Below are 113,793 nucleotides of genomic sequence, written 5' to 3'. Positions count from 1 at the left end.
GACTCTTGGAGCGGGATCGTCGGGCGCAGGGACTCTTGGAACGGGTACGTCCGGGATGGGTGCTCTTGGGGCGGCGCCGTCGCCGCTCGGGTCGGCCGGCCCGCCGGTTCCCGGGGCGCCGCCGTCCGGTTCGGGCGCTGCCGCTGCTCCGGCCGCCTCGACGGGTGTGTCCGGCCAGCACGGCCTGCCCGGTGCCGGGCCGCCCACCACGCCTGCGCCCAGCCAATCGGCCGGGCAGCCCGGCTCGGCCCCGTCCGGCGGCCACGCGCTGCCGCCCGGGAGCGGCGCCCATGCGAGCCCGCCCGGTCAGAGCCTCAACCCGGCGAGCGGCTCCTCGCCGGGGCTCGGCCAAGCGGTTCCGCCCGCGCTGCCGTCATACTCCAGCTACCAGCAGGATCCCGCGCAGTTCTCGCCGACGTACCAGCCGCTGGGGCCCTACACGGGCCCGCAGGCGGCGCCGGTGCCCGCGACGCCCGCGACGGGGACGACCACGCTGGCAGACGCGGTCCAGTCCGCCCACCGTGAGGGCCACGACTTCGGCGAGTCGGTCGCCCGCGACGCTCCGGCCCTGTGGCTGGAGGCGGTGCTGGCCCGCAAGCCGCGCATGCCGTCCGACCTGGAAGCACGGCTGCTGCAGGGCTCCTCGCTGCCGATCGACTTCCTGCTGCACGACGAGGTCCGCCACGCCCTGCGCCGAGGCTTCTGGGACGCATTGGAACGCGCCCGCCGATAGGGCTTCGGCTCTCCGCTTGAGCCGGCTTCTTGCACGAAACCCGCCGCTCGCGCCTCCCGCCGGCTCTAGGTGATCGCGTCGAATGCCGCGCGCAGGTGAGAAACCCGGTCGGTGAGGGCCGACAGCGCGGCCGACAGTCCGGGGTCGGGGGACTTCAGCGACAGCTCCCGTACCTTGGCCAGTTCGTCCTCGGCCGTGCTGAGCCGCCGCGACAGTTCGGGCAGCACGCCAGCCCTGTCGGCAGTGCCGCCCGGCAGTTCGGCCGCGACCCGCTCGCGTAGCAGCGACGCCTGCTCGGCCAGGCGCTTGTTCGCCATGTACAACTCCGCGAACACCGACACCTTGGCCCGCAGCACCCACGGATCGAACGGCTTGGTCAGATAGTCCACCGCGCCCGCCGCATAACCCCGGAAGGCGTAGTCGGGCGCGCTGTCCACCACCGTCAGGAAGATGATCGGGATGTTGCGGGTACGCTCGCGCCGTTTGATGTGCGCCGCCGTCTCGAACCCGTCCATCCCCGGCATCCGCACGTCCAGCAGGATCAGCGCGAACTCGGTGTTGAGCAGCGCCTTCAGTGCCTCCTCACCCGACCTGGCGCGCACCGGCACCAGATCGAGCGAGCTCAGGATGGCCTCAAGGGCGATCAGGTTCTCCTCGCGGTCGTCGACCAGGAGGATCTTCGCACGGTCCGCCATCGATCACGTTCCTTCAGCAGGGTCGGTCGCGTCCACCCGCCCACGGCTGAGCCAACCGCGCAGTCGTTCGAGCAACCGGTCCACGTCGACCGGCTTGGGCACGTAGTCGGACGCGCCCGAGGCGATGCTCTTCTCACGATCTCCTCGCATGACCTTAGCGGTCAACGCGATGATCGGCAGATCGGCGAACTGGGGCATCCGGCGGACGGCCGACGTCGTGGCCCAGCCGTCCATCTCCGGCATCATGATGTCCATCAGGACCAGGCCGACGTCCTCGTTGCGTTCGAGTTGCTCGATGCCCTCGCGCCCGTTCTCCGCGTAGACGATGGAGGCGCCGTGGCGCTCCAGCACGCTGGTGAGCGCGAAGACGTTGCGGATGTCGTCGTCCACGATGAGGATCTTGGCCCCGGCGAGCGGGTCGTCGCCCTGCCAGGTGACGGTCTCGGCGGGCTCGACCAGCTCGGGCAGCGGCAGGTCCATCGGCAGCGGCGGCTCGGGAACCGCCGGCTCCTCCGCCGGGGTGACGACCACCTGCCTGCGCGCGGCCGTGGCCTCGCCCGACAGCGGGCCGGTGTACGTCGTCGGCAGGAAGAGCGTGAACGTGCTGCCCTTGCCGACCTCGCTGTCCACGTGGATCTCGCCGCCCAGCAGCATCGCGATCGAGCGGCAGATGTTGAGCCCGAGGCCGGTGCCGCCGTACTTGCGGCTGGTCGTGCCGTCGGCCTGGCGGAACGCCTCGAAGATGATCTCCCGCTTGTCAGGGGCGATGCCGATGCCGGTGTCGATGATCTCGAAGGCGAGCAGATCGTCGGCCTGGCGCAGCACGTCGTCGTCCACGTCGGCGCCCGCGGGCGCCCGCAGCACCCGCATCTTCACCTCGCCCTTGTGCGTGAACTTGACCGCGTTGGCCAGCAGGTTGCGCAGCACCTGCTGCAGGCGCTGTTCGTCGGTGCGCAGCTCCAGCGGGGTGCCCTCGTCGACCTCGACGGAGAAGGCCAGCTTCTTGTCCTTGGCCAGCGGGGCGAAGGCCGAGCTGACGTACTCGACCAGCTTGCTCATCGGCAGCGGGCCGGGGTGCACGTCCATGCGGCCCGCCTCGACCTTCGACAGGTCGAGCATGTCGTTGATGAGCTGCAGCAGCGACGAGCCCGCGCCGTGGATGGTCCGCGCGAACTCGACCTGCTGCGAGGTCAGGTTGCCCTCGGCGTTCTCGGTGAGCAGCTTGGCCAGCACGAGCAGGCTGTTGAGCGGGGTGCGCAGCTCGTGGGACATGTTGGCGAGGAACTCGGACTTGTACCGGCTGGAGACCGCGAGCTGTTCGGCCCGCTCCTCCAGGGTGCGGCGGGCCTGCTCGATCTGGAAGTTCTGGATCTCGATCGCGCGGTTCTGCTTGGCCAGCAGCCCCGCCTTGTCCTCAAGCTCGGAGTTGGACCTGCGCAGCTCCTCCTGCTGCCGCTGGAGCTCGTCGGAGCGCTCCTGCAGCTCTCGGGTGAGACGCTGCGACTCGGTCAGCAGGTCCTCGGTGCGGGAGTTGGCGATGATGGTGTTCATCGTGACGCCGATGGTCTCGACGAGCTGCGTCAGGAAGTCGAGGTGCACCTCGCCGAACGGGGTGAACGAGGCGAGTTCGAGCACGCCGAGCACCCGGCTCTCGAACAGGATCGGCAGCACCACGATCTGCGCCGGGGTCGACTTGCTGAGGCCGCTGTCGATGGTGATGAAGCCGGCGGGGACGCTGTCGAGGATGATGGTCTTGCCCTCGGCCGCCGCCTGGCCGACGATGCCCTCGCCGATCGCGAACTTCTGCCGTGGGCCCCGGTCGGGGCGCACGCCGTACCCGCCGATGAGGATGAACCCGTGGGCGCCCTCGGGGTCGCGGCCGTAGAAGGCGCCGTGGCGTGCCGACACGAGCGGCGTCAGCTCGCTCATGATCAGCTTGGCGACCTCCAGGACGTCGCGGTGGCCCTGCATGAGCCGCGAGATGCGGGCCAGGTTGGACTTCAGCCAGTCCTGCTCCTGGTTGGCCTGCGTGGTCTCGCGCAGGTTGGCCACCATGTAGTTGACGTTGTCCTTGAGCTCGGCCAGCTCGCCCTGCGCCTCGACCGCGATCGAGCGGGTCAGGTCGCCCTGGGCGACGGCGCCCGTCACGGTGGCGATGGCGCGCACCTGGGTGGTCAGGTTGCCGGCGAGTTCGTTGACGGACTCGGTGAGCCGCTTCCAGGTGCCCTCGACGCCCTCGACGCGGGCCTGGCCGCCCAGCCTGCCCTCGGAGCCCACCTCTCGGGCCACGCGGGTGACCTCGGAGGCGAAGCTGGACAACTGGTCGACCATGCGGTTGATGGTGGTCTTCAGCGCCAGGATCTCGCCCTGGGCGTCCACGTCGATCTTGCGGGTCAGGTCGCCGTTGGCGACCGCCGTCGTGACCTCGGCGATGTTACGGACCTGTGAGGTCAGGTTGTTGGCCATGAAGTTGACGTTGTCGGTGAGGTCCTTCCAGACCCCGGACACGCCCTGCACCCGCGCCTGCCCGCCCAGCTGGCCCTGCGTGCCGACCTCGCGGGCGACGCGGGTGACCTCGTCGGCGAAGGAGGAGAGCTGGTCGACCATCGTGTTCAGGGTGTCCTTCAGCTGAAGGATCTCGCCCTGCGCGTCGACGGTGATCTTCTTGGACAGGTTGCCCTGCGCCACGGCCGACGACACGGCCGCGATCTGGCGTACCTGTGAGGTGAGGTTGTTGGCCATGAAGTTGACGTTGTCGGTCAGGTCCTTCCAGACCCCGGACACCCCGCGCACCTGGGCCTGCCCGCCGAGCTGGCCTTCGGTGCCCACCTCTCGGGCCACGCGGGTGACCTCGGAGGCGAAGCTGGACAGCTGGTCGACCATGGTGTTCATCGTCGACTTCAGTTCGAGGATCTCGCCCTGGGCGTCCACGTCGATCTTGCGGGTCAGGTCGCCGTTGGCCACCGCCGTCGTGACCTGGGCGATGTTGCGCACCTGGTAGGTGAGGTTGTTGGCCATCGAGTTGACGTTGTCGGTGAGGTCCTTCCAGACCCCGGACACACCCTTGACCTCGGCCCGGCCGCCCAGCTTGCCCTCGGTGCCGACCTCGCGGGCCACGCGGGTGACCTCGTCGGCGAAGGAGGAGAGCTGGTCGACCATCGTGTTGAGCGTCTCCTTCAGCTGAAGGATCTCGCCCTGCGCGTCGACGGTGATCTTCTTCGACAGGTTGCCCTGCGCCACCGCCGTCGCCACGGTGGCGATGCTGCGTACCTGTGAGGTGAGGTTGTTGGCCATGAAGTTGACGTTGTCGGTCAGGTCCTTCCAGACCCCGGACACCCCGGTCACCTGGGCCTGCCCGCCGAGCTGGCCCTCGGTGCCGACCTCGCGGGCCACGCGGGTGACCTCCTCGGCGAACCCCGACAGCTGGTCGACCATCGTGTTGACGGTGTTCTTCAGCTCGAACATCTCACCCACGGCGTCCACCGTGACCTTGCGCGACAGGTCGCCCTTGGCCACCGCCGTCGTCACCACCGCGATGTCGCGCACCTGCGCGGCCACCCGCGACGACATCGTGTTGACCGCCTCGGTCAGGTCGCGCCAGCTCCCCGACATGCCGCGTACGTTGGCGCTGCCGCCCAGCCGCCCCTCGGTGCCCGCCTCGCGGGCCACCCTGGTCACCTCGGAGTTGAACAGGGCGAGCTGGTCGACCATGCCGTTGATCGCCTTGCCGAGCCGCCGCACCTCGCCGCGCGCCGACCGGTCGAGGTCGATGCGCCGCGACAGGTCGCCCTTGGCCACGGCGTCGATGACGTCCGCCGCGCCGCTTACCGGGCTCACCAGCGCGTCGATCAGCTGGTTGACCGACTCGACGCTCTCCGCCCAGGCCCCGACACCCGGCCCCGGGGTCAGCCGTTCGCCGAAGCGGCCCTCCTTGACCACTTCCTTGCGAACCCGGACCAGCTCGTTCGCCAGATGCTCGCGGCGGTCGGCCACGTCGTTGAGCAGCAGCCGCACCTCGCTCATGATGCCGGGAGGCGCATGGGGGACGCGCCGCCGGAAGTCGCCGTCCCGCCAGGCGAACAGAGTCTCCAGGATCGGCACCAGATCCGACTCGGTGTAGGTCCTCTCTTCAGGGGTGGGGACGGTCTTGGCCGTGGTCATGGGGCCTCCTTCACTCGCGAGGTGGCAGCGCGAGTGATGTAAGTCTGTCACGATGAGTAGCTCGTAGTCCTGTCCTTGGATTTACCCCAAGTCGCCGTCAATTGTGGTAGGCACGGTGGGATGACTGCCTCACCCCACGCCCTTCTCGCGGCGACCTTCGCACCAGGCGAGACGGCTGTACCCGCGACCCGGCGTTTCACCCGTGAGGTGATGACCGCCTGGGCGGTCGCCGGTGCCGTTCTCACCGTTGCCGAACAGGTGGCCGGAGAGCTGGCGGGGCAGGTGGTGGATGAGCCGTTCGAGGTCATCTGGAAACATTTCGGCGACGGGGTGCAGGTCGAGCTGCGGCAGCGTACGGCGCCGCACGGCGACCCGAAGGCTCCTTCGATCGAGGTGGAGGAGTGGGGCATCACCTTCGCCGGCGACTCCCGTGTCCACTGGGCAAGACTCACGCTACCGGGTTCGGCCGACCGGACCACCCCCGAGTGGGCGGAGGAGAGCGCGCACGGCCCCCACTGGCTGGGCTTCCTCGCCGACGCCAGTGACCTGCTCGCGGGCACCCTCGACCCCGACATGGTTCCCGCGATCATCGCCCAGATCGTGGTGCCCCGGCTGTCCGGCTGGTGCGCGGTCTACACCGCGGGCACGCTGGCCGGCCCGATGCGCCTGGCCTACCTGTGGCACGCCGACGAGGCCCGCATCGACGGCCTGCGCGAGCAGCTCGGCCAGGTCAGCGTCGCCGACACCCAGGTGACCACCACGGTTCAGCTCGCCGACTGGCAGGTGCTGGCCGTGCCGCTGACGGCACGCGGGCGCGGGCTCGGCATGATGTGCCTCGGGCGTACCGACCGTTTCCCCGACGACGTCGTGCGCTTCGCCGCCGACATCGCGCGCCGGGCCGCGCTCGCCATGGACAACGCCCGCCTGTACGCCGAGCAGGCCGCCGCCAACCGCGCCCTCCAGCGCAGTCTGCTGCCGCCCAACGAGCCGGAGGTGCCCGGCCTCGACTACGGCGTCGTCTACGAGCCCGCGGGCGAGGTCAACGAGGTCGGCGGCGACTTCTACGACCTGTTCGCCGCCGAGGACTCCTGGCGCTTCGCCATCGGCGACGTCTGCGGCACCGGCCCGGAGGCCGCCGCCGTCACCGGCCTGGCCCGCCACACGCTGCGGCTGCTGGCCCGCGAGGGGTACGGCGTGGCCGCCGTCCTCGGCCGCCTCAACCAGGCCATCCTGGAGGAGGGCGAGCGGGCCAGGTTCCTGACGCTGATCCACGGCGACATCACGCCGGTGGAGACCGGCCTGGAGGTACGCCTGGTGTCGGCCGGGCATCCCGAGGCGCTGCGGCTGAAGCCGAACGGCGTGGTCGAGACGGTCACCACGCCGCAGTCGCTGCTCGGCGTCTTCCCCGAGGTGGTGTTCGAGGCCGACACCCTGCACCTCGACCACGGCGACGTGCTGCTGGCCGTCACCGACGGCGTCACCGAGCGGCGCAACGGCGGGCGGCTGCTCGACGACGAGGGCGGGCTGGCCAGAATGCTGGCCGAGTGCGTGGGCCTGTCGGCCCGCGCGGTGGCCGAGCGCATCAGGCGCGGCGCCGAGGACTTCGCGCCGGAGCCGAGCGCGGACGACCTGGCGATCCTGGTCCTCCGCGCCCGCTGACCCGCCGCAGGCCGCCCCTGCACCCCGCAACCCGCCCGCGTACGGCAGGGCGCGGCATGGTCAGGGGCTCTTCGCCGTGTGCTTTCTCGCGAACTCCAGTTGCAGGGTCATCTGGGCGATGCGTTCGGCGACGACCATGGAGCCGCGCACCGCGTCGTAGGTGTACAGCTCGTGCTCGCGGCCGTGCTCGGCGAGTCTGGCCACGTACTTCTCGATCTGGCGCAGTGGGCAGCGGGTGTCGTTCTCCCCGGCGAGGATCAGCACCGGGGCGTCGACCCGGTCCACGTAGGTGATCGGCGAACTGGCCGTGTAGCGATCGGGCTGCTCCTCGGGCGAGCCGCCGAACAGGGCCCGCTGGTAGGCGCGCAGGCTCTCGGCCTCGTCCTCGTAGCAGGTGCGGTGGCAGGCGATCGGGACCGCCGCGATGCCCGCCGCCCAGTACCCGGGCTGCAGGCCGAGGGCCAGCAGCGCGAGGAAGCCGCCCCACGAACTGCCCGCGACGATCATGCGGTAGGGGTCGGCGATGCCGCGCGCCACCACCCAGTCGCGTACGGCGGCGACGTCGGCCAGCTCGATGTGCCCCACGTCGGCGTGGAGCGCGTCGCGCCAGGCCGAGCCGTACCCGGTGGAGCCCCGGTAGTTGACCCGCACCACGGCGAACCCGGAGTCCACCCACGCGGCCACCTCGGGGGAGAAGGCGTCGTGGTCCTGCGCGGTGGGCCCGCCGTGCAGCAGGAAGACGGTGGGGAACGGCGCGGCGCCGTTCTCCGGCCGGGAGACCAGGGCGTGGATGCGGCCGCCCGGCCCGGTCACGTCCAGGTCCTCGACGGGGACGCTGGGCGGCGCGATGGGCCCGGCCGAGTTCATCACGACCTGGCCGTTGCTCGACCGCACGACCGGCGGCCGGGACGAACTCGACCACGTGTACTCGACGTTCCCGCCGGGGCGCGGCGTGGCCTCCTCGATGACGCCGTGCGGGGTGTCGATGAGGGTGAGGCCGCCGCCGCCGAGGTCGTAGCGGTGGAGGTAGCTGCGGGCCCGGTCCTGGCGGTGGATGAGCAGGGCGCGGCCGTCGGCGTACCACTCGGCGGACAGTTCGCCGGGGTCCTTCAGCCAGAGTTCGCGCTGCTCGCCGGAGACGGGGTCCCAGAGCAGCGGTTCGTGGCGCCTGCGGCGTTCGTGCAGGGCTAGCAGTCGCCGCTCGCCCATGACGGGGGCGAACTTCACGCCGATCACGCCCTTGTCGGGGCCGTCGTGGAGTTCGCCGACGACCGAGCCGTCGGGACGGATGACCCGCAGGGCGGGGCGGCGGAAGTCGCCGTACTCGCCGTGGTTGACGGCGATCAGCGAGCCGTCCATGGACAGGTCGGTGACCCAGGCGGCCTCGGTGTGCTCGTAGATCACGCGGGCCTGGTCGCCGGGCCTGACGAGGTGGATGCGGAAGGAGCCCTCTGCGGCCAGGCTGATCACGGCGGTGCCGTTGGCCGACAGGTGGATGCCGCCGGGCTGGCCGACCGGGATGCCGGGGTCGACGGGGACGTCGTCGCCGCCGCCGAACGGCTGGCGCATCCATCCGCCGAGTTCGTCCGCGTCGGTGTCGGCGAACCAGTAGATCCACTGGCCGGTGGGGTCGATGGCGGCGTGGGCGGTGCCCTTGGGCTGCTCGGTGACCTGGCGGGTGGAGCCCTTCGTACGATCCCAGGCGTAGACCTCCCAGGTGCCGGTGGCGTTGCACCGGTAGATGGAGCGGTTCGGTGCCAGGCGTGCCCAGGTGGGCAACGTCATGCGCGGCGCCCGGAACCTGGCCTGCCAGCGTTCCTCCGCCTTCATGCGGCGCGTCCCCTCCCTCTGGAACCGCGCCTCAGCTCTCGGCTTCCCCGGCGCGGGTTGGCGTCCAGTATCGCGCCTGTGTCACAGAAATACTCGTGGAATGTCGGGGAATTTCAGACTAAATGCCCCATCAGTAACACGAGCCGCATATGACCGTCAAGGAACAACCCTTGCTCGCGATGCCGTCTGGAAGATAGACAGCTGAAAGCTCGCAGTGGTTGTCACTTTCTTCGTCGTTTCCTGCTCGAAGACTCGAGAAATTCGAGCATTCAGTGTCGCTTCCGGCATATGCCATGCGCTGGGTCCCATTCGCACGACCTCGGTCACCCCGTCGGCGTCCAACTCCATCGTGAACTCCACCGCGCGCCGTTCCACCAGGGAGAATTCTCGGAGACTGCGCGCGACCCGCTGCTCCTTGTCCTGATCGACGGACAGCAGCCCGAGCCCCTCGACCAGGGGCCGCAGGTGACCGGGCCCCGGCGTGACCACCACCAGCCGCCCGCCCGTACGGAGGATCCGCGCGAACTCCGGCCCGTTGCGCGGCGCGAACACGTCGAGCACCACGTCGGCCACCCCGTCCGCGATGGGCAGCGGCCGCCAGACGTCCGCCACGACCGCGCCCGCCCTCGGATGGGCCCGCGCCGCCCGCCTGATCGCGAACTTGGAGATGTCGAAGGCCAGTCCGACCGCCTCCGGGCCGAGCGCCCGCGCCAGGTAGTAGCCGGTGCCCGCCCCGGCCTCCACGACCACCCGCGCCCCGGCGGATTCCCTGGCCAGTTCGGCGGCCAGCGGCTCGTAGTGCCCGGCGCCGAGGAAGCGCTCGCGCGCCGCGACCATCTCGGCGGTGTCGGCGGTGCCCGGCGTCCCCGAGCCGACCAGGAGGCTCGCGTAGCCCTGCCGGGCGAGGTCGAAGGCGTGCCCCCTCCCGCACCGCAGCGCCCCGGGTACGGTCTCCAGCCCCTGTCCGCAGATCGGGCAGACGAGCAGGTGGACGACATCACTCAGCATCCACCCATTCTCGCCGAGGCTCAGGTCGTGGCCGCCTGGCGGAGGAAGGCGGTGTTGGAGGGCGTCCGCTTGAGCTTGTCGATGAGCAGTTCGGTGCCCTGGTGGCGCTCCATCGTCCCGAGCATGCGGCGCAGCCGCCACACGACCTGCCGTTCGCCGTCGCGCAGCAGCGTCTCCTCACGCCGCGTCCCGGAGGCGTCGAGGTCGACGGCGGGGAACAGCCGCCGCTCGGCCAGGTCCCTGGCCAGGTGGATCTCCATGTTGCCGGTGCCCTTGAACTCCTCGTACAGGCTGTCGTCGAGCCGGGAACCGGTGCCGACCAGCGCCGTCGCGAGGATGGTCAGCGAGCCGCCGCCGAGCACGTTGCGGGCGGCGCCGAAGAAGCGCTTGGGCGGGTAGAGCGCCGAGGCGGCCAGCCCGCCGGTGAGCACCCGGCCGTTGCCGGGCGCCTGGTTGTTGTAGGCGCGGCCGAGCCGGGTGAGCGAGTCGAGCAGCAGGACCACGTCGCGACCCTGCTCGACCAGGCGCTTGGCGCGCTCGATCGCGAGTTCGGCGACGGCGGTGTGCTCGTGGTCCGGGTGGTCGAAGGTGGAGGAGTGGATCTCGCCCGCGATGTTCGCCCGCATCTCCGTCACCTCTTCCGGGCGCTCGCCGACCAGCAGCACCATGAGGTGGACCTCGGGGTGGTTGGCGGTGACGGCCGCCGCGAGCGCTTGCAGGACCATGGTCTTGCCCGCCTTCGGCGGCGCCACGATCAGGCCGCGCTGGCCCTTGCCGACGGGGGCGAACAGGTCGATGACCCGGGTGGTGAGCGAGGCCGTCTCGATGGCCAGCCGCTCAGTGGGGTGCTCGGGCGTGAGGTCGGCGAAATGCGGACGCTCACGCCAGGAGGCGGAGCCGTTGACCGATTCGACCGAGGCGATCCGGCCGCCTTCCACGGTGGCGACGACGTGGTCGCCGGGTCGTAGTCCGAGTTGCCGGACCCGGTCGCCGGAAATGCGGATTCCGGAGACTTGGCCGGTCTTTCCCCGCAAATCCAGCAGTCCGGAAACCTGCTGTGCAGGAGCGCCGGAACGGGGGTGAGGAATGGTTTGGGTAGACACGATGACCCTCCTTGAGGGCATACCGAACAAGGTCGGCTAATGTGGTGAATGCAGCCGGGCCCTCAACACGGGCGGGCTACGGGGGGGAAGATCGGCGGAGCTTTGACGCTCGACGCCGTTCGCAACGTATCACACGTTCCGGTATGGGCAACGCCTAGCCCATCGGGGCTATTCCCGGGGGGTTCTCCGGCATTCGGTCTCACCGGGCGCCGTCGGCAACGTATGAACGTGTCCACGACGTTCAAGGGGGACCGATATGAAGAGCATCCAGTGTCCGAGGTGTGAGACCGAGCTCGACGAGGGCCCGATCATGTACCGCTGCTCGCAGTGCCGCCGCGCCGTCTACGCGGCCGACCTGGAGAACGAGTACGTGTCGGGGCCGGTCGTAGCGGCCTAGGCTGGGCGGGTGCCTCACACCCCGACCATCGTGGCAGGCGTCGAGATCACACCGCTTTGTGACGCGGTGGGCCCCATGGGCCCCTCGATCGGCCTGCCCTTCCTCGACACGTTCATCGGCGCCCGCGCCGACGAGGGCGAGTGGATTCTCCACTTCCACTGCTTCCTCCTGCGCGACACCGACGGGCATGTGACGCTCGTCGACACCGGCGTGGGCCCGATCGGCTCGCCGGCGTCCAGTTGGGCGCCGGTTCCCGGCCGCCTGCTCGACGAACTGGCGGCGGCGGGGGCTACGCCGTCCGAGATCGACACCGTCGTCATCACCCACCTGCACAGCGACCACTACGGCGGCACCGCCGTCGCGGGTCGCCCGGTGTTCCCCAACGCCAGGCACGTGATCCAGCAGGCCGAGCTCGACGTGGCCGCGCCTCTGGTCAGGCAGGCCGTGCTCGATCCGATCGCCGCCCTGCTCGACCCGGTCGAGGGCACCGCGAAGATCTCCGCAGGGGTCAGCGTCCACCACACGCCGGGCCACACCCCCGGCCACCAGATCGTCGAGTCCGAGGGTTTCACCATGCTCGGCGACATCCTCCACCATCCGGTGCAGCTCGCCGACCCGGCGATCAGGTACGTCTACGACGACGACCCGGACCAGGCCGCCGCCACCCGCGTGGCCGCCGTGGCCCGCCTGCGCGCGGAGGGCCGCCTGCTCGCCACCGCCCACTTCCCCGACCCGCTGATCAGGCTCTGACGGTTCAGCCCACCGGTGCGGGTTGCTCCCCGAGCAGGCGTTCGGGGAGCGCCACGAGCGCCGTCAGCCCCCCGTACGGCGACAGCCCCAGCCTGACCCGGATCCCGTGCCTGGCGGCCAGCCGCGCCACCACGAACAACCCCAGCCGGTCGCTCTTGGCCAGGTCGAACTCCGGCGTGTCCTGCAGCCGCGCGTTCAGCTCGTCCACCTCGGTACGCGACAGGCCGAGCCCCCGGTCCTCGATCTCGATGCTGAGGCCGTGCGGCGTCAGCGTGGTCCGCACGTCCACCCGGGTCTGCGGCGGTGAGAACAGGGTGGCGTTCTCGACCAGCTCCGCCACCAGGTGCACGACGTCGGTGACGGCCGCGCCCACGAGCGTCACGGCGGGCGGCTGGAAGATCTCGACGCGCGGGTACTCCTCGACCTCGGCGACGGCGGCCCGTACGACGTCGAGGATCGGCACCGGGTTGCGCCAGCCCCGGCCGGGCGCCTGGTCCGACAGGATGATCAGGCTCTCGGCGTGCCTGCGCATGCGGGTGGTCAGGTGGTCGAGCTTGAACAGGTCCTCAAGTTCCTCGGGGTTCTCCGACTTGCGCTCCATGCCGTCGAGCTGGAGCAGTTGCCGGTGCAGCAGCGACTGGTTGCGGCGGGCGAGGTTGACGAAGACCTGGCTGACGCCGTGGCGCAGCCGGGCCTGGTCGACGGCGGCCTGCACGGCGGTCGTCTGCACCGAGTTGAACGCCTGCACGATGTCGCGCACCTCGGCCGTCTCCGCGTTCACGACCAGCGGCTCGACCTGTACGGTCTCCGGCGGGTGCGCGGTGGTGCGCAGCCGCTCGACCAGGCCGGCCAGCCGTACGTCGGCGAGTTCGGCGGCGGCGGCGCGCAGCGAGGCCAGCTCGCGCACCAGCCTCCTGCGGAAGCGCAGGGAAAGGCCGATGGAGGCGAGAACGGCCACCAGCCCGACGCCGCCCGCGATGCCGATCTTGGTGAGGACGGCGTCGGCGGCGGGATCGACCCGGGACACGAAGCCCGTGACGGCCTGCCGCTGGCTGCGCTCGACCGCGTCCCACAGCGCGGAGCCGTCGTTCTTCCAGGTCGCGGCGGCGGCGGGCAGGCCGTTGGCGCTGGCCTGGCCGCGCATGAGCTCCTCCAGTTCGAGGAACTCGCGGTAGACGGGGGCGCGGACCAGGTCGTGGTAGGAGGAGCCGAGCACGGGGTCGAGTTCGGCCAGGGCCTGGGTGAACAGCAGTCGCCGGGTGGCGACCATGCCGACGAACGCCTCGCGCTCCTGCCTGCCGACCCGGCCCGCGTCGAGCGCCACGACGATCATGGCGCGCTGCCGTGAGATGACCTCCTTGGCCTCGCCGAGGGTGTTGACGGCGTCGGCCTGGGCGTACAGCGACATGTCCGGCACGAGGATCATGGCGTCGTGCATGCGGAAGACGTTGTCCAGGATGCGGCTGTATCCGGCGATCACGTCGAGCGGCCGCCCGTTGGGGCCGGTCACGGACTTGCGGATGTCGGGGAGCTGTTCGAGGCTCGTGTACAGCGCCCGGAGCTGTGCCTCCATCTCGGGGGAGAGGTCCTCTTGCTCGGCCGCGAGCCTGCGGAAGCGCTGCAGCGCCTGGTCGGTGAGCCCGCGCTGCTTGGCCGTCTGCCCGCTCAGCCGGTCGCCGGTCAGGTAGCGGACGGCCAGCAGCCGCTCGTTCTGCATCTGCACCACGACCTCTTCCGACGGCGTGGCGAGATTGCGGACCAGGCTGTTGGTCTCCAGCAGCCGCAGCCCGTCCCCGCCGGTCAGGCCGGCGGCGAACGCCCAGAGCCCGACCAGTGACATCAGCGGCACGAACAGCAGGACGAGGAGCTTGAGCGCAATGGGGCGGCCACGCTTCGGGGGCATGCGACCTCCGGGTGCACGATACGAGCGCTCGCACCATACACCCGGAATGCTGGTTTATGCCCGACTATCCTCGGGTGCCCGGCTCGCGTCGGCGGGCGCCGGATCGGCCGTCTCCGCAGGCGTTCCGGCCACCGGCGTGTCCTTGTGCTCCAGCCGCCGCTTCTCGTCCCTCAGCCGTGCCGCCTCGGCCCGGCTCTCGCGCGCCTGCCGCCGGTGCCGCGCCGACCGCCGCGACCCGGCCCCCATCAGCAGCAGCCCGAGCACGAGTACGGCGCAGGCCGCCGCACCGGCGGCGAACATCTCCAGGTGGCCCACCGAGAAAGCGGTGCCGAAGAGGAGGAACGTGCCGTCCGGCTCCATGACGGCCATCGCCACGGCCGAGCCGGCGAGCAGTATCAGAATCAGTCCGAGCACGGTCATCGTGCATCACCTCGGCCCCCGCACCTGCCCGCGACACGGCGGAACATGCCCCGCCGCCGCGCCGAACCGGCATCATGGGAGGTCATGAGGCCGGAACCAGGACAGGTGCTGCACTTCTCCGAAGACCCGACGATCACCCGGTTCGTCCCGCACGTCGCGCCGACGTCGGTGCGCGCCGAGCCGTACGTCTGGGCGGTCGGCACCGACCGCTGCCCCGACCACTGGTTCCCCCGCGAGTGCCCGCGCGCGCTGGCGTGGCGCGGTCCCACGACGACGGACGCCGACGCCGCCCGCATCATCGGCTCCGGTTGCGGCGAGCGGGTGCACGCCGTCGAGTACGGCTGGCTCCAGGCCATGCGGGACGTGCGGCTGTACGCCTACCGGCTGCCCGCCGAGCACTTCGCGCCCGTCGGCGAGCCGCCGCACGCCGTCGTGGCGAGGGTGCCCGTCGAACCGCTCGGCCCGCCGGAACCGGTGGACGACCTGTTCGAGCTGCACGAGGCGGCCGGGATCCAGTTGCGGGTGCTCGACCGGCTGTGGCCGTTCTGGAACGAGGTGACCGCCAGTTCGCTGGAGTTCAGCGGGATACGGCTGCGGAACGCGCGTCGATGAGCTCCCGCATGCGCGCCACCGGCATCGAACCGGGCCGCCGCCGCTCCCGGGCGGCCAGGGCCGCCTCGCGCTGCAGCACCTCGTTGACCGGGGCGGGCAGGCCGAGTTCGCGGGCCAGCAGCACGATCTCGCCGTTGAGGTAGTCGGCCTCGATGGTGCCCGCGCCCTTGGCCAGGCTCTGCCAGGAGGAGCCGCCGCCGCGCGCGGCGCCGTCCACGGGCACGATGTCCACCAGGTGGCCGCGCAGTTCCCGCTCCTCCTCCGGTGTCGAGTGGGCCAGACCGGCCGCCGCCAGCACCCCGGTGGCCTCGGCCCGCGCCAGGGCGGCGAGGTCGCCGAACCCGGGCTCGCACAGCGCCTCGGCTGCGTTGCCGAGGTTGCTGAGCAGCTTGCCGTACTTCCAGCGCATGACGTCGGGGGTGGCGCGGGCGACGAACCCGCTCGCGGCCAGGTCTCGGGTCACCTGGTCGGCCAGTTCGTCCACAGCCTGTGGATAACGTCCGACGTGGAGCATGCCGGGGTGCGGGTGGCCGTAGGAGACCACCACGCCGGGCTCCAGGTGCAGGGCGGGCAGCCAGACGCACATGCCGTACACCCGCTCGAAACGCCGCAGGACCATCCGCTCGTTGGCCACGCCGTTCTGGGCGCAGACGACCGGCAGCTCGCGCGGCCACGGGTCGAGGGCGGCGAGCGTGTCCTGCGACTTGGTCGCGACGATCAGCACGTCGCCGTCGCGGGCCGGCACCGGGCCGTCGGCCACCGGCAGGTCGAGCGTCTCGGCCCCGCCGGGTGCGAGCAGGCGCAGCCCGCGTGCGCGCAGGGCGGCGTGGTGGGCGCCCTTCGCGACCAGGAGGACGTCGTGGCCGCCCTTCGCGAGAAAGGCGCCGATCGTCCCGCCGACCGCCCCCGCTCCGATCACGACATAGCGCATGATCCGACATTAGCGCCGCGCGAACCGACCCACCGCGAGGGGGGTCGAGGTCCGCGTGCGCGCCCGGTGGGGTCGTCTGTGGACAACTCCTGCCTGCGGGAACCTTCGGTGACGGGGGCGGGGGCGACGGCCGGGAGTGGCGTCACTGACGCGCCAGGGCCGCCCTGATCCGGTCCACGTCCCCGCGCTCGGCGGGCGGCAGCGGGGCGCCCGTCGACTCGCGCAGCGCCTCGGCCTCCGCCAGCAGCTCCCGGGCCCGCTCCGCCTCGCCGCCCAGCGCCAGCGCGCCCGCCATACCCTCCAGGGCGAGCGCGACCGCGCGCGGGTCGCCGGTCCTGCGGGCCGTCGCCATCCCCTCCTCGTGCAGCGCGAGCGCGCCCTCGGCGTCCCCCCGCAACTCGGCGACGAATCCGAGCTCGGCCAGGATCAGCGCGATCGCCGGGTCGGAGTCGAGCGCCCGGTCCCACGCCAGCCACGTGCGCAGCAGCTCCTCGGCCTCCTCCAGCCGCCCCTGCCGCCGCGCCCCCAGGGCGAGGCCCAGCGCCGCGAACTCCTCGCCCACCGTGTACCCGTGCTCGGCGGCCAGCGCCATCGCCCGCCGGTGCAGGTCGTCGGCCTGCTCCTGCTGCCCGGTGAGCTGGGCGATCCGGCCGAGCAGCGACAGCCGGTCGGCGACCTCCGTCCACAGCTCCAGCTCCTCGGCCATCCGCAGGCTCTCGCGGTGGATCCTGGCCGCCCGCTCGTAGTCGCCGTCGATCTCGGCGTGCTGCCCGAGCGGGAAGCTCACCTGCACCTGCCCCCACCGGTCGCCCAGCTCGGCGAAGGCCGAACGGCTCTGCTCCGCGTACGTCCTGGCCGCATCCAGGTCCCCCCGCACCTGCGCCTGCCTGGCGCGCACACTGCGGACGAAGGCGATGCCCCACGGCTCGCCCGCCCGCCGGAAGGCGGTCAGCGCCCGCTCGGCCACTTCCTCGCCGGCAGCCGGATCGCCGATGCCGACCATGGCGAACGCCAGGAACGCCGTGGCGCGCGCGAGCTCCATGTCGTCGCCCGGCCCGTCCTCCGGCGGCGGGCAGCCGTGCGCCTCGCCGGTGCGCAGCATGAAGGCGTCCAGCCAGGTCTGCGTGGTCGCCGACGTACCGCCGCGCTCGACCGCCGACGCCAGCCACCTGCGACCCTCGCCGAGCCGCCCGCGCAGCACCCAGTACCAGGCCAGCGCGTTGGCCAGCCGCTCGTCCCCGCCGTCGAGCGCGGCGCGGAAGTTGGCGCTCTCGGCGTCCAGGAGCACCGTCCACTGCCGCTGCTCGGGGCCGAGGAGCTGCGGCGCCGCCCGCTCGGCGAGCGCCAGATAGTAGGCACGGTGGCGGTCGCGGATCTCCTCGCGTTCGCCCGCCTCCTCCAGCCGCTCCTGGCAGTAGGCGGCCACCGACTCCAGCAGCCGGTAGCGCGGGCCCTCGCCGACCACGACGAGGGAGCGGTCCACCAGCCGGGCCAGCAGCCCGAGCACGTCGTCGCCGCCGCACACGGCCTCGGCGGCGGCCAGCGTGCACCCGTCGGCGTGTACGGCCAGCCGCCGCAGCACCGTCTGCTCCTCGGGGCCGAGCAGCTCCCAGCTCCAGTCGATCATCGCCCGGAGGGTGCGCTGCCTGGCCGGGGCGTCGCTGCGCCCGGAACCCAGCACCCGGAAGCGATCGTCGAGCCGCGCCGCCAGCTCGCGCACGCCCAGCGCCCGCACCCGGGTGGCGGCCAGCTCCAGCGCCAGCGGCAGCCCGTCCAGCCGTGCGCAGATCGCGCTCACCGCCTCCGGGTCCAGCGCCACCCCCGGAGCGGAGGCGGCGGCCCGCGCGGTGAACAGCCGCACGGCGTCCGCCGACGGCAGCGGCGGCACGTTCCACAGCTGCTCCCCGCCGATCCCCAGCGGTTCCTGGCTGGTGGCGAGCACGCGCAGGCCGGGGGCGGCCCGCAGCAGGTGGGCGGTCAGGCGGCCGACGGCGCCCGCCACCTGCTCGCAGTTGTCGAGTACGAGCAGCACCCGCTGGCCGCGCAGCGCGTCGCTCAGATGGTCGGCCAGCGCGGAGCCCTCGTCGCGGACGTCCAGCGCCGCCGCGACGACCTCCGCCACCGACTCGGCGGGCGTGCTCGCCAGCTCGACCAGCCAGACCCCGTCCGGGTAGGAGTCGGCCAGGCGGCGCGCGGTCTCCAGCGCCAGACTGGTCTTGCCGACCCCGCCCGGCCCGGTCAGCGTCACCAGCCGGGCGGCGTCGAGCAGCCCGGCGACCTCGGAGACCGCCGCGTCCCTGCCGATCAGGTCGGTGAGCGCGGCCGGCAGGTTGGTCCTGCGGGTCTGCCTGCGCGGTGCGGCCAGTGACGGGTCCTGCCGCAGGATGGCCTGGTGCAGCGCGGCCAGCTCGGGGCCGGGCTCCAGGCCGAGTTCGTCGTCCAGGTGCTCGCGCAGCAGCCGGTAGCCGTCGAGTGCCTCGCCCTGCCGTCCGGCCCGGTAGAGGGCCTTGAGCTGGGCGGCGCGCAGCCGCTCGCGCAGCGGGTGCCTGGCCACCAGGTCGCCGAGCTCGTCGGCCAGCATCGCGTGCTCGCCGATCTCCAGCCTGGCCTCGGCCTGCTCCTCCAGCGCCGTCAGCCGCAGCTCCTCCAGCCGGGCGATCTCGGCTCGCGCGAACTCGTCGTCGGCGAACTCGATCAGCGCCGGGCCCCGCCACAGGGCGAGCGCGTCGGCCAGCAGATCGACTCTGGCCCGTCCGGTGCTCGCCCCGGCCCGCGTCAGCAGCTCCTGGAAGCGTACGGCGTCCACCTCGGACGGCGGCACCTGGAGCAGGTAGCCGGGCGGCCGGGCCACGACCGCGTCCTTGCCGAGCACCCGGCGCAACTGGGAGACCCGCGTCTGCAGCGCCCCTGCCGGGTTGGCGGGCAGCGACCCGAGCCAGAGCGCGTCGATGAGCCGGTCGGCGGGCACCACCCGGCCCGGCTCGATGAGCAGCCCGGCCAGCAGAGCCCGCACCTTCACCTCGGGGACCCTGACCTGCCGGCCGTCCGGCCCCCACACGGCCAGTGGACCGAGCACCCCGAATCGCATGAGGCACACCGTAGCCGAGCTGGAGAAAACCTGAAGCGCCTGCCTGCACAGTGCCGCACATGAAGCGACTGGTGATCCTCACGGGTTCCGACCACGGGGTGGCCTGCCAGATCGCCGACCGGGCGAGCACGCACGCGGACCTTGAGGTCGATGTCCTCGACCTCACCGCCGCGTGCCTGCCCGACCTGGTGAGCGACGTGGTTCCCGCGCCGCCCGCCGTACGGGACCTGGAGCCGTGGTTGGAGGCGGCGGACGGGTTCCTGGTGGTGGCGTGCCCGCCGCACCTGCTGAGCCTGGCCATGGCCTGGTCCCCGGCGGCGTGGCAGGGCAAGCAGGTCAGCTTTCTCACCGATCCGAACATGCTCGATCACGTACTTAAGGATTTTCGATGAACGTCACCAAAGCGGGCACACGCGAGTGGCTCGGCCTCGGCGTACTGATGCTGCCGACGGCGCTGTTGTTCCTGGCGATGACCGTGCTGTTCCTCGCCACCCCGCAGATCGGCGCCGACCTGAACCCGAGCGGCGCCCAACTGTTGTGGATCAACGACATCTACGGGTTCATGATGGCGGGCCTGCTCGTCGCCATGGGAACGATCGGCGACCGGATAGGACGGCGCAAGGTGATGCTGTTCGGCGCCGCCGTGTTCGCCGTGTCGTCGCTGGCGGCGGGCCTGGCGCCGAACGCCGACCTGCTGATCGCCGCCCGTGCGGTCATGGGCGTCGGCGCCGCCGCCATCATGCCCGCCACGCTCTCCCTGATCATCAACATGTTCCGCGACGACAGGCAGCGGGGCAGCGCGATCGGCATGTGGGCGGGCTCGGTGTCCCTCGGCGTCGCCCTCGGGCCGCTCGTCGGCGGACTGCTGCTGGAGGCGTTCTGGTGGGGCGCCGCCCTGCTGATCGGCATCCCGGTCATGCTCATCGTGCTCGTCGCCGCCCCGCTGCTGATCCCCGAGTACAAGGCACCCGAAGCGGGCAGGCTCGACATTCTGAGCGTGCCGCTGTCGATGGCGGCACTGCTGCCGATCGTGTACGGCGTGAAGGAGGTGGCCAAGTCCGGGCTGGACGTCGTCTCCGTCGGCGCCGTCGTCGTCGGCCTGGTCTTCGGCGTGGTCTTCGTCCGCAGGCAGCTCGCCCTCGACAACCCGCTGCTCGACGTGCGGCTGTTCGCCAACCGCGTCTTCAGCGGCGGCCTGGCCGTCTTCATGCTGAGCGCCGTCGCCCTCGGCGGTGTCTACCTGCTGTTCACCCAGTACCTCCAGGTCGTCGCCGAGCTGTCGCCGCTCCAGGCGGGCCTGTTCATCCTGCCCGCGGCCCTCGCGCTGGTGCTGGTCTCGACGATCTCGCCGATGATCGTCCGCAGGGTCCGCCCCGCGTACGTCATCGCGGGCGGCACCCTGCTGTCGGTCGCCGGATACCTGGTGCTGACCCAGGTCGACAGCGTCGCCGGGCTGCCGATGCTGCTCACCGGCTTCTACCTGCTCTACCCGGGCATCGCCCCGGCGATGGCGCTCACGACCAACCTGGTGGTCGGCTCGGCGCCGCCCGAGAAGGCCGGTGCCGCCTCCGCCGTCAACACCACCGCCTCCGACCTCGGCACCTCGCTCGGCGTCGCGGTGCTCGGCAGCGTCGGCGCGGCCGTCTACAGCGCGGTCATGCCGCAGGGCGCTCCCGACACGGTGCCGGGCGCCGTCGCACGGGCGGCCACCCTTCCGGCGGGTGAGGGGGAGGCGCTGGTCGCAGCCGCCCGCGCCGCCTTCACCGACGGGCTGAACGTCGTCGGCTGGATCTCCGCCGCGTTCGCCCTCGGGGTGGTGATCGTGTCCGTGACGCTGCTGCGCCGCGTACCCGCCACCAAGGCGGCCACCGCGCCGGAGGAGGCGAAGGAGCCGGTGGCGGCGTGACCCCGGGCCCGGGTGTGGGTACGGCTCGGCACGCCGGGCCGTACCCGCTGTTCCACCGGTCAGAGAGCCGCGCCTCCGCGCCCGCCGCCGGTCAGAGGACGGCGTCGAGACCGGCCCCTGCACCCGCCCGCCGGTCAGAGGACGGCGTCGAGCAGGAGGGTGCCCGCTCCCAGCAGGGCGGCCTCCTTGCCGGAGCGGGCGGGGGCGATCTCCAGATCGCGAGTCGCGAGCGGCAGGCACCGCTCGTAGACCGACGCCCGGATGGCCGCGATCAGCGGCTCGGCGGCCGAGAGACTGCCCCCGACGGCGATCACGTCGGGGTTGAAGAAGTTCACGAGCACGGTGAGGACCTCGCCGATCAGCCGTCCCGCCGTGCGCACCTGGCTCGTCGCCTCGGGTACGGCGTCGCCCACCAGGCGGGCGATGTCCCCGGTCCGCTCGACGGAGACGCCCGCCTCCGCCAGTGCCGCGATGAGCGCGGCCCCGGAGGCGTAGGCCTCCAGGCAGTCGGAGTGGCCGCAGGCACAGACCTTCGAGAAGTCGGTGCGGACCCTCACATGACTGATGTCGCCCGCCGCGCCCCTGCCCCGGTGCAACCGCCCGTTGACGATGACGCCGCAGCCGATGCCGGTGCCGGTCTTCAGCACCATGAGGTTGTCGCAGCCGGGCCACGACCTGGCCTCGCCGATCGCCATCAGGTTGGCGTCGTTCTCCACGAGGATCGGCAGGTCGTAGCGGGCGCCGAGGTACTCGGCGACGGGGAAGTTGTTCCAGCCGGGCATCCTGGACGGGCCGACCACGCGGCGGGTGGCCGGGTCCACCGGCCCGGGGATGCCGGTGCCGACGCCGCGCAGCGGCACTCCCGGCGGGGCGTGGGTGTCCAGCAGGTCGTCGAAGGCGTCGGCCAGCCAGTCGAGGACCGTTTCCGGCCCGGCTGTTATGTCGGCCGCGCGCTCCTGCACGGTCAGCGGATGGCCGCTCAGGTCGAGCAGGCCGAGCCGTACATGGTGGACGCCGAGGTCGGCGACGGCCAGCACGCCCGCGTTGGGCGCCAGCCGGAGCCTGCGGGGGCGGCGACCCCCGCGTGAGACCCCCGACCCGGTCTCGACGAGCAGTCCGGCTTCGAGGAGCTCCTCCACGCGCAGGGACACGCTGGAGGCCGCCAGCCCCGACAGGCGCGCGAGTTCCGCACGTGACTCGGCCTGGCCGCCGGCGACGAGCCGCAGCAAATCGCCTTGCGCGCCCGTCACGGGCAACCGCTCTTTGCCAGACATGAGCAGATGGATATCACGCTTTGCCTTTGTACGACAACGTGTTGACTTCCGATGAAATCATCCATTACGTTCCGCTTTAACTTCGATATCGAAGGAAGTTCTGATGATTCGGGCAAGAGGGCTGAACAAGTGGTTCGGCGAACACCACGTGCTGCGTGACGTCGACCTCGACGTGGCACGCGGCGAGGTCGTGGTCGTCGTCGGCCCCTCGGGGTCGGGCAAGTCCACGCTGTGCCGGTGCCTCAACCGGCTGGAGACCGTCCAGCAGGGCGAGATCACCATCGACGGCGTCCCCGCGCCCCTGGAAGGCAAGGAGCTGGCCAGGCTGCGGGCCGACGTCGGCATGGTCTTCCAGTCGTTCAACCTCTTCCAGCACAAGAGCGTGCTGGAGAACGTCACGCTGGCACCGATCAAGGTGCGCGGCCTCGGCCGTGCCGAAGCCGAACAGAACGCCCGCGACCTGCTCGCCCGCGTCGGCATCGCCGAACAGGCGGACAAGATGCCCGCCCAGTTGTCCGGCGGCCAGCAGCAGCGGGCGGCCATCGCCCGCGCGCTGGCCATGCGGCCCAAGGTGATGCTCTTCGACGAGCCCACCTCCGCGCTCGACCCCGAGATGGTCGGCGAGGTCCTCGACGTCATGACCGGCCTCGCCGCCGACGGCATGACCATGGTCGTCGTCACCCACGAGATGGGGTTCGCGCGCAAGGCCGCCGACCGCGTGGTGTTCATGGCCGGTGGCCGGCTCGTCGAGCAGGCCCCGCCCGCCGAGTTCTTCGACTCGCCGAAAACTGACCGGGCCAGGGACTTCCTGGCCAAGGTACTCACTCACTGAAAGACACGAAGGATGGTGTCCATGAGGAAGATGGCCGCTGTCGTCGCCCTCTCGCTGCTCGGCCTCGCCGCCTGCGCGGGCAACGAGTCCAGCCCCGCCGTACCCGGTGCGGCGAAGCCCGCAGGCGACGACCTCCTGAGCAAGGCGCCCGTGGCCGACGCCGCCGCGATCCTGCCCGGCTCCACGATGGAGAAGATCAAGAAGCGCGGCGAGCTCATCGTCGGCGGCTCGCTCGACGCGCCGCTGCTGTCCCAGCAGAACCCCGTCAGCGGCCAGGTCGAGGGCTTCGACGCCGACATGGGCAAGGCGCTGGCGAAGTACATCATCGGCGAACCCAAGGTGAAGATCGTCAACTCGGCGTCCGAGACGCGCGAGGCGCTGCTCGGCAACGGCACCGTCGACGTGGTCTTCCAGACGTATACGATCACGCCGGAGCGGGCGAAGCAGGTCGCCTTCGCCGGGCCGTACTACACCTCCGGCCTCAGCATCGCCGTCAAGAAGGGCACCGCCGGGATCGCGGGGCCCGAGGACCTCAACGGCAAGAAGGTCATCGCCGGAGCCAACACCCCCGCCATCCCGGCCATCAAGAAGGTCGCCCCGCAGGCCGAGATCGTCACCTTCGCCAGCGACCCCGAGGCCATGCAGGCGCTCAAGCAGGACCGGGGCGTCGCCTACGTCCAGGACGAGACGCTGCTGGCCGCCAACGCGCAGAAGGACCCGTCGATCGAGGTCGTCGGCAACCCCTTCACCCAGGACCCGTACGGCATCGGCCTCAAGCACGGCGACGAGCAGTTCAAGACGTTCGTCAACGACTGGCTCAAGAAGATGCAGGACGCCGGCGTCTGGCAGCAGGCGTGGAAGAACTCCCTCGGCACCGTCGTCAAGGGTGAGGCCCCCACGCCCCCGCAGATCGGCTCGGTGCCGGGTTCCTGATGTCCGTCCTCCTGGAGCACCTGCCCGAGCTGTGGCAGGGCCTCCTCGTGACATTCCAGCTCATCGCCGCGTCGTTCGCGCTCGCGGCGGTGCTCGGAGTGGTGGTCACCGCCATGCGGGTGAGTCCGGTGCCGGTGCTGCGCGCGCTCGGCACCGCCTACGTCGAGACGTTCCAGAACCTGCCGCTGCTCGTCCTGCTCGTCCTCGCCTTCTTCGGACTGCCGGAGATCGGGATCAAAGCCTCGGCGCTGGTCACCGCGATCGTCGTGATCGGCGTCTACCAGGCCGCCTACGTCGCCGAAGCCCTGCGTTCCGGCGTCAACTCCGTCGGACAGGGACAAGGTGAGGCCGCCCGCGCGCTCGGCCTCACCTTCACCCAGTCGCTGCGCCTGGTCATCCTGCCCCAGGCCTTGCGCACCGTCGTGCAGCCGCTCGGCAACGTCTTCATCGCGCTCACCATGAACACCGCCCTCGCCGGAGCCATCAGCGTCGTCGACCTCACCGCCGTCGCCAACCGCGTCAACCTCGTCGAGGCCCAGCCCATCGCCATCTTCGTCGGCGCCGGACTCGCCTACGCGGCCGTCGCCGCCGTCGTCGGATTCGCCACCACCAGGCTGGAGCGACGGCTGGTGATGGTCCGATGAGCGGCAGCGTCCTGTTCGACGAGCCCGGTCCCCGGGCCCGCCGCCGCATCAGGATCGCCACCGTCCTCGGCGTCCTGTTCGCGCTCGGGCTCGCCGCCCTCGCCGTCCGCCAGTTCGCCGCCAACGGGCAACTCGCCGCCGAGCGCTGGTCGCCGTACGCCACCTGGCCCATGTGGCGCTACCTGCTCGACGGGCTGTGGTCCACCGGGCTCGCCGCCGTCGTCTCGGCCGTGCTGTCCATGGCGCTCGGCCTGGCGCTGGCGCTCGGCCGGCTGTCGACCCGGCGGTGGCTGCGGGCGCCGTCGGCGGCCTACGTCGAGGTCGTCAGGACCGTCCCCGCGCTGCTGCTCGTCTACCTCGTGCTGTTCGCGCTGCCCAGGTACGGCCTGGACCTGCCGCTGTTCTGGAAACTCGTCGTCCCGCTCACCGTCTCCAACGCGGCCGCCTTCGCCGAGATCTTCCGCGCCGGGATCCTGTCCGTCGAACGCGGCCAGACCGAGGCCGGGCTCGCCGTCGGCCTCACCAGGGGACAGACGCTGCGGATGATCGTCATCCCGCAGGCCGCCCGCCGGGTGCTGCCCTCGATCGTCAGCCAGTCCGTCGGACTGCTCAAGGACACCTCGCTCGGCTACATCGTCAGCTACGGCGAACTGCTCTACTCCGGCAAGATCCTCGCCGCCTACAACGGGCTGGTCATCCAGACGTACGTGGTGGTCGCCCTCGTCTACCTCGTCGTCAACGCCTCACTGTCGAAGCTCGCCCGCGTACTGGAACGAAGGAGTTCTGCTCGTGTCTGAATTCGCCGCGCTCGCCCACGTCGTGCGCTCCGGGTTCGTCGAGAGCGTCCATTACGGCAGCGCCGTCGGGCTCGGCCCTACCGGGCGGCCCGAGGTCGCGTTCGGCCCGGTCGAGGCGCCCATCCTGCCGCGCTCGTCGGCCAAGCCGTTCCAGGCGCTGGCCTGCCTCACCTCCGGCGCCGACCTGCGCGGCGCCGCCCTCGCCATCGCCGCGGGCAGCCACACGGGCGAGGACGCCCACGTGCGGCTGGTCACCGACATTCTCACCGGGTACGGCCTCAGCCCGGCCGACCTGCGCTGCCCCGAGGACTGGCCGGAGGACGAGGCCACCAGGAACCGGTTGATCCGCGCGGGCCTCGGCCGCTCCCGCGAACGAATGAACTGCTCGGGCAAGCACGCCGCCATGCTCGCCGCCTGCGTCGCCCAAGGGCACGACACCGCCACCTACCTGGACGTCTCACACCCGGTCCAGGTACGGGTGCGCGCCCACGTGGAGGAACTGGCGGAGGAGAAGGCGGCCGCCGTCGCCGTGGACGGGTGCGGGGCGCCGCTGTTCGGGATGTCGCTCACCGGGCTCGCGCGGGCCGTACAGGCGCTGGTGCTGGCCCCCGAAGGCAGCGCCCCGCGCCTGGTCGCCGACGCCATGCGCGAGCACCCCTCCTACGTCGGCGGGAGCGGGCACCAGAACACCGAGTTGATGCGCGCCCTGCCCGGGGCACTGGTGAAGGGCGGCGCCGAGGGTGTCCTCGTCGCCGCCCTTCAGTCCGGACACACCGCCGCCGTGAAGGTCATCGACGGCAGCCCCAGAGCGACCACCGCGATCGCGCTCGCGGTGCTTCAGGCCATGGGCCGTGACGTGTCCGGCGCCTCCTCGTTCACCCGTGTCGAGGTACTGGGCGGCGGGCTCCCGGTAGGGGAGATCCGCGCCACCCTGGGCGACTAGGTGGATCCACGGAAACCTCGATCCGGCACGCTGGTGATGCACCACCGGCGGCCTGATCCACGGGGTGTCTTGGTGCGGCCCACTACCTCAGGTGCGCGGGCGGCTGGCCCTCGGGGCCGCCGACGTCGTTCCAGCTCGGGTCGTCGATGACCTTGCACTCCGCGACGGGGCCCGCGATGACGCGGGCTCCGATCTGCCAGAGCACGGACGGCTTCTCGCCGGCCTTGGCCTCGGCGAACTCCATCACGACGGTGTTGCCGGCGCCGACCTTGGCGGGGTTGATCCGCACCCCGCCCTTGACCGTGGCGAGGGCGTCGTCGGAGCTGTCGCCCCTGCCGAAGCCGGCCACCATCTTGCCTCGGTCGGGCCCGCACCACTTGCCCCCCGGCAGGTAGCTGACGTCCGCCTTGACGCCCAGCTCGCGCAGGTCCGCCTCCAGCTTGTCGGCGTCCCTGAACTCGTGCACCTGCACGGTGATGGCGCCGTCCGCGCCCTTCGTCACCGCGTACGCCGGGCTGGCACCCCCGGTGAGCAACGGCACCGCGACGGCCGCGGCCGCGGCGGCGATCCCCGCCACCGCGAAGCCCAGGAAGGTCCTCTTCTTCCGCTTGGCCTGACCACGCTCGCGGATCTCGTTCTTCAGTTCCATGAGTAGACGCTCCTCGAAGCTCATTGGGTTGTTCCTTCCATGACGAGAGGCACGTCCTTCAGCGTGTTTCTGGCGCGGTGCAGTCTTACTCTGGCGGTACCCTGCCGGATTCCGAGGGCGGCGGCCGCTTCGGTGACCGTGAGCTGGTCGAGTGCGACCAACTCCAGCACCGCTCGTTCGCCCGCGGGTAATCCGGCCATGGCCTCGAAGGCCCGCCTCGCCCTGCTCTCGGCGTCGATACGCTCCACCAACCGGGCGACGTCGTCGGGTTCGAGCAGCCGCCGGCCCTGCAGGCGTCCGGTCAGCCTCGACTCCTTGAAACGGCGTTGACGCTCGGCGGAGAGAATGTTGCGGGCTATGCCGTACAACCACGCGATCTCACTGCCCAGGCTCGGCCGGTAGGTGCGCGCCGTGTCGAGCACCGCGACGAACACCTCTGCCACCAGGTCGGCGACCGTGTGCGGGTCGTCGACGCGGCGGGCGAGGAAGCGCGTGATCGACTCGACGTGCCGCCGGTAAAAGGCCTCGAAGGCCTCGGGATCGGTCGCGATCACCGGCCGTACTCCTCTCGTCGGTACACAACCCCCTTGAAGAGTCAGCCGAAAAGCGTTACAAGCTTCCCTTTATCGCGATCCTGTCACTTTGGACCCGTCTCTTGCGGCGCCGCCTGTCGAGAGGGCCCTCGACGGGTGCGTACGGCGGCGGCGACGCGCGTCGCGGCTTCGTCGGTGTCCTCGTGCTCCCAGATCCTGATCACCTGCCAGCCCTCGGCCTCCAACAGCCGGTTGGTCTCGGCGTCCCTTGCCCGATTGGTCTGCAGCTTCCGCTGCCAGTAGTCGGCGTTGGTCGCGGCCGCCGTGTGATGAGTGGGGCAGCCGTGCCAGAAGCAGCCGTCCAGGAACACGGCGACCTTCGCTCCCATGAAGACCAGGTCCGCGGTCCGCCGGATGGACTTCACCGGGCGACGGGACACGCGATAACGCAGACCCAAGGCGTACACGGCGCGGCGTAGCGCCAACTCGGGCTTGGTGTCGCGACCCTTGTTCGCGCGCATGCTCGCGCGAGTGGCCTCGCTGGAGGCCCAGGACTGTTTGGCTCTGTTCATTGTCGTGCCCACGTGGTGCGTGCTGACGGTCGAGATCATTCTGCCGGGAACGTGCCGCCCTCAGGAATCGACGGTCCGTCCTCTGATCGGGGCCTCGGCGAACAGGCGGGTGAAAAGCTCCACCAGCGTGTCGACGGAGGCGCGGGGTACCTCCCCGTCGTCGGGACCTTCCGGAAGAGAGTCGTACGGCAGGAACCCGTGGTCGTCGGCCCAGTCGACGTACCTCGCGGGATCCTGTCGCGAGTCGGGGGCCAGCGCCTCGTACACCAGTGTGCTCCCCGCCGCGTTCGCCGCCTGGGCCAGGGCGTTGACCTCTCGCCCGCTCTTGGCCACACCATCGGCCACCAAGGTCAGGATCGCCTGCGCCACGGGGCGATGCATGATCATCCCCATGCCCAACACGGTGTTGAGAACGTCCTGATTGCCGCACGCGACGACGACCGGTCGATAGTCGGGTCCGTCGCGGAAAAGTTCGGCGGCCCACCACAGCCGCGCGAACGTCTGTTGGTCGTAGAGACCCGTGAACCGGGCCCGATTCACCGAGGGGACGGTTCGCGAGGCACGACCTCTGTGGCGCCAGAACACGTAGTCCGGCGCCACTCGCATCGCCAGATGGTTCCACAGGCCGCGATCGGCGGCTTCCGCCCTGGTGAGACGCAGCGAGGCGTGGAGTCTCGGCGCCAACCACGCGTCGGCGGCGGTCCGCGACTCCGGAGGGTGGCGTCGCACGGCCTCGTCGATCAGCTCGCGAACGGGTCCCGCAGGCCGCGGTGTCGTCGAGCTCAGCCTGTCGATGGCCGCGAACGGCAACGGTTCACGCTCTTCCAACACGGCGATGCCGAGCAACCGGGCGGCGGCCTCCATCGGGAGACGGGCGAGATGCTCCACCGGGGGCGTGGTCATGTGCTCTCCTGTCCGGTACGGCGCAGCGTGCGGATGAACGTGCCCAACGCTCCGGGCAGCCGCGCCTGCTTGGCGGCGGCGTGCCGTACCCGCGCGTGCAGGTCGCCCGAGTCCTCGCGGCGACGGATCAGCTCGCGAAGCCCGTCGTCGGGTGACCGGTCGGGGAAGACGTCGAACAACATGCGTCGCAGGACGGACTCCTGCCAACCCCCCGGCCAATGGGCGTTCTCGACCTGACCGGCCGCCGCTTGGAAAAGACCGCTCCAGGCATCGGAGGCGATCTGCGCGGCCACGGAGTCCCGCACCGCGCGTTCGGCGGGGCGGGTCGACTCGAGCAGCGCGCGGAGCCCCTCGAAGCCGCTGTTCAGGTAGAGCACCGGAGTCTCCGCATTCGTCTCGACGCTCCACGGGTCGCTCTTGTACGGGTGCAGCAGCGGGTTGTCCGGCGACCCGAAGTCGGCCCACCTGGTGATCAATCTCTCGCCCTGGTGGGTCGGAGAGCGAGGACGCAGATCGACGGTCCACGGACTGTCCGCGGTGGCGATCCGCCGTCCGAGGATCCCGTCCACCTTCGCGACCAGACAGGCGGACAACTCCGCCCGAAGGTCGAAGCGGTCACGGGACAACTCGACCTCGCCCGACCACAAGCCGGGTCGATCCATCCGGAGCCGTGTCGCCACGTGAGCTCTGGTCCGACGCTCGGTCAGGGTGGCGAGACAGGCCATGTTGCTCCACGGTCCCGATGACAGTTCGCTCTCCGGCCCTTCGACCACGACGGAGAGGACCGCCGACCACCAGTCGGCGCGCTCGACGTGGTGAAGAGCCACGACATGCCGCCGACCGGAGACCAACTCGTACGGCACCGCGAGCCCGTCCAAGCGCGCCGCCTCCACGGTCAAGGAGATTTCGCCGAGAACGACTCGGTAGGGAAGTACCCGCATCAGTGCGACTCCCTTCGCAACCGGATGAGATCCACTTCGGCGACGGCCATCCTGGCGTCCACCGGGTGGCTGCCGACGTCGCTGATCCCGGTGAACACCGCCCGGCGCGCGCCCGGCGTACAGACGAGGTCGCCGTCGTCGGAGATCGCGCAGTGCGACTCCGGACGAAGCTCCGACCAGGACGCCTCAAGGCCGGGACCCGAGTGAGCGGCGAAGCGCAGCGACGGCCGCAACGTCCACGGATCGTCGCGAGGCGGAAGTCTGAGTTCCACGCGGATGTGCCACGCGCCGTCGTCCCGCACCTGTCCGACGGCGCTCGTGACCGTCGGATATCCGGGACTTCTTGGGGCGGGTCGCGGATCCAATCGGAGCAGGTCGGTCACCACGGTCGGGATGTTTTGATCGTCCGAGACGTCGGAGAGCGTCGGGCGGACCGTCTGCCGCACCTGCTCCACCATGTGCTTGCGGAACTCTCGCAGCCTGCTGATGGCGCCTCGGGCGTAGGAGGAGGTCAGATCTTCCGTGGCCTTCCAGTCGTTGTGTTCCGGCGGCTCGGCGGCGCGGAGGAACTCCTCCGCCGCGTCCACCTCCTCCCCCCCGGCCGCGGCGCCGACGAGCAGTACGGCTTGGAAAGGCGCCGCGCCCGCAGGAAGATCGGGGACCGATCGGTCGATCACGGTCATCCGGCTGCCCCGCATGCACACCAGCCGGTTCGGGCGCTCGTCCTCCGCCGCCGCAGCGGTGACGAGTAGGGTCGCCCGGTGCTCGGCCTGTCGTGGGTCGGCGGCGTCCTTCCTGGGCGGGACGGTCAGCAGAACGGGCACCTCGACCACACTGTCGGGCGCTTCGTGCGCGGATACGGTCTCCCGGTTGAGGAAGGCGCGCACCGCGCGTGCGCGTGCGGGTTCGTAGCGGTGGGGATCGACTCGCTCCTCCTGTGTCACGACCCGACCGTCCCGCAGTGCCTCGACGGAGGCTTCCAGGATCGGCGCGGAACCGCGTCCGCTGACCATGGCGGCCCAGAAGCCCGAGGCCAGCGCTCGGACGAGCACGCGGTGCATCTCTTCGAGCGAGTTCGCCTCACCGGACGGGTCGTGCGCACCGACGATCAGGAAGCCGGTGCCGGGGTCGCCGCTCGCGCGAGTCAGATACAGCTCCTCCACGGTGCGCTCTCCGGCCCACCACGAGCGGGCCGCGCCCGGCCTGTGGGGATCGCGTTCGCCGAGCCAAGCGGGCCCGGCGTACTGCTCGCCGTCGAGCTCATGCCAGGGCAGGTCCACCCGGCCGACCAGACGGCGCTCCCGTCTGCCCTCGTAGTCCTCTGACAGGGTGCTGTTCGCGATCACCAGGCCGAATCGGCTGGTCGCCCAGAGGGTGGCCTTGCCCAGACCGTACGAGCCGCCGGCCGAGCCGCTCTTGTGGCTGTCGAGCTGCCGGCGCATGACGGCCGCGAAGCGTCCGTCGGCGTATTCCGGTCCGGTCAGGCCGTTGGCGTTGTAGTCGTCGATGCGCAGCAGCAGCAGTCGGCCGTACTCCTGGAGCTCCCGAAGGCCGTCGGCGAGGACGCGGCCGACTTTCTGCCTCGGGTCCGCCGCCGCCTGGATGTGCGGGAGCAGATCGTCCCAGCGCAAGGCCTCCTGCAGGCGTCTGAGACGTTCGCCCGTGATCTCGTGGAGGGTGAAGCGGACTCGGACCGGTCGCTCCCGGTCGTGCCTTTCGTCCAGGGAGTTCTGCGTCGCCTCTCTGGTCAGGATGGCGAGGGAGGAGTCGAACGCGAAGGCCGCCGCGTTGCCCAGTTCTCGCCCGCCGTCGGCGTGAGCAGGCCGGAGGTGCCAGGCGATGGAGCCGACCGAGTCGGGCGCCTCGTCCCTGGTCGCGGAGGCGCCCGTCGCCAGGCCGAGCAGGGCCTCGATCGCCTGGATTTTGTCGACCCTGGGGGCGGCGCGTCCCGTGATCCAGGCTGAGACAGCCGCTCTGGTGACGTCCAGCGCGGCGGCGAGGTCGGATTGGCTCATCCCCTTTCGGCGTAGCTGTCTGCTCAGCCAGGGGCCGAACGCCTTGGGGTCTTCCTCATGGCCGCCCTCATGGGTCATCCGAGACCTCCCGATCGCGCTCGTTTGACAGCTGGGGTAGAGTGTCAAAGCAAAGTAAACACCATTCTCCGGTGTGATGCTCTATGGGGGATGGATGGTCGCGGTCCGTCCTCGACGGATCGGGTTCGCGGAAAACCGGGCCTTGTGGGACCGGGTTTCGATGTGTAACTCTCGAAACCGCACGACGGATGAAGGCGCCGATTCGCCTCAGCTTTGGGCGTTTCCTCATATTCTGCAACACCCTGCAAGCCGTCTTTGGCGTATCTAGAGTGCGTATGTCCACATTTTGGTGGTGTGCGTATTCGATGTGCTGAGATTTCTCCCCCGTAGTGCTTCATCGTGCCGTTGGAGTTGACCGCACCGTGAGCAGCGTCGATTCTTCTGTTCTGCAAGTCGTCCTCGGTCAGTCCGAGCGGGTCCTCGAGACCTACCGCATCGACCCCGGCCTCGTGCAGGAACATGCCAACAACGAGCGTCGGATCAAGGAAGGCGGGTACGGCACCCGACAGATCTATGAATTGGTACAGAACGGCGCAGACGAGCTACGAAATACCCCAAATGGTGAAATAGCGGTTGTTCTCACAACTTCTCACCTCTACTGCGCGAACGAGGGCTCTGCCATCACCCCCGAGGGCGCGGACACCATCCTCCGGATGGGAGTGTCACGCAAACGAGGGGGTCAGATCGGGCGTTTCGGTGTAGGGGTGAAATCCGTTCTCAGTGTCACCGACATGCCCGAGTTCTACAGCAAAGAGGACGGCAAGAGCTTCGGCTTCGACAAAGAGTGGGCGGCGAAAGAGATCCGAGCCGTTCAGCCGTCGGCGGTCGAGACGCCCGTGCTGAGGATCGCGCGTCCACTCGACCGTGAGCGCGCGGCAGCGGACGACCCGGTACTCAGGGAACTGCTCACCTGGGCCACCACCGTGGTGCGCCTGCCGTTGAAGCCCGGTGCGGTCAACCGGTTGGCGAAGGACATAGCGGAGTTCCCCGCCGAGTTCTCCCTGTTCTCGCCCCACGTCGAAACCGTGACCTTGGAGGACCGTCGCTCCTCCAAGACGATCGCCAGGCAGGTCTTCCTGCGCTCGACCGGTGACCGTCGAGAGCTTCAGATGGAGACGACGGGCAAGAGTACGCGCGTCTCGGACTGGCGGGTCTTCACCCGCTCGCACACGCCGTCCGCGAGAGCACTGGAGGAAGCGGGCGAACTCCACGATCGGCCGGTGATCGACGTCTCCTGGGCGGTGCCGACCGAGGTCAGACGAGACCGAGGACAGTTCTGGGCCTACTTCCCGACGAACTACGCCTCGACCCTGAAAGGCATCGTCAACGCGCCGTGGAAGACCAGCGAGGACAGGCAGAACCTCTACAATCACAACGCCTTCAACCACGAGTTGATCGGCGTGGTGGCCCAACTCGTCGTGGAGTCGCTGCCGAAACTGGCTTCGGAGTACGACCCTTGCGCGCACCTCGATGTCCTGCCCGCCCGAGGTCGAGAGGAGACCCAGTGGGCGGCCGACGAATTGGTGCACGCGATCTGGACCGTCGCCGCCCACCAGCCGGTCGTGCCCGACCAGAACGGTGTCTTCGGCACGGTCGCCGAGGTGCACATGCATCCCGACAAGCTGGACTCCTCGTGGCTGCGCAGATGGGCCGAGCACCCCGGACGCCCCGCGAACTGGTGCGACCACTCGGTGGAGGAAGGGCACTACCGCCGCGAGCGTGTCGGCTACATCCAAAGCGCCGCCGGCGTCGCCCCGAAGACCGCGAGGGAATGGTTGGAGGCACTCGTCGCGGACGAGACGCCCGAGGCGTCGGCGCGAGCGATCACGATCGCCTGGGAGATGTCGCGCAAGGGCCACAACCAGGCCGACGACGCGATGCGGGCCCGCATCGTCCTCACCGAGAACCTGGGTCTGGTACCTCCCTCCAACAAGATCTTCCGCCGGTCCGGCGACGACGACCTCACCGACAACACCGTTTACGTCGACGAGCGGGTCTACGCGGGCGACCCTGAGGTGATCCGAGCCCTGAATGAGCTCGGCGTCCACGAAGCCGACCACCGGGGTCGCCTGGCGTCGGTGGTGGAGCAAGGGTTCCACGGGTACGCCGATCGCCAGTGGATCTCGTTTTGGGAACTGGTGCGGCTGGCGGGTCCGGCGGGCACGCTCGACGCCTTCCGAGGGCGGGAGGACGTGAAGGCGCGGCTCAAGGTGAAGACGGTCGACGGCGGGTTCCGTCGGATCGACGAGTGCCTGCTACCCGGCAGGATCGTTCCAGCCGACGGCAGTCGTGACAGCCGGATCGCCGTCGACACCGGGTTCCACGGCGACGATCGATCGGTGCTCAAGGACCTGGGACTCCTCGACGGGCCTGCGGAAAGGCACGATCCCCGCGAGGACTCGGTGTTCGTCGACTACACCCGTGACCTCTGGGAGGCCCATTGCGCCGGACTCCCGGCGTCGGACCACCGGCCCCAACACGCCACCATGGCCTTCGACGGCAGCATGCCCGCAGGCCCCCTCAGGCTCCTCACGGAGTTGTCGCCCGAGGGCAGGGCCGCGTTTCTCGCCCACTTGCCCATCGGCGGCGTGGTCGCCAACTGGACGATGCAGGTGGGCAGGCAGACGTCCACGAGGAAGAGCGTGATGTCCCCGCTCAAGTGGACGGCACGCAGGCACGGCTACGTCGAGACCTCTCGCGGTCTCCGTCAGGTTGTCCGGAGCGTGGGGCCAGATCTGAAGAGCCATGAGCACCTCCTGCCCGTCGCCAAGGTGTCGACGAGCGTGGCGAACGTCCTCGGCCTGCCCCACACGTTCGGCGAGATCGAGCCGCGTCTGTGGGCCGAGTTGGTCGACGAGGCGGCGGGGACCGCCGACGACGCCTTCGCGGGCAAGGTCTACGCGCTGATCCTCGAAGCCGGCGTCGACTGGCCCGCCGAAGGCGCCGTCCGATGCCGCCTCGGAGACGAGGCGAGAACCGACGTGGCGGTCACCGAGATCGTCGTGACCGGGAGCCGCGTGCAGTACGAGACCCTCGTCGGCGAGCAGATCCCCGCTCTCCTGGCGCCGTCCGAGACAGCCGCCCTGTCGATGCGAGAGCACTGGAAGATGCTCTCTCCGGACGACGTGATCCAAAAGGAACTGCGGTGGGCCGGCGTGGAAGAGGTACGTCTGACCGAAGAGTTCCCACACCTCAAGGTCAGGGTTCGGAACCAGGTCGAAGGTTGGACGCTGGTGCGCTGCGAGGAACTGGGGGAGGTCGTCCGCACCCCGAAGGGCATGCGGACGACTGAGATGCCCACAGCGGCGCATTTCGGCGATCGTAAGGTCTTCGTCCGGCAGCCGGTGGACGACCTCGCCACGTTGCTCGCGGTCGACGTGGAGCTCAAGCTGGGGCTCGGCGCGGATCAGTGTCGGAACATCCTGGGACTACGGGAGCAACAACGTAACCATGAACGTCTGCGGCGTGCTCGGCAGGCCCCGGACATCGCGGACAAGATGCTGGAACTCATCGGAGTCGAAGCCCTGAGGAAGGGGCTGCCGCACGGGCTTCTGGAGAGCGACGAGGCGGAGACGGGCACGCCCGCCACCGATCGCCGAGTCGCGCGACTGGCGGTGAACGCGTACGGCGACGAGCTCCTGCGGGTCTACCGCGACGACATCGCCGCCAGCGTGCCCGACGCCGCCGCGACGTTCCGAGGGGACTCCAAGTCCATCCGTGTGGTCAACGACCTGGACCTGCCGGAGAATTACGCGGGCACCCGCAGCGACCCTCTGCCCCCGGTCGAACGGGTCCAGGGCCCAAAGGCATTCCCCCGGCTCCACGACTACCAGGAGCGACTGACCCAGAAGACGTTCGACCTGCTGACCAGATGGGAGAACCCCCGCGCGATGCTCTGCCTGCCGACGGGCGCGGGGAAGACCCGGGTCGCGGTCGAGGCGATCATCAGGGTCGTCAAGGAGCAGGGGCTGAACGGCCGGCCGATCCTCTGGATCGCGCAGAGCCAGGAGCTCTGTGAGCAGGCCGTGCAGACCTGGTCGTTCGTATGGGCCAAGGTGGGACCGCCCGAGCAACTCACCATCAACCGCCTGTGGGGCAGCAGGGACGCGGCGGCGAGCAAGGACACCGCGCACCTGGTGGTCGCCACCGACGCCAATCTGGAGAAACGCCTGGAACGACCCGAGTACGGCTGGTTGCGCGACGCCGCGATCGTGATCGTGGACGAGGCCCACTTCTCGATCACGCCTCGATACACCGACCTGTTCAGGACGCTCGGCATCACCTACAGGGAGACTTCCAGGCCGCTGATCGGTTTGACGGCCACGCCGTATCGGGGCTTCAACGCGCAGGAGACACGTCGGCTGGTGGAACGCTACGGCGGGACCAGACTGGACGAAGGGATCTTCCGGTCGGATCCGTACGAGGAGTTGCAGGAGCTCGGCGTGCTGGCGAAAGTCGAGCACCGCGAGCTGAAGGGCACGACCCTCACGCTGACCGAGGAAGAGCTGAAGGGCACCGAGGAGTTCCAGGGCGCCTGGCTGCCACGCTCGGTGGAGGCCACCCTGGCCCGCGACGCCGACCGTAACGCCATGCTGCTCAAAGAGATCGAAAGGCTGCCCGTCGGTAGCCCCGTACTCCTGTTCGCGGCGTCGGTCAGCCACGCGAAGGTGCTGGTGGCCAAGCTCAACGGTCGGGGGATCCCGGCCGCCGCCATCGACTCGACCACGCCCGACTCCGACCGTCGCGCGCGGATCGAGGAGTTCCGGTCGAAGAAGATCCGGGTCCTGGCCAACCACGGTGTGCTCGCGCAGGGCTTCGACGCGCCCGCGACCGAGGTGGTGGTCGTCGCCCGCCCGACCTACAGTCCGAACGCCTACCAGCAGATGATCGGCCGAGGGCTGCGCGGACCGTTGAACAACGGCGGATCGACGTGCCTGATCCTCGACGTGGCGGACAACATCGTCAACTACGACAAGAAGCTCGCCTTCACCGAGTTCGAACACCTGTGGAGCAGACGATGACTCTCACCTCCGAACAGCGGGTCGTCGTCGAACAACCGGCGGGTGCCCTGACTCTGGTGACCGCAGGGGCGGGCGCGGGCAAGACGTACACGCTCGTCAGCCGACTGGAGCGACTGATGGAGGAGTTGAACGCCGGAGAGATACTCGCACTGACCTTCTCCCGCTCTGCGGTGCGAGAACTTCGTGAACGGCTTCTCGACCAGGGCGGCTCGGTCCGCCACGTCCACGCCCAGACCTTCGACTCCTGGGCGCTGGACCTGCTGACGAACGTCGAGGCCGACGGCGATTGGTACCGACGCTCGTTCGAAGGACGGATCGCGGCGGCGCAGAGAGCCATCGAGCGAGGTCTCGCGGACGACCTGTTCGAAGACCTGCGCCACGTGGTGGTCGACGAGGTCCAGGATCTCGTCGGCAGTCGCCGCGACCTCGTGGAGACTCTGCTGGAACGCTTCGATTGCGGGTTCACCGTGGTCGGGGATCCCGCGCAGTCGATCTACGGGTTCACCGTTCCGAAGGCGGACGAACGAGCGGGGGAGACCAACCGGTTCTTCGACTGGCTACGAGTGACCTTCGGCGAGGAACTCACCGAGTTGAGCCTGTCCGGCAACTTCAGGGGACAGAGCCAGGAGGCGAGGAGCGCACTCGACTTCGGGCCGCGACTTCGGGCGAACGCCGAGGTGGGCGCCGCGCCCGGCGAACCTTTGTACGTGGAACTACGGGATTCGCTCCGGAGCTGTCTCAACCTTGGCCGGTTGGACGGGTTCACAGCGGACGTGCTCGGTGACTACAACGGGACGACCGCGGTGCTGTGCCGTACCAATGGGCAGGCGCTGATCGTGTCCGAGGCGCTGCGCCGTTTCGGAGTACCCCACCGACTCAGGCGTTCGGCCCAGGACCGGATGACGCCGGCGTGGGTGGCGGACCTGTTCCACGGAACGGACGGCTGGAGCCTGAGCCGGGAACGATTCGACCGGGTGTCGATCCCGGACGGCTATGACCGCGACAAGGTATGGCGCTGTCTCCAACGAACCTGTGACACCCGGGGGCGGATCCTCGACCTGTCCAGGCTCCGGACCGCTATAGCGGCCGGACGGATGCCCGACGAGCTTACCGACGAACCGTCCTGCGACCTGGTGATCTCCTCCTTCCACCGAGCCAAGGGGCTGGAGTTCGACAGGGTGGTGGTCGTCGACCCGGGCCCACTCGATCCGGCACGTGATGCGGTGGACCCCTCGGAGGAGGCCCGGCTGCTCTATGTGGCGATGACCCGGCCACGTCACGAACTGGAATGGCTGGACGCCCTGAACACCGGGGGGATCCGCATCGACCGGGGCACCGGGCGATGGGCCCGATACGGATACAGGCATTGGGTGCGTAGCGGCCTGGAGGTGACCGGTTCCGACGTCCACCCCGGCTTGCCGGCAGGCCAGGAGTATCTGCGAGATCGGGTCGCGGCCGGCGACGAGGTGGTGCTCCTCCGGGCGGACGGCGAATCGGCCACCGATGAGGAGAGCCCGTCGTACACCGTTTCGCACGACGGTCGGGAGATCGGTGTCATGTCGCAGGGTTTCCGCTCCGATCTGCATCGGCTGCTGCGGACCTCCCGATCTTTCCGGCCGAGGAACTGGCCGAAGGCCGTGACTGGCCTCCACGTGGACGATCTGGAGACGGTCGCCGGCACCGAGGCCGCCGGGTCGCGCGCGGGCCTTGGGCCCCACGGAATCTGGCTGGCACCGAGACTGATGGGCCTCGGGACGTTCGTGTGGGATGGGAAGGGACAGATCTATGACCCGGCATGACGAGCACTACCGGTTCAGGCGGGAGCTCGTCGAACGGGTCCGTCTCGATCTCCTCGGTCCCGCGTCCGGCGACCAGGAGGTGCTGGGTGACCCGCCGACGACCGCGTACGCCACAGGTGTGCTCTTCCCACAGCACGACGATGTGGTCCTCGGCGAGGAGCGGACGGCGGCGCACGACGACGACAGGGGGTCACTGCTCCTCGCGGTGGACGAGGTGCCGGACACGGGGGTGTCGCTGGCCACCAGCAAGGCGCCGTCCTCGATGGGGCTGACCTTCGGCGTCGATCCGGCTGTCGCGTCGACCGTGCTGGTGACTGTGACCGCCGCCGTCTACGACTCCGTGGATCTGGAGGGCAACCCGGTCACCGCCCAGAGAGCCGCCCGGCGCACCACGGACGAGCAGCGGATGCGGTGGCGCCGGCGAACGCTGGAGCCGCCACCCGTCGAGATCGGCGTCACCGCGCCCGACTACCGTGCCGAGCCCTTGGCGGACGGTCTGGAACTCAGGATCAGGGTGCGCCGGGCCGATCCCGCCACCGGCACCGTCGCCGTGACGTTGGCGTTGGTCAACACCCACCGACTGGAGACGCATGAAATCTACGACGGGCTCTGCTTCTTCCAGACACGGCTCCACGTGGGAGGGCAGGACGCTTTGGTGGAGAGACCGGTGCCCGTCGGCGCGGACGAGCAGGAGATCCGGGCGAACCGCCTGCTCTATCGGTACGCTCCCTCCTTCGCGGTGGGCCACGGCTGCGCCGCCGACTGGGATTGGACGCCCCCGGGGCCCCGCGACGAGGAACTTCTGAAGAAGCGGGCGGCCCGCGTCTCCGCCGTGTGGACCGACTACGTCCCGTCCAAGGAGATGCTGCTGACCGACTCCAACCCGGAGATCGACGACTCCGGTCTCGGCATGCGTTACCTGGCCGAGGCGCTCGACGCCGACGTGATCGCCTCCCTTCACCGCTTGGCCTCCGGATATCGTGCCTGGATCGGGGAGAGGGCCGAGGAAGCGCTGTTGCTGGAGGCGACCGAGCACGCCGACTCCGCGGCCGAGCAGGTTCGTCAGTGCGAGGAGGCCTGCGACCGCATCGTCGCGGGCATCGAGACGCTACGGAGCGACCCAGAGGCGATGCTGGCCTTCCGAGCCGCCAACCGCGCCATGGCGATGCAGCGTGGCCGTACGCGATGGATCAAGTCCGGTCGCGAGGGCGAGATCGTGCTGGACGGCGTCTGGCGTCCGTTTCAGATCGCCTTCATGCTGCTCTGCGTCGACGGCATCGTCGACCCCGACCATGACGACCGGCGCGAGGCGGACCTGCTTTGGTTCCCCACCGGCGGTGGCAAGACGGAGGCGTATCTGGGGCTCATCGCGTTCACGGTGTTCCTGCGACGCAAGCGGAGAGGACCACTCGGCGGCGGAGTGACCGCGCTCATGCGCTACACCCTGCGACTTCTCACCTTGCAGCAGTTCGAGCGCGCGGCCGCACTCATCTGCGCGATGGAGAGGATACGGGCGGAGAACCCCGGCGACTTCGGCGAAGAGACCGTTTCCATCGGCATGTGGGTGGGCGGCTCGGGCACGCCGAACAGGCTCGGCTCGGCCGAGGCCGCGATCAAGCGCCTGCGGAAGGGCGAAGACCTTCAGACAGACAACCCGGTGCAGCTCTTCGCCTGCCCGTGGTGCGGCGCTCCCATGGACGCCTGGAACTACGAGGCCGACGCGGAGAGCACCCACATGCGGATCTTCTGTCCCGATGGCGAATGCGCCTTCCACGGGGGGCTCCCCGTGCACGTGGTGGACGAGATGATCTACAAGGTGCGCCCGACGCTGCTCATCGCGACCGTGGACAAGTTCGCTCAGATCGCCTGGCGCGAGAGTGCGGCAGCGCTCTTCAACCGCGAGGTGGGCAGCACGGTTCCGCCGCCCGAACTCGTCGTCCAGGACGAACTTCATCTGATCTCCGGTCCGCTCGGCACGCTGACCGGCCTTTACGAGACCGCGATCGACGTGGCGGCGGACCAACCGAAGATCATCGCCTCCACGGCCACCATCCGTCGAGCGAAGGACCAGGGACTGAAACTCTTCAACCGCACGGTCCGCCAGTTCCCGCCGGCCGGGCTGGACGCCCGCGACTCGTGGTTCGCCGTGGAGACACCGGCGGCCGACAAGGCGTCGCGGCTCTATCTGGGGTTGCTCACTCCGAACACCAGTCAGGCGACGTTGCTGGTCAGGGCGTATGCCGCGCTTCTCCACCACGCGGGCGAGATCGAAGGCGACGACCGCGTCCGAGATTCCTACTGGACCCTGGTGGGCTACTTCAACAGCCTTCGGCTGCTCGCCGCCGCCGAACTGCAGGTCTTGGACGACGTCCAGGATCGGCTGAAGGTGCTGGCGCTCTCTCGGACCGGCGGACCCCGGCCTGCGGACCACCTCACCGAGCTGACCAGCCGGGTGAAGTCGAGCGACGTCCCTAGACGGCTCAAGAGCCTGGAGAAGGGGCTGCCCCTCGAGGAGGCCCTGGACATCGTCCTCGCCACCAACATGATCTCGGTCGGTGTGGACGTCGATCGGCTGGGCCTGATGGCGATCATGGGTCAACCGCAGACCACGGCCGAGTACATCCAGTCCAGCAGCAGGGTCGGCCGCCGAGACCCCGGCCTCGTCGTGGTTCTGTACAACGCCGCCCGTTCACGGGACCGCTCGCACTATGAGAGCTTCGTCCCGTATCACTCTGCTCTGTACCGTCAAGTGGAATCGAGCAGTGTGACGCCCTTCTCCTCTCGCGCCCGAGACCGAGCCCTCCACGCCGTCTTGGTTGGAATGGGCAGACTGATGTACGCGGAGATGCGACCCAACCAGGCCGCAGGTCGAGTGCGATCTTTCGAGAAGCGGCTGGAAGAACTCAAGGACGTGATCCTCGCGCGCGTACGGAGCGTCGACCCCGATGAGGTCGATGCCACGGCAGACGATCTCGACTCCCTCATCGGCGACTGGATCAGGCTCGCGGACGACAACCCCGAACTGGTTTACGAGGCGCCGAAGACGTTCAGGCGCGGTGAACCCCGTGCCGCCGACAGCGCCCTGCTGTGCACCCATGCCGACGAAGATCTCCGCGATGCGTATCCCACTCTGTGGAGCATGCGCGACGTCGACGTCGAATCCGATCTCTACCTGGAGCGTTGACGGTGGCTCTGCGAAACAGACGAAACGGCGGACGCGACAACGGAGCCACGAAGCCCACACGTACTCGGATCGGAGCTGTGCGCCGAACTCAACTGATCAGCACCTACGGGGTGGGGGCGTTGATCGCCGTCGACGACCGGTCGTACATCGTCAGCGGCCTCGACACCTGGAAGAACGACGCGCGCCGGGGTGGCGCGCTCTACGAACCCCGGCTCCAGTATTGGCTGGGGGTCTCGTACTTTCGGCTCCCTCCGGCCGACGAACCCCCGGCGGGCGACGGCGTGCGGATTCGGATGTTTCCCCGCTGGTATTCGTGTCCGGGCTGCAAGGTGCTCCAACCGTGGAAGGCCTTCGGCACGCAAGAGGGCAAGAGTGTGTGCAGGCTCTGTGACAGAGCGCTGGTCCCCTCCAGGTTCGTCATAGCGTGCGAGAACGGCCACATCGACGATTTCCCCTACTTCGCCTGGGTTCACAAGAAGACCGTCCCGGACACATCGGCATCGGAGCATAATCTGACCCTGGAGAGCACTGGTCGTACTGCCTCGCTTCGGTCCGTGGTCATCAGATGCTCCTGCCAGAAGGAGGCATCCCTCCAGGGCGCGTTCGGCAAACGGGCACTCCGCAACCTGGGCATCGAGTGCGGTGGCCGACGTCCATGGCTCGGGTTCGGCACTGAACAACCCGGTTGTGATGCCGATCCGAGGACCCTCCAACGAGGTTCGTCCGCCGCCTGGTTCCCGATCACGCGCTCGGCGCTCTCCATCCCGCCGTGGTCTGATTCTCTCCATCAGAGGCTGCACGAGCATTTCGCGGTGTTCGACGGCGCTCTCGACGACGGGGTCGCCGAGTCGGCTGTGCTGAACATGATCAAGAACAGCGGGATGCTCCAGGACAGTCGGTTCACCGCCGAGGAAGCGCTCGCCGCCGTCCACGAACGTCGCGAACTTCGGGTCAGCGCCCGCCCGGACTCCGACGCCGAGGCGGGTTTCGAGCCGGCCAACCCGCTTCGTCAGGAGGAGTATCGACAGCTCTTCGACGGTACGGCCAACGCCGGCCGAGGCGACGATTTCGAGTGCGTACCACCCGAGCGTGATCGCGGCCTTCCCCCGCCGCCCGGGGTGCAGCGGGTCATGCTGGTGAAGCGACTGCGCGAGGTCCGCGCGCTGCAGTCCTTCACGCGGGTCGAGATGCCGGACCCCACAGGGGGCGACACGCCCGGAGCCGCATTGTCCGCCGGCGGGGTCGACTGGTTGCCGGCCGTGGAGGTCAGCGGGGAGGGCGTCTTCCTCACCCTGGACCAGCGGCGGCTACAGGAATGGGAGCGTCGCTCCGGACCCGTTCACCGCGCGTCGGTGCTCAAAGAGCGACACGAACTCGTGTTGGCACGCAGGGGAACCGACACCCGGGTACGGCCTAGCTCGCCCGTCACACCTCGGTACCTTCTCCTGCACACTCTCGCGCATGTCCTGATCGATGAATGGAGCCTCGACTCCGGGTACCCCGCCGCCGCGTTGCGCGAACGCCTGTACATGTCGGACAGCATGGCCGGGCTGCTCATCTACACGGCGACCAGCGACTCCGCCGGCAGCCTGGGCGGGGTCGTCGCTCAGGGGGAGCACCGCAGACTGAGCCGGACGTTGGAATCCGCGCTCGCGCGGGCCTCCTGGTGTTCGCAGGATCCTCCCTGCATGGAGGCCGAGGCCAGCGGCGTGGACGCGCTCAACCTCGCCGCCTGCTACGCCTGCGTGCTGCTGCCCGAGACAAGCTGCGAGACCAACAACGTGTTCCTGGACCGCGCGATACTCGTGGGCACGCCCGACGACCCGGGGACAGGGTTCTTCCAAGGACGAAGCTGAAGGGCAAGGGCATGGCGACACTCGGGATCCATCGCGACTTCCTCCAGGATTTCGTCCGCCTGGAACGACCGGTCCAGCAGAAAGTGGTGGACACGATCCTCAAGTTCGAACAGACCGCCCACACCGGGGCCCACCTGGAGAAGATCGCCGCCCGCGACCAACGGCTGAAGAGCATCAGAATCGATCGCAAGTATCGCGGAATCGTCCTGGTGCCGGACACCGGGGATCAACACACCCTGCTACGGGTAGACACCCACGACGAGGCCTACGCCTGGGCGCGCAACCGCCGACTCTCGGTCAACGCGGCCACGGGCCACATGGAGATCCGTGACGAGGAGATCATCGACAGCGCTCTTCAGACCATGAGCGTAGAGCCTGACGAGCAGGCGAAACCGCTGTTCGCACACGTTTCCGGCGCCGATCTCACCCGGTTGGGCATCGACGATCAGATCTTGCGTTTCGCCCGGTTGGTGACGGATATCCAGCTTCTGGAGACGCTGTCGGGCACCCTGCCCAGGGGGCAGTACGACGTTCTGATCGGCCTGGCCGCCGGATTCTCCGTCGAAGAGGTGTGGAGCGAAGTCGTGGGAACCGCGGCCGAGCCCTTCGACCCCGATGACCTGTCGGCGGCGATGTTGCGGACCCCGGACAAGGTCGCGCTGGTCGAAGGGCCGGACGAACTGGTGGAACTGTTCGCCAAGCCGTTCGCTCGATGGAGGACGTACCTGCACGCGACACAGCGGGAGGTCGCCCTCCGCACCTATTCCGGCCCGGCTCAGGTTCTGGGCGGACCGGGCACGGGCAAGACGGTGGTGGCTCTCCACCGAGCCAGGCAGCTGGCCGCCCAAGGCGGGCGGGTCCTGCTCACGACCTTCACCACCACCTTGACACAGGCCCTTCGAGACTCGCTGCGGCTGCTGGAGACCGACGACGAGATCCTCTCGCGCATCGACGTGTCCACGGTCGATCAGGTGGCCCGCCGGGCCGTGGGCGGCCGGTTCACCCTCCTCACGAAGAACGAGGAACACGAGGTCTGGCGGCAGATCCTGCGTCGTAGATCCTCCGACTTCAGCGAGTCGTTCGTCGCGGAGGAGTGGCGACAGGTGGCACTGGCGCAGGATCTCGCCGATCTTGACGGGTACCTGACGGCCAAAAGGTCGGGTCGGGGGCGTCGTCTCGGGCCGGTGCAGCGGGCCCAGGTCTGGCGGATCCTGGCCGAGTTCGAAGAGCATCTCGTCGAAGGCGACCTGCACACCTTCGAGACCGTCTGCCGCAGCGCGGCCCGCCTCCTGGAGGGGAACGCGACCAAGCCCTACGACCACGTGATCGTGGACGAGGCGCAGGACCTGCACCCTGTCAGATGGAGGGTCCTGCGCGCCGCCGTCGCGCGGGGGCCGAACGACCTCTTCATCGCGGGCGACGTCCATCAGCGGATCTATGACAATCGAGTCTCGCTGGGCGCCCTGGGCATACAGGTGGCGGGTAGATCGACGAATCTGACGATCAACTATCGCACCACCGCTGAGATCCTCAACTGGAGCTGCGGCATGCTCTCGGGCGAGAAGATCGAGAGTCTCACGGGAGACCTGGTGTCGCTGACCGGATGCCGATCTGAGGTCCACGGGTCAAGACCGGAACTGTTCGGTGCCTCGACCAAGACCGCCGAACTGGAACGACTCGCGAGGACCGTCGAGGACTGGCTCGAAGCAGGCGTGCTTCCGGAGGAGATCGGGATCGCGGCTCGGTCGGCGCCGCTGGCCCAAGAGGCGGTCACCGCGTTGGCCAGGGTGGGCATCGCGGCCGAGCACGTGAGCAGAGAACGCTCGGTCTCCACCGGACAGGTGCCGACGATGACCATGCATCGAATGAAGGGACTGGAGTTCCGGTGCGTCGCGGTGATCGGCGTGAGTTCGCACGCCCTGCCCGCGACGGCCGCGATCACGCCGTTGGCCGAGGATTCAGCGACCCATTGGAACGACCTGCGGAGGGAACGATGCCTTCTCTTCGTGGCGTGTACCCGTGCCCGAGAGAGACTCGTACTCTCCTGGCATGGCGAGCCGAGCCCGTTCCTCGGTTGAGTTTCAGCGAGTCTCCATCGTCGGTTTCGCCTGGTCGGGCTCTGCGACGAGACGCAGAAACCGGACGGGAGCGTCGCCGCCGGCGCGGTAGAGCGCCTCGCCGAGGCGGAGAGACTCTGCACCTTCCTGATCGAGAATCCGGCGACTCATCTCGGGCGTGGGCATGGCGAGTCCGAGTCTGGCCGGGAGGTAGCACGTGATGGCGGACCTCGCCACCTGCTCGTTCGGCCGCGACGTCCTGAGGACGAGGTGCAGGGCCGCGGCTCGGCCGACTCTCGCGATCTTCCTGAGCGTCTCGGCGGAAGAGGGGACGGCCCGGAGCAGGTCGGCCAACTCGTCGACCACGACGATCACGGGAGGATGTGGATCACTCGCGTCGCCGAGACGGCCCTCGGGGGCCTCGACGAGCCCTTGGCGTACCGCGCTGTTGAATCGATCCACGGTCCGGCACTGGGCTCTGCGGAGATCCCGATACCGCCGGTCGAGCTCGTCGGCGGCCCAGGGCAGAACATTGTCCATCGCGAGTGGCAAGACGTGAGCGGCATCGGCGAAGCGCGTGAGCCTCTCCGCGTGCGAGTCGAGGATGGCGAGGCGCAAGTCGGTGGTGCGGGCGACGGCGGCTGCGACGATCGTCTGCACTGGATCGGTGTAACCGGATCCGGAGGAGCCGCCGATGAGCAGGTGAACGGACTCTTCCAGATCGATCGTCACGGGAGTGCCGGCCTCGTCGCGTCCGAGAGGGAAACGCAGAGGTTCGGACTCGAACCGGCTTCGTGCGACCTTCTCGAACGAGCCGGAGGACTCCGCGCGGACGGATCGTATCGCCTTCACCGGGGTGCGATCGAGCGTCGGCACCGGACTGCGGATGGAACGCAAGCGGGCGACGACGTCCTCCGCACGCTGAGGGCGATCCGCAGGGTCCTTCGCCATCAGCTCCAGGATCAGGTCCTCCAACGCCGAGGGCACCTCCTTCCGAAGGGAACAAGGCGGCTTCGGCATCTGGGTCGTGTGCTGGTACATGAGTTCGACGTCGGTGCCGAGGAAGGGGCGCTCCCCGACCGCCATCTCATAAGCCACGCACCCCAGCGAGTACAGGTCGACGCGCGCGTCGACACGGCCGCCGAACTGCTCCGGTGCCATGTAGGCAGGGGTGCCGATTCCGGAGGTGGCCTGCTCGCAACCGGAACGGATGATCCTCGCGACACCGAAGTCGCATATCTTGACCCGGTCCATGCCCGAGACCATCACGTTCGCCGGTTTGATGTCGCGATGTATGACGTTCCCGGCGTGCGCGGCGGCGAGCGCCTCCGCCATACGCCCTGTGATGCGGGTGACCCGATCGATCGGCATGCCGCCTCGATGGGCGGTCACGATCTTGGACAGGTCCTGGCCTTCCAGCAACTCCATCACGATGTAGAGGCGCCCGTCGTGTTCTCCGGCGTCGAACACGACGACGATGCCAGGATGCTGGAGCGGCGCGACGATCTTGGCTTCGGATTTGAGCCTTTCGACTTTACGTACCTCGCTCGCGTGATGCCCGAGGACGACTTTGACCGCGACGCGTCGATCGAGTCGCTGGTCGAGAGCTCGCCAGACTTCTCCCATGCCGCCGGCGCCTATCCGGTTCTCCAGCACGTAACGGTCGTTCAGTGCTGCCCCGCTCCGCACGTCATCCCTCCACCCGCCGCCAGACCCTTTCGGAACCGACTACCACAGTGGAGTGACAAGTGTCGAGAAGTATGCGGACAGCTTCCACGACGATGGAAAGCCAGTTTGAATAGGCCGTTTTCGTTGGGTGAAGTGTTCGATTTCTCGATCACCTGACCTCGCTCATGTCGGTGGAAAGCGTTGTGGGGGTATCCGATGAGTCCGCGGTTCAGCAGTCTTGAGATCTGTGCGGGAGCGGGTGGTCAGGCGTTGGGCTTGGAAGCGGCGGGTTTCGACCCGGTCCTGCTGCTCGACGACGACCCGCACGCCTGTGGGACGTTGTCGACGAACCGGCCGCACTGGCGGATTCTCCGGGCCGACCTCAAGGATTTCGTCGGAACCGAGCATTCGGGCGTCGCGGACGTCGATCTGCTCTCCGGCGGGCTCCCGTCGGCGCCGTTCGCCGTCGCCGGTCGGCAGCGTGGCGCGGCGGATGATCGGGATCTCCTTCGTGCCGCGATCTTCCTGGCCATGGACGTCCGACCTCGGGCGATCATGCTGGAGAGCACTCCCAACCTGCTGACCAATCCGCGATTCGCGGACGCACGCTCCTTCGTCGGGGAGGAACTCTCGCACATGGGATATCGATGGGACTACCGGGTACTCGACGCGCGCGACTTCGGGGTGCCGCAAACGCGGCGCAGTGGGATCATCGTCGCTCTGCTTCCCTCGGATTTCGATCGATTCGTCTGGCCGGTGGGCGGGCGGAGTGCTCCCACTGTCGGCGAGGTCCTGCGTGTCTCCATGGGGAGCAGAGGCTGGCCCGACGCGGAGTCATGGGCACTTTCGGCAGATCAGGTCGCGCCCACTATCGTCGGTGGTTCGAAGAGGCACGGTGGCGCGGACCTGGGGCCGACGGGGACCAAGCGCGCCTGGTTGACTCTCGGCGTCGACGGCAGCGGACTCGGCGATCAGGTGCCGGGTTCCGAGTTCGTGCTCGCTCCCGAACTGGGCCGTGAGGGGCTGCCGAAGTTGACCGTCGATCAGGTGAAACGTCTTCAAGCCCTGCCCGACGACTGGTGGATCTCCGGACGTAAGACACCCGCCTATCGTCAGGTGGCTCAGGCGCTGCCTCCACCTGTCGCGGAGGCGGTAGGACGAAGTCTGGCCGCTGCTTTCGCTTGATTTCCGTCAGCTTACCTATAGTGAGATCGTTGTGTGCCGGCTAAGGTAGGGGCACATGACCAGCCGCACCATGAGTACCGTAGACATCGTGGATCTCTTCGCGGGGTGCGGTGGGCTTACCAAGGGGTTTCACGACTTTCGTCCTGCTGATGGTGATGCTTCGCCGTTTCGCAGCGTTGGAGCGGTAGAGTCCGATATCGCAGCGGCTACCACTTATGCTGCCAACTTCGGCGTGGAATATACTCACGCCTGTCGCATCGAGGACTGGAGTCCGGATTCGCGAGCGTCCGATGTCGACGTGATTCTCGGTGGGCCGCCCTGCCAGGGATTCTCGGGGTTAGGGAAAGGAGATCCGGACGACCCCAGAAACACCTTGTGGCGCCAGTATGTGAAGGTCGTGGAGGCACTTCGCCCCAAGATCTTCATCATAGAGAATGTGGATCGGTTTCTCCGCTCTCCGCAGTTCACACTTCTCCGGCAATCGGCTGAGCGGGGAGGTGAACTCGCCGACTACACGCTGAAACACCTGATATTGAACGCGGCTGACTACGGTGTTCCACAGGCTCGGCGGAGGGTCATCGTGTTGGCGACCCATCGCGACTTGGTGGCTTCTCATCCGGACCGGGTTCCGCTTGCCCACCCGGAGCCGACCCACCGTCGGGCGACGGGGGCAGCGGGTCAGGAGGAAGTCGAGCTCGATGACGGCTTGCGGCCTTGGGTTCCAGCCGCCGTTGTCTTCGACAACACACCAGGCGAGACCGTCACGACCCAACTGCCGGAAGGTCGAGACATCGAACTGTTGAGCAGGTCGATGCCCGGGGCGTTCCGGACTCGGGAGTTGCACATCGGCCGGAAGCCGACGGATATGTCGATGGCGAGATATGAAGCCATCCCACCGGGAGGCAACAGACACGATCTCGCGAAGCATCCTCACTTGACCACGAAGAGCTGGCTGCGACACCAGAGCGGATCGGGCGACGTCATGGGACGGATGTTTCCGGACAGACCCTCGGTGACCATCCGAACGGAGTTCTTCAAACCGGAGAAGGGGCGATACCTCCATCCGACCGCCCACCGGCCGATCACGCATATGGAAGCCGCGCTCCTCCAGGGATTCCCCGAGGACTATCTCTGGTGCGGGTCCAAGACCGAGATCGCCCGGCAGATCGGCAACGCCGTGCCCGTCGGCCTCGGGACGGCGCTTGCCGGGGCCGTGTATGGCTATCTCGCAGCGATCTGACGCACCCTGGCGGAAGAGGCGCGTTGTGTGAGTCGCCCGTCCCACGGCCGGATCCAGACGGGGAACTCCACCGCCAAGGGCACCGGGTCGCCCGCTGCACGGTCGAGCGCTTGATTGGCGATCTCGGATCGGCGGCGCGGTCTGCGGTAGGAGGGTCGTCACCACGATCACCGACCCGTCGTCGGCGCGGGCGCCGGACCTGGTCGACCGGGACTTCGTCGCCTCCGCGCCCAACTGCTGCCCGGGGCGCGGACTTCACTCACGTCGCCGCCTGGGCGGGGTCGTCTACGTCGCGTTCGTGGTCGATGTCTTTCTCCCGCCGGATCGTCGGCTGGGCGGGCTCGACCGGCAAGCTGGCCCAGCCGTCCTGGGCGCCCTGGAGATGGGGCTGTGGCAGCGTGACCGCGACGGCCGCCCCACCAACGCGGCGAACTCGTTCATCACTCGGACGCCGGCTCGCGCTACACCGGTTTCAAACTGGCCGAACACCTCGAGAAGGCCGAGATCGCCGCCTCTATCCGGTCGGGTCGGCGATGCCTATGACAACGCGTTGACGGAGTCGACGATCGGCCTGTTCAAGACCGAAGTGATCAAGCGGCGAGGCTCCTGGGAGATCCTCTCTCACGTCGAGCTCGCCACCGCCGAGTGGGTCGAGCGGTGCAACCGCCGACGCCTCCACGGTGAGATCGGCCACGTCCCACCAGTCGAATACGAGACCCACTACTTTCTGTCAATCACGAAACCCCAGCTCACAGCCATCACCTGAAGTCTCTAACGAACTTGGGGCGATTCAGTTTCGGCCCTTCTGAGCTTCAACGTCACGTGTGAGCCAACTTGGAACGGTTCCCCGCAGCAGTCCATCTGCCAGCCGTCCACCCAAATGTTCAACCGCATTCCTGGATGCTGTCAGATGCATGTGGTGCCGCGCCGCCGGGCGGACCAGCCGGGGTCGGAACTCATCGAGGAACGCCACGAGCGCTTCCGCACGGCGGGATGAGTTGGGCCGGAACTTCTTCGCGCGCTCAATCGAAGACCGTCCGGTCGTGTTGTGGTTCAGCTCGGAGGGCGGTCCCGGACTCGATCGGTGCGCGACTCCGCCGCTGTGCCAGTGGAAAACGGCAGTTGTCTGATGACTTTGATTCAATACATCTGACAAGTGAGCGACTGGATGCAGTCGGTGGCGTTCGCTTCATATTCACGAAATGCGCTCGATGTTCGCTGTTTCTTGTGATCAACCCCATCCTTTTGGCGATGAACTGCATTCAGGATATGGCAACTTGGACCGCACACTGGCAGCTTGGTGCCAATGGCGTTTATTTCAGATATGGCAGCTTGGACCGGTGTGTGGCAGTCTGCTGCCACTGGATTTATTTACGCTTGTCGGTGCCCATAGAGTTCCGATGAGAGCTTTCGGGCGGGGAAATATGTTCCGGAATAGATAATTGTGACGTCACATCCGTTCCAGGCGACGGAATACCCGCCTGAGCTCTTGTCCGCATAACGCAGAGAAAGGGAATAGTCGTGATGCGCAAAATTGCTCTTGCCGTCGGCTCGCTGTCGCTCGGCGTCATGGGGTTCGCCGGGCTGGGTTCTGCTGCTCAGGCCGCCAGCACCTCTCCGGCCCTACCTGTCGAGGAAGTCGCGTACGAGCGCCTCGACGTGATCGACCCCTTGAGGGACAGGTGTACCGACAAGTTCTGTCTGTACGAGCACGACGAATTCACCGGCGGCAAGATCACGATCACCCTCCCGCCCGCCGGTCGTTGCGGAAACATCCCGTCGGCCTACCGGAATTGGGCGAGTTCCCAGAAGAACGAGTACGACCGGTCCGTGTGGCTGTACGACGCCCTGAACTGCTCCGGGTCGCCTGGTTACACCGCCCGGGCCAACTCCCAGGACAAGGACCTCACGGACAACGGCTTCGACAACAAGGCCAGCTCGCTGGCCAGCTGATGTGCCCGCTGCGCCACCACTCATCCGAGCGTAGGAGATGAACATGCCGCTCCGGCGATGGGGCACAGCCCTTACGCTGACGCTTCTCGCCGGAGCGGCCTCGGCCTGCTCGGTGCCGCAGGAGCGCACTCCGCCGGCCGCTCCGGTGCAGCTCGCCGTACCGGAGCCCGGTGAGGAAGCCCGGCGACTGATGGTCCCCTTCGACGCCTACAACTTCAGCCCGGCCGAGATCATGACGTTGGAGGTCGCCGAAGACCTTCTCATCCGCGACTGCATGCAGGGTCGCGGCCTGACCTGGCAGGCTCTCCCGGGGCCGCCTGCGAATGAGAGCGCCCCACCGAATCGCCGCCGTTACGGTGTCATAGAACCGCGAATAGTCGACGTTTACGGCTATCGCCCCCCTCCCGACCGCCCCGCCGTGCTGGCGCGCAAGACGAACGACCTCGCGGCGCGGATCACCGCCGCTCCGCCTGAGGTGAAGAAGGCCGCAAAGAGGTGCCTCGACCAGGCGCGTGACAAGCTGGCGGACGGAGCACCGAAGGCGGACGCCGGGTTCTTCAGCCGGACGATCTTTGCGTCATTTGACGCCTCCAAACGCGACAAGAAGGTCGTCCAGGCATTTCGATCCTGGAGTACGTGTATGGCGGGAGAGGGTTTTCGCTACCCGGATCCACTTGCCGCGATCACTGACGCGCGCTGGGGGACGAAGGAGCTCTCCGAGAAGGAGATCCGTACGGCCCAGACCGACCTGAGGTGCAAAGAGAGGTCCGGTCTGGTAGCCATCTGGGCGGCGGCCGAGAACCGTATCCAGAACGACATCATCACCGCCCACCCCGACAAGTTCAGGGCGTTGAAGGCAGTCAAGGAAATGCAGCTCTCCGCCGCCCGCCGGGTCATCGCCGGTAAGTGAGCTCCCGGGAGGTACGTTCAGAATTTTCGACGCCGAACATCGCTCGGCAGGAGCGTTACCTCAGACGATGCGCACGCCCTGCTGCCACACGGCGGTGATCGATCGGGTGGCGGTGATGTCGGTGGTGGGGTTGCCCTCGGCGAGCAGGAGGTCGGCTCGGTGGCCTGCCCGGACCAGCCCCCTGTCGCGCAGGCCGAATCGGGCGGCGGGCACGCTGGTGGCGGCCGACAGTGCCTCGGCCGGGGTCAGTCCGGCACTGGTCAGGCGCTCCAACTCCAGGTGGAGGCCGGCGCCGTGGACGGTGGGGAACGGGCGACCGGGTCCGTCGTTGGCGTCGGTGCCCGCGAGGAGCGTCACACCCGCCAGGTGGAGCACCTCGGCGGTCGCGAGCGCCGCCGTACCCGCGCCGGGAAGCTCGGGGAATCCGGCAGGTGGACGACCGAGGGCCGCGCGTGTCGGCGCGTTCAGCCTGGTCGCGATCCGTCCGTCGAGGGATGCGGGCGGCGGCCAGCCGCTCAGCGCGGCGTACAACGCGAGTGTCGAGATCACGAAGACGTCGGCCGCCGCCATTCGCTCCGCGAGCGGGCGCAGGCCCTCGCCGCCCATGAACATGTGGGTGAGTCCGTCCACCCCGGCCTCGACCGCGAGCTCGGCTGCGCCCTGGGTGGTCACGTGGGCGAGCGCGAGCAGTCCCGCCGCGTGCGCCGCCTCCACCAGCGCCCGTACGGTGGCCGCGTCCAGTGACGGCAGTGCGGCCCCCAGGCCGGAGCCGTCCTCGATGATGATTTTGAGGTAGTCGGCGCCTTCGGCGACCCGCTCGCGGACGAAGTTCGCCGCGTCCCAGGGTCCCGCGACGGTGGGGAAGCGCCGAGAACCTCGCCCATGAACTGCGCCGGGTGCCCTCCCGGAGCCGTCGCCCCCACTCTTGAGCTGCGCAGGTCCGCCGCGCCCTGCCGCTCCGCCTCGGCTCGCGTCAGGGGGAGCGTCGACGGTACGGAGAACATGTCGAGTTCGGTGGTCACCCCGAAGCGCGCCACCTGGGTGAGACTTCCGGGGACGGCATGGGTGTGGGCGTCGATGAGGCCCGGCAGGAGCGTGCGGCCGGTGCCGTCGACGAGGTGCGCGCCGGTGACGGTCAGAGCCGGGTTCGGGTTGACCTCGGCGATCAGGTCGTCGTCCAGGATGACGGACACGCCCGGGTGGACCCGCTCGCCGTCGAACAGGCGAACGTTCTGGATCAGGGTCTTCACGCGGCCACCGCCTGACGGGAGCGGGCGGCGACCACCAGCATCGCGCCGGGGATCGCGCCGAGGACGAACGGCGACGGCTCGAAGATCAGCGCCCCGACGGCCGCCCACACGATCAGGCCGATCCCGACGTACGCCGGGGGCGTCCGTCCCTCCCGGGCGCTCCTGATCACCATGGCACCGAGCAGTCCGAGGGGGACGGCGAAGCTCCCCCAGAACGCCCAGAACGCTCCGGCGGAGGGGGAGAGTTCGGCGAAGTCGGACAACCCCTGCGGGGTGACCCAGAGCTGCCCGCCGATCCAGCCGGGCAGGTGGGTGGCGGTGGCCAGGGCGAGGAGGGCCAGGTGGACGCCGGCCAGGGCGAGGAGGATCCACCCTGCGCGTTTTACGGTAACACTAGTTCCGGAACTCATAGTCTCGAATATGACGCCTGGGTCTCCGGTGATGCAATGTCGATTGCGTCACAAAATACGAGACCAAGAGTTCCGTATGATGGCCCCGTGATGACACGAGGAGGCCGGCCCCGCGACGGCAGGGTGGACGCGGCCATCGCGACGGCGGCCCGCGAACTGCTGGCCGAACTCGGATACGCGCAGGTCACGGTGGATGCGGTGGCGGCCAGAGCGGGTGTCGGCAAGGCGGCCATCTACCGCCGCCACAGCACCAAGCAGGAGATGATCTTCGCCGCGCTGGTCCACGACCTCGAACTCAGCGGTACGCCGGACGCGGGCTCCCTCCGCGCCGACCTCGCCGCGCTGACCCGCGAGATCGTCGCCAGCCTGTCCGGTCCGCCCGCCGGGCTGGTTCCCGGACTGCTGGCCGACGTCCACGCCGACCCGGCACTGGCGGCCCGGTTCGTGAGCACGTTCGTCGGAGCCGAGCGCGCCTGCGTGAGCGAGGTCCTGGACCGGGCCGTCGCAAGGGGAGAACTCGCCCACCGCCCGGACGCGGCGGTGACCCACGCCCTGCTCCTCGGGCCGATCTTCGCCTGGCTCTTCCTGCTGCTGGAGGACCCGGCCAGACTCCCCACCCTGGCGACGGCCGTCGCCGTCGCGACGGCGAACGCCCTGCTCGCCGATCAGCCGTAACGGTGACAGCCAACAGCCCGGCGCCGTAGCCTGAAACCGTCGACGTTCCAGGAGGTGCAGGGCTCATGCACGACGCGACTGTCATCGGAAATCGGCTCAGGACTCTCCGTAAGTGGCGGGGTCTGACTCTGGTAGAGCTCGCGGGCATGGCGGGAATGAGCAAGACTCACCTGTCCGACATAGAGCGCGGGCTCAAGGCCCTCGACCGACGCTCTTACGTCGCAAGCCTGTCGACGGCGCTCCGGGTGTCGGAAGCGGACCTGGTCGGCGGACCGCACCTGACCCAGGATCCCGTACAAGCCGGTCCGCACTCCACAGTTCCGCAGATGCGGATCGCCCTGCAGACCAACACACTTACCGAACCCGCCACCGATCGGGCGCGGGAGGTCGGGATCCTCACCGCCGAGGTGAAGCAGCTCGAAGACGTGTTCGCCAGGTGCGACTACGTGACGCTTGGCAGCCGCCTGCCCGGGATCATCGACGAGCTTCACTTCCATGCGGCTCGACCTCAGAATGAAGCCGCCCAGCGGGATTCGCTGACGGCTCTCGTCGAGGCGTGCATGTATGCGACCTTCAGAATGAAGGACCTGGGATACGGCGATCTCGCTCATCAGGCGGCGACGCGAGCCGAGGAGGCCGCTCGCCTGCTCGGTGACCCGGTGGCTCTTGGCAAGGCCGCCTATTGCCGTATCCAGACGATGCCCAGAGAAGCGGGATGGGATCGGAAGCTGACAGCGGCACGGCGAGCCGCGGACACGCTGCAACCACACGTCCGCAGCGCCGAAGGAACTGCGGTGCTCGGCATGCTGATTCTGACTTCGGCGCTGGCTGCAGCCGTCGCCTACCGACTCGACGACGCTCGTGACGGTCTGGCTGAGGCGCGAGATCTGGCCAACTACATCGATGACGACCCCTGCCGTAACTGGTCGGCCTTCTCGATCACCAACGTCGGTGCTTGGGGGGTCGCTCTCGCTGTCGAGTCTGGCGAGAGCGGTGGTGCCGTGCTGGAGAAGGCGCGCATTGTGGACGAAAGCCTGCTGCTGGGTCGGCCATCGCGTCGCGCGACCTTTCTCGCCGACGTAGGACGAGGGCTCGCGCGGGAGCAGAAGACCGCGAAGGGGGCTCTGGGTTGGATGCTGCGGGCCGAGGGCGTGGCGCCTCAGCGCATCCGCAACAGCCCCCAGGTGCGAGAGGCCGTGGCCGTGATGATTCAGCGTTCCAAGGTCGCCGCCTCTGGGCGGGAGCTTCGCGGCCTGGCAGCCAGGATGGGAATCCCACACTGACTTCCTTAGGATTCCGCCCAGGCGGAATCGCAGCGTGTTGATCTCCTTACGCTCTGTTAGCTATGGAGATCGACACGGCTGTAGGGCCCAGAAAACACCTGGAACAGTTGCGCGCCGCTCTCTCCGAGCGCGGCTGGCCCGCCGACATCGTGGGCGTCGTGCTGCGCGTCCGCAACCCCGACGACGGCGGACTCAACGTCGACGTCGGCAGCCGGGACGGTCGTTACCACTGGCCGCAGGGGCAGGTCATCGAGGCGGCGCACGTCGAGGAAGTCGTGTGGGCCATCACCCACGTCTTGCGCGGGGTCTCCGGGTGAGGGCGGGCGTTCTGAACCTGGCGTTGCCGCAGGCGCCCGAGGCCGCCGGGAGCGCGCGCCGCGCCGTCCGCGAGGTGCTGGTCGATCGTGGATGGCCGGACGACCTGGTGGAGCAGGCGGTACTCGTGGTCTGCGAACTCGTCACGAACGCGGTCGTCCACGGGCTGCCGCCGATCGGGTTGCGGATGCGGGTGGTCTCCGGGTTCGCCGCAGGACGGGTCACCGACCGGTCGTCCGCCTTGCCCGTCCTGGCTGAGGCGGGTATCCACGCCGAGGGCGGTCGCGGCCTGGCGATCGTGGCGGCCCTGGCCGATGGCTGGGGTGCGCATCTGCTGCCCGAGCGCGAGGGCAAGGCGGTCTGGTTCGAGTTCCGTGGCACTCCCGATCCCGTACGGCTCGCGCCGCTGTCCCCGGCCGTGAGGACGGGATCATGAACGACGTCCTTGGCGAGTGCTTGAGCCCGCACGTGGCGGCCATGCGCCGGGATTGCGGGCGTTTGCAGTGGCACCTGAGGTGTTCTGGGCGGCGTCGGGTGCGGGTGGTCGCCTGGACGTGTCCGTGCCTGGCGACGGTGTACGAGCTGTGCGCGTCGGGTGGCCGGGCCTTCATCCGACGTACGGTGCAGGCGGAGCCGGTGCCGATGATCTGCGAAACCGCGTGGGGACCCCCTCGGGAGGCATGGGAGATCTGGGCGTCCCTGCTCACCGGCCGCGTGCGCTGAGCCGCCTTCCGCGGGTGCCGAGATGTGTCGATGAGGGCTTCGCCGATCTTGCGGTTGTACGTTTGGGTCGATGATCCGTACCAGGTCAGTGATGGTGTCCGGTACGGCGAGTACGGTCGCGGAGCGCCGCTTTGTCACCCAGGAGTCCGACATGAAAGCCACAAAGCTCGCGGCAGCGCTGACCATGCTCGGGGCGGTCGCGGTCGTACAGAGCGCTGCTGCCGCGGACCCGAGCGACTACTGGGTCACGGTGGGTGACGATACGAGCAAGCAGCTGCTCGCCTTCGACCCGGCCGCGCCCGATTGGGACGCCGACGCCGCGATCCAATGGCGCTGGCAGGCGACGCGGGCGCGCGGCTTCTCTAGCGCCGAAGTCGCCGCAGGTGTTGAGTACTCCGACCACAAGCTGCGCGAGAGGCCGGACGGTTCCCAGAGCTTCACCGTGACCACCGACAGGGGACTGGCCGCGATCGCGTCCTATCCCGGCGGCAACCGCCAGTGGGCGAAGGTGATCCCCGGCAACCTGCACTCGGCCGAACTGCTGCCCAACGGCAACGTCGCGGTGGCCGCGAGCGATGGCGGATGGGTCAGGGTGTACGCGTCCTCCCAAGGGCCGAACGCCTCCGCGTTCGCCGAGTACAAGCTCGTCCAGGCACACGCGACGCTGTGGGACACCTCGACCATGCGGCTGTGGGTCACCGGGCAGGACCCGAACACCATGGACCATATCCTCACCGCGCTCCTGGTCGGCGGCACCCCGGCCGCCCCGACCCTGCGCGAGGACATCAGCCGGCGCGCCGTCCTCCCCAGCCCTGAGGGCCACGACGTCTACGGCTACGCATATGACGCGAACCTGCTGTGGGTCACCTCCAGCGAGCAGGTCTGGCTCTTCGACAAGCAGTCCATGGAGTTCTCCCCTCCCGGCGCCGGCGGAGCCGATCGTACCTTTGTGAAGTCGATCGGCAACCAGCCGTCGGGACAGATCGTGGAGACCCGGCCGGACTTCGAGAAGACACCGCCCGGCGGGTGCGAGGCGAACGTGTGGTGCACCGACACCGTCGACTTCTACGGGCCGGACACGAGCCGCACCCGTACCGGGGCCGTCATCTACAAGGCCCGGGTGTGGAGCCCGTACTACAGCGTGGTCGACCGTCCGGCGCGCGGTACCGTCTGGAACCGCACCCGCAGCGCCGCAGGCGTCTGGGACGGGGCCGCCCTTGAGATCGACGACAACCCGTTGAACTCCGAGATCGCCTCCGCCGCGCTGCCGGACGGCTCGGTGCACGTGTTCACCGTGGTCCCGGGCAGCGGCGTGTGGTATCGCTTCCGCGACCCGTCCGGAGCCTGGTCGACCTCTACGATCATCGACGCCAACGGTGCGGTGACGGGAGTGTCTGCGGCGGGGTTGCCCAACGGTGTCCTGCATGTGCAGACGTTGCTTCCCGGTAGTGGTGTGTGGAATCGGAGTCGCAGCACCGGTGGTTCGTGGTCCTCGGCGTCCAAGTTCGACGCCAACGGCGCCGTGACGGATGTGTCCTCGGCGGGGCTGCCGAACGGGACGCTGAACGTCATGACGCTGCTTCCCGGCAGCGGGACCTGGCATCGCGTCCGCAGCACCGGCGGCACGTGGTCCTCGGCGGTGAAAGTCGACGCCAACGGCGACGTCACCGGCCTGTCCACAGCGGCGCTGCCCGACGGCACACTGCACCTGAACATGATCGTTCCTGGCAGCGGCGTTTGGTACCGCGTCCGCAGCGCCTCCGGAACATGGTCAGGACCGCAACCTGTGGACGGCAACGGCAGCGTCCTCAGCATCTCCACCGCCGGCCTGCCCGACGGCACCCTACAACTCGGTACGGTTCCCGACATTCCCTGACCACTCCGCCGCGTGAGAACGGCGAAGACTGACTCGGAACCACGACGTGTGGACCTGTGCCTATGAGTCAGGCGAATGGCTCCTTACACAGATCGGAATTGCTCGACGATGGCCGCCGGCCCGATCGTGGAGGTGCCCCGAAATCGGGTTTCTCACTGTCCGAAAGGCAGCCCAATGACATTCGCACTTCCGGTCGAGCCCAGGCTTGCCTCCTGGGTTCGCAGACGTTGATCGTGCGGTACGGCGCGACGCCGTCGCGCAGATGACCACCTCGTTCCCTGAAAGGCAGCGGCGCACCGAGGCGCCGGGCGTCACCGGCGCGCTGCTGTGGTTCGGACTCGTCACCGGCACCGTCCAGGGCGGGACCGTCGTCACCGGGCTCGACTGGCGCTGGGCCACGCTGATCCCGGTGTTCGTCGGCGGCGCCGTCCTGGCCTGCGCGGAAGCGGGCTGGCCCGGCCTGCCCATGCTCGGCTCTCCGATCGGACCGGCGCTGCGGCTCGGCGCGTTCCTGCTGGTCGAGGCCCGTCACCGGTATCTGAGCCCGCGCGGCCGGCCCACGGTCGGTCAGATCCCCTTCGGCCGGTACGGCGGCCGGGCCTGCCTGCCCCACCTGTACGCGCGGGGTGCCCTCGGTCACGCGCCGGTGGCCACCGGATCCTCTCCGAGGGCGCCGCCGCGCCGGGTGGCCGTCGCATTCCTTTGCCTCGCAGAACTTGGAAAGAAGGAAATCACTGTGGCAAGCATGTACTTCCTCGCCTACGCCGACGGCACCTGGCCCCGGCTCACCGTTTCCGGACACCACCCCTTCAAGCCCGTCTCGGGAAGGCTGTCATGAAGTACCGCATCGCCCCCTGCCTGCTGGCATTCGCCTTTCTGGTCGCCGCCTGCGGGCAGAACGCCGGAAGGACGGGTAGCGCACCCGTGGCCATGACCCCCGTCGCGGCCGTCAGCGAGCGTCCGTTGAGCAAGGCCGCCAAGATCAAGGCGGTGAACAGGTTCTTCACCGCCTACGCCGCCGGCGATATGGACGGCATCAGGGCCGTACTCACCGAGGACGTCCAGTGGACCATTCCCGGGCACCACCCGTTGTCGGGCACCAAGCGTGGAGTGGACGAGGTCGTCGCCTTCTTCACCCAGCTCGGCAAGGGCGGTTTCCAGGCCGAGCCGATGTTCCTCGAAGCCAACGCCGACTACGTGGTCGACATCCACCGGGGCTGGACCACCAAGGGCAACGGCAAGGTCGACACCATGTGGGCCCTGGTCTGGCACTTCAATCGCGAAGGCAAAATCGACCGGGTCTTCAACCTGTCCGGTGACCAGCACCAGATGGATGCCTATGTCTGGGGCAACTACACCCTCAAGCCCATCCCGGGAAGGCTGCAATAGGCCCGTCCTGACGAACGTGCCGCTGCCGGCGGCACGTTCGTCAACGGCTGACCGGGTATCACGATCTCGTGCTGATCGGAGACGATGGCGCTGTCGAGTGTCTCGAACAGCGATGGCAGAGGGGCCGCGATCTCCTGTGCCTTCGCAACACCATGAGAAGGGTGCTGTCGTGCGATCTCTCGCTGTTGGATTCGTGGTCGCGTTAGCCGCAGGCGTCCTGTCCGTTCCCCACCCCGCGTCGGCGGCCACCCAGTTGGTCGCCAACGGTACGTTCTCCGGCGGCGTCTCCGGTTGGAAGCAGATCGACCAGGCGGAGGTGACCGCGGACGCGGGCCGGATGAAGGTGCGGGCCAGGACCATGGTGGACCAGCCGTGGAAGGCGATGACGGCGGCGAACACCACCGCCACCCTCAGACCGGGCAAGAGTTACACGCTCTCCTTCGACGCCCAAGCCTCGCAGGCGTTCACGGCTACGGCCACCGTCCAGTACCTCAAGACCCCAGGCCAGGCGCAGTCGCTCAACCAGCCGGTCGCGCTCACCACCGCCGGTAAGCGCCACACCTTCGGTTTCACGGCGCTCGCCCCGGTCGACACCTCCGACCTGACCGTGGAGGTGACCTTCCAGATCGGCCAGCAGACCCTCACCCCGTCGGTGTGGTTCGACAACGTCTCGCTGCTGGAGACCCAGACGACCCGCCCGACAGCGCTGCACGTCTCCGGCGGCTCCAACCCGGCCAGGTGGGTCGCGGCCAACAGGACCACCGATCCGGCCCGTGCTCAGGCGATCGAGAGCAGTATCGCCACCAAGCCGATCTTCGAGTGGTTCGGCGGCTGGTTCGGGGACCTCACCGCGGCCGTCGACACCTACGTGGGCGACGCCCAAGCGGCTGACCGGCTGCCGATGCTGGTCGCCTACAACATCCCCAACCGGGACGCGTGCGCCACCGAGTCGACCGGCGGCGCCGGCAACGCGGCCGCGTACCACGCGTGGATCACCGAGTTCGCCAGGGCGATCGGCACCCGGCACGCGATCGTCGTCCTGGAACCGGACGCCGTGGCCGCCGCCCCATGCGTGGCCAGAGTCGGCAAGAACCCCGAGGACCAGTACAGGATGCTGCTCGACGCCACGCAGGTGCTGAAGACCAACGCACCGAACGCCTGGGTCTACCTCGACGCGGGCAACTCGACCTGGGTGACCGACAAGAACGACCTGGTCGACCGGCTGGGCAAGGCGGGCATCGCGAACACCCGGGGCTTCGCGCTGAACGTCTCCAACTACAATCTCACCACCCACACCGACGCGTACGCCGTCGAGGTGAAGAACCTGCTGGCGGCCGTCCACGGGACGAAGACATACGTGATCGACACCAGCCGCAACGGCAACGGCCCCTACAGCGACTCCACTCCGGACGACAACTGGTGCAACCCGCCACAGCGCCGACTCGGCACCGTGCCGGTCAGGCAGTCGAGCGGTGCCGAGTACCTGTTCTGGGTCAAGGTGCCGGGCGACTCCGACGGCCAGTGCGGCATCGCGCCGCCGAACACACCGGCCGGGACCTTCAGCCCCTACCTGGCGATGGCCCTGATCAACGGCACACCGTAGCTCGGGTGATCGCGCCACACGACCACCCCGATCAGTGGACGTCGGGAGAGGGCCCGTCGCCCTCGCCGTACATGATCCTTAGGGCGTCGGCTCGCCACGGCGCTGCGCCCTCCTAGGTGCCTCTGCCGTCAGTGCCCAGGGGTCTCGGCCCAGCCGTGCTCCCGGATGTCGACCCCGAGGCGCCGACGGAAACAGGGCCGAACCGCTCGTCAGAATGCGCTCGGCCTGATCGGCGCTGCCGGCCGTTCTGTCGATCCATCGGCGCCCGGTATGGCTCGCCCGAGTCCTAACCCGTTGACGCGCCCGGCTCGGCGGCGGGGCTGATGTTAACGTCCGCACCGGACGGGCAGGGGCCTGGGCATGAGTACCATCGAGCACGCAGTGAACGTGAACGTCCCGCTCCGTGCGGCTTACGACCAGTGGACTCAGTTCGAGACCTTCCCGCAGTTCATGGAAGGTGTGGAGTCGGTGAGGCAGGTGAGCGACACCCGCAACCACTGGATCGCCGAGATCGCCGGGGTCAGGCGGGAGTTCGACACCGAGATCACCGACCAGCACCCCGACGAGCGCATCGCCTGGCGGTCGCTCGGCCGGCCGCACCAGGCCGGGGTCGTCACCTTCCATCGCATCGACGACACGACGACGCAGGTCGTGCTCCAGATGGAGTACGACCCCGAGGGGTTCGTCGAGACCGCCGGCGACTGGCTGCAACTCGTCCGCACGCGCGTCCACGGGGACATGGACCGCTTCAAGGAGTTCATCGAGGAGCGTGGCGGCGCGACCGGCGGCTGGCGCGGAGAGGTTCCGCGACCGCCCGACCACGGCGCCCCGCTGTCCGCCACCGGCTCACCGCCGCCCAAGAGGCCCCACGCGTAACCTGCAGGCACGCGAGTCAGTGCCCGTGAGACTCAAGAGTTGTCGAGGCGGGGGAAGGTGACCTCTTGGAGGATGAGGCGAAGGGCGGCTGCGATGGGGATGGCGAACAGGGCGCCGACGATGCCCAGCAGGGTGGCACCGATGGTGACGGCGATGAGGGTGACCACTCCGGGGATCTTGACGGCCGTACCCATGATGCGCGGGACCAGGACGTAGTCCTCGAAGAGCCGGTATGCCACGACGAAGCCGGCGGTGGCCAGCGCGACCGGGAGCGAGACCGACAGGGCCACCAGGGAGATCACGACGCCGCCGATGGTGGACCCCACGACGGGGACCAGGTCCATGAGCGCGACGAACAGCGACAGAAGCAGCGCATAGGGGACGTCGAAGAGGAACAGCCAGATGAAGGTGAGAACGCCGGCGATGGCAGAGGTGACGAGGTTGCCGAGGACGAACCGGCCGACCTTGTTCAGGATGTCGTCGCCGATGAGGATCGCGCGGGGGCGCCGGGAGTTGGGTAGGCAGCGGTAGGCGGTGCCCTTGATCCGGGGCATGTCGGCGAGAAGATAGACGGTCAGCACCAGCACGATCACTGTGGAGGCGGCTGCGCCCACGACCGCCTTGCCCGCGCCCAGGAGCCCGCCGACCAGCGAGATCTCGTTCTCTCCTGTCCCCAGCTTCTGGACGGCGTGCGCCAGATCGAACCGGGTGTTGAGGCGCCCGATGAGCGTGTTCTGGTTCGTGGCCTCCCGGAGATAGCCGGGTACCTCGTGGACGAACTGCCCCACCTGGCTGACGATCACCGGGATGGCCAGCGCGAGGAACCCCGCGATCAGTGCCAGCGTCGCGGCGACGATGATCGACACACTCGCCCAGCGCGGCAGCCCCCGGCGTACCAGCCAGTTGGCGGCCGGATCGAGCCCGATCGCGATGAACAGGCCCAGCCCGATGAGCACCAGCACGTCCTTGGCCGCGCCGAGCAGCAGGATCACCCCGTAGGTGGTCGCCGCCCCCGCCGCCGCCATCATTCCCAGATAGAACGGCGAGCGTCGATCGAACGGCCGCCCTTGCCGGCCGAACGGCTGCTCCTCCGTGGCGGTCTCGTCGGCCTTCTCGGCCGCCCGCTCGACCGTTCCTTCTGGAGCTCGCCCCGTCTTCTGTTCGGACGACGCAGGCGGCTTGTCGTGAGATGTCATGGCACATCCGGCCCTTCAACACCTCAGGTCATTCCCTCTGGCGCGACCTCATCCAAGGCATCATCGAGTTTTGCCGGAAATTGGGATGCCGTACAGCCGGATAAGCAGATAGACGGCGCCGCCCGGCGGGAATTACCGGAGAATGGAGTCGGAAATCTTCGGATTCGCCTTTGACGCCCTTTATCGTCGTCCGCTGTGGCTGCTGGGCATCACGCCGGAAAGCAGCGGAGTGGTCGTCGTCGGGGGCCTCGTCCGGGTGCGGTTCGGGCCTTGGAAGGTGGAGACGGAACTGAGCAATATCGAGAAGACCGCCATCACGGGGCCGTACTCGGCGGCCAAGGCGATCGGGGTCCGTATCTCGGCGGCCGATCGAGGGCTGACGTTCGGAACGAACGTGAGCGAAGGGCTCTGCCTGAGCTTCCAGCGTCCGGTACGGGGCGGCGAACCGGCCGGCCTGATCCGCCACCCGGCGCTGACGGTGACCGTCGCCGATCCGCAGAGCCTGGCCGAGCGCCTGGACCGGACGTCGGGGACGAAGCCCTGCCGGAGCCGCGGGGAGTGAGCAGCCGGTGTCCGGCTCCGGCCGAGGTTGTCGTCCGCGTCCGGCGGGCAGAAGGTGTTGCCATGAGTACCATCGAGCACGCACTGAATGTGAACGTCCCGCTCCGTGCGACCTACGACCAGTGGACTCAGTTCGAGACCTTCCCGCAGTTCATGGAAGGTGTGGAGTCAGTGCGGCAGGTGAGCGACGACCCCGACGGATTCGTCGAGACCGCGGGCGACTGGCTGCAGTTCGTCCGCATGAGAGTTCATGGGGACCGAAGATGACCGCCGATGGTCTCTGTAGCCAGGCGTGCGCGTGCCGTACAGGATTGTGCGGTTCGTCCTGCTACCGTGGGTCTATGGCTTTTCTCTTCTTTGTCTGAGTCCGGGCATGGCCCATGCCGCCGTTTCTGCTGCCCGTAAACTCTTTCATATCTCAGGAAAGCGCCCAAACTTCCATGCCCGCTGTGGCGCAACTGTCCGTCAAGTCCGTCACCAAGTCGTACGGCACCCGGACCGTCCTCGACCAGGGCACCCTCGCCGAGCTCGACGGCGTACGGGTCGGGGAGCGGCTGCGTCTGGACGGGCTCCTGGCGATCGAGCCCGGACAACGGCTGCTGATCACGGGCGGGAACGGCGCGGGCAAGACGACACTGCTCCGCGTCCTGGCGGGCGACCTGGAACCGGACGCGGGTACGGCACGCCGGACGCAGACGCTGACCCGGTGAATCGCTCATCGACTGAAACAAGGCATCCATGACCACCTTCCTGACACCACAACAGCGTGCCGACCGCACCTCCGCCGCCGTCGAGGCCGCCGTCGCGGCCGGGCGTGAGCTCGGCCTGACCGTCACCGAGCCCACGGTGCTCCACGACGTCTTCTCGGTCGTCGTCCACCTGGCTCCCTCGCCGGTCGTGGCCCGGGTTCCCACCGTCCTGCCCCGCCCGGACGACCTGGCCGCCCTCGCGCGCCGCCAGCAGGACGAGCTGGACGTCACACGCTGGCTGGCCGACCAGATGATCCCCGTGATCGCGCCCAGCCCGCTCGTGCCGCGTGAACCTGTGCAGCGCGACGGGTTCTCGATGACGTTCTGGCCGTTCGTCGAGGAGGCCCGGGACAAGGAACCCGACTACGTCGCGCACGCCGAGAGCGTCGCCGACCTGCACGCGGCACTGCGCGCCTACCCGGGCCACCTGGAGTTCCTGTCCGCGGCCGACCCGGGGTTCATCGCGAGCGGCCTCGCCCGCCTCGACCGGCATCCCGACCTGATCGGAGCGGCCGAACTCGACCGGGCCCGCCACGAATGGCGGTTCCTCGAACCCCTCGTACGCTCACGCGGCGCCTTCGAGGCTCGGTTCCCCGGCGTCGACCTCCAACCCATTCACGGTGACTCCCCGCCCGCGAACATCTTCAACGGGGTACACGGTGATCTCTACGCCGACTTCGAACTGGTCACTCTGGGGCCCGTCGAGTGGGATCTGGCCGCTCTCGGACCCGAGCACGAAGCCGCATACAACCGAGGCGCACGACGCAACGGCATGAGGCCGCTCGACGAGGAGGTCCTCGCCTTCGTCAACACCCTGGGCATGCTGCGGATCATCGCCACCCTCACGCTGGTCCCGCAGCTTCCCGAACTGATGGAGTACCTCAAGCCCGCAGTCGACCACTGGCGGACGACGCCCGTGAACGATCACCATCCGTAGATCCTGGGAGCTGGGGCCCTTCACCCGTTCTGCGGTACGGGATTCCGGGGAGGAACTGGCGCCATTCGGCGTCGGTAAGATCAAGAGCTCACGAACGTGCCGGATTGTTTCACGGTTGCTTCTCAGTACCGTTCCGGAGGGAAGACTCCCTGGCCAGGAGTAAGGATCCGGTCGGGGTCGTAGCGTTCACGGGCCGCCTCGAAGGCGGCCCATGCGGGGCCGTAATGGGTGCGCCACTCCTCAGGCGTGGTGGGTATGGCGCCGACCGGGTACTGGTAACCCCCGACGGCCTGGGCGCGCAGGTAGAGGGAGCGGTTGGCCTCCACCATGTCCTGCGGGCTCTCGGCTCCGTACGAGGCGGTTCTGAGCAGGGTGAAGAGGAAGACCGTCTCCTCGTCGGGCACGCGCAGTAAGGGTAACCGCAGCCGGGCGCGGGGGAAGGGATAGAGCAGGATCACGCCGCTGGCGCCGACCTCGGTCTCGGTCAGGTCCTTGATGGCGGCTTCCACGAAGGCGTCGGTACGGCTGGCGGGCAGGAACATGTTCCACCAGGGGTGCGGGCGGTACCACTCGCCTGTCGACTTCAGATGGGCGACACCTTTGGCGAGCCGGTTGAGGAAGTCGAAATACGACATGTCATGAATCTGTCGGTTGCCAGGCTGGTCGCCCAGACCGTCGAGAAGCCGGGCGTCGTCGGGCGGGGTCGTGCCGTCGAAGAAGGCCACCGCCTCAAGCCGGTGACTCCAGTCGGCGGAGTCGGTCGGCAGCCCGAGCTCGCCCTCCACGTAGGCGAAGCGGCCGTCGCCGACCACCCGCCGCTGGTCGGCGGTCAGCGCGGCGACGCTCGGGTAGGACAGCAGGTAGTGGCGGACCGTCTCGGGGGCGGGCACCAGGCGTACGGTGGCCTTGGTGATGATGCCGCACTGTCCTCTTCCGGCCAGTGCCGCGCGGAAGAGATCGGGGCGCAGCTGCGGCGAACACCTCCTCAGGCTGGCGTCCCCCGTGACGATCTCCAGTTCCACGACGTTGTCCGCCTGGGATCCGTGGTGGTGGGTCTGGCCGCCGAAACCGCCGACCGAGAGCGTGCCGCCGACCGAGAGTTCCAGGTAGTCGGTGAAGACCGGAGGGGTCAGGCCGTGGGCCAGGGTCGCCCGCGCCACGCTGCTCCAGAGCGCGCCCGCCTCCACGACGGCCGTGTCCTCCCGCACCTCGATCGCGTCGAGCGGGGTCATGTCGATGATCAGACCGCCCGTGACCTGGCCCTGACCGAAGGTCGCGTGTCCCTGGCCGCGTGCGGCCACCTGAAGGTCGTGCGTCCGGCAGTACCTCATCATCAACATGATGTCCGAATCGGCGCCTGGCTCCAGCACGGCGCCGGGGGTCCGATGGACCAGGTGCCCGAAGTCGTCGGCCGCCTCGCCGCGCGAGGCGGGATCGGTCACCACCCTGCCCTTCAGCGGCGGCAGATCGACCATCCCCTGAGACGGGGCGGCGTCGGTGACCCACGTGCGCGTGGACGGGTCGAAGCCGACCACGGCCGCCCCCGCTGTGAGGAACGTCCGTCTCCACGGATGCCACGTCATAGCCGATCCCTTCGCAGCGCGGTCACGTCGCGTCGATAATCGCCGACCGCACCTGGCGCCGCTACCCGCACGAAACCCACAAAAGGGTTACTACGCCGCTGCGGGCCGCGACGGGCAGACCTACACGCCGGCCGTCCGGCTGCCCGAGTTCGTGTCCGTGGGTTCCGGTCCGCCGCGGAACCTGTACCCGATCGACCGGAGGTGCCGGTACTCGAACACGGCCAGCACCAACGCCGTGGCCGTGCCGCAGAGGTTCAGCGTCAGCCACAGCCAGTCGGGTACGCCGTTGGTGTCGTTCGCGATGATCTCCTGGCCGCTGATCAGCAGCATGACACCCGTTGCGCCGATCGGTGCGAGCAGCGGGTGGACCTCGCCCATCCAGAATCCGGTGCGCGCCGCCCAGTAGATCGTGCAGTACCAGAAGCACCAGAACCAGGGAACGAGGATGATCCCCAAGGCGATGGCGGCGAGCAGCCAGAACGCCGCTGCCCCCGAGGCGTTGACGCCGACGTCACTCTCGAAGGAGACGTCGCCGTTGGCGAGGGTGTCGAGGCTGAGCTCTCCGGCCGCGGCGAGGATCAACACGATCGGCAGGTAGAAGAAGGCCAGCGCGAGGACCGCGCGTCCGAGCAGGAGCAGTACGCCGGGCAGGAGCCGGGTACGGTGGCCGGAGCGGGTCACGACGAACATCGCGAGGATCGGTAGCGGCAGCAGAACGAAGGCGAGCCGACCGGTTTCCATCGCCTTCCGGATGATGTTCGGCCAGACGTCCTGGTAGCGGGAGGTCGCCACCAGGATCACGCCGAGGCCGACCATCGACCGCCAGAACGCGATCCGGTCCAGCACCCGGTCTTTGCGTAATGGGCCGACCCGGGGTTTGAACAGGAACTTGGCGGTCATCCATGGCAAGAGCACGGTGGCGATGACGCGCCTGGTCGTGTTGACATCATCGGGTTCGATCCTGCGGTCGTGCTCCGGTTGCACTGCGGACATCCGGCTCCTTTGCGATATCGACTCGGCGTCGCCAACGCTCTGGTGGTTGCGGGCGGGGAAACCAGAGCTCGCGGGAATTCGGAGCGCGCCCCGACTCAGGGTCACGGCTGGTGATCACAGCGGGTATCCGAACCCTACGGAGCCGTCGTACGCTGGTCGGCATCCAGGCGCGGCCTCCCAGGTATGTCAACGCGAGGGCACCGGACAGCCCGGGTGGAGATGTCGATTCCAGTAAGGTCCACCCTTCGCTCAGGCGAGAATCAGCAGTAGCAGACACCGGGTTCCCACGTGCCGCAAACTCGGCAAGGCGGTCCGCCCCTATGCGGCTCCTCCATCATGCACGTGGTGTTCAAATGCGGAATAACTTCTTAGCTGTGTGACTGAATTTCCGGCAAGTTTGTTCTGATCGGCGATCAGAGTGTGATCGGGGTCACATTTATGATTTTCGGACGATATGGTTCGTTTTCACGAGAGTGGATGGCCAGGTTCCGGAGACCGGGCGAACGTGAGGCGTCGCCGGCGAAGCCTGTTCGGCAACAAGACCGAGCCAGCTGTCGATCTTGACCGCTATGGTTGGCGGGACTTGATCTCCGGATCGCTTCGAGGCCCGGTTCGCTGCGGTCGGCGCGTTGTCACCAACCCCGGAGCAAGCCGTTGATCGAAGTTCTGACACCGATTCGCAAGATAAGGATCGAGCGGGCACACATCCCCGAGGCGCGAGCGGTCCTTCCTGACGGGGACACCTGTGTGGTCGTCGACTCCTACGGCCGGTTGTTCACCGTCTCGCTGTCCACCGGTGAAGTGGTCCGAGTGGAGTCGGGCTCGCTGGGGGTCTCCGCGCTATCGGTGACCCCGGATGGTCGACTGATGGCCACGAGCATGCACGCCTTCGGCGAGTACGGCATCCGGATCTGGGACGTGGCCACCTGGACGGTAACCATGGAGTTGCCCGGGCACAGCCACCCGATCCTGGCGGTGTCGGCGGCGGGTCGAATCGTGGTCACGGCGGCCCGGGACGGCACGAGGGTCTGGGATCTGCGCCAGGCATCCTGCACATTCACGCTGCCGGGCACAGAAGAGGTGATGTGGGTCGCGGTGACCCATGACGAGCGCCATGTGATCACGATGAGCTGGGATCGTTCGATCCTGCTCTGGGACCTGCGGACCGGCGTACCGGTCCGGACGCTGCGGGCCGCCGACCCCCGAGTTCCGGCCTTGAGCTCGCCCGCGAGTGACAACGGGGTCTGGATCCGGACCGTCCTGGCGGACTCGGTACGCGATCGCGTGCTGGCGGCCGACGGTCAACTGTACGTGGGCGGACTCGACGGCCGACGTCCCCTGACGAACTGGAAGACGATACCCCCACACGACAGGGTGCACATGATCCCGGGAAAGGACATGGTGCACACCTGCGTGGCGGCGTTGAATCCGGTGGACGGGACCGTGGCCGTCGATTACGGCGGACGCGTATACCTCCTGGACCCAGGCGGGCAACCGCTCGCAGTGATGGGACCGGAACCGGGGCCGGGGTGGATACCGGTGAGCACCATGACTTTCACTCCGGAGGGCCGCCTGGTCCACTCCTTCCCCGGCGCCTTCGCGGCCGTGGAGGTGTGGCCGGCGCTCTCAGAGCTCACCGAATGAGACAGCTGTGCTCACCAACAGGTCACAAGGGTCTTGAAGGGCGATGGTGTAGTTGGTGGCAGTGACCAGCAAGCGGCCTGTACGGTGCGGGCGCCCTTGGTCTTCCAGCTTCTGCCGTCTCGATTGTTGGATCGGATGAGGCGGATTCAATTGGTCGTCGCAACACCTCGATCGCCTTCGGCCGGCGCTGTGAGCAGGCTGGCGTCCGTCCCGCGCCGCCGGTTCCGCAGGTCGGTCTTGCCGCCGTGATCCGGCCCGTGCGGCGCGGCGACCTCGGATGGCCGTGGCGCATCACGCCTCCTGGCGGGCCTGTCGTTCGGCGTGCTGGTGGGTCGTGCGGCGCCACAACGTGTCGATGTCTTCGGGGCCGAACTCGGACAGGGGGACCCCGATGTCGTCGGCGAGGGCGGCAGCGAACGCGACGCGGTCGCTGAGCACACGGCGCTCGACGCGGGTGCCGTCCGGGGTGGCGACGGTAAGCGTGCGGGCGATCAGCGTTACCGACCGTTCATCCCAGAGGCGGTAGGCGATGAGCAGTCGCTCCATGAGGGAGCCTGCCGTGCGGGTGGTCGCGCGCCCTGCGCACCGACCCGGAGAACGTCCGGCTGCGCCGTTCGCTGATGCAGGCCCTGGATCGGATGTGGAGCCGCGCCCAGGCCGAGGGCGCCGTACGTCCCGACGTCACCAGCGGCGACTTCGCCCTACTCCTGGCCCGGGTGCTGCGCCCGCTGCCCAACCTGCCCGACGGGGTGGGCGACCCCGAACGCTCTCTCGCCATCGTCCTCGACGGTCTGCGCGACAGCACCCCCACGCCGCTTCCGGGGCGAGGCCCGACGGTCGACAGCCTCGACGTGCCCTGAACCAACTCCGCCATGCCCTGGCCAAGGTCATCACCAAACACGGCTGGACCACTCGGGGCGAACCCCGCTGATCTACCGCTCAACGCGAGATATGACCACGACCCCGTATCAGCGGAAGGGTCAGCAGCCTCGGCCGTTGACGTAGCCGAACTCGGGTACGTAGTTCACGTACACACAGGTGAACGTGCCTTCCGGGATGGTGATTCCGGGCCCTCCGGGCGCGCAGCCGCTGGCAATGATGACGTAACCGACCATGTCGCCCATGTAGAGGCGAGAGCCGCTGGTGCAGGTGAAGCTGTTGAGAGCCTGTGCGGGAGACGCGGGCAGGGACGTGCCGACGATCACCAGAAGCGGGATGACGGCGAGCCGCTTGACCCAGGCGAGCATACGTACCTCCTCGGAGAGGGTGGGTCCTACCCGCTCCCTCACCCCGAGCCACCCCCCGGATGTGTCCAATAACGGACACGTCCCCGGCGGCGTCGGCCGCGATCGTCGTGCACCGGCTCGCCTACGGGTAGGCCTCGGTCCACTTGACGTCCTCCTCCCGGGCGTGGCCCAACCGGCAAATAGGACGCGTGGGGAGATGTGTCCCACCGCGCGATACATGGCAAGCGGAATCGTGAATCCCGCCCAGGACGGCGGCAAGCCGAGGATGGAAGCTGTCGGTCGCTTACTGACGCACGGTCGTGTCGAGGTCCGGGCCGTGCCAGCGCACGACCGCTGGCGCGGCGGCGTTCCGGGTGCGCCAGTACCCGTCGGCGCTGCTCCGGTCGGGCTCATCCCCGATCGGCTCGATAGGGGTGGTGGGCCGCTTGGCCGGGTCGCCAGCGGTGGCGTCCCACGCCTGGTGGTGCCAATCGGCCTTGCCCACCGTCCCGGCGACGTCGCCGGTGGGTGTGACGACGTGCCAGCGGCGGCGGTCGCTGGCCCAGTGCGGGGGCGCCTCTCGAAGCGGATTGGAGCTGAAGCGCGGACATGACTTGCCACCCTTGCCGGCTTCTACATGTGCACATTCACTCTTTACGTGCAGCTCGTCCTCAGGGAGTGTCTGACCTGGAGTGTTGAGGTCTTCCAGAGGAGCGGCGGCTACCTTCGCCGCAGGTCTGGACGGTCAGGGGTTTCGATCATCCTGCGGTGCAGGCTGACCGGGTGGGCGCAGGCGTCCCCGCGCCGTCGACGAGTTCCCACCCGTCGATTTCGACGGTCTCGGCAGCCGCGAAGTCGTGGCCGCGCTCCAGAGCTTCGTCCAGCAGCGCACGGGCGACCCCTGGGCGGTGCAGGTTGAGGTAGGCGTGGTCGCTGGTCCGTAGTACTCCACCGTCGTGGAACATCCCGTCGTTGACCGGCCACAGGACGGTGCCGCCAGTCCTACCCGCGCGCCGAATCCCTGTTCAAGCAGGCCAGCGTCATGCTCGACCCGCACCAGAAGGGGCGGACGCTCCACCACCTGCGCTACTGCGCCCTGCAGCACCTGGCCGAGGCCGGCCGAAGCGCGCCCGAGCTCCAGGTCAAGTCCCGCCACCAGCACTTGGCCGGCCTCGGCCGCTACATCCACCTCGGCGAGGAGACCTCCGCTCGCCTCACCACCGAAGCCGACCCGGCCGCCCGCCGCAAAAGGCGCTGAACTGCGCCAAACACCCCATACATTGATTACGGAGAGCTGCATTTGCTCCGATGACATCTACCCGAGCGGCGGGCCCAAAGAATCGCATGTGCGGACGTGCTCTGGCACCACGTGCGGTGTTCGTCCCCGGCCAGACGCTGGTCAGGGACGTGTGCAGGCCAGTGGGCGCTGTGTGCCGACGTCTGCGGTCGGTGCTGATCGCCAGCGTCGCCCGGCCGGTCTGACCTGCGGTCGTACGACCCGGCCCGGGCGCGCGAGGTGCTCGGAGGTCAGCTGTCGACCCTGGCGGCTTGCATGGCGCCCAGTCGCCGCACGAACAGGGCGGTGGCGATCGCCGTCGGCACGACCAGGATGTGCGCGGCCAGACTGGGCCAGGTTCTCACCCTGAACTCGTACTTCAGGAACTCGCCGGTCTCCCGGTTCACGCTGCCGATCTTGAGGAGGTCGGTCCACTCGACGGCGAGCAGAGGCAGAGTCGGCAGAGCCAGCAACCACAGGGCCCACCAGATGTGCGAGAGCCGTGCCGGGGCCGTCGCGCCGTGGAGTCGGGGCGGGCTGGAGGCGTGCCATACGTCGTCGGCGATCTGCTTGGGCAGCCACAGGTTGCCGATCGGGATGAGCCAGCCGTACACGGCCATGGAGGACGGGTACCGTAGCCGGCCGGGCGCGAGACGTTCCGCGACGACGCGGGCCCGATGGAACCAGATCAGCCACAAGACCGCCAGCCCCAGGCCGGAGACGATCTGAGCCACCCACAGGACGGCGGCGACCCTCTCGTCGAGATCGCGCATGTCCTCGAAGGTCGCTTCGTCGTAGTACCGGCCGGCGTCGTCGAGGACGTCGAACTGGTGGATCACCGTGGCCACCGACACCAGGGTGAAGAGGGCGAGCAGTATGTAGACGGCGATCTGGTAGCCGGTGGAGGGGGGCTGCGCTGCGCGGCCGCGGTGCCGGCGGCGTTCGTTGACCAGTAACGACTGGGATGGGTGCTGCTGACCTGTGCGGCCTGGCGGTGGCGGCGCCTGCTGGAGGCCGCCGGCGGTGGCGGCCGGATCGTGCAGGGCGGTCAGTGCCGTGGTCCGGTGTACGGCGATGGCCTGCGTGAGCGCTTCCGGCAGCCACGATTCCCGGCCGGACGCGGCGAGCGTGGTAAGGGCGGTCAGCACATGCTGGAGACCGGGCCGGGCGGCGGGGTCCTTGGCCAGGCAGGCGGCCACCAGGGCGGCCAGCGGCGCGGGCACTGCGTGCAGGTCGGGTTCGGTGTGCACGACGCGGTAGACGACCTCGTGGGCGGACCCTGTTCCGAAGGGGCTGCGGCCGGTGCCGGCGAAGGCGAGGACGCAGCCGAGTGAGAACACGTCCGAGGGCGGCCCGACCTCCTGGGCCATGGCCTGTTCGGGGGACATGAACGCGGCGGTGCCCAGCACGGTGGAGGTCTGGGTGTGGCTGGTGGCGTCCAGGGCGCGGGCGATCCCGAAGTCGATCAGACGGGGACCGTCCTCGGCGAGCAGGACGTTGGCGGGTTTGAGGTCGCGGTGCACCATCCCTCGGGCGTGTACGGCGGCGAGTCCCTCGGCCAGCCCGGCGCCGAGCACCGCAGCCGACTCCAGCGGGAGCGGCCCGTGCTCTTCGACGGCTTGGTACAAGGTGGGGCCGGGGATGTAGGCGGTGGCCAGCCATGGCCGGTCGGCGTCGGTGTCGGCGTCCACGACCTGGGCGGTGTAGAAGCCGCCGACCTTGCGGGCCGCGTCCACCTCGGCGGCGAAGCGGCGCCGGAAGTCGGTGTTGTCGGCCAGTTCGGCCCGGATTACCTTGACCGCCACCAGGCGTCCGCCCGGGGAGCGGCCGAGGAACACCTGGCCCATCCCTCCTCCGCCGAGTCTCGCGTGCAGCCGGTAGGAGCCGATGCGGGTTGGATCGGCTGGGCGCAGGGGGTCGGCCATGGCACCTCTTTCGCGTCGAGATCTTCGCTGACGGGGACGATGATCCCAAACAGGTCCTGGCGTGAGAGGCCGGTGATGAAGAAACCTCCCGCCGCAATGGCTCGTGGTTATCGTCGCATTGCTTTCGTTTCGCGTCGGCGATCCGCCGAGAGTGCAAGCCGACTGCACGAGGACGGCTCAGAGCTCGCCTCTGCCAAGAGTCGTGGATGGTACGCGCGTCCACGACGAGCTCGTGGCCGATGCGATGGGCCAGCCCGCTGACCGGACAGAATCCACGGACTTCCGCCGTGAACGGTCGGCTGCGCGACAGCAGATGTCGGCGCGCCGGGCCGGCCGCAGAGCGCCACCGGCGACCCGGCCGTCACCTGGCGGCGCGGCGATGTCATCGGTATCGGCTGCTGGCGCAGATGGTTGGTTCGGCATCCGGGCGGTCAGGGAGCGTGGCGCCGACAGCGTCGGGCTTTCTCACGGTCGTGCGCCGTAATCGAGCAAGGATCGGCGTTGGAGTGTTCGCCGTGCGGACGATCAGGTCCCGGCGTAGCGTGACGGTCATGGCAGATCAGGATCTATCCGACGCCTTCGCCGAGGACGTCGGTGCGGTGCTCGCACTGGCCGGCGCCTGCGAGGGGTTCGCCACCCATGTGGAACTACTGGCCGACCGGCTCGCCGGGGCCGACCTGAGCGACGACGACGTCGCGTTGGTCAACCGGTCGCTGTATCGGGCGGTGTCGGCGACCTGGCTGGCCGGCGCGATGACCGTCGGCCTGCGGATGCCGGTCAGTGCGCAGGAATGCCCGCACTTCAACGTGGTCACCGACGCCGAGTGGATCCCGCTGGCGATAGGGGCGGGCTGCTTTCAGCGCGACGATCCCTACGCCTGCGTCCTGGAGCCGGGGCATGACGGCGCGCACGCCTCGATCCTGCAGGAGGTTCAGGGCACCGGGCGGCCGGTGTGGCTGCGCTGGAGCGGCCGCGACCGCGAGGTGGTCTCGCTGCCTCCCTGCCCGTACAGCTTTCCCGGCGCGGATCCGAGGGGCGTGGACGACGAGGCGTGCAAAGCGCCGGACGGCCATCCCGGCGAGCACCGCCCGTAGGACAGGGACCGAACAGCTTCGGTCGGCGACGATCTCATGATCACTTAGTGAGGTGGGGGTGGGCAAGGCGAAGCGAATCAAGGCGCGGTGTCTGTGAGGCTCACCGGGAGCGGGTGCCGGATCCCTGTGGCGTCCCAGTGCGTGTCGCTGAGATCCAGGCGTTCCACACGCGCGCCGAGGCCGGGTGGAGGGCCGAGGCGGTCCCGGGTGGTCAGGCCGTCGAGCGGGTCGCGCCCGTCTACGGTTCCACTGTGCTGCAGTGCCAGGGCGAAGTCATGCGGCGAGTCGGGGAGATCGCCGACCGAATCGGCCGGCCCTGCCAGACCCCGCATCTGCTCGACGGCGATGCGGCGGCGTTCGCCGAGGCGTACCAGGCAGAGGCAGGCTTCGATCGGGGCTGGTCACCGCTGTGACGGCATCTGACCGTCTTGGAATCCGAGGCTGCCGGACTGTTCGCCTCCTGCCGACCCGATCGGCACACCGCACTCGACCCGCTTCCGTGTCAACCGGCTCCGCCTGGTTTGTTCAGCTCACCTGCGTTCAGCCAGACCTGGACTCCGTAGGACGGGACAGTGAGGTAGCCGACGACGATGAGCGGCCGTACGGCGCGCAGGGCGTGGGCGGCGGTTGGGTAGGTGGCGTGCCCGGCTTCGGCGGCGATGAGCGCCAGCGGGTCGGGGTCGACGACGTGGAGCTGGCAGCCGTGCGCGTGCAGCGCGGCCGCCCGCCGATGGCCGCATCTGGCCCGACTCCAGCTCTACCCGCTGCTGGCTGCTCACCCCCACCTGGCCCTGCACGCGGGAGGTGCTGTGCTGGCTGGCCTGGATGACAGCTGGCGCCGAGCAAGCGGTGAGCGGCGCGGCGCATGTCCTCGTTGAGATCCTCACCGACCGTGAAGGGTCGGTGGCAGCCGCGGACTAGAGGTTCCAAGGCGTATCAGCTTGCCCGTGATGGAGAGTTCCCTGTTCGCATCATCCGCATCGGCGATCTCTACCGCGTCTGTACGGCCGACCTCATGAAGGTTCTCGGGGTGGATCCGAGCGAGGGAACGAACTGAGCTCAGGGGTGTGTCCATCCCTGTAAGTGTGGACACGCCCCCGTGAGCGCCGCCCCGGTTGAGGCGGTCACACCCGGTTGATCATCTGCACACTGACAGATCGCGCATCCGGGCTGGATGGAGATCTTCCAACCCCTGTATCGACGCGCGTCAGCCTCTTCTCGCCCAGGCAGCTTAGGAAGCGGCACCCCATGGGCTATGGCTGGCCTGGGACGCTCAGGGTGAGCTTCTGGTTGCTCCAGCCCCGTTCGTGGACAGGGCGCGACTGCGACCGCTTCTCAGAGTCAGAGTGAACCCCTTGGAAGGGGTGGTTGTCGGTGGTGACACCGATGCATTCCCGGGTTCCAGACGACCGCGCCCGCACACCTCAGACCCTGCACGTCCCGTTGAGGGCCTCTTCTGAGGAGCAGTAACAAGCTCTGCTGCCTGGGCCAAGGAACCGAGAGTCGCGATCTTCCCTGTGGCGCTCGTTAGTTCTAGCCCTGGCTCTCCGGCACCTGAGCTCCGCGTTCACTTGGGCGCGGGGTCGGGTGATTCTTGGGGCCGCCTGAGGTTGCTAACAGCTACGTGATCGGGTTCAAACCACTAACGCCCTGCTAACGAACGATCAAGGGCCTGATCGCTGTCTCCAGCGATCAGGCCCTTGACCTCGTGTTTCTGGGTCGGGGTGAGAGGATTTGAACCTCCGGCCTCTTCGTCCCGAACGAAGCGCGCTGCCAAACTGCGCTACACCCCGGCGCACATCGCCTTGCGTGTGCTTCGGAAAGTCTAGCGGACTTCCCGACCGCTTGTGACCGCCTTTATCTCCGGGCCACCAGGGTGAGGAGCGTGGCCTCCGGGTAGCAGGCGAAGCGGACAGGTGCGTACGGCGAGGTGCCGAGTCCGGCCGAGACGTGCAGCCAGGAGGCGTCGTGCCTGCTGAGTCCCTTGACGCGAGCGCGGTCGATTCCGCAGTTGGTGACCAGGGCCCCGTAGAACGGGATGCAGAGTTGCCCACCGTGCGTGTGTCCGGCGAGGAGGAGTTGGTATCCGTCGGCGGCGAACCGGGTCATGTTGCGCGGTTCGGGCGAGTGCATGACACCGAGGCGGAGGTCGGCGTCGGCGGGGGCGGGTCCGGCGACGAGGTCGTAGCGGTCGCGGGAGATGTGGGAGTCGTGGATGCCCGCGACGGCCACGTCGAGATCGCCGACCTTGAGGCGCGCGGTGGTGTTGTTCATGTCGTGCCAGCCGGAGGCGGACATCCCGGCGCCGAGCTCGCGCCACGGCAGCGTGGGGACGTGCTGGCGGCGTTCGTTGCGGGAGGTGCGCCACAGGTAGCGGGCCGGGTTCTTGAAGACCGGGGCGTACAGGTCGTTGGAACCGTACACGAACAGCCCTGGCCGTGACAGCAGCGGTTCGAGGGCGTGCAGCAGCGGGGGGACGGCGTCGGGGTGGGCGATCGAGTCGCCGGTGTTGACCACGAGGTCGGGTTCGAGGGACCCGAGGGAGCGCACCCAGTTGATCAGCCGGGTGCGGCCGGGGGTGAGGTGGAGGTCGGACAGGTGGAGGATGCGCACAGGGCGTTGCCCGCGCTCCAGGACGGGGACGTCGAAACGGCGCAGCCGGAACCAGTTGCGCTCGACGACCGAGGCGTAGCCCAGTCCGGCCATGCCGAGACCAAGCAGGGACAAGGGGATGGCGGCGGCTTTCCTCACCTTCTCATGATGCCCGACATCTGGTACGGCGGATGCCGCCGAGACGGCAAGATGGTGCGCATGAGCGCTTTGAAGGACAAGCTGCAGGCCGATCTGACGGTCGCGCTGAAGAGCCGGGACGAGGTTCGTCTCCGCACGATTCGGATGGCTTTGGCCGCCGTGAACGTCGAAGAGGTCGCGGGCAAGGAGGCCAGGACGCTGTCCGACGACGAGATCGTCAAGGTCCTCACGAAGGAGGCCAAGAAGCGGCGAGAAGCGGCCGAGGCGTTCGGCAACGCCGGGCGTGCCGCGCAGGCGCAGGCGGAGCTGGACGAGCAGGCGGTGCTGGAGGAGTACCTTCCGGCGCAGCTGTCCGACGAGGAGCTCGGCGCGCTGGTCGAGGAGGCGGTCGCCGAGGTCGGAGCCACCGATCCGAAGGCGATGGGCCAGGTCATGAAGGTCCTCAACCCGAAGGTGGCGGGCCGCGCCGAGGGCGGCCGGGTGGCCGCGGCGGTCCGCGCCCGCCTGTCGGGCTGACGCTGCCCCGGGCTGGAACGCCGGGCGAAGTCTGTGCGGGGCTCGCCGGGCTGCGGTGCGGATCCAGGTGAGGGCCCGCTGGACGGCGCGGCCGGGTGAGGCGCCCCCGTCCGGTCTGAACGACGCACGCTGTTTTGGACGGCGCGGTCGGGTGAGACGCCGCGTCCAAGGCGGGCGGATCCGAGGGGAAGGCCCGCTGGGCGGGGACAGCGCCGGGCGAAATCGTTCGCCGGGTGAGGCGCCGCGTCCAGGGCGGGCGGGTCCGGGTGAGAGCCCGCTGGGCGGGGACAGCGCCGGGCCGAGGGGCCTGTCCGGACGAAAGGGCTGGGAGTCCGGGCGGTCCGTGAGGATGGCCGGGTCAGGCCGCACTCGGGTGCCCGTCCCGGGTGCGGCGTCGGTGGTTGTGGGGGCTGTGCTTATGGGCGCTGGCCGGGGCGGTCGACGATCGCCGACACCGTGAGCGCGGTGGTCCACACCTCGCCGGCACGTCCGACGAGGTCACCGCCGAGGTACTCGTCCTTGAGCCAGAGCATCCGATGCCCCAGGTACCGGTAGTCGGTCGGGTCGAGCACGACGTACCGCCGGACAGTGTCGTCGCCGGTGTCGAGCCAGACGCCGAGGCCGCTGCGTCCGGCGGCGTCGGCGACGCCCTGCTCGATCCGGACGCCCGGAACCCGGGCCAGCGCCCGGAACATCGCGGCCTCCAGCCGTGGCGGCATGGTGCCGTACCTGCTCAGATAGAGGGTGAGCACCCGGAAGGCGCGGTCGTTCGCGGACTCGGTGTTCTTGAGAGTGTCCTCGCGGGGCAGATCGATCCAGTGCCGGTCGCCGACGACCTTGGCGAGCAGCTTCTCGGGGTCGGTGGGCAGCGCGCGGAGTTTGGCGTCGTACTGCTGGGGTGACAGGTCGTCGTCGCCGGGATCGGGCGGGACGTCCTGCACGGTCAGCTTGCCGTCGTCATTCCAGGCTGTCTGCTTGCCGTCGTAGCGGATCCAGCCCTCCCTGGTTTCGACCTCGGAGGTGTATGCCTGCTTGTCGAGGGTCTTGGTGTAGTGCCACTGCGTCGGTCTCGGCTTCGAGGTCGAGGTCCGCCGCTCGGCGACGGTGGCGGCGCGGGCCAGTACCACCTCCGAGTCGAGCCGGAGAGGCGGCGTGGCCGTGGCGGCGGTGGCGGGCGCGGCGGTGTCGGTCGGGGCCGGTTCGGCGGGCATCGCGAGAGGGACGATCACCGCCGCAGCCACGGCGGCGGCAGCGGTGGCGAGCAGAGTGTACGGGCGTCGGCGGCGGGTTCCGGCGAGGAAGCGGCGGCGTTCGGTCCTGAGCCAGTCGGGTCCGGGTTCGGGTGTCTCGGACCGAAACTCGCGGAGGGGGCGCAGGTCATCCATCGATGGGCTCCTCTCGGAGGGCAAGGCGGGTCCGGGTTCTGGCCCGGTGCAGCCGGGATCGGACGGTCCCGATGGGGATGCCGAGCGCGCGGGCGACCTCGTCATACGACATGTCCGCCCAAGCAATCAATAAGAGGACTTCTCGGTCGCCGGGCGAAATATCGGCTAAGGCGGCGGCCAGTCCCACCTGCGTCGCCGTCACCTGCTCGTCCACCCGATCGGAGCAGGACGCGACGACCTCGTCCACCCCGGTCCTGGCCAGCGCCTGGTAGAAGCGGACCTCGGCCCGCCGATGCCGCCCCACCAGCCGCGCGGCGATGCCGTACAGCCAGGGTCTGGCGTCGGGGTGCGCGGGGTCATAGCGGGCGCGGCGCCGGAAGGCCACCAGAAAGGCGTCGGCGACGACGTCGTCGGCGAGAGAGGGCCCGAGCCGCCGGGCCACGTAGCGCCGCAGGGCGGGCGCGTGCCGGTCGAAGAGCAGCGCGAAGCACTCCGGATCGCTGCGCGAACGCAGGATCACCGCTGCGTCGGTGCACTCTTCGGTGGTCACGTCGGGCTCCCGTCTCTGCGCGCGCTCTCACCGGCTTTCGCCCGCAGGCTCCGCGCGAGTTCGCGCGGAGAAGGGTGACTTACATCACATCAATCACGGCAAGGCCCACACCCCGCCCCCCACCGCCGACGGCGAGGGGCCTCCAAGGCCGCCCCTCGCCGCACTCCGGTGCCCGCCGCGACGGGCACGTGGATCAGTTGGCCGGTGTGATGGGCCCGCCCAGGTCGCCGTCGTCCATGTTGAACATGTCGAACGGGTCGGCGGCGCCGTCCGGCTCCGGCCCGTCGCCGTCCTCGCGGTCGTTCTTGGCCGGCTTGGGAGCGCAACTGGAGGTGCACCCGCCGAAGCGGGAACTGTCGACCGAGCTGAAGCTGACCGGCGACGACCCCTTGAGCGCGCCGATCATGGAGTCCTTCCAGATCGGCCCGGAGATGGACGCGCCGTACACGTACGGGTAGCCGCGCCCGCCGATGTTGACCCCCATGAGCCGGTGGCTGAAGGCACCGCGCGGGTCGCCGATGCTGACGGCGGAGGCCAGGTCGGGCGTGTAGCCGGCGAACCAGGCGGCGGTGTAGCCGTCGGTGGTGCCGGTCTTGCCGGCGGCGTCGCGGCCGATGCCGCCGACGCCCGACATGGTGCCCTTGGTGAAGACGCCGGACATGATGCTGGTGACAGCGTCGGCGACCTCCTCCTCCATGACCTGGTCGCACTTCGGCTTGAACTGCTGGGTCTTGCCGTTGCGGTCGGTGATGGAGGTGATCGCCAGCGGCTTGCAGTACCTGCCCCGGGCGCCGAACGTGGCGTAGGTGTTGGCCACGGTGACCGGGTCGGTCTCGTTGACGCCGAGGGTGAAGGTCTCGACCTCGCGCAGCGCGGCGCCGTCCGCGCGCTTGAGCCCGATCCGCTTGGCGAGCTTGACCGTCTTGCAGAGGCCGACCCGCTCTTCGAGCTTCATGAAGAAGGTGTTGACCGAGCCCAGGGTGCCGGACCTGAGAGTCTGGAAGCCGCCGCCGCCCTCACTGGAGTTGTTGACGGTGTGGCTGGGCTCGCCGACCCGGTTGCCCTCACAGTCGCGGAAGGAGGAGCTGCTGGGCGCGTTGTACCCGGCGGGGGAGGGGAAGCCGTCGTTGAGCTTCATGCCCTCTTCGAGCGCCGCCGCCAGCGTGTACGGCTTGGCCGTCGACCCCTGCTGGAAGCCCTCGCCGCCGCCGTGTTCCGCGTCGGCGACGACGTTGTAGCTCATCTCGTTCTTCTTCTTGTTGTTGCCGAACTTGCGGCTGGCCGCCATGGCCCTGATCTCGCCGGTGCCGGGCACGACCATGGCCTGCGCGGCGACGGGCTTGTCCTTGGCGAAGACCCACTTCTTGATCGCCTTCTCGGATGCGGCCTGCATCTTGGGGTCGATCGTGGTCTTGATCTGGAGTCCGCCGCGCTGGAGGAACTTCTTGCGCTCCGCCGCGGTTTTGCCGAACTCCTTGTTGTTGAGGATCTCGTGCTGGACGTACAGGCAGAAGTAGGGGTACTTGCTCGACTCACAGCCGCCGGGGAACTTGACGTCCTTGAAGCCGAGCTTCTTGGCCTTGGCGGCGTCGGCCTCGGGCTGCTGGATCTTGCCGAGCTTGACCATGGTGTCGAGCACCAGGTTGCGGCGCTCCAAGAGCAGGGCCCTGGACTCCTTGCCGAGGTTGGGGTCGGTCCTGTTCGGGTTCTGCACGGCACCGGCCAGCGTCGCGGCCTCCGCGAGGTTGAGCTCGCTCGCGTGTTTGTCGAAGAAGCGCTGCGAGGCGGCCTCGATGCCGTAAGCTCCTGCACCGAAGTAGGCGATGTTGAAGTACTTCTCCAAGATCTCGTTCTTGGAGTACTTCTTCTCGAACGCCATGGCGTACCTGAGCTCGTTGAGCTTGCGCGAGACCGTGGGCGCGATGGCGGCGGCCCGTTCGGCGGGGGTCTCCGCGGCGTTGAACAGCACCTGCTTCACGTACTGCTGGGTGATCGACGACCCGCCCTGGGTCACCCCGCCGCTGGTGATGTTGGTGACCAGGGCGCGGATGGTGCCCTCGATGTCGATGGGCCCGTGCTCGTAGAAGCGGTTGTCCTCGATGGCGAGCAGCGCCGTCTGCATGACCGGCGCGACCTTGTCGAGGGTGACCACCTTCCTGTTCTCGAAGTAGAACTGAGCGATCTCCTTGCCCTTGGCGTCGAGGAGCTTGGTGAGCTCGGGCAGGGGCGGCTCGTCGAGCTCTTCCGGTTTGAGGTTGAGGTCCTCCATGGCCGATTTGGCCGTGACACCGGCCCCGCCGACGGCGGGCAGAGCTACGGCAGCGGTCAGCACGCCCGCGGCCGCGCCCGCGGCGATCAGCCGGACGACGTTCGTGAACGGTGATGATCTGTCTTTGCCCTGAGCTTGCACGACACCAAGAGTACGTCGAAAGAGTGACGTTATAGGTAACCGAACCCCATTTCACCTTGACTGGAAGGGGTGACTAGTCATTCCCGGTCAACAGTCGGGCGAGAAATTGGTCCTCTGGGGTCTGTCGGCCCGAAGGTCTCGTTGCATACGTTCTCCTCTGCGGCAACTGAATACGGAGGCTCGGCGCCCGCGCCCGTCGGCCCCAACTGACGACTAACCACCTACATGGGGAGTGGGGTCGAAAATGTGGATCACGGATTGGACCTCCCGTGCCGCCTGTCGAGGTGCGGACCCGGACGCGCTGTTCGTCCAGGGAGCCGCCCAGAACAGGGCTAAGTTGATCTGCCGAGGATGCCCGGTCCGTACCGAATGTCTCGCGGATGCGCTCGACAATCGCATCGAGTTCGGGGTGTGGGGCGGGATGACGGAACGGGAACGAAGGGCGCTGCTCCGGCGGCGGCCCGATGTGGACTCGTGGCGAGACCTGCTCGAGTCCGCCAAGGAAGAGTACGAACGAACCAATGAGCTGGTCGCCGGCTGATCCGACCGCGTGAGAGCGCGGCCGGTTGATCTGGCCGCGCTCTCATACTTCAGGCACCAGCGAGTGACTCCCCGATCCGGCGCAGCCCCGCCAGATCGTGGACATCCTCGGTCATGGCGCGGACCTGGACGACAGGCACCGTGGGGTGGGCGGAGACGAAGTGCTCCTGCTCCCGGTGTTCGCGGGCCGCGAGCTGCATCCGCCCGGTGTGAAGCCGCAACACGGCGGCGGTCAGCTCGTGCTCGCCCCTGGCGTCCAGGTCTTCCGCCGCCGCCGCGCTGCGCGCCGCCGACAGTGTGGACGCCGCCGACTTGTGCACCCGGTTGACCACCAGCCCGGCCAGGGGCATGCGCTCCTCCGCCAGCCTTTCGACGAAGTACGAGGCTTCGCGCATGGCGTCGCGCTCCGGCGCCGCCACCACCACGAAGGCCGTCCCCGGCGCCTGCAGCAGCCGGTACGTCGCCTCCGCCCGCTGCCTGAAACCGCCGAAGACGGCGTCGAGCGCGGACACGAACGTCTGCAGATCCTTCAGCACCTGGGCGCCGAGCAGCTTCGTCATCGCGCCCGCGACCAGCCCGAACCCGGCGTTGAACAGCCGGAACGCGCTGCGCCCCCCGGCCTTGGCGGGCGCGGTGAGCAGTCTGATGAAGCGTCCGTCGAGGAAGCGGCCGAGCCGTTCCGGGGCGTCGAGGAAGTCGAGCGCCGATCGTGAGGGCGGGGTGTCGACGATGATCAGGTCCCACTCGTCCGAGCGCCTGAGCTGGCCGAGCTTCTCCATCGCCATGTACTCCTGCGTCCCGGAGAAGCTCGACGACAGCGACTGGTAGAAGGGGTTCGACAGGATCTGGCGGGCCCGCTGCGGGTCGGCGTGGGCCTCGATGATCTCGTCGAAGGTCCGCTTCATGTCGAGCATCATCGCGAACAACTGGCCCTCGCCCACCTGGTGCACCAGGCGGGGGGTGTTGTCGAGTTCGGTGAGTCCCATCGACTGGGCCAGCCTGCGCGCGGGATCGACGGTGAGCACGACCGCGTGCCGGCCGCGCTCTGCGGCCCGCAGGCCCAGGGCGGCGGCGGTGGTGGTCTTGCCGACGCCGCCGGCGCCGCAGCAGACGATGATGCGGGTGCCCCGGTCGTCCAGGATGGCGTCGACGTCGAGGAGGGGGGACTTCTTCACGCCACCCCCTGGGTGCGGATGCTGGCGGCGAGTTCGTACAGCCCGGCCAGGTCGACGCCGTCGGCCAGCAGGGGAAGTTCGTACTGCGGGACCGCCGCCTCGGCGAGCGAGGCGCGTTCGCCGCGCTCGATCGCGGTACGGCGGGCGTGCTCGACGACCTCTTCGGCGAGCGCTTCGGCGATCTTCGTCGCGTCGTCGCCGTCGGCGAGGCCGGCCGCCTTGAGTCCGAGGGTCAGCTCGGCCACGTCGAATCCGCCCTTGACAGCCGTGTCAAGGACGGCTTGGGGGAGCAGGGATTCGCGCACCATATTGAGAAATATCCCACCCTGGGGGAGTCCGGCGGCGCGCAATTCGGCGATCCCGTCCAGTGTCTCCTGCACCGGCATCTCCTCCAGGAGCGTGACGAAGTGCACAGCCGTCTCCGGCGACTTCAACACCCCGCTGACCAGGTCGGAGTGGTTCTTGATCGGCCCCACCCTGGCGAGCCCGGCCACCTCCTTGGTGACGTTGAGGAAGCGGGCGACGCGCCCGGTCGGCGGGGCGTCGAGCACGACCGCGTCGTACACGCGCCTGCCGTTCTTGCCCTTCCTACGGACCGCCTCCGTGGTCTTGCCCGTGACGAGCACGTCGCGAAAGCCGGGTGCGACCGTCGTGGCGAAGTCGACGATGCCCATCTTGGTCAGCGCCCGGCCGGCCGTGCGCATGCCGTAGAACATCTCCATGTATTCGAGCATGGCCTCTTCGGGATCGACGGCCAGAGCGTAGACGTCGCCGCCGTCCGGCGCGACCGCGATCCTGCGCTCCTCGTAGGGCAGCGGCGGCCGATCGAAGATCTGCGCTATGCCCTGCCTGCCCTCGACCTCGACCAGAAGAACCTTGCGTCCGCCGGCCGCGAGAGCCAGCGCAAGAGCGGCGGCCACCGTCGTCTTGCCGGTGCCGCCCTTTCCGGTCACGACGTGCAGCCGCACGCCGTCCCAATCTGTGTCCCGAGAGTCCACATTTGGAAGGCTACCTGGCGTCTACTTGGTGAAACCTCATGCCCGGGGATTGAGGTACATCACACTACGCTGAGCGCCATGAAGAAATGGGAGTACCTCACCGCCCCGCTGCTGATCCACAACACCAAGATGATCCTCGACAACTTCGGCGCCGACGGCTGGGAACTGGTCCAGATCGTTCCCGGCCCGAACGCCGAGAACCTCGTCGCCTACTTCAAGCGGGAGAAGCAGTGACGCCGGAGGCCCGGCTGGCCGACCTCGGGCTGAGCCTGCCCGAGGTGGTGCCCCCGCTGGCCGCCTACGTCCCCGCCGTACGCACCGGGAACCTCGTCTACACCTCGGGCCAGGTGCCCATGGTCGAGGGCGAACTGGTCGGCGCGGGCAAGGTCGGGGCGGACGTCACGCCGGAGGAGGCGCAGGGCCACGCCCGCATCTGCGCGCTCAACGCCATCGCCGCGCTGAAGACGCAGGTCGGCGACCTGTCCAAGGTCGTGCGGATCGTCAAGGTCGTGGTCTTCGTGGCCAGCGACCCCGGTTTCACCGGCCAGCCGTCCGTCGGCAACGGCGCCAGCGAGCTGCTGCGCGAGGTCTTCGGCGACAAGGGCGTGCACGCGCGCAGCGCCGTCGGTGTGGCCGCGCTGCCGTTGAACGCCTCGGTCGAAGTGGAGCTGATCGCAGAAATCTCCTGAGTAGTGAAATCTGTCACCATGACCCAGTGTTGTGCTGGAAGGAGGTCATGTGACTGGTATTCCACTTCCTCAGGATCTGGTCGGGCGCGCCCGTGACATCGAGGCGGGGCTCGTCGAGCCGGTCCCCGCGCGGGACTCCGCCACGGTGGTGGTCCTGCGCGACGGGCCGGAGGTCTATCTCCTGCGGCGCAGGACGACGATGGCCTTCGCCGCGGGCGCCTACGTCTTCCCCGGCGGCTCGGTCGATCCGCGTGACACCGACCAGGCGCTCGCCTGGGCCGGTCCCTCGCCCGCCGCCTGGGGCGAGGTCTTCAACGCCGACGAGCGCACCGCGCGGGGTCTGGTGTGCGCCGCCGTACGGGAGACCTTCGAGGAGTCCGGGGTGCTGCTGGCCGGCCCGGACTCCGCGACGGTCGTCACCGACACCACGGGCGCCGACTGGGAGTCCGACCGGCTCGCGCTGATCGACCGGAGCCTGTCCTTCACCGACTTCCTCGACCGGCGCGGCCTGGTGCTGCGCTCCGACCTGCTCAGGGCGTGGGCGCACTGGATCACTCCCGAGGTCGAGCACCGGCGCTTCGACACCCGCTTCTTCGTGGCCGCCCTCCCGCACGGGCAGCGCACCAGGGACGTCGGCGGCGAGGCCGACCACGTGGCCTGGAAACGTCCCGGTGAGGCGGTCGAACTGGCCAGGGCGGGAGCGATCACGCTGATGCCGCCGACGTACCACACGCTGCGCGAACTGTCCGCCTACGACTCCGTCGAGGCGGTGCTCGCGGCCCGGCGGGAGATCACCGCGATCCTGCCGAGAGCGGTCGAGGTCGAGGGCGAACTGCGCCTGGTGACCTCATGAGCGGCCTGCACATCCCGATCGGCAGCCCGGACGGCTCCCGTACGGACCACGCGGAGAGCCTGCTCGCGCCCAACCCGGGCGTCATGACCCTCGACGGCACCAACACCTGGATCGTCGGCGGCGAGGAGGTGATCGTGGTCGATCCCGGTCCCGACGACGAGAGCCACCTCCTGCGGGTGGCCGGGCACCTGGGGGAGCGGCGGGTCCGCCAGATCCTGCTCACCCACGGGCACTTCGACCACAGCGGAGGGGCCAAGCGCTTCGCCGAACTGGTCGGCGCCCCCGTGCGCGCCCTCGATCCGCGCCACCGGCTCGGCGACGAGGGGCTCGCGGACGGCGACGTGGTGACGGCGGGCGGGGTCGAGCTGCGGGTGTACGGCACCCCCGGCCACTCCCACGACTCGCTGTGCTTCTGGCTGCCGCAGGACCGGGCGATGCTGACCGGCGACACCGTGCTCGGGCGCGGCACCACGGTGATCGCCCAGGACGGCGGGCTGACCGACTACCTGCGCAGTCTCGACCGCCTCCGGGCGGCCGCCGCCGAACTGGAGGCGAGGGCCCTGCTGCCGGGGCACGGGCCGGTCCTGCCCGACCCGATCGGGGCGCTGGACGGCTACATCGCACACCGGCGCGAACGGCTCGACCAGATCGCCGCCGCCAGAGGCCAGGGGGCGAGGACGCCGCGCGAGATCGTGGAAGTCGTCTACGCCGAGGTCGATCGCTCGCTCTGGCCCGCCGCCGAGATCTCGGTGCGGGCCCAGCTCGACTACCTGGCCGACCAGGGTCCCTGAGTGCTCAGCGCGAGCGGTTGTAGAGGCGGTCGACGTCCAGGATGACCACGGCCTTGGCCTCGATGCGCAGCCAGCCGCGCTGGGCGAAGTCGGCCAGGGCCTTGTTGACCGTCTCGCGGGAGGCGCCGACGAGCTGGGCCAGCTCCTCCTGGGTCAGGTCGTGGTGGACCCGCAGGCCGTCGTCCGACTTGGTGCCGAACCGCTCGGCGAGGTCGAGCAACTGCTTGGCCACCCGGCCGGGCACGTCGGTGAAGACCAGGTCGGCCAGCACGTCGTTGGTGCGGCGCAGGCGCTGGGCGAGGGCGCGCAGCAGGTGCAGCGCGACCTCGGGGCGCCCGGTCAGCCAGGGGCGCAGGTCGTCGTGGCCGAGCCCGGCCAGCCGTACGTCGGTGAGCGCGGTCGCCGACGCCGTACGCGGTCGCGGGTCGAACAGCGACAGCTCGCCGAACATCTCGCTGGGCCCGAGGACGCTGAGAAGGTTCTCGCGGCCGTCCGGCGACTGCCGGGACAGCTTGATCTTGCCCTCCAGCACGACGTAGAGGCGGTCGCCCGTCTCGTTCTCGTGGAAGAGCGTCTGCCCCTTGGACAACTGCACCTCGGTGATGCTCGTGCGCAGCGCGGCCGCGCTCTCGCGATCGAGCGCGGCGAACAGGGGGGCCTTGCCCAGCACTTCTTCGGTGTTCACTCTGCCTCCTCTGCTGCCATTGTGACTCACCCCACTCCCGGGGGCACACATAGGCTAGGGGGATGCCCACTGAGTCAAGACTCGCCCTCGTGCGTCGTGCACGTCGGATGAATCGCATTCTGGCGGAAACCTACCCCGACGCCCACTGCGAGCTCGACTTCGGTACCCCGCTCGAACTGCTCGTCGCCACGATCCTCTCGGCGCAGTGTACGGACAAAAGGGTCAACATGGTTACTCCAACCCTTTTCGCGAAATATCCGACAGTGGAGGATTACGCGGCGGCGGACCGGGGCGAGGTGGAGACGATCATCCGCTCCACCGGGTTCTTCCGGGCCAAGACCAACAGCATCATCGGCATGGCGCAGGCCGTCTGCGAGCGGTACGGCGGGGTCGTGCCGAAGCGGCTCAAGGACCTGGTCACGCTGCCGGGCGTCGGCCGCAAGACCGCCAACGTGGTGCTCGGCAACGCCTTCGGCGTACCGGGGCTGACCGTGGACACCCACTTCCAGCGCCTGGTGCGGCGCTTCGGGTGGACCGAGGAGAGCGACCCCGTGAAGATCGAGCACTTCGTCGGCGAGCTGATCCCCAAACGCGAGTGGACCGTCTTCTCCCACCGGCTCATCTGGCACGGCCGCCGCATCTGCCACGCCCGCAGGCCCGCGTGCGGAGTCTGCCCCCTCGCCGCCCTCTGCCCCTCGTACGGCGCCGGCCCCACGGACCACGAGAACGCTCAGAAACTCGTCCGCCCCGGTCCTTTCTCGTAACCCTCCAGGGCGTCTGGCCTGCCGGGAAGCAACGGCGCCCCCGGGCGCGTTGCAGGATGCGTGACGCAGGTACCCGTATGGCTCGACAGACTGGCCGGGCGAGCCGCCCGAGTTCCGGTGCCGCTGGGAATGCACCCGCCCTCGGCCGGCGGCCGTCCCGCCGCGGTCCTGACGCTGTTCGGCGAAGGGGCGCACGGGCCCGACGTCCTGCTCATCCAGCGCAGCTCCCGAGGGCGCACCCACGCGGGCCAGCCCGCCTTCCCCGGCGGCGGGGTCGACCCCGAGGACGGCGGCGCGATCGGCGCGGCCCTGCGCGAGGCCCAGGAGGAGACCGGCCTCGACCCCGGCGGCGTCACCGTCGTGGGCACCCTGCCCGAGTTGTACATCGGCCACAGCGACAACCGGGTCACCCCGGTGATGGGCTGGTGGCACACTCCCTGCGCCGTGCACGCGGCCTCGCCGGACGAGGTCGAGTCGGTCGAACGGGTGCCGATCGCCGAACTCGTCGACCCGGGCAACCGGATGACCCTGCGCTACCCGGGCGGCTACGCCGGTCCCGCCTTCTCGGTGCGCGGCATGCTCGTGTGGGGATTCACGGCGAACGTGCTGGACGGACTTCTCGAAGTCAGTGATTTCGCCCGCCCGTGGGACCGCTCTCGGCACATCGACCTGCCGCCGGAGGCCGCCGGGCGGCGCCCGCCGAAGCTGGCCCGTTAACGGGCATCCTGGCCGAAGGCGTGCACACCTGACCGGCTTGCTGGTTACCTTTGAAGCGTGCGCGGCGATCTGCTTGACCTCATATTGATCGGCCTCGTGATCGCCTTCGGCATCTCGGGCTACCGTCATGGCTTCATCATCGGCGCCATGAGCTTCGTCGGCTTCGTCGGCGGCGCCGTACTCGGCGTGTACATCGGGCCGCCGATCGCCAAGGCCGTCGTCGACGGGGCCACCGAGCAGGCGTTGCTCGCCATCGTGGTCGTCTTCCTCACCGCCACCATCGGGCAGTTCGCCTCCTCGACGGTGGGCGCGGTCGTCCGCTCGCACGTCACCTGGGAGCCCGCCAAGCTCGCCGACGCGGTCGGCGGCACCTTCGCCAGCGCGCTGTCCGTGCTCGTGATCGCCTGGCTGATCGGCTCGCTGGTCGTCTCGACCTCGTTCACGCCGCTCGTCGCCCAGGTCAAGGACTCCCTGCTGCTGACCACGGTCGACGACGCCATACCGCAGGCGGCGCGCAACTGGCAGCAGCCGTTCAAGCAGTTCATCGACAACTCCGAGTTCCCGCCGGTCTTCGACGCGATCGGCGGCGACCAGTGGGTGGAGGTGGACCCGCCCGCCGAGAGCGTGCTGCAGGGGCGCCAGCTCAGGCGGGCGCAGCGGGCGATCGTGAAGGTGCAGGGCAACGCCGAGAGCTGCAACAAGCACATCGAGGGCACCGGCTTCGTGTACGCGCCGGACCGGATCATGACCAACGCCCACGTCGTCGCCGGCGTGACCCGCGACCTGGAGATCACCGACCACATGGGCGCCAAGCGGCCCGCGCGGGTGGTGCGTTACAACCCGCAGCGCGACATCGCGGTGCTGCACGTGCCCAACCTCAACCTGCCGTGGCTCGCCTTCGACGGACAGGCCAAGACGGGCGACAGCGCGATCATCGCGGGGTACCCGAAGGGGCAGGGCTTCACGGCCGAGGCCGCCCGGATCCGCAAGAAGATGCCCGCCGAGGGGCCGGACATCTACCGCAGCACGAACGTCCGCCGCCAGGTGTACTCGATCAGGGGCAAGGTCCTGCCGGGCAACTCGGGCGGCCCGCTGCTGACCGTGGAGGGCAAGGTGTTCGGGGTGATCTTCGCGGCGGCGGTGAGCGAGAAGGAGACGGGCTATGTCCTGACGGCCCAGGAGGTCGGCCCCGACGCCAGCGCCGGCCGCACGGACGTCTCCCCGGCGAGCACGCAGCGGTGTGACTGAGAATCCTCCGTCACGGCAAGCCACCGCCACCACGCCCCGCCGCCCCGGCTGCCCGGCCTCTCCCGCGCCACCCCTCTGACCCCGTCCCTCCGCAACGCCGCCCCGTGGGCCATCGGCCACGGTCGGTCTACGGGCGGCGTTACGGCGACTGAGGGGGGCAGGGGAGGAGCGTGGCCCTGGAAGGGCGTCAGGGGGTCGGCGGGTGGGGGTGGGTGGGCTTTGCCGTCGTATATGGAGGGCGCTCCGAAGGAGCGGCACCACGTGCGGCGGGGTGGCGCCCGACCAGGTCAGCGCACGTCGAAGCCCAGCGAGGCCGCGACCAGGGCCGCCTGCGCCGGGTCGATGCGGGTGCCGCTGATCGTGGCCTCCTGCGGGTCCCACTCGCCCAGCGTGCTGCCGCGCAGGTCGCACGCCGTCAGGTCGGTGCGCCGCAGCCACGCCCCCGACAGGTCGCACCGCACCACCTCGGCCTTCTCCAGTCGCGCCCCCGACAGGTCGGCCTCCCGCAGCCGCACGTCACGGAACACGCTGCCCCTCAGGTCGGCCCCCCGCAGCCCCGCGAACGACCAGTCGCCGCCCTCTGCCTTCAACAGCCCGAACGTGCACCCGTCGAACACGCTGCCCGTCAGCTTGCAGCCCCGGAAGGTCGCGTCGAACAGCGAGCACCGCGTGAACACGCAGTTGACGAAGCTCGCGTCCTCATGCTCGGAGACGTTGAACCGCACCTGCGAGAACGTGCACTCCTCGAACGTCGAGCCACGGTCGATCGCCTCCGTCAGATCGACGTCGACGAACAGCACCCGCCGGAACGTCTCATGATCGAGGTCGCGCTCGTCCCACTCGGACCCTCGGATCGCGCTCTCCGCCTGCGGTCTGCCCTGACTCATGCCGGTCAGGCTAGCCGGGCCCACCGACAGGAAGTTCGCGCATGATCGACGCGATGGCCTCCGCCGCGTCGCTGTCGGCGCCCAGCCGCGTCGCCGCCCGCCCCACACCGTGGTACGGCGCCCCGTACCCCTGCACCCGGGCCGCCCCACGGCTCAGCAGCGTGAGCGCCCCCCGCCCGTTGCCCCGCTGCAGATGGGTCAGCCCCACGCAGATCTGCGCCAGCCCCTGCCACAGCTCGCGCTCCGCCTCCGGCGCGCACTTCCAGCGGCCCTCGAAGACCTCGTGCGCGTTGAACGGCAGCCCGTCGGCAAGGTAGCGCCTGGCGTCGGCCAGCGCCTGCTCACCGCTCGGCGCGTAGTCGTCGGGCACACGGGCCACGCCCTGCGAGCCGTACGGCATCGGACGGCCGTACTCGTCGCGTGGCCGCGCGTTGCGCGGTCTGCCATCGGTGTCGCGATCTCTCATCGCCTCGGCTCCGGGTCGGCCAGCCACCCGAGCAGTTCGGCGTCGAACACCTCGGGGGTCTCCTCATGGGGATAGTGTCCCGCGCCCTCGATCAGCCGCCAACGGTACGGCGCCGCGACGTGACGGCCGGAGCCGTGCGCCGTGCGCGGCAGCACGCACCGGTCGAGCGCGCCGTGCACCTGCAAGGTCGGCGCCTCCACGTGCCTGCGCATCACCCTGGCGAACCGGTGGCCGTCCGGGCGGAACTGCGAACGTCCGAGCCACCGGTGGTACTCCAGCGCCAGATGGGCCACCGCCGGGATCCGGAACGCCTCACGGTAGGTGCGCGAGGTCTCCTTGTCCGGCCAGCCCGGCCGCGACCAGCGGTCGATCAGCCTGCCCACCCGGGCCGCGCCGTCGGCCGTCAGCCTGCGCTCCGGCAGGATCGGCACCTGGAAGCCCAGCGCGTACGAACTCGCCCTGAACTGCCGGAACGGCGGCACGAACATCGAGCCCCGCAGCCGCAGCGGATGCGGTGAACTCACCGCCACCAGGCGGTGGACGCTCTTGGGGTCCATGACGGCCATGGTCCAGCCGAGCAGTCCGCCCCAGTCGTGGCCCACGACGATCGCACCGGTCTCGCCGAGCGCCCTGGTCAGCCCCGTCGCGTCGCTCGCCAGCGTCGGCAGGTCGTAACCGCGCGGCGGCTTGTCGCTGCCGCCGTAACCGCGCAGGTCGACCGCGACCGCTCTGTACCCGGCGGCGGCCAGGGAGACGAGCTGGTGCCGCCAGGTCCACCAGAACTGCGGGAAACCGTGCAGCAGCAGCACGAGCGGCCCGTGACCCGCCTCCACCACGTGGAAGCGGGTGCCTCTGGCGTGCACCGTGCGGTGCGTCCACGGGCCCTCGATCTGGACGCTCGTCTCGTCAGGTGCCATCTGGCTTCACCAGCTCGCCGTCCGGCTGAGCGATCTCCTTCAGCCCCTTGAGCGAGCGCGTGGTGCGCTTCATTCCGTTGAGTCCCTTCAGCCTGCGGATCCCGATGTACACGAGCAATCCTGCTACCACCAGGTAGAAGATCGTGACAATGAGGAACGAGGCCCAGGTCGGAAGCCACATCTGCAGGACGAAGGCGATCGTGAACGACAGCAGGATCAGGCACAGGTGCGCCATGAAGGCCGCAGCGGCGAACAGGCCGCCCGCCATGCCGACACGCTTGGCGTCGAACCTGAGCTCGGCCTTGGCCAGCTCGATCTCGGAACGCACGAGCGTGGAGATCTGGTTGCTCGCCTCGGCGACGAGGGAGCCCAGCGATTGCTCTTCTGGGATCTGCGGCATGAACGTCTCCTATCGGGGCCGGGTGGCCGTGTCAAACATCATCCAAGGCGCTACGCCGATTGCGTACCCGCAAATGCAGCAGAACCGCCGCGAGCAGTGAGGCGATGAGGCTGGCCGCGAGGATGCCGGTGGTGACGGCCTCCGCGCGCTCCGGGTCGGAACCGTAGGCGAGATCGCCGATCAGCAGCGACACCGTGAAGCCGATGCCGCCGAGCAGCGACACCGCCGCCATGTCCCGCCATTGGAGTTCCTCGGACAGTCTGGCCAGGCCGAGCCGTACGGCCAGCCAGGCGCCGCCGAACACGCCGAGGAACTTGCCGATCACGAGTCCCGCCATCACTCCCAGGACTACCCGATCGGAGAAGATCATGCCCAGGCTGGAGCCGTCGAGCCGGACGCCCGCCGACAGGAACGCGAAGACCGGCACCGCGAGGCCGGCCGAGATCGGGCGGACGTAGTGGTCGGCGGTCTCCGAGGGGGAGCGCTCCTCGTCGTCGCGCGTCCACACGCGGGTCAGCAGGCCGAGCGCCACGCCGGCGACGGTCGCGTGCACGCCGCTGATCTCCACGAAGTACCACGCCAGCAGGGCCAGCGGCACGTAGATCCACATGCCCTTGACCCGCTTGTGCTGCAGGTAGCCGTACAGCACGATCAACGCCACGCCGACGGCCAGGGCGATCAGGTTCAGGTGGTCGGTGTAGAAGATCGCGATGATGGTGATGGCGCCGAGGTCGTCCACGACCGCACAGGTCAGCAGGAACGCCCGCAGCGCCGCGGGCATCGCGCTCGCCGTCACCGCGAGCACCGCGAGGGCGAAGGCGATGTCGGTGGCGGTCGGGATCGCCCAGCCCTTGGCCGCGTCCGGCGCGCCCCAGCTGACCGCCAGGTAGATGACCGCGGGCACCACCATTCCGGCCACGGCCGCGAGGATCGGCAGTGCCGCCTTGCGCAGGTTGCTCAGTTCGCCGTGGACGAACTCCTCCTTCACCTCCAGCCCGGCGACGAAGAAGAAGATCGTGAGCAGGCCGTTCTGCGCCCACTTGACGAGTTCCAGGTGGAGATGGAGGGCCTCGGGGCCGACCTTGGTGTCACGCAGCGCGGCGTAGCTCTCGTAGGCGACGTTCGCCCAGACCAGCGCGGCGACGGTGGCGAAGAGCATGACGATGCCGCCGATGGTCTCCGTGCGCAGCGCTTCGGCGAGTGTTCGCGCGTAGCGGACGGTGGGACGGAAGGGCCACTTCTCTGCGACGCGGCGCAACGGATCTCCTCAGGTGGTGTGACGGATCAGCGGTCGGTTCCCCCGACGCCGACCAGACTTCCCGGCACACCCTGTGGTTCAGAGTACCCATTGCGGACAATCGACTACCCACCGGGATGGATCTCCCGGTGGGTAGTCGATGACTAGTCCTCGGACTTGGCGGACGGCAGCTTCTCCGAGATCAGGTTCATCACCGTGCTGTCGGCCAGCGTGGTGACGTCGCCCACCGAGCGGTTCTCCGCGACGTCGCGCAGCAGCCGCCGCATGATCTTTCCGGAGCGGGTCTTCGGCAGCTCGGGCACCACCAGGATCTGGCGGGGCTTGGCGATCGGGCCGAGCGTCTTGGCCACGTGGTTGCGCAGCTCCGCCGCGATGTCCGCGCTCTCCTCCGCGTCGCCGCGCAGGATCACGAACGACACGATCGCCTGCCCGGTCACCGGGTCGGTGGCGCCCACCACCGCGGCCTCGGCCACCTTCGGGTGCGAGACCAGCGCCGATTCCACCTCGGTGGTCGAGATGTTGTGGCCGGAGACGAGCATGACGTCGTCGACCCGGCCGAGCAGCCAGATGTCGCCGTCGTCGTCGCGCTTGGCGCCGTCGCCCGCGAAGTACATGCCCTCGAAGCGCGACCAGTACGTGTCGATGTAGCGCTGGTCGTCGCCCCAGATCGTGCGCAGCATCGACGGCCACGGCTCACGGATGGCCAGGAAGCCGCCGCCGCCGTTCGGGACGCTGTTGCCCAGGTCGTCGACCACGTCGGCGACGATGCCCGGCAGCGGGCGCATCGCCGCGCCCGGCTTGGCGTCCGTCACACCCGGCAGCGGGCTGATCATGATCGCGCCGGTCTCCGTCTGCCACCACGTGTCGACCACGGGGGTACGGTTGCCGCCGATGTGCTCCCGGTACCAGACGTAGGCCTCCGGGTTGATCGGCTCGCCCACCGAACCCAGCACCCGCAGGCTCGACATGTCGAACTTCGCGGGGATGTCGTCGCCCCACTTCATGAACGTCCTGATCGCCGTCGGCGCCGTGTACAGGATCGTCACCTGGTACTTCTGCACGACCTCCCAGAACCGGCCCCGGTGCGGGGTGTCGGGAGTGCCCTCGTAGATGACGCTCGTGGCGCCGTTGGCAAGAGGGCCGTACACGATGTAGGAGTGGCCGGTCACCCAGCCGATGTCGGCCGTGCACCAGTAGACGTCGGTCTCCGGCTTCAGGTCGAAGACCGCGTCGTGGGTCCACGCCGTCTGCGTCAGGTAGCCGCCCGTCGTGTGCAGGATGCCCTTCGGCTTGCCCGTGGTGCCCGAGGTGTACAGGATGAACAGCGGGTGCTCGGCGTCGTGGGCCTCGGCCTCGTGCTTGTCGCTCTGCCGCTCGACGAGGTCGTTCCAGAACACGTCGCGCTCGTGCGTCGTGATCTCCTGGTTGGTACGGCGCACCACCAGCACGTGCCCGACGTTCGGGGTGTTGGCCACCGCCTCGTCCACCGTCGGCTTCAGCGCGGACGGGGCGCCCCTGCGGAAGCCGCCGTCCGCCGTGATGACCAGCTTCGCGTCGGCGTCCTCGATCCGGCTCTGCAGCGCGCTCGCGGAGAAGCCGCCGAACACCACCGAGTGGACCGCGCCGATGCGCGCGCACGCCAGCATCGAGATCGGCAACTCGGGGATCATCGGCAGGTAGATCGCCACCCGGTCGCCCTTGCGCACACCCAGCTCCAGCAGGGCGTTCGCGGCCTTGTTGACCTCGCTCTGCAGGTCGCTGTAGGTGAGCGTCCGGGAGTCGCCCTCGGGCTCGCCCTCCCAGTGATAGGCGATCTTGTCGCCGCGTCCGGCCTCGACATGGCGGTCGACGCAGTTGTAGGCGATGTTCAACTCGCCGCCGACGAACCACTTCGCGAACGGGGGGTTCCAGTCGAGGGCGGTGTCCCACCGCTTGGACCAGCTCAGCCGCTCGGCGGCGCGCTCCCAGAACCCGAGGCGGTCCGCGGCCGCCTCGTCGTAGGCGGAGGCGGTCACGTTCGCGCCCGCGGCCAGGTCGGCGGGCGGGGCGAACCTGCGGTTCTCGCGCAGCAGGTTCGACAGCGCCTGGTTCTCGGTGCCAGGGGTCTCCGGGGCCACCTCGTGCTCCTTCTATGGCCGGTTTGGGATGGTCGTGTCCAACTTCACCAGGTCACCGTACGCCACACAAGAGGTCTAGACAGGTCTGTACCGAGCGGCCATGAGGGCTGGTCGCTTATCAGACATCCCTGACAAACGCTATCGAACCGTTGTCATCCTGAAATCACAGAATGATGGAACGGGCCAAAGGGTGGGCCTTTCGCGGCTTTATGGGCCCCCGTTTATCGTTTGCGACGGTGGGGGCCCAAGGTGCTCATGTGACTCGCGGGTAAGGTCTGGACCGTGAACGACCCTCTGGCCGCCGTCGCCCGGCTTTCCGACGTACCCGAGGCCGTGGAGGCCGCCCGCGCCGCCGTCGACCGGTTGTACCGCCACCGCGTGCTGCGCAGGGCCAGCCCCGCCGTGTCCGCCGAGTCCTCGCTGCGCGGTGCCCGCGCGTCGGCGGCGCTGGCGGGTGTCACCGTACCGCTGGACGCCCTGCGGCGGGACGAGGTCACGGACCCGCTGGTCCACGGCGCCCTGCGCGCCTCCGCCGAGCTCGGACGGCTGGGCGCGACCTGGCGGAAGGCGCCACGCCAGGTTCTGGCACGGCTCCACTCGGTGGCCTCGGCCGGTCTCGCGCCCGCCGAGTCGCTGGGCCGTCCCCGCCCCCAGGGACTGCCGGTCGAAGGGACGCCCGACCTGGACCTCGGCGAACCGCCCACCGCCGACGAGGCGGCGGCGCGGATGGACGCGCTGGTCGGGCTGCTGGAGACGCCCACGAAAGCGCCGGCGATCGTCCTCGCCGCCGTCGTCCACGCCGAACTCGCCGTCCTGCGCCCCTTCGGGACGGCCGACGGCATCGTCGCGCGGGCCGCCGAGCGGCTGACGCTGGTGGAGTACGGACTGGACCCGAAGTCGCTGGTCGCGGTCGAGGTCGGGCACGGTGAGCTGCCGTACCTGGAGGGTTTGCGCGCCTACCTGACAGGCACGCCGGAGGGCGTCTCCCAGTGGGTCCGCCAGTGCGCCTCCGCGATCACCCTGGGGGTGCGCGAGACCACCGCCATCTGCGAGGCCATGCAGCGCGGGTAGCCGTGGCATAGCCGACGGCGTCTCATGGGAGAGACGCCGTCTGCCGTGCATCGGGCCGGGTTACCAAGCGTGCACCTCATATTCGTCGGATCGGGTCAAGCCCGTCTCGACGCGCCTCCCGCGGCTGGTCGCGCGTGGGTGCCCGGTTTGATGCACCCGGACATATCGTCCGTGTCACCTTTGTACGTCGGATCTGCGCGGATGGGAACCCCTCGGAGCAAGACCTTTACCCGGGTGTGGAGGGTGGGCTCGGGGTGATCTGACGATCACGGAGAGTGATCTCCTTTATGTGATCGTTAGCTTCCGGCGAAAAAACTTAGCGGAAATACGAGATTGCTCCTCGACGAAACTCGCGTCGATCGGGCAGCATACGGTGGTATCTCCCGAAACTGGAGCGACTGTGTGCGGGCGAGCTTTGCAAGTCCCTTGCCATGCTCTGGTTAAGTGTTGAAAGCTTTCTTCTGAAACGGGACCGGCTCTACCCCCCCGGAGCCGGACCGGCTAGGCGACCCCCGCTCTCCCCCCCGGCGGGGGTCGCCCCTTTCTCTTCGTTCTTCGTTCTTCGTTCTTCGCCGGAGCCCACGCCACCCACGACCTCCTTCGTGGGTGGCGCGCGGACCGCGCCCTTCGCCCCGGCCGTACTCCCGGGGACCTGTTTCGGCCTCGACTCGCTTGTACTCTGCGTTGCCCGCACCTCGTATACGCCGCTCCGCCCTGGGGTGGCGCACCCGCGATGGCCCTGCGCCTACGTGTTCACCACTTACACGCTCACAGCTCACGCGCCCAGGTCGCTCACGGCTTCTCCGCCAAGGGGGCTCTCCCCCTCGCACCTTGCACGGTGTGCACCCCTTCTCCCGTGCACCTCACCTCATACGCCGCAGACCGGCGCAGCCGTCGCACACCGCACTCTTCACGTCGCGCCTTGAGCTCCTCCCATACGCCGGACGCCGCCTCCCGCCTTCGCCCGCGCTCACCCTCCATCCCGTCCCTGAACTGTCCACCCACACGCCCTGGCGCACCGGGTTCTCATCCCATACGCCGCTTGCCGCCGCGCGCCGCCGTACCGTGCGCCTGGGCTTTCGACCCGCACGCACGTGCGCCTGGGCTTTCGACCCGCACGCACGTGCGCTCCCAGCCAGACGTCGTCCCTCGCATCCGCCCGGCGCAGCTGCGCACGCCGCATGCGCCCCACCCTGCGCTGACCCCGCGCCAGTCCTGTGCTGTCCGGTGCCGATCCACTGGCCTCGCGTCCGGGCCGGTCGGTGCCGGCTCGGCTCTACGTCGCCCCGGCGTCACGCCTGGACCTGTTCCGCGTCGAAGGCGTCCATGCTCGCCGCTGTCCACAGGCCCGCACCCGCGAGCCACCTTCATCCACAGAACCCCGTTCGGCCCCAGCCGCCCCCAGCCCGCACCCGCAAAGTAAGACCTCCCACCCCAGGGAGGCACCCGATGAACAACCGCCCGCTGGTCATCACAGAAGACCGCGACCTGCTCGACGACCTGGTCCGCATAGCAGCGGCCGCAGGCACCCAGCTTGACGTCGCCCACGCCCCGGCCCACGCCCGCCCCTACTGGCCCATCGCCCCGCTGGTAGTGGTCGGCGACGATCTGGCCGACGCCATGGCCATCACCGCCCCGCCCTCACGCGACCGTGTCTTCCTCGCCACCAGAGAGCTGATCGAACCCGACACCTGGCGCCGCTGCGTGGCCGTGGGCGCCCAGGCGGTCGTAGACCTCCCCGCCAACGAACGCCGCCTGGTCGACGAGTTCGCCGACGCGCTGGAACCCCGATCCAGCGCAGGCGTCCTGGCCTGCGTCATCGGCGGACGAGGCGGCGCAGGCGCCAGCATCCTCTCCGCCTGCCTGGCCCTGCGCGCCTCAGCCGACCACCTGCGCACGCTCCTGGTCGACGCCGACCCGTTGGGCGGCGGCATCGACACCCTTCTGGGCCACGAGGAGACCTCTGGGGCCCGCTGGGCCGATCTGGTGGCCAGAGAGGGCCGCATCAGTGCCACAGCCCTCCAGGCCGCCCTCCCCGCCTTCGGCGACCTCGCCGTCCTGTCCTTCCACCGGGGCGAGGTCGGCGCCATCCCGGCCCAGGCCATGCGTTCGGTGCTCGAAGCCGGTCGCCGAGGCTTCGACCTCGTGGTGGTGGACCTCCCACGCCACCTCGACTCCGCTGCCGCCGAAGCTCTCAGCCGGGCGACGACCACCCTCCTGGTCGCCACGGCCGACGTACGCGGGGTGCTGGCATCAGCCCAGGTCCTGGCCGAGGTGGGCAACCACACCGCCGACATCCGCGCGATCGTTCGCCCGGGCGTACTCGGCGACGAGACCGTGGCCGAGTCCCTCAAGATCCCCTTCGCCGGTCACCTCCCCGACCACCCCAGGCTCTCCGCCGCCCTCAATCGCGGCGAACTCCCCAAACTCGGCCCCCGCACCCCACTCGGCGCCCTCTCGACAGCCCTCATCTACGACCTCCTGAAAGACACCCCGTACGACAACACCCCCCGCCCACCGACATAGCCCTCCCGACCACGTTCCCAACCACCAGGACACCCAGACACCCCACGGCGCGCTGACCGTCCACAGCCGCGCCGAGCCTGCCCCGGCCCACCGGCTCTCCTGCCTTCCAGGCCAGGCCAGGGCTGCTTCGGGCTTCCTCCGACAAACCTCAACCTTCAGGCAACGCACCTCTGCGCAGCGCCACCAAACCCCCGGATTCCGCAGCCCACCACGGGAAGGCCCATGATCGCGGCCAGGAGAACCCCCTCGACCGACAAGAACGCGACACGCGACAAGTCAGACATCGCCCCAACAACACCCTCCCGTGACGGCGCCGCCTTCCGTGACGGTGCCGCCTTCCGTGATGGCGCCAATTCTTGGCCGCGATCAGCCGACGTCCCGTCGACTGCCGGTGAGACGCCCGACGCCCAGGAGAGCACCCCCGTCTCCCCGGAACTGGTGGAGGCCGTCCGCGTCCGTCTGGCCCGCACCGGGGCCGAGCCCACCGCCGCCCAGGTCGCCGTCGCGCTGAGAGCGGAGAAGTCTGTGTACGGCGACGCCGAGATCCTCGCCATCGCCCGGACCCTCTGCGCCGACCTCATCGGCGCGGGCCCGCTGGAACCCCTCCTCGCCGCCCCGGACGTGACCGATGTCCTGGTCAACGGCCCCCGCGAGGTGTGGGTGGACGACGGCCACGGCCTGCGCCGCACCCAGGTGACGTTCACCAACGACGCCGCGGTACGCAGACTCGCCCAACGCCTGGCCGCGGCAGCGGGCAGACGGCTCGACGACGCTTCGCCGTACGTGGACGCGAGACTCGCCGGCGGCGTCCGCCTGCACGCGATCCTTCCGCCCATCGCATCCGGAGGCACCTACGTCTCGCTCCGCCTGCCGCCCCGCCGGACGTTCACCCTCGACGACCTGGTGTCCGCAGGCACGATCCCGCTTGCCGCCGTACCTCTCCTGAGCGCCGTGGTCATCTCCCGCCTGGCCTTCCTGGTGACGGGCGGCACCGGCACGGGCAAGACCACCCTGATGTCGGCCATGCTCTCCCTCTCCGACCCCACCGAGCGGCTCCTGCTGGTCGAAGACTCGGCCGAACTGCGTCCGGCCCACCCCCATGTCGTACGACTGGAGTCTCGCCCGGCCAACCTGGAGGGCGCGGGCGGGGTGGGCCTGCGCGACCTGGTGCGTCAAGCTCTGCGCATGCGCCCTGACCGGGTCGTCGTGGGCGAGGTGAGGGGCAATGAGGTGGTGGACCTCCTGGCCGCTCTGAACACCGGCCACGAGGGTGGCTGCGGCACTCTTCATGCCAACACGGCCGCCGATGTACCCGCCCGGCTCGAAGCGCTGGCCTGTGCCGCCGGTCTGACCCGCGAGGCCGTCCACAGCCAACTGGCCGCCGCCCTGGACGTCGTCATCCACCTGTCCCGCAACCGCGCCGACGGCCGTCGCCGCGTTTCGGAGATCTGCCTGCTGATCCGTAGACCGTCCGGCTTCGTGGAGGCGGTCCCCGCCCTGACCATCACCTCGTCAGGCGAGCTCTTGCGAGGCCCGTCCTACGAAGTCCTGCAGTCAAGGACGCACCCCTGACAACCGTCACGCGGCAAGCCACACCCACCACAGAACCAGAGGACACGTTGACCAGCTCCACCACCGACCAGAACCAGGCCCATGGTCAAAACCGTCGCCGAACAGCAGGCCGGCCGAAGGGACCCCTGCCGCCCAGGCAGCGGCCGGTTGACGAGTGCCATCAAAGAAGGGCGACACCCATACCAACCAGCGCCGGTATGGCCGGCACACAAGGCCCGCCGACCACGTCCGGAGCGGTCGGTGCACATGACCTGCTGGCGACGGCCGGGCTGGTCAGCTCCCGAGATCCGCTGGCCACGAGCAGGTTGGTAAGCGCCCGAGATCCGCTGGCCACGAGCGGGTTGGCCAACGCACGAGATCTGTCGATCACGGCCGAGATGGTCACTGCACGAACGTCGCCGACCCTGTCCGGAGTGGTCAGCGGACGAACGTCGCCGACCCCGTCTGGAGGGGGCAGCGCACATACCCCGCCGACCACGAGCGGAGTGGTCAGCGCACGAGATGCGCTGACCTCGATCGCGACGATCAGAGCACGAAGGCCGCTGATCACGGTTGGTGCAGCCCGCACAGGAGGCGCGCCGACCGCCGCCGCGAAAGCCGAGCAGGAGGCCCAGTGATCGGTACGGTCATCGCCACCGTCGCCGCCGCGTCGGCGGTCTGGCTGTGGATGGGCCCCACCACAGCACATCTCCGCCTGGCCAGGCTCACAGCCCAAGACCATCACCGCTACCGGCCAGATCTCCGCTTCCTGACCCGGCGTCGTCACGCCGCTCGTCAGGCAGATGCCTGGCACCAAGCCACGATCGACCTCTGCCATGCCCTGTCGGCCGAACTCACCGCAGGCCGTACCCCCGGAGAGGCCCTGACCCGTGCCGTCTCCTCCACCGACCTCCCAGACCCTGAAGCGCTCCGAGAGGTGGTGGCGGCGGCCAGAGACGGCGGGGACGTCGCTGCGGCCCTGCACAAGGCCGCTCCTGACGACGCAGGTGAGGGCCTGCGCAGGCTGGCAGCGTGCTGGGACCTCAGCCTCACCGCAGGAGCCGGACTCGCCAACCTGGTCGAACGCATCGGATCCACCCAACGCGCCGCACGCACCCACCGCCTGGACGTCGCCGCTCAGCTGGCAGGCCCACGAACCACCGCCCGAATGCTCGCCGCCCTCCCCGTGCTGGGCCTCCTGATGGCCGGAGCACTGTCCATGAACCCGCTCGGCTTCCTCCTGGGAACCGTCCCGGGCGCAGTCTGCCTCACAGCAGGCATCGCCCTGGACGTCTGCGGCCTCTGGTGGACCCACCGCATGGCCTTGACCGCCCAGAACACCTAGACCTCGAACGCTCGCCTGGCCCTCACGGTCACCAAGTCCGTGCCCCGGGAGGACGCTCGTGAGGTTCCCACGGTCACCAAGTCCGTGCCCAGTGCTTGGCGACAGAGCCACGCCTTCCAAGCCGGAGCATGCCGCAATACGTCAGCCCTGACCTCTGGGGATGGCCTCCGACCTCTGAGATGAAACCCGACATCCTCGGTGAGGCGTCCAACACCCGACCCGCGCCGGGCTCCATCGTTCTCCGTCCCAACCATTCCGCCTACACCCAGAGGCCGCTGTGTTCCATGCCCTGACGATGCTCTGCGCGATCCTGGCCGCCTGGCTATGGTTCACCCCTCGAACCCCGGCAGAACGCCTGGCCCGCCTTCACAAACCCGGGCATTCACCACGCCGCGCCCTGACCGGCGATCCACTCCGACCGTCCGCGGGAACTCCCGCCTCCCCGACCACCGACCGCGCCCACCCCGACGAACCACTCCCGTCCTGGCTGCGACCTGCGCCATCCGCCAACCGTCTCCCGGACCGCCGTACGCTCCTCACCGCGACCTGCGCAGGCGTGACGATGGCATTGATCCTCATGAGTACGGCGGGCATAGTCGTCGGCCTGATCGCCGCCGCTGTCACCGGTTGGGCCCTTCACCGCAAGCAGGTCACCGACACGAGACAAGACCACGCCCGTATCACCGCCGACCTGCCGTTCACCGCCGACCTCATGGTCGCCTGCCTTCACGCGGGCCAACCGGTCAGCGCAGCCACGGAATCCTCGGCCAAGGCCGTTGGAGGCCCGCTCGGAGTACGTCTGCTCTGGGTGGGCAGTCAGCTCCGCCTGGGCGCGGATCCCGAGCCGACCTGGGCCCTGCTCACCCACGACCCCGCCACCGCCAACCTGGCCCGCACCATGAGCAGAGCGGCCCAGACCGGCGCACCGGTGGCCGACGTCCTGACTCGCTTGGCCGACGACGCCCGCGAAAGCGCCAGAACCACTTCCGTGGCCGCCGCCAGACGCGTGGCCGTCAAGGCTGTCGCCCCTCTGGGCCTGTGCTTCCTACCGGCGTTCGTCCTCCTCGGCATCGTCCCCGTGGTAGCCGGGTTGGCCAGCACGATCATCCTCCCCTGACCAACCCGAACCCGCCGAGCGGCCGACTGGGTGCTCGACAGTTCCTCGGCGGCGCGGGTCATGCTGGCGGTGCGCGCGACCGCCTGCAGGATGGCCACCCTCACCCATCCCGCCGCCCTGAACGAGCAGGTCATCCACAACCTGTGGACCTCAAGGCCGCGATCCGACAACCGCCAGCTTGAGTGACCTCGGCCCCCACCTCCGAACTCAACAAGTTCCAACCTGCGCATCTCCGGTCGGCGTTCTGATCGCATGCGCTGCTGTAACCCGCCCGCCAGAGCCCGCACAGGGGTGAGGGGCCCCTGATCTTCCGGACACGGTGATGACCCGGCCAAGATGTCGACCCGACGCGGGCCGGGCTGATTGACCTGGTGAGCCGGAATCGAGCTTCGGCCACGCCACGCGACTCGTATCCGGCACCAAGTGCCTGGTCGGCACACCGTGGATCCGGCTGCCGGTGGTGCACGATCTCGAGATCGGAACACTAGCCACTCGAAATCAGAACACTAGCCAGGCGTGCGACTCCGGCCCGTCCAGGCTTGCGCCCTCTGACCCGTCCCGATTCGCCCCTTGCCGTCCAGACCTGCACCCTCTGACCCGTCCAGGCTCGCCCCTTGCCGTCCAGACCTGCTCCCCCTGGCTCGCCCAGCCTTGGGCAGTGGCCCATCCGGCCTTACGCACCGGCCGGCCCCACCGCGCTTGGCCGTATCCACTCCTGCTCTGCTTGAGCGATCGGCCTGTCACACCCTGTCCGGCTCATGCGTCGGCCCGTGTGTCGGCCCGTGTGTCGGCCCGTGTGTCGGCCCGTGTGTCCGGCCCGCCCCCTGCGGCCTGTGTGGCTCGCCCTGTCCGCCGCCCGTCCGGGCTGTCTGTTGTGCCCGCTGGCAGGCCGACCACAGTTTGGGATTGCGCGTCCGAGTTGGGGACAGTGCCGCTGAGAGCCTGGCTCACGACCGACGTCCGACGGCGTATACCGGCCACGATCAGCCTTGACCGGCACGAATCCATCGCTGATATCCACAGGCTGGCTCATCGAGATGGCTTATCCACAGAATCTAGCTCGCCCGATTTGCGCTGCCCTCAGGTCGGCAACCCTTGGTCTCGCGCCGGTTTCCAACCCGGAATCCCCAACCTCAAGGAGGCCTGATGCCAACCCTCACAACCACGACACCGACAACGATGGAAGCCACCTTGCCGACCAGTCAGGCGGACACACACCAGACAGCCGACGAAGCTCCTTCGCGAACAGCGGCGCCCTCGCCCGACGCACCTGATGCTCTCTCCCCGCAGGTAGAAGCCACAGACCTCCGCACCCGTAGCCGGAACTGGTGGGCATCCCGGGTGCACTGCACCGGGCTGCGCGCCGACCAGGGAATGTCCACCGCCGAGTACGCCGTGGGCACCATCGCGGCCTGCGCCTTCGCGGCCCTGCTGTTCAAGATCGTCAGTAGCCCCGAGGTCCAGGAGATGCTCAGCAACCTCATCGACCGTGCCCTGAAAACGGTCGGGTGATCTTTTCTCCCCGGTGGCGTCCAACGCAAGTGCGGGCCGCCACCCCACACCCATCAGCCCCGCTCCGTGCGAGCGTCACGAAACCTTCCGGCTCGACCGCAACAAGTCCACCTCACGAACCCGTCGCAGACCAACGCCAGTTGACTGTGTCACTTGCACGCCCCGATCCCGCCGCCGCAGGCAGATCCAGCGTAATGGTGGGTGCGTGTCACGGGGCTGTGGCACGCCTGCCCTGTATGGCGGTGGTTTGGCGCACGTCGCGATCCCGCTGTGTGCGGACGCGGTGTGATGGTGGTAGGTCCATGTCACGGGGTTGTGGCACGCCTGCCCTGTATGGCGGCGGCAGATGCACGCCACGAGTCTGCGGCAGGCCAGCCCCGCATGACTGCGGCAGAGGTATGTGCGGCGGACGGGCCGTGCATGTCTGTGCCGGTAACGCGCCCCCAGTTTGCCGTAAACCGATCCCGTGTGACTGCGGTAGTTGCAGGCCGCGAGCCTGCGGCAGCCTCGCTTCTCACAGTCGCCGCAGCCCCGATGAACAGCCCGCCACGTGATCAGCCCCGCTCGTGGCATGACGTGACGAAGAGCCCTTTCGGAACCGCAGCATCATCGCTATCTCCACGTGTAACCAAATCTGCACGCACGGCCACAATGCACGGGTTAGCTGCCACGTCCTGTACGGCGGGTGCCACGTCCTGTATGACGGGTGCCGCACCCTGTGCGGCGGGTGCTCCGTCCCGTACAACGGGTGCTCCGTCCCGTATAACGAGTGCTCCGTCCCGTACAACGGGTGCCGCGTCTCGAAGAACGGCCGTGGCATCCCGTCGCATGACGATCCACCAAGCCTCACGTGGCTCGGTGACCGCAGAAACAGCCACGATGCTGCCCGCGCTCGTAATCGTCCTTGCGGCGGCGTTGTTGGCTATCCAGGCCGTCGCGGTCCAGCTTCAGTGCGTGGACGCCGCTCGTGCGGCTGCTCGGGCCGCCGCACGAGGCGAGTCTCTCGAACGGGTCCGTGCTGTCGCCCGAACAGCCACCAACCCAAACGCCCGAATCATCATCACCCGCACAACCGAGACAACCGAGGTCCGCATTACCGTGAGCGTTCACCCATCCTGGGCCACATCACTGCCGCCCATTCCGGTATCCGCGTCAGCCACCTCCGCCACAGAGTAGTAGACAGACCCAATCCCCGCTGAATCAGCCATTCACGTGCGTTTTTCCTTCATCGCCATGCTCCCGCCAATCATCGGCATGCCCGGACAATCATCGACATGTCCCCGCAGTCATTGTCGTGTCCTGTCAATCCATAGAGGTCAAGATCATTTTCTCTGGCACGTTCGGCTGATTCGGCCGATAACGCGAAAGGGCTCCACATGGTCGGTCACCGGCACTCGTCAGGTCAGGCCAAGCGATGGCCTGGAATTCGGCTTGGCGTAATTCCTGCCCATGAGTTGTCAGGCGCCGGCCTCGCCGCCCGGTGCGCTCGGGTGTACCCGTCTGGCAATGGTCTTGCCGCCGAGTGCGTGCGGGTGGACGATCGCGCGGATGTCGCTGGCCATCAGCGGCGACGCGTCGGGCCGATCCTTGACGAGCCAAGCCTTGTCGTACGCCCTGAGCGTGCCGCTGACCAGCAATCGGGCATCCGGCGGCTCTGTCAGACGGAAGCCGTTCGCCGCTGGATGGGTGAAGGTCGCGCCAGGGGTTCTGGTCGCATCCGCCTGACGGCAAGGCTCCGCCGTCTGGACGTCATGCTCACTGGAATTGGCGAACCCTCTCGCATTGGCTGGCGGCTTTCTGGAATCGTAGTGCCCAATAAATATGGCCTTGGCCGGCCAAGTTCCGAGACCTCTATGCAAGGTGATCACCTGTGCCGGCATGCGGGAATTGGAATTCTCGACGGCGCCCTTGAGGTCGGACGCTGTGCTATTGGAAAACGACGTACTGCTGAGGTGGAAAGCGGCGCAGGAAACGTCACGAAGTCCATCAGGCGAAGGGATCGTGGATCGGCAACTCTCTGGGGAATCGCCCTGATGGGTTTGGTGATGGCGGTCGCGATGGTCTTCGCGGCAGTGGGGGCGGCCAGGGTCGCACGTCACCGTGTCCACAGCGCGGCCGATCTGAGTGCCTTGGCGGCCGCACGGCTCGTGATCGCAGATCCTGCCCGGGCATGTGCGCAAGCCGCAGAAATCGCGAAGGCCAACGGCGTACGGATGGCCCGATGTGTCCTCACCGGAGAAGTCGCCGATATCTGGACCGAACTCGACCTCGCCTTCCCTGGCCTCGGCACCAGAACTGTCACAGGCCGATCCAGGGCCGGCCCCTCCTGGACCACCGTTGGCCCAGGCGCATCCCGCGCCGCCGAACCAGCCGATGCCGGCCCCACTCCGACCTCTGCTCAAGAAGCTCGTGATCAGCACTGGTAACGCGCCATCGCCGTCCCTCTCGGAGCACTTCTGATGCCGTGGCGGCCCTGGTTGGCTGGTGATGCCGTGGTGGTCTTGACCGGCTGGGCTGGGGTCGGGGTTCAGTCGTCCGGGCGTTGGCTGAAGTCGGGGTTCAGTCGTCCGGGCGTTGGCTGGGGTCGGGGTTCAGTCGTCCGGGCGTTGGCTGGGGTCGGGGTTCAGTCGTCCGGGCGTTGGCTGGGGTCGGGGTTCAGTCGTCCGCGCGTTGGCTGGGGTCGGGGTTCAGTCGTCCGCGCGTTGGCTGAGGTCGGAGTTCAGCTGTGCGGGGCGCTGGGCTGGGGTCGGGGTTCAGCGGTACGGGTACGGCCCAGTCCGCGTCCAGTACTGGGCAGGGCGGCGGCAGCGGGCTGGGATCACCGGGAAGGTGGATCGAGAGACCACCGCCGGGCGGGTGGTGAGGTCCGTTCGGTCAGAAGGGAACTTGGTTGTAGTGGCGGCTGTCAGACCGGGAGAGGGCACGATGACGGAGATTCTTCTGTTGCCCGGCGGTGGGCGGACGTCGGCGGATTGGCGGCTCGCGGCGCCGTTGCTGGAGGCAGCGGGGTTTCGCACGGTGGCGGTCGAGTTGCCGGATCTAGGCTCGTGGTCTTGGGCCGGAGCCGTCCAGTCCGTGGATGAGGCGATCAACGACCATGGCATGGAGCATCCTGCCGTGGTCGGGCACTCGCTGGGCGGCATCGTCGCGGCCCTGTGGGCCTCAGAGCATCCCGCGTGCTCGCTCGCGGTCAATCTGGACGGGCATACCAATCCCACCGGGCCCTTCGCCGGAGTCGACTCGGTCGGCGCCGAGCACAACATGCGTGCGTTCCTCGCCGAACAGACGGCGGGCGATCCGGTGATGACCCACTTGATCGCGCGGATGGACGCGGTGGTGCTGGGCTTCGTGCTGGCCGGTGTCGCTCGACCTCATCGCCGTCTACCGGGCGGCCCGTTGTCCCCTCCTCGTCGTCTCCTCCAGCGGCTCGGATCTGAGTGCGATGTTGCCTCCTGCCGCCTCGGCGGCCTTCGACGCCTATGTCCGCGCTTTGCCCGGGGACTGAAGACAGTCGCCGCGCAGACTCCGCTGCTCTCCCTCGCCGATCTGGCCACCGGCCACGACACGCACCTCGCTGGCCCTGCACCCGTGGGTGGAGGCGATCGACTCCCTCGCCGACCTGGCCACCGGCCATGACATGCACCTGGAGGCCCCGCACGAAGTGGCGCGCCTCATCTCGACCACCTGGGCTCCGGCCATCGCCCAACCCCGTGATCCCCGGTTCTCTCGCTGCGGCTGAAGCCGTCCAGTACCGCTTCCGCATGATCACGGGGGTGCGGGCGCTGTCATTCTCACCAACCTTTCGCCTCCTGTTGATCTTCCGCCGCTGTCAGAACCGACCTGCGAGCGCTGCCTGTTCAGACCAGCGAAATGACGATGGTGATCGTGATCCGGCCCAGGTAGTGCCCGGTCATGGTCGAAACCCGGGGCGTACAGAGGAGGTCTGGATGAGACGTTCGCGGTCGTGAGCGAGAAGAGCGGGCCGGAGTCCGAGGGCCTCTGGTGGGTGGTGGCCCGGGCTGTTCAGGGCTGGCTATGTGGTCGCAAGAGGGTGTCCAGGAGACGGAGGGCGCCGGACTTGCTGAGGGGCTCGTTGCCGTTTCCGCATTTGGGGGACTGGATGCAGGAAGGGCAACCGCGTTCGCACTCGCACGAGGCGATGGCCTCGCGGGTGGCGGTCAGCCAGTCGGAGGCGCGGGCGTAACCGCGTTCGGCGATGCCTGCGCCGCCCTCGTGTCCGTCGTATACGAACACGGTGAGCAGCCCGGTGTCGGCGTGGAGCTCGGTCGAGACGCCGCCGATGTCCCAGCGGTCGCAGGTGGCGAACAGCGGTAGCAGGCCGATCGAGGCGTGTTCGGCCGCGTGGGCCGCGCCGCCGAGGTCCACGCCCTCCTCCGCGAGGTCGGCGATCGGTCCTGAGGGCAGGGTCCACCAGACGGCCCGGGTGCGCAGGGTGCGGGGTGGCAGGTCGAGGGGTTCGTCGCCGAGGAGTTCACCGGACTGGACGCGGCGCCTGAGGTACGACACGACCTGGCGGGTGACCTCGACCTCGCCGAAGTGGAGGGTTCCCGGGCCGAGAGGGGTGGAGCGAAGGGACCTGAGGACGGAGATCTCCGTGATGTCCCTGGCGAATGTGGAGTAGTCGGGTTCGGCGGAGCCGACCAGGGCGACTCCGGCGTCCAGGTCCAGTTCTTCGACGAGGAAGGTTTCGCCTTGGTGAAGGTAGATGGCGCCGGTGTGGACGGAGGTGTGGGCCGATGCCTCGTCCACGGTGCCGAGGAGGCGGCCGGTGGCGGACTCGACGACCTGGATGGGAGCACCGCCGCCGCCTCGAATATCGGCCAGGTTGGTGGCGCGCTCTCGATGTGTCCAAAACCAACCTGCTGCGCGCTGGCGCAGCAGGCCGTCCTTGACGAGTTCAGTCAGGACGTCCTGGGTGGTGTCACCGAAGATCGGCAGGTCGGCGTGGGTCAGCGGGATCTCTGCTGCCGCGGCGCACAGGTGCGGTCCGAGAACGTAGGGATTGTCCGGGTCGAGGACGATTGCCTCCACCGGGCGGCCGAAAAGGGCTTCGGGGTGATGGACGAGGTAGGTGTCCAGGGGGTCGTCCCGAGCGATGAGCACGGCCAGGGCGTCCTGACCGTCGCGGCCCGCGCGTCCCGCCTGCTGCCAGAGCGACGCCCTGGTGCCCGGCCAACCCGCGATCAGCACGGCGTCGAGGCCGGAGACGTCGACGCCGAGTTCGAGGGCGTTCGTGGTGGCGAGACCCATGAGGGTGCCCGATCTGAGTGCCTTCTCCAGGAGACGGCGGTCCTCGGCCAGGTAACCGGCCCGATATGCGGCCACTCTGTCGGGCAGGGCGGTGGCCTCGTCATCGAGCGACGGCAGGGCGGTGGCCTCGTCATCGGGCGGCGGGGCCGGGTGCGGGATCGGGGGATCGGCGGGGAGCGGTGTGTCGGCGTCCGGGGTGGGTTGCTCGTCGGGCAGGGACAGCCGGACGGTGACCGACTCGCGAGAGGAGCACGCGGCGGCCACGGAAGGGCCGGGAACGGGTGTCGAAGCGGCCTGCACGAGCTCCGGGGCTGTTTCGGGGAGGGTTCGCGCGGGTGCGGGTGCGGCTTGGGCAGGAGTGGGCTGGGGGGTGGGGACGGTTTGCGCGGGTGCGGCTTGGGCGGGGTCCGTGGTGAGTGCGGGGATCGCTTGTGCGGCTGTGGGCTGGGGGGCGGAGACCGTTTGTGCGGGTGTGGTCGGGGTGGGTGCGGGGGGTGTTTGTACGGGTGTGGGCTG

At 69.0% G+C, this 113,793-nt stretch carries 102 protein-coding genes, 1 tRNA gene and 2 pseudogenes (1 of these 105 only partly in view); 60 read left to right on the top strand and 45 right to left on the bottom strand.

The features are described 5' to 3' along the window. Positions 1-733 carry the 3' end of an NYN domain-containing protein gene (locus ABD120_RS20200; protein ID WP_343951497.1) on the top strand. 980 nt of this gene lie to the left of the window's left edge, so 733 of the gene's 1,713 nt are visible here — the last part of the coding sequence; the start codon falls outside the window, past its left edge; it ends in the stop codon at positions 731-733. A gap of 65 nt (positions 734-798) precedes the next feature. On the opposite strand, the gene ABD120_RS20195 is transcribed toward ABD120_RS20200, so the two are convergent. Together ABD120_RS20195 and ABD120_RS20190 are read right to left on the bottom strand one after the other, a co-directional pair. Further along, positions 799-1,428, bottom strand: coding sequence for a response regulator (locus ABD120_RS20195; RefSeq protein ID WP_343951496.1), 630 nt, complete (start codon positions 1,426-1,428; stop codon positions 799-801). Positions 1,429-1,431: 3 nt separating this feature from the next. Continuing rightward, a complete protein-coding gene (locus ABD120_RS20190) occupies positions 1,432-5,589 on the bottom strand; it encodes a HAMP domain-containing protein (protein ID WP_343951495.1) in 4,158 nt (1,385 codons plus the stop codon). Positions 5,590-5,709: 120 nt separating this feature from the next. Here ABD120_RS20190 and ABD120_RS20185 point away from each other — a divergent pair, with 120 nt between their 5' ends. Continuing rightward, a complete protein-coding gene (locus ABD120_RS20185) occupies positions 5,710-7,248 on the top strand; it encodes a PP2C family protein-serine/threonine phosphatase (protein WP_343951494.1) in 1,539 nt (512 codons plus the stop codon). A 60-nt stretch (positions 7,249-7,308) separates the two neighbouring features. Here the strand turns inward: ABD120_RS20185 and ABD120_RS20180 are convergent, their stop codons facing one another. The 3 genes from ABD120_RS20180 to rho form a co-directional block, all read right to left on the bottom strand. After that, positions 7,309-9,078: a S9 family peptidase gene (locus ABD120_RS20180; RefSeq protein WP_343951493.1), complete on the bottom strand. Its 1,770-nt coding sequence runs from the start codon at positions 9,076-9,078 to the stop codon at positions 7,309-7,311. A gap of 156 nt (positions 9,079-9,234) precedes the next feature. Next, positions 9,235-10,086 (bottom strand): putative RNA methyltransferase, encoded by an 852-nt coding sequence (locus ABD120_RS20175; RefSeq protein WP_343951492.1) that lies wholly within the window; start codon positions 10,084-10,086, stop codon positions 9,235-9,237. Positions 10,087-10,106: 20 nt separating this feature from the next. After that, the gene (gene rho, locus ABD120_RS20170; protein WP_343951491.1) at positions 10,107-11,120 is read right to left on the bottom strand and encodes a transcription termination factor Rho; all 1,014 of its coding nucleotides are present in this window, start codon (positions 11,118-11,120) and stop codon (positions 10,107-10,109) included. A 325-nt stretch (positions 11,121-11,445) separates the two neighbouring features. Here rho and ABD120_RS20165 point away from each other — a divergent pair, with 325 nt between their 5' ends. Then, the gene (locus ABD120_RS20165; RefSeq protein WP_343951490.1) at positions 11,446-11,586 is read left to right on the top strand and encodes a hypothetical protein; all 141 of its coding nucleotides are present in this window, start codon (positions 11,446-11,448) and stop codon (positions 11,584-11,586) included. Between the two features lie 9 nt (positions 11,587-11,595). Further along, on the top strand, positions 11,596-12,336 hold the full coding sequence (locus ABD120_RS20160) for an MBL fold metallo-hydrolase (protein WP_343951489.1): 741 nt from the start codon (positions 11,596-11,598) through the stop codon (positions 12,334-12,336). Positions 12,337-12,340: 4 nt separating this feature from the next. Here the strand turns inward: ABD120_RS20160 and ABD120_RS20155 are convergent, their stop codons facing one another. Next, positions 12,341-14,239 carry a sensor histidine kinase gene (locus tag ABD120_RS20155; RefSeq protein WP_343951488.1) on the bottom strand — a complete coding sequence of 633 codons (1,899 nt, stop codon included), beginning with the start codon at positions 14,237-14,239 and terminating at the stop codon, positions 12,341-12,343. Between the two features lie 54 nt (positions 14,240-14,293). After that, a complete protein-coding gene (locus ABD120_RS20150; RefSeq protein ID WP_343951487.1) occupies positions 14,294-14,659 on the bottom strand; it encodes a hypothetical protein in 366 nt (121 codons plus the stop codon). Between the two features lie 84 nt (positions 14,660-14,743). On the opposite strand from ABD120_RS20150, the gene ABD120_RS20145 reads away from it, so the two are divergent. Beyond that, a complete protein-coding gene (locus ABD120_RS20145) occupies positions 14,744-15,271 on the top strand; it encodes a DUF6886 family protein (protein ID WP_343951486.1) in 528 nt (175 codons plus the stop codon). On the opposite strand, the gene ABD120_RS20140 is transcribed toward ABD120_RS20145, so the two are convergent. Both ABD120_RS20140 and ABD120_RS20135 read right to left on the bottom strand, forming a co-directional pair. Next, a complete protein-coding gene (locus ABD120_RS20140) occupies positions 15,237-16,202 on the bottom strand; it encodes a ketopantoate reductase family protein (RefSeq protein WP_343951485.1) in 966 nt (321 codons plus the stop codon). The genes ABD120_RS20145 and ABD120_RS20140 overlap by 35 nt on opposite strands. 142 nt (positions 16,203-16,344) lie before the next feature. Continuing rightward, complete coding sequence (locus ABD120_RS20135) at positions 16,345-19,290, bottom strand: ATP-binding protein (protein ID WP_343951484.1); 2,946 nt, start codon at positions 19,288-19,290, stop codon at positions 16,345-16,347. A 59-nt stretch (positions 19,291-19,349) separates the two neighbouring features. Between ABD120_RS20135 and ABD120_RS20130 the strand changes: the two genes are divergently transcribed. Both ABD120_RS20130 and ABD120_RS20125 read left to right on the top strand, forming a co-directional pair. After that, entirely contained in the window at positions 19,350-19,682 is a 333-nt protein-coding gene (locus ABD120_RS20130; RefSeq protein WP_343951483.1) for an NAD(P)H-dependent oxidoreductase, read from the top strand. Continuing rightward, positions 19,679-21,196 carry an MFS transporter gene (locus tag ABD120_RS20125; protein ID WP_343951482.1) on the top strand — a complete coding sequence of 506 codons (1,518 nt, stop codon included), beginning with the start codon at positions 19,679-19,681 and terminating at the stop codon, positions 21,194-21,196. The genes ABD120_RS20130 and ABD120_RS20125 overlap by 4 nt, the downstream gene beginning before the upstream one ends. A gap of 134 nt (positions 21,197-21,330) precedes the next feature. On the opposite strand, the gene ABD120_RS20120 is transcribed toward ABD120_RS20125, so the two are convergent. Further along, a complete protein-coding gene (locus tag ABD120_RS20120) occupies positions 21,331-22,470 on the bottom strand; it encodes an ROK family transcriptional regulator (protein WP_343951481.1) in 1,140 nt (379 codons plus the stop codon). Between the two features lie 103 nt (positions 22,471-22,573). Between ABD120_RS20120 and ABD120_RS20115 the strand changes: the two genes are divergently transcribed. The 5 genes from ABD120_RS20115 to ABD120_RS20095 are packed head-to-tail and all read left to right on the top strand — an operon-like array spanning position 22,574 to position 26,619. Further along, positions 22,574-23,302, top strand: coding sequence for an amino acid ABC transporter ATP-binding protein (locus ABD120_RS20115; RefSeq protein WP_343951480.1), 729 nt, complete (start codon positions 22,574-22,576; stop codon positions 23,300-23,302). 21 nt (positions 23,303-23,323) lie between these two features. Next, positions 23,324-24,235 (top strand): glutamate ABC transporter substrate-binding protein, encoded by a 912-nt coding sequence (locus ABD120_RS20110; protein WP_343951479.1) that lies wholly within the window; start codon positions 23,324-23,326, stop codon positions 24,233-24,235. Beyond that, complete coding sequence (locus ABD120_RS20105) at positions 24,235-24,879, top strand: amino acid ABC transporter permease (protein WP_343951478.1); 645 nt, start codon at positions 24,235-24,237, stop codon at positions 24,877-24,879. The genes ABD120_RS20110 and ABD120_RS20105 overlap by 1 nt, the downstream gene beginning before the upstream one ends. Then, positions 24,876-25,676, top strand: coding sequence for an amino acid ABC transporter permease (locus ABD120_RS20100; protein ID WP_343951477.1), 801 nt, complete (start codon positions 24,876-24,878; stop codon positions 25,674-25,676). Before ABD120_RS20105 ends, ABD120_RS20100 begins: the two co-directional genes overlap by 4 nt. Continuing rightward, positions 25,669-26,619: an asparaginase gene (locus ABD120_RS20095; RefSeq protein WP_343951476.1), complete on the top strand. Its 951-nt coding sequence runs from the start codon at positions 25,669-25,671 to the stop codon at positions 26,617-26,619. Before ABD120_RS20100 ends, ABD120_RS20095 begins: the two co-directional genes overlap by 8 nt. A gap of 82 nt (positions 26,620-26,701) precedes the next feature. Here ABD120_RS20095 and ABD120_RS20090 read toward each other — a convergent pair whose 3' ends face one another. From ABD120_RS20090 to ABD120_RS20065, 6 genes are all read right to left on the bottom strand, one after another. Then, complete coding sequence (locus ABD120_RS20090; protein ID WP_343951475.1) at positions 26,702-27,292, bottom strand: hypothetical protein; 591 nt, start codon at positions 27,290-27,292, stop codon at positions 26,702-26,704. Next, positions 27,289-27,822 (bottom strand): RNA polymerase sigma factor, encoded by a 534-nt coding sequence (locus ABD120_RS20085; protein WP_343951474.1) that lies wholly within the window; start codon positions 27,820-27,822, stop codon positions 27,289-27,291. The genes ABD120_RS20090 and ABD120_RS20085 overlap by 4 nt, the downstream gene beginning before the upstream one ends. An 83-nt stretch (positions 27,823-27,905) precedes the next feature. Beyond that, a complete protein-coding gene (locus ABD120_RS20080) occupies positions 27,906-28,373 on the bottom strand; it encodes a very short patch repair endonuclease (protein ID WP_343951473.1) in 468 nt (155 codons plus the stop codon). Positions 28,374-28,433: 60 nt separating this feature from the next. After that, entirely contained in the window at positions 28,434-29,237 is an 804-nt protein-coding gene (locus ABD120_RS20075; protein ID WP_343951472.1) for a DUF6339 family protein, read from the bottom strand. Between the two features lie 35 nt (positions 29,238-29,272). Further along, a complete protein-coding gene (locus ABD120_RS20070; RefSeq protein ID WP_343951471.1) occupies positions 29,273-30,217 on the bottom strand; it encodes a hypothetical protein in 945 nt (314 codons plus the stop codon). Continuing rightward, entirely contained in the window at positions 30,217-32,310 is a 2,094-nt protein-coding gene (locus tag ABD120_RS20065; RefSeq protein ID WP_343951470.1) for a helix-turn-helix transcriptional regulator, read from the bottom strand. The genes ABD120_RS20070 and ABD120_RS20065 overlap by 1 nt, the downstream gene beginning before the upstream one ends. Positions 32,311-32,672: 362 nt before the next feature. On the opposite strand from ABD120_RS20065, the gene ABD120_RS20060 reads away from it, so the two are divergent. The 5 genes from ABD120_RS20060 to ABD120_RS20040 are packed head-to-tail and all read left to right on the top strand — an operon-like array spanning position 32,673 to position 46,248. Continuing rightward, positions 32,673-37,331 carry a DEAD/DEAH box helicase gene (locus ABD120_RS20060; RefSeq protein ID WP_343951469.1) on the top strand — a complete coding sequence of 1,553 codons (4,659 nt, stop codon included), beginning with the start codon at positions 32,673-32,675 and terminating at the stop codon, positions 37,329-37,331. Then, entirely contained in the window at positions 37,328-39,130 is a 1,803-nt protein-coding gene (locus ABD120_RS20055) for a UvrD-helicase domain-containing protein (protein WP_343951468.1), read from the top strand. The genes ABD120_RS20060 and ABD120_RS20055 overlap by 4 nt, the downstream gene beginning before the upstream one ends. Continuing rightward, the gene (locus tag ABD120_RS20050) at positions 39,117-42,314 is read left to right on the top strand and encodes a helicase-related protein (RefSeq protein ID WP_343951467.1); all 3,198 of its coding nucleotides are present in this window, start codon (positions 39,117-39,119) and stop codon (positions 42,312-42,314) included. The genes ABD120_RS20055 and ABD120_RS20050 overlap by 14 nt, the downstream gene beginning before the upstream one ends. Next, positions 42,218-44,170 (top strand): DrmB family protein, encoded by a 1,953-nt coding sequence (drmB, locus tag ABD120_RS20045; RefSeq protein WP_343951466.1) that lies wholly within the window; start codon positions 42,218-42,220, stop codon positions 44,168-44,170. The genes ABD120_RS20050 and drmB overlap by 97 nt, the downstream gene beginning before the upstream one ends. A gap of 11 nt (positions 44,171-44,181) precedes the next feature. Then, positions 44,182-46,248 carry a UvrD-helicase domain-containing protein gene (locus ABD120_RS20040; protein ID WP_343951465.1) on the top strand — a complete coding sequence of 689 codons (2,067 nt, stop codon included), beginning with the start codon at positions 44,182-44,184 and terminating at the stop codon, positions 46,246-46,248. A gap of 3 nt (positions 46,249-46,251) precedes the next feature. Here the strand turns inward: ABD120_RS20040 and ABD120_RS20035 are convergent, their stop codons facing one another. Then, positions 46,252-47,883 (bottom strand): serine/threonine-protein kinase, encoded by a 1,632-nt coding sequence (locus tag ABD120_RS20035; RefSeq protein WP_343951464.1) that lies wholly within the window; start codon positions 47,881-47,883, stop codon positions 46,252-46,254. 228 nt (positions 47,884-48,111) lie between these two features. On the opposite strand from ABD120_RS20035, the gene ABD120_RS20030 reads away from it, so the two are divergent. The 3 genes from ABD120_RS20030 to ABD120_RS20020 all read left to right on the top strand — a co-directional run bounded on the left by ABD120_RS20030 (position 48,112) and on the right by ABD120_RS20020 (position 51,086). Further along, the gene (locus ABD120_RS20030; RefSeq protein WP_343951463.1) at positions 48,112-49,080 is read left to right on the top strand and encodes a DNA cytosine methyltransferase; all 969 of its coding nucleotides are present in this window, start codon (positions 48,112-48,114) and stop codon (positions 49,078-49,080) included. A 55-nt stretch (positions 49,081-49,135) separates the two neighbouring features. Continuing rightward, on the top strand, positions 49,136-50,320 hold the full coding sequence (locus ABD120_RS20025; protein WP_343951462.1) for a DNA cytosine methyltransferase: 1,185 nt from the start codon (positions 49,136-49,138) through the stop codon (positions 50,318-50,320). 298 nt (positions 50,321-50,618) lie between these two features. Continuing rightward, complete coding sequence (locus ABD120_RS20020) at positions 50,619-51,086, top strand: integrase core domain-containing protein (protein ID WP_343951461.1); 468 nt, start codon at positions 50,619-50,621, stop codon at positions 51,084-51,086. 5 nt (positions 51,087-51,091) lie between these two features. On the opposite strand, the gene ABD120_RS39825 is transcribed toward ABD120_RS20020, so the two are convergent. Next, positions 51,092-51,214, bottom strand: coding sequence for a DUF6578 domain-containing protein (locus tag ABD120_RS39825; RefSeq protein WP_425564009.1), 123 nt, complete (start codon positions 51,212-51,214; stop codon positions 51,092-51,094). Positions 51,215-51,844: 630 nt separating this feature from the next. Here ABD120_RS39825 and ABD120_RS20015 point away from each other — a divergent pair. Both ABD120_RS20015 and ABD120_RS20010 read left to right on the top strand, forming a co-directional pair. Further along, a complete protein-coding gene (locus tag ABD120_RS20015; protein ID WP_343951460.1) occupies positions 51,845-52,273 on the top strand; it encodes a peptidase inhibitor family I36 protein in 429 nt (142 codons plus the stop codon). Between the two features lie 37 nt (positions 52,274-52,310). Beyond that, positions 52,311-53,183, top strand: coding sequence for a hypothetical protein (locus ABD120_RS20010; protein WP_343951459.1), 873 nt, complete (start codon positions 52,311-52,313; stop codon positions 53,181-53,183). A 60-nt stretch (positions 53,184-53,243) separates the two neighbouring features. Here the strand turns inward: ABD120_RS20010 and ABD120_RS20005 are convergent, their stop codons facing one another. From ABD120_RS20005 to ABD120_RS19995, 3 genes are read right to left on the bottom strand one after another with little or no spacing between them, the layout of a single operon-like run. Then, a complete protein-coding gene (locus ABD120_RS20005) occupies positions 53,244-53,945 on the bottom strand; it encodes an amidohydrolase family protein (RefSeq protein WP_343951641.1) in 702 nt (233 codons plus the stop codon). Continuing rightward, positions 53,852-54,433 carry a hypothetical protein gene (locus ABD120_RS20000; RefSeq protein WP_343951458.1) on the bottom strand — a complete coding sequence of 194 codons (582 nt, stop codon included), beginning with the start codon at positions 54,431-54,433 and terminating at the stop codon, positions 53,852-53,854. Before ABD120_RS20000 ends, ABD120_RS20005 begins: the two co-directional genes overlap by 94 nt. After that, positions 54,430-54,843 (bottom strand): hypothetical protein, encoded by a 414-nt coding sequence (locus ABD120_RS19995; RefSeq protein WP_343951457.1) that lies wholly within the window; start codon positions 54,841-54,843, stop codon positions 54,430-54,432. The genes ABD120_RS20000 and ABD120_RS19995 overlap by 4 nt, the downstream gene beginning before the upstream one ends. 90 nt (positions 54,844-54,933) lie before the next feature. Between ABD120_RS19995 and ABD120_RS19990 the strand changes: the two genes are divergently transcribed. The 10 genes from ABD120_RS19990 to ABD120_RS19945 all read left to right on the top strand — a co-directional run bounded on the left by ABD120_RS19990 (position 54,934) and on the right by ABD120_RS19945 (position 63,583). After that, complete coding sequence (locus tag ABD120_RS19990) at positions 54,934-55,518, top strand: TetR/AcrR family transcriptional regulator (RefSeq protein WP_343951640.1); 585 nt, start codon at positions 54,934-54,936, stop codon at positions 55,516-55,518. A 65-nt stretch (positions 55,519-55,583) separates the two neighbouring features. Continuing rightward, positions 55,584-56,801, top strand: a complete 1,218-nt coding sequence (locus ABD120_RS19985) for a helix-turn-helix domain-containing protein (RefSeq protein ID WP_343951456.1) — start codon at positions 55,584-55,586, stop codon at positions 56,799-56,801. Between the two features lie 62 nt (positions 56,802-56,863). Further along, positions 56,864-57,118, top strand: coding sequence for a hypothetical protein (locus ABD120_RS19980; protein ID WP_343951455.1), 255 nt, complete (start codon positions 56,864-56,866; stop codon positions 57,116-57,118). Beyond that, positions 57,115-57,552, top strand: a complete 438-nt coding sequence (locus ABD120_RS19975) for an ATP-binding protein (protein ID WP_343951454.1) — start codon at positions 57,115-57,117, stop codon at positions 57,550-57,552. Before ABD120_RS19980 ends, ABD120_RS19975 begins: the two co-directional genes overlap by 4 nt. Next, entirely contained in the window at positions 57,549-57,839 is a 291-nt protein-coding gene (locus tag ABD120_RS19970) for a hypothetical protein (RefSeq protein ID WP_343951453.1), read from the top strand. Before ABD120_RS19975 ends, ABD120_RS19970 begins: the two co-directional genes overlap by 4 nt. Positions 57,840-57,990: 151 nt before the next feature. Then, positions 57,991-59,715, top strand: coding sequence for a DUF6528 family protein (locus ABD120_RS19965; protein ID WP_343951452.1), 1,725 nt, complete (start codon positions 57,991-57,993; stop codon positions 59,713-59,715). A gap of 262 nt (positions 59,716-59,977) precedes the next feature. Beyond that, positions 59,978-60,553 carry a hypothetical protein gene (locus ABD120_RS19960; RefSeq protein ID WP_343951451.1) on the top strand — a complete coding sequence of 192 codons (576 nt, stop codon included), beginning with the start codon at positions 59,978-59,980 and terminating at the stop codon, positions 60,551-60,553. After that, positions 60,550-61,104: a nuclear transport factor 2 family protein gene (locus tag ABD120_RS19955; RefSeq protein WP_343951450.1), complete on the top strand. Its 555-nt coding sequence runs from the start codon at positions 60,550-60,552 to the stop codon at positions 61,102-61,104. The genes ABD120_RS19960 and ABD120_RS19955 overlap by 4 nt, the downstream gene beginning before the upstream one ends. A 169-nt stretch (positions 61,105-61,273) precedes the next feature. Then, complete coding sequence (locus ABD120_RS19950; RefSeq protein WP_343951449.1) at positions 61,274-62,707, top strand: glycoside hydrolase family 6 protein; 1,434 nt, start codon at positions 61,274-61,276, stop codon at positions 62,705-62,707. 360 nt (positions 62,708-63,067) lie between these two features. Then, positions 63,068-63,583: an SRPBCC family protein gene (locus ABD120_RS19945; RefSeq protein ID WP_343951448.1), complete on the top strand. Its 516-nt coding sequence runs from the start codon at positions 63,068-63,070 to the stop codon at positions 63,581-63,583. Between the two features lie 32 nt (positions 63,584-63,615). Here the strand turns inward: ABD120_RS19945 and ABD120_RS19940 are convergent, their stop codons facing one another. Continuing rightward, a complete protein-coding gene (locus tag ABD120_RS19940; RefSeq protein ID WP_343951447.1) occupies positions 63,616-64,779 on the bottom strand; it encodes an AI-2E family transporter in 1,164 nt (387 codons plus the stop codon). Positions 64,780-64,921: 142 nt separating this feature from the next. Between ABD120_RS19940 and ABD120_RS19935 the strand changes: the two genes are divergently transcribed. From ABD120_RS19935 to ABD120_RS19920, 4 genes and pseudogenes are all read left to right on the top strand, one after another. Continuing rightward, positions 64,922-65,341 carry a hypothetical protein gene (locus ABD120_RS19935; protein WP_343951446.1) on the top strand — a complete coding sequence of 140 codons (420 nt, stop codon included), beginning with the start codon at positions 64,922-64,924 and terminating at the stop codon, positions 65,339-65,341. Positions 65,342-65,403: 62 nt separating this feature from the next. Beyond that, positions 65,404-65,607 carry an SRPBCC family protein gene (locus tag ABD120_RS19930; RefSeq protein WP_343951445.1) on the top strand — a complete coding sequence of 68 codons (204 nt, stop codon included), beginning with the start codon at positions 65,404-65,406 and terminating at the stop codon, positions 65,605-65,607. Positions 65,608-65,858: 251 nt separating this feature from the next. Beyond that, positions 65,859-66,026 (top strand): annotated as a pseudogene (locus tag ABD120_RS39820) (ATP-binding cassette domain-containing protein); the annotation flags it as partial. 52 nt (positions 66,027-66,078) lie between these two features. Further along, positions 66,079-67,026 carry an aminoglycoside phosphotransferase family protein gene (locus tag ABD120_RS19920; protein ID WP_343951443.1) on the top strand — a complete coding sequence of 316 codons (948 nt, stop codon included), beginning with the start codon at positions 66,079-66,081 and terminating at the stop codon, positions 67,024-67,026. A 122-nt stretch (positions 67,027-67,148) separates the two neighbouring features. Here ABD120_RS19920 and ABD120_RS19915 read toward each other — a convergent pair whose 3' ends face one another. Next, the gene (locus ABD120_RS19915; protein WP_343951442.1) at positions 67,149-68,609 is read right to left on the bottom strand and encodes an FAD-binding protein; all 1,461 of its coding nucleotides are present in this window, start codon (positions 68,607-68,609) and stop codon (positions 67,149-67,151) included. Between the two features lie 120 nt (positions 68,610-68,729). Continuing rightward, the gene (locus tag ABD120_RS19910; protein WP_343951441.1) at positions 68,730-69,602 is read right to left on the bottom strand and encodes a hypothetical protein; all 873 of its coding nucleotides are present in this window, start codon (positions 69,600-69,602) and stop codon (positions 68,730-68,732) included. Between the two features lie 747 nt (positions 69,603-70,349). On the opposite strand from ABD120_RS19910, the gene ABD120_RS19905 reads away from it, so the two are divergent. After that, a complete protein-coding gene (locus ABD120_RS19905) occupies positions 70,350-71,246 on the top strand; it encodes a WD40 repeat domain-containing protein (RefSeq protein WP_343951440.1) in 897 nt (298 codons plus the stop codon). Between the two features lie 291 nt (positions 71,247-71,537). Here ABD120_RS19905 and ABD120_RS19900 read toward each other — a convergent pair whose 3' ends face one another. Further along, a complete protein-coding gene (locus ABD120_RS19900) occupies positions 71,538-71,792 on the bottom strand; it encodes a hypothetical protein (protein ID WP_343951439.1) in 255 nt (84 codons plus the stop codon). 8 nt (positions 71,793-71,800) lie between these two features. On the opposite strand from ABD120_RS19900, the gene ABD120_RS19895 reads away from it, so the two are divergent. Then, positions 71,801-72,106 (top strand): SbtR family transcriptional regulator, encoded by a 306-nt coding sequence (locus ABD120_RS19895; RefSeq protein ID WP_343951639.1) that lies wholly within the window; start codon positions 71,801-71,803, stop codon positions 72,104-72,106. A gap of 120 nt (positions 72,107-72,226) precedes the next feature. Here the strand turns inward: ABD120_RS19895 and ABD120_RS19890 are convergent, their stop codons facing one another. The 3 genes from ABD120_RS19890 to ABD120_RS19880 all read right to left on the bottom strand — a co-directional run bounded on the left by ABD120_RS19890 (position 72,227) and on the right by ABD120_RS19880 (position 73,437). Continuing rightward, positions 72,227-72,493 carry a hypothetical protein gene (locus ABD120_RS19890; RefSeq protein WP_343951438.1) on the bottom strand — a complete coding sequence of 89 codons (267 nt, stop codon included), beginning with the start codon at positions 72,491-72,493 and terminating at the stop codon, positions 72,227-72,229. Positions 72,494-72,776: 283 nt separating this feature from the next. Beyond that, on the bottom strand, positions 72,777-72,977 hold the full coding sequence (locus ABD120_RS19885; RefSeq protein ID WP_343951437.1) for a hypothetical protein: 201 nt from the start codon (positions 72,975-72,977) through the stop codon (positions 72,777-72,779). Positions 72,978-73,230: 253 nt separating this feature from the next. Continuing rightward, positions 73,231-73,437: a hypothetical protein gene (locus ABD120_RS19880; protein WP_343951436.1), complete on the bottom strand. Its 207-nt coding sequence runs from the start codon at positions 73,435-73,437 to the stop codon at positions 73,231-73,233. A gap of 77 nt (positions 73,438-73,514) precedes the next feature. On the opposite strand from ABD120_RS19880, the gene ABD120_RS19875 reads away from it, so the two are divergent. Beyond that, positions 73,515-73,730, top strand: a complete 216-nt coding sequence (locus ABD120_RS19875; protein ID WP_343951435.1) for a hypothetical protein — start codon at positions 73,515-73,517, stop codon at positions 73,728-73,730. A gap of 269 nt (positions 73,731-73,999) precedes the next feature. Here the strand turns inward: ABD120_RS19875 and ABD120_RS19870 are convergent, their stop codons facing one another. Further along, a complete protein-coding gene (locus ABD120_RS19870; protein ID WP_343951434.1) occupies positions 74,000-75,673 on the bottom strand; it encodes a protein kinase domain-containing protein in 1,674 nt (557 codons plus the stop codon). 551 nt (positions 75,674-76,224) lie between these two features. Here ABD120_RS19870 and ABD120_RS19865 point away from each other — a divergent pair. Together ABD120_RS19865 and ABD120_RS19860 are read left to right on the top strand one after the other, a co-directional pair. Beyond that, positions 76,225-76,767 (top strand): hypothetical protein, encoded by a 543-nt coding sequence (locus tag ABD120_RS19865; RefSeq protein WP_343951433.1) that lies wholly within the window; start codon positions 76,225-76,227, stop codon positions 76,765-76,767. Positions 76,768-76,904: 137 nt separating this feature from the next. Beyond that, a complete protein-coding gene (locus ABD120_RS19860; protein ID WP_343951432.1) occupies positions 76,905-77,180 on the top strand; it encodes a hypothetical protein in 276 nt (91 codons plus the stop codon). Positions 77,181-78,486: 1,306 nt separating this feature from the next. Here the strand turns inward: ABD120_RS19860 and ABD120_RS19855 are convergent. Both ABD120_RS19855 and ABD120_RS19850 read right to left on the bottom strand, forming a co-directional pair. After that, positions 78,487-78,560: transfer RNA gene (locus ABD120_RS19855), tRNA-Pro, on the bottom strand. Between the two features lie 64 nt (positions 78,561-78,624). Then, entirely contained in the window at positions 78,625-79,473 is an 849-nt protein-coding gene (locus ABD120_RS19850; protein ID WP_425564013.1) for a metallophosphoesterase, read from the bottom strand. Between the two features lie 105 nt (positions 79,474-79,578). On the opposite strand from ABD120_RS19850, the gene ABD120_RS19845 reads away from it, so the two are divergent. Then, positions 79,579-80,034 carry a GatB/YqeY domain-containing protein gene (locus ABD120_RS19845; RefSeq protein ID WP_343951430.1) on the top strand — a complete coding sequence of 152 codons (456 nt, stop codon included), beginning with the start codon at positions 79,579-79,581 and terminating at the stop codon, positions 80,032-80,034. A 416-nt stretch (positions 80,035-80,450) separates the two neighbouring features. Here the strand turns inward: ABD120_RS19845 and ABD120_RS19840 are convergent, their stop codons facing one another. The 3 genes from ABD120_RS19840 to ABD120_RS19830 all read right to left on the bottom strand — a co-directional run bounded on the left by ABD120_RS19840 (position 80,451) and on the right by ABD120_RS19830 (position 84,379). Then, entirely contained in the window at positions 80,451-81,419 is a 969-nt protein-coding gene (locus ABD120_RS19840; RefSeq protein WP_343951429.1) for a CU044_5270 family protein, read from the bottom strand. Then, positions 81,412-81,969, bottom strand: a complete 558-nt coding sequence (locus ABD120_RS19835) for an RNA polymerase sigma factor (protein WP_343951428.1) — start codon at positions 81,967-81,969, stop codon at positions 81,412-81,414. The genes ABD120_RS19840 and ABD120_RS19835 overlap by 8 nt, the downstream gene beginning before the upstream one ends. Positions 81,970-82,162: 193 nt before the next feature. Then, positions 82,163-84,379, bottom strand: a complete 2,217-nt coding sequence (locus ABD120_RS19830; RefSeq protein ID WP_343951427.1) for a transglycosylase domain-containing protein — start codon at positions 84,377-84,379, stop codon at positions 82,163-82,165. Between the two features lie 244 nt (positions 84,380-84,623). Between ABD120_RS19830 and ABD120_RS19825 the strand changes: the two genes are divergently transcribed. Next, a complete protein-coding gene (locus tag ABD120_RS19825) occupies positions 84,624-84,920 on the top strand; it encodes a WhiB family transcriptional regulator (RefSeq protein ID WP_343951426.1) in 297 nt (98 codons plus the stop codon). A gap of 49 nt (positions 84,921-84,969) precedes the next feature. On the opposite strand, the gene bagB is transcribed toward ABD120_RS19825, so the two are convergent. Together bagB and bagA are read right to left on the bottom strand one after the other, a co-directional pair. Then, positions 84,970-86,094, bottom strand: coding sequence for an ATPase BagB (gene bagB / locus ABD120_RS19820; protein ID WP_343951425.1), 1,125 nt, complete (start codon positions 86,092-86,094; stop codon positions 84,970-84,972). Further along, on the bottom strand, positions 86,091-87,092 hold the full coding sequence (gene bagA, locus ABD120_RS19815; RefSeq protein WP_343951424.1) for an ATPase BagA: 1,002 nt from the start codon (positions 87,090-87,092) through the stop codon (positions 86,091-86,093). The genes bagB and bagA overlap by 4 nt, the downstream gene beginning before the upstream one ends. A 78-nt stretch (positions 87,093-87,170) precedes the next feature. Between bagA and sp36 the strand changes: the two genes are divergently transcribed. From sp36 to ABD120_RS19795, 4 genes are read left to right on the top strand one after another with little or no spacing between them, the layout of a single operon-like run. Then, positions 87,171-87,326, top strand: a complete 156-nt coding sequence (sp36, locus tag ABD120_RS19810; protein ID WP_343951423.1) for a Sp36 family protein — start codon at positions 87,171-87,173, stop codon at positions 87,324-87,326. Next, positions 87,323-87,781, top strand: a complete 459-nt coding sequence (locus tag ABD120_RS19805) for a RidA family protein (RefSeq protein WP_343951422.1) — start codon at positions 87,323-87,325, stop codon at positions 87,779-87,781. Before sp36 ends, ABD120_RS19805 begins: the two co-directional genes overlap by 4 nt. Before the next feature lie 58 nt (positions 87,782-87,839). Next, entirely contained in the window at positions 87,840-88,634 is a 795-nt protein-coding gene (locus tag ABD120_RS19800) for an NUDIX hydrolase (RefSeq protein ID WP_343951638.1), read from the top strand. Continuing rightward, complete coding sequence (locus tag ABD120_RS19795; protein WP_343951421.1) at positions 88,631-89,425, top strand: MBL fold metallo-hydrolase; 795 nt, start codon at positions 88,631-88,633, stop codon at positions 89,423-89,425. The genes ABD120_RS19800 and ABD120_RS19795 overlap by 4 nt, the downstream gene beginning before the upstream one ends. Before the next feature lie 4 nt (positions 89,426-89,429). Here the strand turns inward: ABD120_RS19795 and ABD120_RS19790 are convergent, their stop codons facing one another. Beyond that, positions 89,430-90,161: a Crp/Fnr family transcriptional regulator gene (locus ABD120_RS19790; RefSeq protein WP_343951420.1), complete on the bottom strand. Its 732-nt coding sequence runs from the start codon at positions 90,159-90,161 to the stop codon at positions 89,430-89,432. A gap of 11 nt (positions 90,162-90,172) precedes the next feature. Between ABD120_RS19790 and nth the strand changes: the two genes are divergently transcribed. From nth to ABD120_RS19775, 3 genes are read left to right on the top strand one after another with little or no spacing between them, the layout of a single operon-like run. Continuing rightward, the gene (gene nth, locus ABD120_RS19785; protein ID WP_425564007.1) at positions 90,173-90,874 is read left to right on the top strand and encodes an endonuclease III; all 702 of its coding nucleotides are present in this window, start codon (positions 90,173-90,175) and stop codon (positions 90,872-90,874) included. Between the two features lie 60 nt (positions 90,875-90,934). Beyond that, on the top strand, positions 90,935-91,591 hold the full coding sequence (locus tag ABD120_RS19780; RefSeq protein ID WP_343951418.1) for an NUDIX hydrolase: 657 nt from the start codon (positions 90,935-90,937) through the stop codon (positions 91,589-91,591). A gap of 57 nt (positions 91,592-91,648) precedes the next feature. After that, the gene (locus ABD120_RS19775; RefSeq protein ID WP_343951417.1) at positions 91,649-92,839 is read left to right on the top strand and encodes a MarP family serine protease; all 1,191 of its coding nucleotides are present in this window, start codon (positions 91,649-91,651) and stop codon (positions 92,837-92,839) included. A 287-nt stretch (positions 92,840-93,126) separates the two neighbouring features. Here the strand turns inward: ABD120_RS19775 and ABD120_RS19770 are convergent, their stop codons facing one another. The 6 genes from ABD120_RS19770 to acs all read right to left on the bottom strand — a co-directional run bounded on the left by ABD120_RS19770 (position 93,127) and on the right by acs (position 98,884). Continuing rightward, a complete protein-coding gene (locus ABD120_RS19770) occupies positions 93,127-93,726 on the bottom strand; it encodes a pentapeptide repeat-containing protein (RefSeq protein WP_343951416.1) in 600 nt (199 codons plus the stop codon). Positions 93,727-93,736: 10 nt separating this feature from the next. Further along, on the bottom strand, positions 93,737-94,192 hold the full coding sequence (locus ABD120_RS19765; protein WP_343951415.1) for a DUF309 domain-containing protein: 456 nt from the start codon (positions 94,190-94,192) through the stop codon (positions 93,737-93,739). Beyond that, positions 94,189-95,109, bottom strand: coding sequence for an alpha/beta fold hydrolase (locus ABD120_RS19760; RefSeq protein WP_343951414.1), 921 nt, complete (start codon positions 95,107-95,109; stop codon positions 94,189-94,191). The genes ABD120_RS19765 and ABD120_RS19760 overlap by 4 nt, the downstream gene beginning before the upstream one ends. Continuing rightward, entirely contained in the window at positions 95,099-95,509 is a 411-nt protein-coding gene (locus ABD120_RS19755) for a phage holin family protein (protein ID WP_343951413.1), read from the bottom strand. Before ABD120_RS19755 ends, ABD120_RS19760 begins: the two co-directional genes overlap by 11 nt. A gap of 31 nt (positions 95,510-95,540) precedes the next feature. Further along, a complete protein-coding gene (gene nhaA, locus ABD120_RS19750; RefSeq protein ID WP_343951412.1) occupies positions 95,541-96,767 on the bottom strand; it encodes a Na+/H+ antiporter NhaA in 1,227 nt (408 codons plus the stop codon). Positions 96,768-96,910: 143 nt separating this feature from the next. After that, a complete protein-coding gene (gene acs / locus ABD120_RS19745; RefSeq protein WP_343951411.1) occupies positions 96,911-98,884 on the bottom strand; it encodes an acetate--CoA ligase in 1,974 nt (657 codons plus the stop codon). Positions 98,885-99,166: 282 nt separating this feature from the next. Between acs and ABD120_RS19740 the strand changes: the two genes are divergently transcribed. The 8 genes from ABD120_RS19740 (at position 99,167) to ABD120_RS19705 (ending at position 109,182) form a co-directional block, all read left to right on the top strand. After that, positions 99,167-99,955 carry a Fic family protein gene (locus tag ABD120_RS19740; RefSeq protein ID WP_343951410.1) on the top strand — a complete coding sequence of 263 codons (789 nt, stop codon included), beginning with the start codon at positions 99,167-99,169 and terminating at the stop codon, positions 99,953-99,955. Positions 99,956-101,404: 1,449 nt separating this feature from the next. Then, positions 101,405-102,481 carry a septum site-determining protein Ssd gene (ssd, locus tag ABD120_RS19735; RefSeq protein ID WP_343951409.1) on the top strand — a complete coding sequence of 359 codons (1,077 nt, stop codon included), beginning with the start codon at positions 101,405-101,407 and terminating at the stop codon, positions 102,479-102,481. A gap of 222 nt (positions 102,482-102,703) precedes the next feature. Further along, positions 102,704-104,053: a TadA family conjugal transfer-associated ATPase gene (locus ABD120_RS19730; protein WP_343951408.1), complete on the top strand. Its 1,350-nt coding sequence runs from the start codon at positions 102,704-102,706 to the stop codon at positions 104,051-104,053. A 613-nt stretch (positions 104,054-104,666) separates the two neighbouring features. Further along, positions 104,667-105,377, top strand: coding sequence for a type II secretion system F family protein (locus ABD120_RS19725; RefSeq protein ID WP_343951407.1), 711 nt, complete (start codon positions 104,667-104,669; stop codon positions 105,375-105,377). A 562-nt stretch (positions 105,378-105,939) separates the two neighbouring features. Beyond that, positions 105,940-106,494, top strand: a complete 555-nt coding sequence (locus ABD120_RS19720) for a type II secretion system F family protein (RefSeq protein ID WP_343951406.1) — start codon at positions 105,940-105,942, stop codon at positions 106,492-106,494. A 30-nt stretch (positions 106,495-106,524) separates the two neighbouring features. Continuing rightward, positions 106,525-106,680 carry a hypothetical protein gene (locus ABD120_RS19715; RefSeq protein ID WP_343951405.1) on the top strand — a complete coding sequence of 52 codons (156 nt, stop codon included), beginning with the start codon at positions 106,525-106,527 and terminating at the stop codon, positions 106,678-106,680. Between the two features lie 1,155 nt (positions 106,681-107,835). Then, entirely contained in the window at positions 107,836-108,006 is a 171-nt protein-coding gene (locus tag ABD120_RS19710; protein WP_343951404.1) for a DUF4244 domain-containing protein, read from the top strand. A gap of 288 nt (positions 108,007-108,294) precedes the next feature. Next, positions 108,295-109,182: a TadE family type IV pilus minor pilin gene (locus ABD120_RS19705; RefSeq protein WP_343951637.1), complete on the top strand. Its 888-nt coding sequence runs from the start codon at positions 108,295-108,297 to the stop codon at positions 109,180-109,182. A 281-nt stretch (positions 109,183-109,463) separates the two neighbouring features. Here ABD120_RS19705 and ABD120_RS19700 read toward each other — a convergent pair whose 3' ends face one another. Further along, on the bottom strand, positions 109,464-109,886 hold the full coding sequence (locus ABD120_RS19700) for a hypothetical protein (protein ID WP_343951403.1): 423 nt from the start codon (positions 109,884-109,886) through the stop codon (positions 109,464-109,466). On the opposite strand from ABD120_RS19700, the gene ABD120_RS39815 reads away from it, so the two are divergent. Together ABD120_RS39815 and ABD120_RS19695 are read left to right on the top strand one after the other, a co-directional pair. After that, the gene (locus ABD120_RS39815) at positions 109,860-110,432 is read left to right on the top strand and encodes an Rv3654c family TadE-like protein (protein WP_425564006.1); all 573 of its coding nucleotides are present in this window, start codon (positions 109,860-109,862) and stop codon (positions 110,430-110,432) included. The two genes, ABD120_RS19700 and ABD120_RS39815, sit on opposite strands and share 27 nt — an antisense overlap. A gap of 499 nt (positions 110,433-110,931) precedes the next feature. Continuing rightward, positions 110,932-111,642: an alpha/beta fold hydrolase gene (locus ABD120_RS19695; RefSeq protein ID WP_343951402.1), complete on the top strand. Its 711-nt coding sequence runs from the start codon at positions 110,932-110,934 to the stop codon at positions 111,640-111,642. Positions 111,643-112,029: 387 nt separating this feature from the next. On the opposite strand, the pseudogene ABD120_RS19690 reads toward ABD120_RS19695, so the two are convergent. Further along, positions 112,030-113,364 (bottom strand): annotated as a pseudogene (locus ABD120_RS19690) (Zn-binding domain-containing protein); the annotation flags it as partial. Positions 113,365-113,793: the final 429 nt, after the last annotated feature.

It is taken from the genome of Nonomuraea longicatena, assembly GCF_039525605.1.
Classification (GTDB): domain Bacteria; phylum Actinomycetota; class Actinomycetes; order Streptosporangiales; family Streptosporangiaceae; genus Nonomuraea; species Nonomuraea longicatena.
The sequence above is the reverse complement of the archived record's forward strand: the minus strand, read 5'-3'. Positions and strand labels throughout refer to the sequence as shown.

Bases quoted from the DNA above. Each gene is read 5' to 3' on its own strand.
- ABD120_RS20195 (WP_343951496.1), bottom strand. From the start codon at position 1,428: ATGGCGGACCGTGCGAAGATCCTCCTGGTCGACGACCGCGAGGAGAAC.
- ABD120_RS20190 (WP_343951495.1), bottom strand. From the start codon at position 5,589: ATGACCACGGCCAAGACCGTCCCCACCCCTGAAGAGAGGACCTACACC.
- ABD120_RS20185 (WP_343951494.1), top strand. From the start codon at position 5,710: ATGACTGCCTCACCCCACGCCCTTCTCGCGGCGACCTTCGCACCAGGC.
- ABD120_RS20180 (WP_343951493.1), bottom strand. From the start codon at position 9,078: ATGAAGGCGGAGGAACGCTGGCAGGCCAGGTTCCGGGCGCCGCGCATG.
- ABD120_RS20175 (WP_343951492.1), bottom strand. From the start codon at position 10,086: ATGCTGAGTGATGTCGTCCACCTGCTCGTCTGCCCGATCTGCGGACAG.
- ABD120_RS20165 (WP_343951490.1), top strand. From the start codon at position 11,446: ATGAAGAGCATCCAGTGTCCGAGGTGTGAGACCGAGCTCGACGAGGGC.
- ABD120_RS20155 (WP_343951488.1), bottom strand. From the start codon at position 14,239: ATGCCCCCGAAGCGTGGCCGCCCCATTGCGCTCAAGCTCCTCGTCCTG.
- ABD120_RS20150 (WP_343951487.1), bottom strand. From the start codon at position 14,659: ATGACCGTGCTCGGACTGATTCTGATACTGCTCGCCGGCTCGGCCGTG.
- ABD120_RS20145 (WP_343951486.1), top strand. From the start codon at position 14,744: ATGAGGCCGGAACCAGGACAGGTGCTGCACTTCTCCGAAGACCCGACG.
- ABD120_RS20140 (WP_343951485.1), bottom strand. From the start codon at position 16,202: ATGCGCTATGTCGTGATCGGAGCGGGGGCGGTCGGCGGGACGATCGGC.
- ABD120_RS20135 (WP_343951484.1), bottom strand. From the start codon at position 19,290: ATGCGATTCGGGGTGCTCGGTCCACTGGCCGTGTGGGGGCCGGACGGC.
- ABD120_RS20130 (WP_343951483.1), top strand. From the start codon at position 19,350: ATGAAGCGACTGGTGATCCTCACGGGTTCCGACCACGGGGTGGCCTGC.
- ABD120_RS20125 (WP_343951482.1), top strand. From the start codon at position 19,679: ATGAACGTCACCAAAGCGGGCACACGCGAGTGGCTCGGCCTCGGCGTA.
- ABD120_RS20120 (WP_343951481.1), bottom strand. From the start codon at position 22,470: ATGTCTGGCAAAGAGCGGTTGCCCGTGACGGGCGCGCAAGGCGATTTG.
- ABD120_RS20115 (WP_343951480.1), top strand. From the start codon at position 22,574: ATGATTCGGGCAAGAGGGCTGAACAAGTGGTTCGGCGAACACCACGTG.
- ABD120_RS20110 (WP_343951479.1), top strand. From the start codon at position 23,324: ATGAGGAAGATGGCCGCTGTCGTCGCCCTCTCGCTGCTCGGCCTCGCC.
- ABD120_RS20105 (WP_343951478.1), top strand. From the start codon at position 24,235: ATGTCCGTCCTCCTGGAGCACCTGCCCGAGCTGTGGCAGGGCCTCCTC.
- ABD120_RS20100 (WP_343951477.1), top strand. From the start codon at position 24,876: ATGAGCGGCAGCGTCCTGTTCGACGAGCCCGGTCCCCGGGCCCGCCGC.
- ABD120_RS20090 (WP_343951475.1), bottom strand. From the start codon at position 27,292: ATGAGCTTCGAGGAGCGTCTACTCATGGAACTGAAGAACGAGATCCGC.
- ABD120_RS20080 (WP_343951473.1), bottom strand. From the start codon at position 28,373: ATGAACAGAGCCAAACAGTCCTGGGCCTCCAGCGAGGCCACTCGCGCG.
- ABD120_RS20075 (WP_343951472.1), bottom strand. From the start codon at position 29,237: ATGGAGGCCGCCGCCCGGTTGCTCGGCATCGCCGTGTTGGAAGAGCGT.
- ABD120_RS20070 (WP_343951471.1), bottom strand. From the start codon at position 30,217: ATGCGGGTACTTCCCTACCGAGTCGTTCTCGGCGAAATCTCCTTGACC.
- ABD120_RS20065 (WP_343951470.1), bottom strand. From the start codon at position 32,310: ATGACCCATGAGGGCGGCCATGAGGAAGACCCCAAGGCGTTCGGCCCC.
- ABD120_RS20055 (WP_343951468.1), top strand. From the start codon at position 37,328: ATGACTCTCACCTCCGAACAGCGGGTCGTCGTCGAACAACCGGCGGGT.
- ABD120_RS20050 (WP_343951467.1), top strand. From the start codon at position 39,117: ATGACCCGGCATGACGAGCACTACCGGTTCAGGCGGGAGCTCGTCGAA.
- ABD120_RS20040 (WP_343951465.1), top strand. From the start codon at position 44,182: ATGGCGACACTCGGGATCCATCGCGACTTCCTCCAGGATTTCGTCCGC.
- ABD120_RS20030 (WP_343951463.1), top strand. From the start codon at position 48,112: ATGAGTCCGCGGTTCAGCAGTCTTGAGATCTGTGCGGGAGCGGGTGGT.
- ABD120_RS20025 (WP_343951462.1), top strand. From the start codon at position 49,136: ATGACCAGCCGCACCATGAGTACCGTAGACATCGTGGATCTCTTCGCG.
- ABD120_RS39825 (WP_425564009.1), bottom strand. From the start codon at position 51,214: ATGCGGTTGAACATTTGGGTGGACGGCTGGCAGATGGACTGCTGCGGG.
- ABD120_RS20015 (WP_343951460.1), top strand. From the start codon at position 51,845: ATGCGCAAAATTGCTCTTGCCGTCGGCTCGCTGTCGCTCGGCGTCATG.
- ABD120_RS20010 (WP_343951459.1), top strand. From the start codon at position 52,311: ATGAACATGCCGCTCCGGCGATGGGGCACAGCCCTTACGCTGACGCTT.
- ABD120_RS19995 (WP_343951457.1), bottom strand. From the start codon at position 54,843: ATGAGTTCCGGAACTAGTGTTACCGTAAAACGCGCAGGGTGGATCCTC.
- ABD120_RS19990 (WP_343951640.1), top strand. From the start codon at position 54,934: ATGACACGAGGAGGCCGGCCCCGCGACGGCAGGGTGGACGCGGCCATC.
- ABD120_RS19985 (WP_343951456.1), top strand. From the start codon at position 55,584: ATGCACGACGCGACTGTCATCGGAAATCGGCTCAGGACTCTCCGTAAG.
- ABD120_RS19980 (WP_343951455.1), top strand. From the start codon at position 56,864: ATGGAGATCGACACGGCTGTAGGGCCCAGAAAACACCTGGAACAGTTG.
- ABD120_RS19970 (WP_343951453.1), top strand. From the start codon at position 57,549: ATGAACGACGTCCTTGGCGAGTGCTTGAGCCCGCACGTGGCGGCCATG.
- ABD120_RS19965 (WP_343951452.1), top strand. From the start codon at position 57,991: ATGAAAGCCACAAAGCTCGCGGCAGCGCTGACCATGCTCGGGGCGGTC.
- ABD120_RS19960 (WP_343951451.1), top strand. From the start codon at position 59,978: ATGACCACCTCGTTCCCTGAAAGGCAGCGGCGCACCGAGGCGCCGGGC.
- ABD120_RS19955 (WP_343951450.1), top strand. From the start codon at position 60,550: ATGAAGTACCGCATCGCCCCCTGCCTGCTGGCATTCGCCTTTCTGGTC.
- ABD120_RS19945 (WP_343951448.1), top strand. From the start codon at position 63,068: ATGAGTACCATCGAGCACGCAGTGAACGTGAACGTCCCGCTCCGTGCG.
- ABD120_RS19940 (WP_343951447.1), bottom strand. From the start codon at position 64,779: ATGACATCTCACGACAAGCCGCCTGCGTCGTCCGAACAGAAGACGGGG.
- ABD120_RS19935 (WP_343951446.1), top strand. From the start codon at position 64,922: ATGGAGTCGGAAATCTTCGGATTCGCCTTTGACGCCCTTTATCGTCGT.
- ABD120_RS19930 (WP_343951445.1), top strand. From the start codon at position 65,404: ATGAGTACCATCGAGCACGCACTGAATGTGAACGTCCCGCTCCGTGCG.
- ABD120_RS19920 (WP_343951443.1), top strand. From the start codon at position 66,079: ATGACCACCTTCCTGACACCACAACAGCGTGCCGACCGCACCTCCGCC.
- ABD120_RS19915 (WP_343951442.1), bottom strand. From the start codon at position 68,609: ATGACGTGGCATCCGTGGAGACGGACGTTCCTCACAGCGGGGGCGGCC.
- ABD120_RS19910 (WP_343951441.1), bottom strand. From the start codon at position 69,602: ATGTCCGCAGTGCAACCGGAGCACGACCGCAGGATCGAACCCGATGAT.
- ABD120_RS19900 (WP_343951439.1), bottom strand. From the start codon at position 71,792: ATGGAGCGACTGCTCATCGCCTACCGCCTCTGGGATGAACGGTCGGTA.
- ABD120_RS19890 (WP_343951438.1), bottom strand. From the start codon at position 72,493: ATGCTCGCCTGGGTCAAGCGGCTCGCCGTCATCCCGCTTCTGGTGATC.
- ABD120_RS19880 (WP_343951436.1), bottom strand. From the start codon at position 73,437: ATGTTCCACGACGGTGGAGTACTACGGACCAGCGACCACGCCTACCTC.
- ABD120_RS19875 (WP_343951435.1), top strand. From the start codon at position 73,515: ATGCTCGACCCGCACCAGAAGGGGCGGACGCTCCACCACCTGCGCTAC.
- ABD120_RS19870 (WP_343951434.1), bottom strand. From the start codon at position 75,673: ATGGCCGACCCCCTGCGCCCAGCCGATCCAACCCGCATCGGCTCCTAC.
- ABD120_RS19865 (WP_343951433.1), top strand. From the start codon at position 76,225: ATGGCAGATCAGGATCTATCCGACGCCTTCGCCGAGGACGTCGGTGCG.
- ABD120_RS19850 (WP_425564013.1), bottom strand. From the start codon at position 79,473: ATGGCCGGACTGGGCTACGCCTCGGTCGTCGAGCGCAACTGGTTCCGG.
- ABD120_RS19845 (WP_343951430.1), top strand. From the start codon at position 79,579: ATGAGCGCTTTGAAGGACAAGCTGCAGGCCGATCTGACGGTCGCGCTG.
- ABD120_RS19840 (WP_343951429.1), bottom strand. From the start codon at position 81,419: ATGGATGACCTGCGCCCCCTCCGCGAGTTTCGGTCCGAGACACCCGAA.
- ABD120_RS19825 (WP_343951426.1), top strand. From the start codon at position 84,624: ATGTGGATCACGGATTGGACCTCCCGTGCCGCCTGTCGAGGTGCGGAC.
- sp36 (WP_343951423.1), top strand. From the start codon at position 87,171: ATGAAGAAATGGGAGTACCTCACCGCCCCGCTGCTGATCCACAACACC.
- ABD120_RS19795 (WP_343951421.1), top strand. From the start codon at position 88,631: ATGAGCGGCCTGCACATCCCGATCGGCAGCCCGGACGGCTCCCGTACG.
- ABD120_RS19790 (WP_343951420.1), bottom strand. From the start codon at position 90,161: ATGTGTGCCCCCGGGAGTGGGGTGAGTCACAATGGCAGCAGAGGAGGC.
- nth (WP_425564007.1), top strand. From the start codon at position 90,173: ATGCCCACTGAGTCAAGACTCGCCCTCGTGCGTCGTGCACGTCGGATG.
- ABD120_RS19770 (WP_343951416.1), bottom strand. From the start codon at position 93,726: ATGAGTCAGGGCAGACCGCAGGCGGAGAGCGCGATCCGAGGGTCCGAG.
- ABD120_RS19765 (WP_343951415.1), bottom strand. From the start codon at position 94,192: ATGAGAGATCGCGACACCGATGGCAGACCGCGCAACGCGCGGCCACGC.
- ABD120_RS19760 (WP_343951414.1), bottom strand. From the start codon at position 95,109: ATGGCACCTGACGAGACGAGCGTCCAGATCGAGGGCCCGTGGACGCAC.
- ABD120_RS19755 (WP_343951413.1), bottom strand. From the start codon at position 95,509: ATGCCGCAGATCCCAGAAGAGCAATCGCTGGGCTCCCTCGTCGCCGAG.
- ssd (WP_343951409.1), top strand. From the start codon at position 101,405: ATGAACAACCGCCCGCTGGTCATCACAGAAGACCGCGACCTGCTCGAC.
- ABD120_RS19730 (WP_343951408.1), top strand. From the start codon at position 102,704: ATGATCGCGGCCAGGAGAACCCCCTCGACCGACAAGAACGCGACACGC.
- ABD120_RS19720 (WP_343951406.1), top strand. From the start codon at position 105,940: ATGGCATTGATCCTCATGAGTACGGCGGGCATAGTCGTCGGCCTGATC.
- ABD120_RS19705 (WP_343951637.1), top strand. From the start codon at position 108,295: ATGGTGGTAGGTCCATGTCACGGGGTTGTGGCACGCCTGCCCTGTATG.
- ABD120_RS39815 (WP_425564006.1), top strand. From the start codon at position 109,860: ATGCAAGGTGATCACCTGTGCCGGCATGCGGGAATTGGAATTCTCGAC.
- ABD120_RS19700 (WP_343951403.1), bottom strand. From the start codon at position 109,886: ATGCCGGCACAGGTGATCACCTTGCATAGAGGTCTCGGAACTTGGCCG.
- ABD120_RS19695 (WP_343951402.1), top strand. From the start codon at position 110,932: ATGACGGAGATTCTTCTGTTGCCCGGCGGTGGGCGGACGTCGGCGGAT.